Source organism: Streptomyces sp. BK022, from assembly GCF_004217355.1.
GTDB classification, from domain to species: domain Bacteria; phylum Actinomycetota; class Actinomycetes; order Streptomycetales; family Streptomycetaceae; genus Streptomyces; species Streptomyces griseoluteus.
On record NZ_SHKU01000001.1, the window covers coordinates 393,965 to 509,307 of the forward strand.

At 67.5% G+C, this 115,343-nt stretch carries 86 protein-coding genes and 6 pseudogenes (2 of these 92 running past the window's edge); 42 read left to right on the top strand and 50 right to left on the bottom strand.

The annotated features are described in order from the left end of the window. From EV284_RS01845 to EV284_RS01945, 21 genes and pseudogenes are all read left to right on the top strand, one after another. Positions 1-81, top strand: the final stretch of a protein-coding gene (locus tag EV284_RS01845) for an NAD-dependent epimerase/dehydratase family protein (RefSeq protein WP_242625505.1). The gene continues 900 nt to the left of window position 1, outside the view; only the last 81 of its 981 coding nucleotides appear in the window; the start codon falls outside the window, past its left edge; the stop codon is at positions 79-81. 73 nt (positions 82-154) lie between these two features. Then, positions 155-1,939: an ABC transporter ATP-binding protein gene (locus EV284_RS01850; protein ID WP_130329580.1), complete on the top strand. Its 1,785-nt coding sequence runs from the start codon at positions 155-157 to the stop codon at positions 1,937-1,939. Between the two features lie 80 nt (positions 1,940-2,019). Then, positions 2,020-3,762 carry an ABC transporter ATP-binding protein gene (locus EV284_RS01855; RefSeq protein ID WP_130329582.1) on the top strand — a complete coding sequence of 581 codons (1,743 nt, stop codon included), beginning with the start codon at positions 2,020-2,022 and terminating at the stop codon, positions 3,760-3,762. Positions 3,763-4,156: 394 nt separating this feature from the next. Next, positions 4,157-4,675 (top strand): phosphopantetheine-binding protein, encoded by a 519-nt coding sequence (locus EV284_RS01860; RefSeq protein ID WP_165425436.1) that lies wholly within the window; start codon positions 4,157-4,159, stop codon positions 4,673-4,675. Between the two features lie 4 nt (positions 4,676-4,679). Continuing rightward, the gene (locus EV284_RS01865) at positions 4,680-5,552 is read left to right on the top strand and encodes a tyrosine-protein phosphatase (RefSeq protein WP_165425437.1); all 873 of its coding nucleotides are present in this window, start codon (positions 4,680-4,682) and stop codon (positions 5,550-5,552) included. 41 nt (positions 5,553-5,593) lie between these two features. Further along, positions 5,594-6,028, top strand: coding sequence for a hypothetical protein (locus EV284_RS01870; RefSeq protein WP_130329588.1), 435 nt, complete (start codon positions 5,594-5,596; stop codon positions 6,026-6,028). Then, the gene (galE, locus tag EV284_RS01875) at positions 6,028-7,008 is read left to right on the top strand and encodes a UDP-glucose 4-epimerase GalE (protein WP_130329590.1); all 981 of its coding nucleotides are present in this window, start codon (positions 6,028-6,030) and stop codon (positions 7,006-7,008) included. Before EV284_RS01870 ends, galE begins: the two co-directional genes overlap by 1 nt. Continuing rightward, a complete protein-coding gene (locus EV284_RS01880; RefSeq protein ID WP_165425438.1) occupies positions 7,008-7,613 on the top strand; it encodes a histidine phosphatase family protein in 606 nt (201 codons plus the stop codon). The genes galE and EV284_RS01880 overlap by 1 nt, the downstream gene beginning before the upstream one ends. Then, entirely contained in the window at positions 7,613-9,169 is a 1,557-nt protein-coding gene (locus tag EV284_RS01885) for an alkaline phosphatase family protein (protein ID WP_130329594.1), read from the top strand. Before EV284_RS01880 ends, EV284_RS01885 begins: the two co-directional genes overlap by 1 nt. Positions 9,170-9,233: 64 nt before the next feature. Beyond that, complete coding sequence (locus EV284_RS01890; protein WP_165425439.1) at positions 9,234-11,351, top strand: S9 family peptidase; 2,118 nt, start codon at positions 9,234-9,236, stop codon at positions 11,349-11,351. Then, a complete protein-coding gene (locus EV284_RS01895) occupies positions 11,348-12,970 on the top strand; it encodes an AMP-binding protein (protein ID WP_130329598.1) in 1,623 nt (540 codons plus the stop codon). The genes EV284_RS01890 and EV284_RS01895 overlap by 4 nt, the downstream gene beginning before the upstream one ends. Positions 12,971-13,106: 136 nt before the next feature. Then, entirely contained in the window at positions 13,107-14,105 is a 999-nt protein-coding gene (locus EV284_RS01900) for a radical SAM protein (RefSeq protein ID WP_130329600.1), read from the top strand. A 59-nt stretch (positions 14,106-14,164) separates the two neighbouring features. After that, entirely contained in the window at positions 14,165-14,692 is a 528-nt protein-coding gene (locus tag EV284_RS01905) for an NUDIX domain-containing protein (RefSeq protein WP_242625506.1), read from the top strand. Then, complete coding sequence (locus EV284_RS01910; protein ID WP_278045801.1) at positions 14,689-16,374, top strand: AMP-binding protein; 1,686 nt, start codon at positions 14,689-14,691, stop codon at positions 16,372-16,374. The genes EV284_RS01905 and EV284_RS01910 overlap by 4 nt, the downstream gene beginning before the upstream one ends. Before the next feature lie 113 nt (positions 16,375-16,487). Then, positions 16,488-17,036: a cysteine peptidase family C39 domain-containing protein gene (locus EV284_RS01915; RefSeq protein WP_130329606.1), complete on the top strand. Its 549-nt coding sequence runs from the start codon at positions 16,488-16,490 to the stop codon at positions 17,034-17,036. A gap of 873 nt (positions 17,037-17,909) precedes the next feature. Then, positions 17,910-18,818, top strand: a complete 909-nt coding sequence (locus tag EV284_RS01920; RefSeq protein WP_130329608.1) for a hypothetical protein — start codon at positions 17,910-17,912, stop codon at positions 18,816-18,818. A 13-nt stretch (positions 18,819-18,831) separates the two neighbouring features. After that, entirely contained in the window at positions 18,832-20,412 is a 1,581-nt protein-coding gene (locus tag EV284_RS01925) for a class I adenylate-forming enzyme family protein (RefSeq protein ID WP_165425441.1), read from the top strand. A gap of 276 nt (positions 20,413-20,688) precedes the next feature. Beyond that, positions 20,689-21,018, top strand: a pseudogene (locus tag EV284_RS01930) (transposase); the annotation flags it as partial. 207 nt (positions 21,019-21,225) lie between these two features. Further along, positions 21,226-22,563: an IS21 family transposase gene (locus EV284_RS01935; protein WP_242625507.1), complete on the top strand. Its 1,338-nt coding sequence runs from the start codon at positions 21,226-21,228 to the stop codon at positions 22,561-22,563. Beyond that, positions 22,560-23,369, top strand: coding sequence for an IS21-like element helper ATPase IstB (gene istB, locus EV284_RS01940; RefSeq protein ID WP_242625508.1), 810 nt, complete (start codon positions 22,560-22,562; stop codon positions 23,367-23,369). Before EV284_RS01935 ends, istB begins: the two co-directional genes overlap by 4 nt. Further along, positions 23,359-24,009 carry a hypothetical protein gene (locus EV284_RS01945; protein WP_130329614.1) on the top strand — a complete coding sequence of 217 codons (651 nt, stop codon included), beginning with the start codon at positions 23,359-23,361 and terminating at the stop codon, positions 24,007-24,009. The genes istB and EV284_RS01945 overlap by 11 nt, the downstream gene beginning before the upstream one ends. Before the next feature lie 65 nt (positions 24,010-24,074). On the opposite strand, the gene EV284_RS01950 is transcribed toward EV284_RS01945, so the two are convergent. Then, on the bottom strand, positions 24,075-24,554 hold the full coding sequence (locus EV284_RS01950; RefSeq protein WP_130329616.1) for a diadenosine tetraphosphate hydrolase: 480 nt from the start codon (positions 24,552-24,554) through the stop codon (positions 24,075-24,077). Between the two features lie 19 nt (positions 24,555-24,573). Here EV284_RS01950 and EV284_RS33040 point away from each other — a divergent pair, with 19 nt between their 5' ends. The 6 genes and pseudogenes from EV284_RS33040 to EV284_RS01965 all read left to right on the top strand — a co-directional run. Next, positions 24,574-25,134 (top strand): transposase, encoded by a 561-nt coding sequence (locus EV284_RS33040; protein WP_242625509.1) that lies wholly within the window; start codon positions 24,574-24,576, stop codon positions 25,132-25,134. Further along, the gene (locus EV284_RS33045) at positions 25,131-25,544 is read left to right on the top strand and encodes a hypothetical protein (protein WP_242625510.1); all 414 of its coding nucleotides are present in this window, start codon (positions 25,131-25,133) and stop codon (positions 25,542-25,544) included. Before EV284_RS33040 ends, EV284_RS33045 begins: the two co-directional genes overlap by 4 nt. Positions 25,545-25,849: 305 nt before the next feature. Further along, the gene (locus EV284_RS01960; RefSeq protein WP_130329617.1) at positions 25,850-26,506 is read left to right on the top strand and encodes a class I SAM-dependent methyltransferase; all 657 of its coding nucleotides are present in this window, start codon (positions 25,850-25,852) and stop codon (positions 26,504-26,506) included. Positions 26,507-26,550: 44 nt separating this feature from the next. Continuing rightward, a pseudogene (locus EV284_RS33050) lies at positions 26,551-26,918 on the top strand (ISAs1 family transposase); the annotation flags it as partial. A gap of 54 nt (positions 26,919-26,972) precedes the next feature. Continuing rightward, a pseudogene (locus EV284_RS33055) lies at positions 26,973-27,056 on the top strand (DUF6243 family protein); the annotation flags it as partial. Next, positions 27,056-27,565 (top strand): annotated as a pseudogene (locus EV284_RS01965) (IS5 family transposase); the annotation flags it as partial. The pseudogenes EV284_RS33055 and EV284_RS01965, both read left to right, overlap by 1 nt. On the opposite strand, the gene EV284_RS01970 reads toward EV284_RS01965, so the two are convergent. After that, positions 27,545-28,066, bottom strand: coding sequence for a hypothetical protein (locus EV284_RS01970; RefSeq protein ID WP_130329619.1), 522 nt, complete (start codon positions 28,064-28,066; stop codon positions 27,545-27,547). The pseudogene EV284_RS01965 and the gene EV284_RS01970 overlap by 21 nt on opposite strands. Before the next feature lie 150 nt (positions 28,067-28,216). Between EV284_RS01970 and EV284_RS01975 the strand changes: the two genes are divergently transcribed. The 4 genes from EV284_RS01975 to EV284_RS01990 all read left to right on the top strand — a co-directional run bounded on the left by EV284_RS01975 (position 28,217) and on the right by EV284_RS01990 (position 34,327). After that, entirely contained in the window at positions 28,217-28,900 is a 684-nt protein-coding gene (locus tag EV284_RS01975; RefSeq protein ID WP_242625511.1) for a DUF6308 family protein, read from the top strand. Between the two features lie 463 nt (positions 28,901-29,363). Then, positions 29,364-31,406, top strand: coding sequence for an ATP-binding protein (locus EV284_RS01980; protein ID WP_130329623.1), 2,043 nt, complete (start codon positions 29,364-29,366; stop codon positions 31,404-31,406). A 371-nt stretch (positions 31,407-31,777) separates the two neighbouring features. Continuing rightward, positions 31,778-32,755 (top strand): hypothetical protein, encoded by a 978-nt coding sequence (locus EV284_RS01985; protein ID WP_130329625.1) that lies wholly within the window; start codon positions 31,778-31,780, stop codon positions 32,753-32,755. A 681-nt stretch (positions 32,756-33,436) separates the two neighbouring features. Next, positions 33,437-34,327 carry a DUF5655 domain-containing protein gene (locus tag EV284_RS01990; RefSeq protein ID WP_130329627.1) on the top strand — a complete coding sequence of 297 codons (891 nt, stop codon included), beginning with the start codon at positions 33,437-33,439 and terminating at the stop codon, positions 34,325-34,327. Between the two features lie 614 nt (positions 34,328-34,941). Here the strand turns inward: EV284_RS01990 and EV284_RS01995 are convergent. Next, a complete protein-coding gene (locus EV284_RS01995; RefSeq protein ID WP_130329629.1) occupies positions 34,942-38,229 on the bottom strand; it encodes a class I SAM-dependent DNA methyltransferase in 3,288 nt (1,095 codons plus the stop codon). A gap of 230 nt (positions 38,230-38,459) precedes the next feature. On the opposite strand from EV284_RS01995, the gene EV284_RS02000 reads away from it, so the two are divergent. Continuing rightward, entirely contained in the window at positions 38,460-38,876 is a 417-nt protein-coding gene (locus tag EV284_RS02000) for a peptide deformylase (protein WP_242625513.1), read from the top strand. A gap of 268 nt (positions 38,877-39,144) precedes the next feature. Here the strand turns inward: EV284_RS02000 and EV284_RS02005 are convergent, their stop codons facing one another. The 13 genes and pseudogenes from EV284_RS02005 to EV284_RS02065 form a co-directional block, all read right to left on the bottom strand. Beyond that, a complete protein-coding gene (locus EV284_RS02005) occupies positions 39,145-41,787 on the bottom strand; it encodes a DUF3962 domain-containing protein (protein ID WP_130329631.1) in 2,643 nt (880 codons plus the stop codon). Further along, positions 41,787-45,095, bottom strand: coding sequence for a hypothetical protein (locus tag EV284_RS02010; RefSeq protein WP_130329633.1), 3,309 nt, complete (start codon positions 45,093-45,095; stop codon positions 41,787-41,789). Before EV284_RS02010 ends, EV284_RS02005 begins: the two co-directional genes overlap by 1 nt. Further along, positions 45,092-46,390 carry a hypothetical protein gene (locus EV284_RS02015; protein ID WP_278045802.1) on the bottom strand — a complete coding sequence of 433 codons (1,299 nt, stop codon included), beginning with the start codon at positions 46,388-46,390 and terminating at the stop codon, positions 45,092-45,094. The genes EV284_RS02010 and EV284_RS02015 overlap by 4 nt, the downstream gene beginning before the upstream one ends. A gap of 285 nt (positions 46,391-46,675) precedes the next feature. Beyond that, a complete protein-coding gene (locus EV284_RS02020; protein ID WP_242625514.1) occupies positions 46,676-48,169 on the bottom strand; it encodes a DUF317 domain-containing protein in 1,494 nt (497 codons plus the stop codon). 63 nt (positions 48,170-48,232) lie between these two features. Continuing rightward, positions 48,233-49,351 carry a DnaB-like helicase N-terminal domain-containing protein gene (locus EV284_RS02025; RefSeq protein ID WP_130329637.1) on the bottom strand — a complete coding sequence of 373 codons (1,119 nt, stop codon included), beginning with the start codon at positions 49,349-49,351 and terminating at the stop codon, positions 48,233-48,235. Further along, the gene (locus tag EV284_RS02030) at positions 49,351-50,622 is read right to left on the bottom strand and encodes a DNA cytosine methyltransferase (RefSeq protein WP_130330973.1); all 1,272 of its coding nucleotides are present in this window, start codon (positions 50,620-50,622) and stop codon (positions 49,351-49,353) included. The genes EV284_RS02025 and EV284_RS02030 overlap by 1 nt, the downstream gene beginning before the upstream one ends. A 5-nt stretch (positions 50,623-50,627) precedes the next feature. Continuing rightward, positions 50,628-51,500, bottom strand: a pseudogene (locus EV284_RS02035) (hypothetical protein). A gap of 117 nt (positions 51,501-51,617) precedes the next feature. Then, positions 51,618-52,475, bottom strand: coding sequence for a hypothetical protein (locus EV284_RS02040; RefSeq protein ID WP_130329639.1), 858 nt, complete (start codon positions 52,473-52,475; stop codon positions 51,618-51,620). 220 nt (positions 52,476-52,695) lie between these two features. Next, positions 52,696-53,295 carry a hypothetical protein gene (locus tag EV284_RS02045; RefSeq protein WP_130329641.1) on the bottom strand — a complete coding sequence of 200 codons (600 nt, stop codon included), beginning with the start codon at positions 53,293-53,295 and terminating at the stop codon, positions 52,696-52,698. Between the two features lie 53 nt (positions 53,296-53,348). Then, the gene (locus tag EV284_RS02050; protein ID WP_130329643.1) at positions 53,349-55,142 is read right to left on the bottom strand and encodes a type IV secretory system conjugative DNA transfer family protein; all 1,794 of its coding nucleotides are present in this window, start codon (positions 55,140-55,142) and stop codon (positions 53,349-53,351) included. A gap of 32 nt (positions 55,143-55,174) precedes the next feature. Beyond that, on the bottom strand, positions 55,175-55,504 hold the full coding sequence (locus tag EV284_RS33640) for a DUF317 domain-containing protein (RefSeq protein ID WP_347402167.1): 330 nt from the start codon (positions 55,502-55,504) through the stop codon (positions 55,175-55,177). A 448-nt stretch (positions 55,505-55,952) separates the two neighbouring features. Continuing rightward, positions 55,953-56,369, bottom strand: a complete 417-nt coding sequence (locus EV284_RS02060) for a hypothetical protein (RefSeq protein WP_242625515.1) — start codon at positions 56,367-56,369, stop codon at positions 55,953-55,955. Positions 56,370-56,538: 169 nt separating this feature from the next. Continuing rightward, positions 56,539-56,901 (bottom strand): DUF317 domain-containing protein, encoded by a 363-nt coding sequence (locus EV284_RS02065; RefSeq protein ID WP_242625516.1) that lies wholly within the window; start codon positions 56,899-56,901, stop codon positions 56,539-56,541. Positions 56,902-57,026: 125 nt separating this feature from the next. On the opposite strand from EV284_RS02065, the gene EV284_RS02070 reads away from it, so the two are divergent. Genes EV284_RS02070 through EV284_RS02080 form a run of 3 tightly spaced genes read left to right on the top strand, consistent with a single transcriptional unit; the run spans position 57,027 to position 59,961 of the window. Further along, entirely contained in the window at positions 57,027-57,353 is a 327-nt protein-coding gene (locus tag EV284_RS02070; RefSeq protein WP_130329649.1) for a secondary metabolite protein, read from the top strand. Beyond that, positions 57,350-58,558, top strand: a complete 1,209-nt coding sequence (locus tag EV284_RS02075; protein ID WP_130329651.1) for an MAB_1171c family putative transporter — start codon at positions 57,350-57,352, stop codon at positions 58,556-58,558. The genes EV284_RS02070 and EV284_RS02075 overlap by 4 nt, the downstream gene beginning before the upstream one ends. Then, positions 58,555-59,961, top strand: coding sequence for an amidase family protein (locus EV284_RS02080; RefSeq protein WP_130329653.1), 1,407 nt, complete (start codon positions 58,555-58,557; stop codon positions 59,959-59,961). Before EV284_RS02075 ends, EV284_RS02080 begins: the two co-directional genes overlap by 4 nt. On the opposite strand, the gene EV284_RS02085 is transcribed toward EV284_RS02080, so the two are convergent. The 25 genes and pseudogenes from EV284_RS02085 to EV284_RS02215 all read right to left on the bottom strand — a co-directional run bounded on the left by EV284_RS02085 (position 59,958) and on the right by EV284_RS02215 (position 87,381). Beyond that, on the bottom strand, positions 59,958-61,535 hold the full coding sequence (locus EV284_RS02085) for a hypothetical protein (protein WP_130329655.1): 1,578 nt from the start codon (positions 61,533-61,535) through the stop codon (positions 59,958-59,960). The two genes, EV284_RS02080 and EV284_RS02085, sit on opposite strands and share 4 nt — an antisense overlap. Positions 61,536-61,980: 445 nt before the next feature. After that, the gene (locus EV284_RS33060; RefSeq protein WP_242625517.1) at positions 61,981-62,376 is read right to left on the bottom strand and encodes a methyltransferase domain-containing protein; all 396 of its coding nucleotides are present in this window, start codon (positions 62,374-62,376) and stop codon (positions 61,981-61,983) included. Between the two features lie 92 nt (positions 62,377-62,468). Then, positions 62,469-63,362, bottom strand: coding sequence for an NUDIX domain-containing protein (locus EV284_RS02100; protein ID WP_242625518.1), 894 nt, complete (start codon positions 63,360-63,362; stop codon positions 62,469-62,471). Between the two features lie 129 nt (positions 63,363-63,491). After that, positions 63,492-64,760 (bottom strand): M15 family metallopeptidase, encoded by a 1,269-nt coding sequence (locus tag EV284_RS32915; RefSeq protein ID WP_242625519.1) that lies wholly within the window; start codon positions 64,758-64,760, stop codon positions 63,492-63,494. Further along, on the bottom strand, positions 64,757-66,244 hold the full coding sequence (locus EV284_RS02115) for an NUDIX domain-containing protein (protein ID WP_130329657.1): 1,488 nt from the start codon (positions 66,242-66,244) through the stop codon (positions 64,757-64,759). Before EV284_RS02115 ends, EV284_RS32915 begins: the two co-directional genes overlap by 4 nt. A 58-nt stretch (positions 66,245-66,302) precedes the next feature. Next, a complete protein-coding gene (locus EV284_RS02120; RefSeq protein ID WP_242625520.1) occupies positions 66,303-66,779 on the bottom strand; it encodes an NUDIX hydrolase in 477 nt (158 codons plus the stop codon). Between the two features lie 147 nt (positions 66,780-66,926). After that, positions 66,927-68,222, bottom strand: a complete 1,296-nt coding sequence (gene fxlM / locus EV284_RS02125; protein WP_165425442.1) for a methyltransferase, FxLD system — start codon at positions 68,220-68,222, stop codon at positions 66,927-66,929. Positions 68,223-68,334: 112 nt separating this feature from the next. Further along, the gene (locus EV284_RS02130) at positions 68,335-70,275 is read right to left on the bottom strand and encodes an ABC transporter ATP-binding protein (protein ID WP_130329661.1); all 1,941 of its coding nucleotides are present in this window, start codon (positions 70,273-70,275) and stop codon (positions 68,335-68,337) included. 235 nt (positions 70,276-70,510) lie between these two features. Next, positions 70,511-71,611: a hypothetical protein gene (locus tag EV284_RS02135; RefSeq protein ID WP_242625521.1), complete on the bottom strand. Its 1,101-nt coding sequence runs from the start codon at positions 71,609-71,611 to the stop codon at positions 70,511-70,513. A 16-nt stretch (positions 71,612-71,627) separates the two neighbouring features. Continuing rightward, the gene (gene fxlM, locus EV284_RS02140) at positions 71,628-73,673 is read right to left on the bottom strand and encodes a methyltransferase, FxLD system (RefSeq protein ID WP_130329665.1); all 2,046 of its coding nucleotides are present in this window, start codon (positions 73,671-73,673) and stop codon (positions 71,628-71,630) included. Between the two features lie 34 nt (positions 73,674-73,707). After that, positions 73,708-74,778, bottom strand: a complete 1,071-nt coding sequence (locus tag EV284_RS02145) for a lanthionine synthetase C family protein (protein ID WP_130329667.1) — start codon at positions 74,776-74,778, stop codon at positions 73,708-73,710. Next, positions 74,775-76,814, bottom strand: coding sequence for a lantibiotic dehydratase family protein (locus EV284_RS02150; protein ID WP_242625522.1), 2,040 nt, complete (start codon positions 76,812-76,814; stop codon positions 74,775-74,777). The genes EV284_RS02145 and EV284_RS02150 overlap by 4 nt, the downstream gene beginning before the upstream one ends. A gap of 87 nt (positions 76,815-76,901) precedes the next feature. Further along, on the bottom strand, positions 76,902-77,090 hold the full coding sequence (locus EV284_RS02155) for an FxLD family lanthipeptide (RefSeq protein WP_057608338.1): 189 nt from the start codon (positions 77,088-77,090) through the stop codon (positions 76,902-76,904). 132 nt (positions 77,091-77,222) lie between these two features. Continuing rightward, on the bottom strand, positions 77,223-77,690 hold the full coding sequence (locus tag EV284_RS02160; RefSeq protein WP_130329669.1) for a DUF6082 family protein: 468 nt from the start codon (positions 77,688-77,690) through the stop codon (positions 77,223-77,225). 74 nt (positions 77,691-77,764) lie between these two features. Further along, positions 77,765-78,338, bottom strand: a pseudogene (locus EV284_RS02165) (DUF6624 domain-containing protein). After that, positions 78,335-78,985 (bottom strand): hypothetical protein, encoded by a 651-nt coding sequence (locus tag EV284_RS02170; protein WP_242625523.1) that lies wholly within the window; start codon positions 78,983-78,985, stop codon positions 78,335-78,337. Before EV284_RS02170 ends, EV284_RS02165 begins: the two are co-directional and overlap by 4 nt. Then, on the bottom strand, positions 78,982-79,464 hold the full coding sequence (locus EV284_RS02175) for a LuxR C-terminal-related transcriptional regulator (RefSeq protein ID WP_234386688.1): 483 nt from the start codon (positions 79,462-79,464) through the stop codon (positions 78,982-78,984). Before EV284_RS02175 ends, EV284_RS02170 begins: the two co-directional genes overlap by 4 nt. A gap of 140 nt (positions 79,465-79,604) precedes the next feature. Then, positions 79,605-80,858, bottom strand: coding sequence for an acyl-CoA dehydrogenase (locus tag EV284_RS02180; protein ID WP_130329671.1), 1,254 nt, complete (start codon positions 80,856-80,858; stop codon positions 79,605-79,607). An 83-nt stretch (positions 80,859-80,941) separates the two neighbouring features. Then, complete coding sequence (locus EV284_RS02185) at positions 80,942-81,580, bottom strand: GAF domain-containing protein (RefSeq protein WP_130329673.1); 639 nt, start codon at positions 81,578-81,580, stop codon at positions 80,942-80,944. Continuing rightward, entirely contained in the window at positions 81,580-82,167 is a 588-nt protein-coding gene (locus EV284_RS02190; protein WP_165425464.1) for an ATP/GTP-binding protein, read from the bottom strand. Before EV284_RS02190 ends, EV284_RS02185 begins: the two co-directional genes overlap by 1 nt. Positions 82,168-82,222: 55 nt before the next feature. Then, the gene (locus EV284_RS02195; RefSeq protein ID WP_057608332.1) at positions 82,223-82,630 is read right to left on the bottom strand and encodes a DUF742 domain-containing protein; all 408 of its coding nucleotides are present in this window, start codon (positions 82,628-82,630) and stop codon (positions 82,223-82,225) included. Further along, entirely contained in the window at positions 82,627-83,142 is a 516-nt protein-coding gene (locus EV284_RS02200) for a roadblock/LC7 domain-containing protein (RefSeq protein ID WP_130329675.1), read from the bottom strand. The genes EV284_RS02195 and EV284_RS02200 overlap by 4 nt, the downstream gene beginning before the upstream one ends. Positions 83,143-83,212: 70 nt before the next feature. Further along, positions 83,213-84,727: an ATP-binding protein gene (locus EV284_RS02205; protein WP_130329677.1), complete on the bottom strand. Its 1,515-nt coding sequence runs from the start codon at positions 84,725-84,727 to the stop codon at positions 83,213-83,215. Between the two features lie 25 nt (positions 84,728-84,752). Continuing rightward, positions 84,753-86,654: a glycoside hydrolase family 15 protein gene (locus EV284_RS02210; RefSeq protein WP_130329679.1), complete on the bottom strand. Its 1,902-nt coding sequence runs from the start codon at positions 86,652-86,654 to the stop codon at positions 84,753-84,755. Positions 86,655-86,883: 229 nt separating this feature from the next. Then, the gene (locus tag EV284_RS02215; RefSeq protein ID WP_242625524.1) at positions 86,884-87,381 is read right to left on the bottom strand and encodes a DUF6415 family natural product biosynthesis protein; all 498 of its coding nucleotides are present in this window, start codon (positions 87,379-87,381) and stop codon (positions 86,884-86,886) included. A gap of 189 nt (positions 87,382-87,570) precedes the next feature. Here EV284_RS02215 and EV284_RS02220 point away from each other — a divergent pair, with 189 nt between their 5' ends. Both EV284_RS02220 and EV284_RS02225 read left to right on the top strand, forming a co-directional pair. Continuing rightward, positions 87,571-88,959 carry a Tat pathway signal protein gene (locus tag EV284_RS02220; RefSeq protein ID WP_207228888.1) on the top strand — a complete coding sequence of 463 codons (1,389 nt, stop codon included), beginning with the start codon at positions 87,571-87,573 and terminating at the stop codon, positions 88,957-88,959. A 72-nt stretch (positions 88,960-89,031) separates the two neighbouring features. Then, positions 89,032-89,532, top strand: coding sequence for an SAM-dependent methyltransferase (locus EV284_RS02225; RefSeq protein ID WP_130329681.1), 501 nt, complete (start codon positions 89,032-89,034; stop codon positions 89,530-89,532). Positions 89,533-89,594: 62 nt separating this feature from the next. Here EV284_RS02225 and EV284_RS02230 read toward each other — a convergent pair whose 3' ends face one another. Beyond that, complete coding sequence (locus tag EV284_RS02230) at positions 89,595-90,104, bottom strand: ATP-binding protein (protein WP_130329684.1); 510 nt, start codon at positions 90,102-90,104, stop codon at positions 89,595-89,597. Positions 90,105-90,234: 130 nt separating this feature from the next. Here EV284_RS02230 and EV284_RS02235 point away from each other — a divergent pair, with 130 nt between their 5' ends. Further along, positions 90,235-91,611 (top strand): helix-turn-helix transcriptional regulator, encoded by a 1,377-nt coding sequence (locus EV284_RS02235; RefSeq protein ID WP_242625525.1) that lies wholly within the window; start codon positions 90,235-90,237, stop codon positions 91,609-91,611. Here the strand turns inward: EV284_RS02235 and cutA are convergent. Then, the gene (gene cutA, locus EV284_RS02240; RefSeq protein ID WP_130329686.1) at positions 91,547-91,867 is read right to left on the bottom strand and encodes a divalent-cation tolerance protein CutA; all 321 of its coding nucleotides are present in this window, start codon (positions 91,865-91,867) and stop codon (positions 91,547-91,549) included. The genes EV284_RS02235 and cutA overlap by 65 nt on opposite strands. A gap of 88 nt (positions 91,868-91,955) precedes the next feature. Then, positions 91,956-92,627 (bottom strand): amino acid transporter, encoded by a 672-nt coding sequence (locus EV284_RS02245; protein WP_242625526.1) that lies wholly within the window; start codon positions 92,625-92,627, stop codon positions 91,956-91,958. 398 nt (positions 92,628-93,025) lie between these two features. Between EV284_RS02245 and EV284_RS02250 the strand changes: the two genes are divergently transcribed. Next, positions 93,026-94,084 (top strand): restriction endonuclease, encoded by a 1,059-nt coding sequence (locus EV284_RS02250; RefSeq protein ID WP_130329688.1) that lies wholly within the window; start codon positions 93,026-93,028, stop codon positions 94,082-94,084. Between the two features lie 57 nt (positions 94,085-94,141). Here the strand turns inward: EV284_RS02250 and EV284_RS02255 are convergent, their stop codons facing one another. From EV284_RS02255 to EV284_RS02280, 6 genes are all read right to left on the bottom strand, one after another. Further along, the gene (locus EV284_RS02255; protein ID WP_130329690.1) at positions 94,142-96,472 is read right to left on the bottom strand and encodes a UvrD-helicase domain-containing protein; all 2,331 of its coding nucleotides are present in this window, start codon (positions 96,470-96,472) and stop codon (positions 94,142-94,144) included. Beyond that, positions 96,469-103,206 carry a DEAD/DEAH box helicase gene (locus EV284_RS02260; protein ID WP_130329692.1) on the bottom strand — a complete coding sequence of 2,246 codons (6,738 nt, stop codon included), beginning with the start codon at positions 103,204-103,206 and terminating at the stop codon, positions 96,469-96,471. Before EV284_RS02260 ends, EV284_RS02255 begins: the two co-directional genes overlap by 4 nt. After that, positions 103,203-108,506, bottom strand: coding sequence for a hypothetical protein (locus EV284_RS02265; protein WP_130329694.1), 5,304 nt, complete (start codon positions 108,504-108,506; stop codon positions 103,203-103,205). Before EV284_RS02265 ends, EV284_RS02260 begins: the two co-directional genes overlap by 4 nt. Continuing rightward, positions 108,503-111,562 (bottom strand): SNF2-related protein, encoded by a 3,060-nt coding sequence (locus EV284_RS02270; protein ID WP_242625527.1) that lies wholly within the window; start codon positions 111,560-111,562, stop codon positions 108,503-108,505. Before EV284_RS02270 ends, EV284_RS02265 begins: the two co-directional genes overlap by 4 nt. Positions 111,563-111,692: 130 nt before the next feature. Next, complete coding sequence (locus EV284_RS02275) at positions 111,693-112,868, bottom strand: serine/threonine-protein kinase (protein WP_130329696.1); 1,176 nt, start codon at positions 112,866-112,868, stop codon at positions 111,693-111,695. A 232-nt stretch (positions 112,869-113,100) separates the two neighbouring features. Next, positions 113,101-113,352: a helix-turn-helix domain-containing protein gene (locus EV284_RS02280; RefSeq protein WP_130329698.1), complete on the bottom strand. Its 252-nt coding sequence runs from the start codon at positions 113,350-113,352 to the stop codon at positions 113,101-113,103. Between the two features lie 586 nt (positions 113,353-113,938). Between EV284_RS02280 and panD the strand changes: the two genes are divergently transcribed. The 3 genes from panD to EV284_RS02295 form a co-directional block, all read left to right on the top strand. Beyond that, positions 113,939-114,358, top strand: coding sequence for an aspartate 1-decarboxylase (gene panD / locus EV284_RS02285; RefSeq protein WP_130329700.1), 420 nt, complete (start codon positions 113,939-113,941; stop codon positions 114,356-114,358). Positions 114,359-114,389: 31 nt separating this feature from the next. Next, entirely contained in the window at positions 114,390-114,719 is a 330-nt protein-coding gene (locus EV284_RS02290) for a GNAT family N-acetyltransferase (protein WP_130329701.1), read from the top strand. A 469-nt stretch (positions 114,720-115,188) separates the two neighbouring features. After that, positions 115,189-115,343, top strand: the 5' portion of a protein-coding gene (locus EV284_RS02295; protein WP_130329703.1) for an SDR family NAD(P)-dependent oxidoreductase. 760 nt of this gene lie beyond the right edge of the window; the window shows 155 of its 915 coding nt (coding positions 1-155); it begins with the start codon at positions 115,189-115,191; the stop codon falls past the right edge of the window.

Below are 115,343 nucleotides of genomic sequence, written 5' to 3' on the forward strand. Positions count from 1 at the left end.
GACTGGTGGGCATCGACGAGTCTCGTGCAGAATACGGTGGCAGGTGGCTGGGATGGCGAGGATCAGCCTCTACTGATTTGACGGGTGCCACCCTTGCGGCGGATCGGAAGTAATTTTCGTGTCATTACTGAGAAATAGCTACGATATAATTTCTGTGCTGCGGAATGCGAGCAGATGGAGCATTGCGGGTATTCTTGCTTCTTTTTTCCTGCTCGCCGTGCTGCCACCCGTCTCAGCTTTGATCACGGGCGGCCTGGTGCAGTCTGTGATCGAGGCAGAGAGCGGTGGTTCTCATGGCGAGGTCTGGGTCATGCTCTCCGCATTCGCCGTCGTCACGGTGGCTGGGTGGTGTATCAGCACGCTTATTTCTCCTCTGACGTCCTTGGCGACCCGTCAGGCCGAGGGCTTCGTGCACGACAGACTCTTTGCCCTGGGGGAGCAGTCGCGCCTGTTCCCGCACCTGGAGACGTCGGCCTTCGCCGACGACGTTTCCCGGGTGGTGGACAGTACCGACGGTCCCAACCGCTGCCTCGGACTCGGCGCGGTGACACAGATTGAGAACCTATCCAAACTGCTCGGCGCGATCTGCCTCGGCCTGGTCATTGCACGCGTCTCGGTGCTCCTCGCGCTCTTGTTGATCGTTACGGTCTTCGCCATCAGGCACAGTCTGGTCAAGGGCCTGAGCATCGGCCTGACCCGGATGGACGAGCAGGTCAGGGCCCGACGTCGTGGTCAGTACCTTTACGACCTGGTGAGCACGGCCGCATCGGGGAAGGAGGTTCGCACCTTCGGCCTGGGCACCTGGCTGGTGGACCGCTTCCGCAAGGAGATGCACGATTATCACCAGTCGATCTTCTTGCTGCGGCGGGGTCTGGCGCGCCGTGAGGGCCGTCTCCTCCCGGTTCTCATGGTGGTGTCCGGAGCAGCCTTCCTCTGGCCGGCCGTGGCCGCACTGCACGGCCGGGTGAGCGTCAACGTGATGACCTCGGTCGTCATGGCGTGCCTCTCCCTCTTCACCACGCTCCAGGCGGGTCAGGAACAGATGTACATCACCCCCGCGCGACTGGCCCTGCGCGCTCTCGGACGCATCGAAGCGGTAGCGGACGAGGTCCGGCGATCGATGTCTGAGACGGTCCCTGCCCCGTCGGACGGCGCTCCGCTGATCCGTTTCTCCGGAGTCCGCTTCGGTTACAACAGGAGGGTCCCCGTCCTCAACGGGCTCGACCTGGAGGTCAAGCCGGGCGAGGTGCTGGCCATCGTCGGTGTGAACGGCGTCGGCAAGACGACTCTCACGAAGCTTCTGGCCGGGCTCTACCAACCCGAAGAGGGCCGGATCACGGCTGACGGGATCGAGGTCGGATTGATCGACTCCGAGCAGTGGCACGCCCATCTGGCTGTGGTCTTCCAGGACTTCGTCAAGTACCCGCTCTCCGCGCGCGAGAATATCGTGCTTGCCGCGCCTGCTCTTGCCGGGGATGAAGAACTGATCCGTCGGGTGGTCGAGGAAGCGGGCGTCTCCGCACTGCTCGCCGCTCTGCCTAATGGCCTGGACACGCCTTTGTCCTCGGAACGCACCGGAGGGGTCGATCTGTCCGGTGGTCAGTGGCAGAAAATCGCCATTGCCCGGGCGCTGTTCGCCGTCCGTGCAGGTGCCCGTGTGCTGATCCTCGACGAACCCACGGCGCATCTGGACATCCGCGCGGAGGCCGCCTTCTTCTCCGAGGTCGTTGGTCGTATCAGCGGCGTTTCCACGATCTTGATCAGCCATCGTCTGTCCACGGTGCGTCAGGCGGATCGCATCGTTCTGCTCGACCAGGGACGCGTCGCCGAGTCGGGCACCCACGACCAACTGCTGGCCCTGAACGGCCAGTACAGCGAGATGTTCCATTTGCAGGCTGCTCGCTTCAAGGAAATGAACACCGCGGACGGTGCAGCGTGATCAGAACAAGGGGCAGAGACGCAGAGTCCGGCGGCCTGAAGCAGTCGTTGTCGCGATCTCTTGAGGTGTTCGGAAGTTCGTTGAGGCTCGCTTTCCGGGCGAACCGGAAGGCCGCTGTCGCCCTGTTGATCATCATGGCGGTCAACGCGGTGGGCACATCGGCGATCGGTCTTGCCCTCGAACGCCTGGTCAACAGCGTCACCAAAGGGACCCTGTCCGGTGTGATCCTCGCGGCGGCCCTCGGCGCGCTGTGCCTGGCGCTGCTGGAGGTCGGCTTCCGGGTGCAGTTCAGCCTCAGGCTGGAGGTCTCGGCTCGGGTCAACGTTCTGGTGCAGGAAGAGATCGCCACTGCAGCGGCCACGCTCACTACACTCGAACACCTGGAGGACCCGGCCTACTTGGACCGGATCACCGTCCTCAGGCAGGACTCGGAGTGGCTGGCAGACTTCTGTTGGACGCTCTTGGAGACCGTTGCCATCATCGTCCAGATCTCGGTCGCGGTGGCATTGCTGGCGCTTGTCTCCCCACCGCTCACCGCACTGCTCGTCCTGGCCTTCCCACCGGTTCTGCTCACGCGCCGTGCTCAGCGGATTGCGCAGCGGGCGGCGGAGGACGCGGCGGAGGACGCGCGGCTCTCCGCGCGCCTGCTCACCATGAGCACGCGTTCTGACTCGCTCAAGGAGATCTGCGTCAACAACGCGGCGCCGGCTCTGCGCGCCAAGGCCGCCCAGGCGTGGGGTTCATCGACCCGCACCCGTGCACGTGGCGAATTCCGGTCCGCGGCGCTGAACCTGTGCGGATTCCTCATCTTCACCGTGGGCTTTCTCGGCGCGCTGGCCTATGCCGTCGCAGAAGCACTGTCGGGGCACGGCACGGCCGGCGGAGTCATCCTCGTGATCACCCTGGCAGGGCGTCTGCAAGCGCAGGTCGGGCACGGCGTCTGGCTGATCGGCCGGCTGACGAAATCCATGCTTGTCGCCGATCGTTACGTATGGCTCCGGCAGCGGCTGGCCGCGGACACCCGCGCCGGCCTCCCGGCACCAAGGAAGATCGAGCGCGGTGTCGTACTGGACGGTGTGAGTTTCCGTTACACCGGCGGCACCGAGGACGTACTACGCGATGTGAACCTAGAGATCCCCGCCGGCTCCGTCGTCGCTGTCGTCGGCGAGAACGGCGCTGGCAAGACGACGCTCGTCAAGCTGCTGAGTAAGTTCTACTCGCCAACCGCCGGATCCATACGCTTCGACGACGTGGACCTGACCGACATCGACACGGTCGACTGGCGCCGGAGTATGAGCGCGGCCTACCAGGATTACGCTCGGCTGGAGTTTCTCATACGGGAGAGCGTCGGACTGGGCGAAATCGGCAGCATCAACGACGACGGGGCGATCCACCGGGCGTTGCGCAAGGCCGATTCCGACGAGTGGGTCTCCGAACTGGAGCACGGTCTCAACACCCGTCTCGGAACGACCTTCGATGGGGTTGATCTGTCCCTCGGGCAATGGCAGCGATTGGCGTTGGCCCGCTCTTCCATGCGTTCTGGCCCGTTGCTCCTCGTCCTGGACGAGCCGACCGCCTCACTGGACGCGAGGACCGAACACGACCAGTACGAGAGGTTCGCGGCCCTGGCGAAGGAGGTGGGGCAGGCGACCGGCGCTGTGACTCTGCTGGTGTCCCACCGGTTCTCCACTGTCCAGACGGCGGACCTGATCGCGGTGGTCAAGGGCGGTGAGATTGCCGAGTTCGGCAGCCACCACGAGTTGATGGAAGCGAACGGGTTCTACAGCGAGATGTACCGCGTACAGGCGCAGGCCTATTCGTGACGGCTTGGCAGGGACACGGAAGCGCGTACGGGGGCGGGATGGACTTCTTTGATCTGCATCACTCGGACGACGTGGCGTTGGTGAACGGTGACGGTCCGCATCGCACGTGCCGTGAGCCGATCCGTATGTCCGATCGGGCCGGTCGGATGGTTCGGTTCCGTTGCTGACCCGGACGAGCACGCTGATCTGGGGTGGCGATTCCGTCCAGGCGCTATCGTCGCGCCGCCGGCACAGTTGCGGGACCTGGGATGTGATGACTCCTACCGCGAGGTCGGACCGGCCTTACCTGGAATTGAACGGGAAAATCAATTACCGCACTGCTTGCTGAGGCGGTGGCGGTGCGGGATGCCAAGAAGGCGGATATTAGATGGAACTGTGGTGTCAGCCACCGGAGATGGACGATCTCCTGCGGGCCGTTGGGGATCATGCGGAGATCACTGGATTCCGTGCGATGTCCGGCGCCTCAGGCTCGCGCCCGCTCATCGTCATGACCACCACCGGGTTTCTCGGAGGCCCGGAACTGCGGCGTCACTGCCATGAGCAAGGAACAGTGGCGGATTTCGACACCCTCACCGTTGACGACGTCGTGCTGGACCTGCTGTCCCCGGACGAACTGAGCAAGTTGGTCACGAACTCCTCGGAAGGCGCGTTCTCCAGGTTCGTCACACCTGAGGGCGACTTGGAGACCCAGTTGGTCACCATGTGGGAATCTCTCCTGGACTTCACCCCGATTGGTGTCCTGGACGACTTCGTCGAACTCGGGGGTGAATCGATGTCCGCGCTGGAGATCGTCGTCCAGGTGTCCCAGAGGTGGGGCCGGGACCTGAACCTCGTCGACGTGGTCGACGCTGCTTGTATTCGCAATCTGGCGCGTCTCATCACCGCGTCGCCCGCCAACGCCGATGAGACCTGACTCAATGTCAGGCGACACGGCCCCCAGCGACCGGATTCCGGCTGTGGATATGCCTCCCGGCCGCTCGGACCTTGCTCCGGAGCTGCGGGGGATGTGCAATTTCCGCGACTTGGGCGGTCTTCGCCGGACCGATGGGACCAGACTGCCCTCCGGTTGGCTCTTCCGCTCGGACGCGCCGACCGCGGACTCGGCCGCCGACCTCGACCGGATACGGGCTCTCGGAATCCGCACGATCGTCGACCTGAGGTCTGCAGAGGAGCAGCCGTCGTGCCCGCCGGCCCTCAGATCAACCTGCGCCTATGTGTCTATGCCGATCGACAGGGTCGAATGGGCGGACTCCGCCCTGGCATCCGAGGATATGGCTGACTTCCTCGCAGGACGATATCTGCGTCTCGCTGCACAGTGTCTGACGGACGACGATCGGCATCTGGGTAGCGCGCTGAACGTCCTTGGGCTTCCCTGTGACCAGCCGCGGATTGTCTGGTGCGCTGGGGGAAAGGACCGCACGGGCCTTGTCACGGCGATCCTTCTGCGTCTGCTCGGCGTTACCGACGACGACATTCGCGCGGACTACGCGCGCAGTTCCTTTGCTGCGGCCGAACTTCGCCGACGCGCAAGGGTTGAGACTCCCGCGAAGGCCGGCCGAGCCGTTTCGCCTGAGGAGCGGCGCGCCGCCCTGCGCGGGCGACTCGCCTCGTTCTCCGAAGGAATCGGCCGCCTGTCGAACCCGGCGCCCCCCGAAGCGATAGGGCTGTTCCTGGCGAGTCTGTCCGCACGTCGTGGCGGAGTGGAGTCCTACGCGGCCTCCGTGGGCGCCGACATGGAGACAATCGCTATGACACGACGATGGTTGTCAGCTCTCGCTGTGGCCCCCTGACGCCGTCTACCCGACCTTGCTTCGAGAGGGAATACGACCAGATGAAGATCCTCATCTCGGTGTCTGACCAGGTGTGGGGTCGCAAAGACCAGTACGTGATCGACGCCATCATCGGGTTGCTGGCCTACGGACACGCGGTCTGCCCGGCTGTCGAGGAAGGAGGCACGATGGCAGCGGAACTGACGCGGCGCGTCATATCGCAAATGAGGGTCTCCGCGTTCTGTGCCAATCCCCGTGAGGCGGCCGAGGCCGACGTGCGCTGGCGTGACGAAACCGGAAGCGGCTTTGTCTTCGTCCCGGTGAACTCCCCGAACACCGAACTCCCCGCGACTAACCACCTCCTGGTCAAGGCAGTCCTGACGGCACAACGTGCGGAAGATCCGCTCAAACTGTCGGCCGGGCGTGACCGGGATCTGGTCAACCTCTTCTACGCCGTGGGTGCTCTAGTTCCCAACCGCCCGAAGGCGATGTGCTGATGCGCGTCTTGGTGACAGGAGGGGCCGGATACGTCGGCTCGTTCGTGGTGCGGCACTTGCTGGAGCGCAACCATGACGTGCGGGTGCTGGACGACCTCAGCACAGGGCGGGCCGAGGCTGTGCCCGATATCGCTCCCGACATCGTGAACATCCGCCACGCTCAAGACGTCGCAGCCGTCGTCCGGTCCTTCGCACCCGAAGCCATCATCCACTTGGCCGGGCTGAAATCCTCCGCCGAATCGGTGCAGCGTCCCGATCTCTACTACGACGTAAACGTCACGGGTACGTCCGCTCTACTGCGAGCCGCCAAACGCCACGGGGTCGAGCGCTTCGTGTTCTCGTCGTCCTGCGCGGTGTACGGTAGCCCGCAGGTCTGTCCGGTGGACGAGCACGCCCCCACCGAGCCGCAGAGCCCCTACGGTGAGACCAAGCTTGCCTGTGAGCGGATGCTGCAGTGGCATGCCAGGGTGACCGGCATGAGGTGGGCCGCGCTGAGGTACTTCAATGTGGCGGGGGCCGCAGCGGACGGCTCGCTGGGCGAGTTCACCGGGCCACATACCGTCCAACTCGTCCCCTTGGCCATCAAAGCGGCCAGAAGCGGTGTACCGCTCAAGATCTACGGTGGAGACTACCCGACCTTCGACGGTACGGCCGTCCGCGACTACCTGCATGTCGTTGATCTGGCCGAGGCACATGTGCGCCTGATCGAGGGCCTCGAGACACCTGAACTCAGCGGAGTCTACAACCTGGGTACCGGCCGGCCGGCGAGCGTCCTGGAGATCGTGAAGATGATCGAGCAGGTCTCCGGCTGCCCCGTGCCGTATCATTTGGCCCCGCGCCGCAACGGTGATCCGGCGTTCTCATGGGCGGATTCGGAACACGCCCGCCGGACCTTCGACTGGGTTCCACAGCGGAAGCTCGACGAGATCGTACGCTCCGCCTGGCTGTGGCACTCCTCCGGACGGTCGGGCGAGGCCTGATGGACCTCTTGCTGATCAGGCACGCTCACGACGACCGGGTCGGACCGCACGCTCGGCGGTTGTCGGCACTGGGCCGCGCACAGTGTGCCGCCCTGGCCAAAACGCTGATCGGATCACGCGTGGACGAGTTGTGGACCTCGCCCCGCTCCCGTGCGGTCGAGACCGCCCGCGAGATCTCCAGGACACTACGACTGCCGCTGCGGACAGACCCGCGCATCGAGGAGATAAGGACCGCGCGGCCAGAAGATCCGGACGTACTACCGCCGCGCGAACGCGTCGGCGTGACCCTCGCCGACGGGACGGAGGATTGGAACGCCTTCCTCGATCGCGTATCCGCGTTCGTGAGTGAACGGTGTCTCGGTTCGCATGATGACCGCACGGTCGCGGTGGTGACGCACAGTGGTGTCTTCGACGCGGTCCACGAAGTCCTCACCGGCAGTGGGCGACGTATCGAGCTGGAGATCGCGCACACCGGCTTCACCACGTGGCGTCACCGGCCCGGCTCGTCCGCGGGCACCTGGCTCCTGCGCCGCCACAACGACGTGGCCCACCTTGCCCGCGAGGGGCTTCTCACCGATGCCGACCAAGTCGAACGGAGACCGTGATGAGCCAGTACCGAGGGCCGCGACTGGTCGTGCTCTGCGTGGACGGGGGGTTGCCCAGTGTCGTGGGGACGTGGAACTTTTTCTCCCCGCACCGTCGTTTGCCGGACTCGCACGACAGCGGAGCCACGGCCCTGCGCTCGGTTTTCCCCTCCTCGACCGCGCCGGCCCACGCCTCGTTCCTGACCGGTGCGCACCCCACAGAGCACGGAGTGATCGGTAACCGGTACTGGACGGGTGAGCCGGTGGCGGAAATCTGCCGTCGCGCCGCCAACCCCTTGCTGACCCTGCACCCCTACGACGCTGCTTCCCTCACCGCCCCCTCCCTCGTGGAGTGGCTCGCGGACCAGGGGGCGAGGGTCGCGGCGGTGCACTTCCCGCAGACTTTCTCCCAGATTGCGCCCAGCCGCGCCGTCTCCAGTCTCTATTGCCTTTACGCACCGGCGAGGCGGGTCCTCGTGCCCCTGGCGGACGGCACGGACCGGGAGACCGTGCAGGCGGTCTACTTCGACGAGAGTCTCCCGCTCACCGCCCGCGTCCCGTCGGGCGGTGGGGCGCAGACCGTGATGTTCTCCATTGGGACCGCAGGACCCGAAACCGCCGTACCGGTCGCGGGCCGGACCGTCCAGGTCGACGCGAGGATCACGGAAGGGAACCTCTCTGTCCCGGTCAGATGCGAGAAGGTGGCACACGGAACGGCCGAGCTCGTGCTCGGGACGGCGGTTCTCACACTCTCCTTCGGTGCTGTCGCCGCTCGTGACTTGCGCTTCCCGGGCTGCGGAGGACCAAGCTCACTCGGAATCGAGTACACGGCCAACCCGGAACACGATTTCCACGAGTCGCCGAGCGCGCCGTGGATTCGCGATTCCGCGCTTGACATCGTGGCAAAGGACGAGCCGGACGTCCTGTTCCTGCGGTTCAACCAGGCCGACCATGCCCAGGAGTTCCTCTACTGGTACGCGGCGCGCTCCGGCGGTCGCGAGGCAGCCCTCGCCCGCGAACAGATCCTGAGCAGCTATCAGACCATCGACGCCTGCGTCGGCGACATCATGCGTGAAGTGGGCGACCAGGCCGACTACGTGCTGTTCTCCGACCACGGAATCGACTACGTCGAGACCCACCTCCAGCCCAACGTCGTGCTGCGCGAACTCGGCCTTGACACAGGGATGATCTTCCAGGGCGACAGCAACATCGCCTACCTCTACGCCGACCGACCCGTGTCCCAGACTGATCGCAGGCGTATCATCAACGCCTTGGCCGCAGTCGATACGACCGTGCGGCCCGCTGACGCCGTATCCCATGCCGTACGACTGCCGTCGGCTCCCGGCAGGACGGGAGAACTCCTCATCACCTGTGGTCCGCACAGGGAGTTCGACTACGGGTTCTCGGGGCCCGCCGGGGTAGCAGTTCGCTCCGCCTCACACGGCTATTTCCCCTCGTACCCGGCGATGAACGGCTTCTTCCGCATGTTTGGGCCCCGAACAGCGGGTCATGAAGCGCCGGGAGCAATTACCGACGTGGCCGATCTCGTCAAGAACCTCTGGTTGCGAGGCCAATAGGCCCTCACAGCCGGCCGAGCTGACACTACTCACGAATTCCTTACTGACACCACGGGACACTCACATGAGCTCACTTTCGACACCTCTTCTCTTCGCTGGGGGAGGAAGCAGGCCGCATGCACTTCCCGTTGGCCTGTCCGACCTGGGTGAGTTCAAGCTTCCCGAACAGGCGCTGCTCAGCCCGGACGGCGAGCTCGTTGCCGTCACCGTGCGGTGGGTGGACGAGGACCATGACCGGTGGACGACCCGTCTCGAAGTCGTCTCCAGCACGGGGCATGCCGGTGCCGGGGGTCCGCTGGCGGTTATCGAGGGAGCCGACGCGCCGTGCTGGTCGCCGGACGGCACCCGACTCGGCTACCTGGCCCGGAACGAAGGCTCAGACCGCTCGGGGCGGGCTATCCACGTCTGGCGGCGTGAAGACGGCACCAGCTTTCGGCTGACCGAAGGGATGACGGCGATTTCGCACCTGTCCTGGTCGCCGGATGGCGAGGAGTTGGCCTTCGTGGCAGCCCTTCCCGAAGAGGCCGCCCGGTCTCCCCGCGGAGGTGAGCGGCCATATCGACGGACCGATCCTGTCGTGGTCCGGGACTTCGGATACAAGATGGACGGCGTCGGCCTCGTCCCGGAGGTTCACCGCCACCTGGCCGTCGTGAGCGCGACCACAGGAACCGTGAGGAGGCTGACCTCCGGCGCATTCGACGTCCAGGCTCCCTCCTGGTCGCCAAGCGGCCGGACCCTGGTTCACGCCAGAATCCATCGGCACCGCCACGGGCCGACGGCGGTATGCGAGTTGGCCGAGGTTGACACGACCTCTCTGTCGAGCCGGAAGCTCGCCGACTGGAAGGGCACCATCGCCTGGACCGGCCACATACCCGGCGGCGACGTCATCTTCGCCGGGCAGACGGGCGTGGGTCCCTGTCGGCAGAGCAGCCTGTACACCCTGCGGCCGGGTGAGTCCGCCCCTCAGGACCTGCTGCCAGACTTCGACAGGCGTGTCATGGCCTCCGGCCGCGGTGTCACCCCGGCTGCAGTATTCGTCCCGGGCGGACGACTGCTCTTCTGCGCTCGCGAAAAGGGATGCACATGGGTGTATGCCCTGACGCTTGCCGACGGCAGTGTGACGCCCTGGGTGTCGGGCGAATCCACGGTCGTGCAGTGCATGGACCAGGCGAGTTCCTCGGGAAGGCTCGCCCTCGTCATCAGTAACGCCGGGTCGCCGGGCGAGGTCTACACGGCCGATGAGCGGGGAGACGACATCACACCCGTGACCGCGCTGAACCGGTGGCTCGAAAACCGGCACGTAACCGCGCCTGAGGATTTCTGGGTCGAGTCGCCCGCCCATGAACGCCTCCACGGCTATCTTCTCCGTGGTCGGCCCGCCGGAGTGCCGGGTCCCACTCTGGTGGATATCCACGGTGGCCCGGACAACGCTTGGCGCCCCGCTTTCTCCCCGTACTACCTCTACCGTCAGCTCCTGGTGGACCGCGGCTGGAACATCCTCATGCTCAACCCCCGCGGGAGCGACGGCTACGGAGACGAGTTCATGTCGAGTCCGCTCGGCCGGCTCGGGTGGAGTGAGGAGGAGGATTTCACTCTTGCTCTTGATGCCCTCGTCCGCGCGGGTTTGACGACCGAAGGCCGTATAGCGGTCATGGGGTCCAGCCACGGCGGGTTCATGACGAATTGGCTAATGGCGCGGACGGAAAGGTTCGCAGCGGGAATCAGCGTCGCCGGTGTGTGTGACTGGAAGAGCCTGCACGGTACTTCGTCGCTCGGCGACATCACTGTGCCCATTCTGCTGGGCGGAACGCCGGCCGAGGTACCCGAACGGTATGTGTCCAGTTCACCGTTGACCTATGCCATGGGTGTGACCGCTCCGACCCTCCTCCTGCACGGCGAGGAGGATCTGATGAACCCCATCGGACAGAGTGAGCAATGGTTCACCGCACTGCGCGGGGCGGAACGCGAGGTCGAATTCGTTCGGTATCCGCAGGCCGGCCATCTGTTTATGTACAACGGAACGATAAGCCAGCAGAAGGACTACGCCCAGCGGATCGTGCGATGGCTCTCCCGACACGTTGGTGAGCCCACCACCCCTGGCTACCGGAGCATCGGCGCGGAGGGCCGCTCCTCGGAGTCGGCCGCGATCTTCTCTTCGGAGCGGGAAGGAAGTCAAGGATGAACCCCGATACGGACTGCCGTTCGCTCGTGGACGTGGTCTGGGAGCGTGCCCGTCGTGATGCGGGAGGGCGGGCTGTCGTCGAGCTTGGCGACGATGTCGACGTCACGTTGACCTGGGCGGAGCTGGTGGACCGGGCCGACCGGGCCGCCGCGGTACTCCTCGAACTCGGAGTACGGCCGGGAGAGAACGTGGTGGTGCAACTGCCCAACTCCATCAACTTCGTCGTCATGGCCCTTGCGACCCTGCGGATAGGTGCCGTCTGCTGCCCGGTGCTCCCCGTCCTCGGTCAGCGTGAACTGGGCCATGCCCTGGCACGTTCCCGTGCCCGGGTGCTGGTGGTCGCCTCGATGTTCCGCGGACGTGACCAGGCGGCCGAAGCGATGGACATGGTCGACTCTGGCCTTGCCCCCCATCTGCGTCACCTCCTGGTCAGCTGTGATCCGGAACCCGCCCCCGCTCATGGAGGGACGCGGCCAGACGTGTCCGCCGTCACCCGGCGCAACCTGCAGACCGCGATGGAACACGCCCCCGTGGAGCTGTCGGCCGGCAGCGTCGCCACGAACGCGGCGGACGACATCGCGCATCTGATGTTCACCTCCGGCACCACGGAGGAGCCGAAGGGTGTACCTCATCGAATGGGGACATTGGACCGTGCGGTGGCCCTGATGAGCCGCCGCATAGGTCTCACGGAGAAAGACGTCGTGCACATCGCCTCCCCGATGGCCCACCACAGCGGATTCCTCTACGGGATGTGGCTGTCTCTATCGCTGGGATGCGTTCAGGTGATCCAGCCTGTCTGGAACGCTGACCGAGCACTACGGGCGTTCGCACTGTGGCAAGGGACTTTCATGCAGGGGACGGCGCCCTTTCTGGTCGACATGGTCGACGCGGTCGACCGCGGCGTTCCGGTGCCCCGATCGCTGCGCACCTTCGTCATCACGGGCTCGGCGGTTCCCAGAGCGCTGGCGACCCGAGCGCGTGAGCTCTTGGGAACGCACATCTGTGCAGCCTGGGGAAGCACCGAGACTTGTATGGCGACTCTTGCCGCCCCCGCGGACGACCCACAGACGGTCGAGGACGGCTATCCGCTTGACGGAGTGCGTATCAGGGTCGTTGACGAGAACGGCGACGACCTGGGCCGTGGACGGGAGGGACACCTGGAGGTCACGGGACCGTTCGTCTTCACGGGATATCTCGACCGGGACGATCTCAGCCGAGAGGCGTTTAGCGCGGACGGCTGGTACCGCTCCGGTGACCTGGCGGTCATCAAGCAGACAGGACACGTGCGAATCACCGGTCGGGCCAAGGACATTGTCAACCGGGGTGGTGAGAAGATTCCGGTCAACGACATCGAGCAGTTGATCCTTGCCCACCCTGCGGTAGCCGATGCCGCCATCGTGGCCATGCCGGATCCGCGACTCGGCGAACGTGCGTGCCTGTTCGCCGTGGTCGTCGAGGATGGGACTGTGGACCTGAAGGACATTCAGATCCACTTGGAGAAGAACCGGGTGACCAGAAATTTCTGGCCAGAACACATCGAGATCGTCGATGTGCTCCCGCGGAACCTCGCCGGCAAGGTACAGAAGTATCTTCTCCGAGAGATCGCGCAGAAGATCTGAGACAGATCCCGGGACGATCAGGCCCGGTGGTCAAAATCGTTCTGAGATGTCAATCGCAGGTGGGACCGTGGGGGAGACCCGGCGACATGGCGTTGCGGTCACCTCATGACTGTCCCGATCTACTAAGGGGAAAACGATGCTCGACGAGCACGAGATAATTGATATGTTGAAACTGAGGGGGAAAGATCAGGAGGAACTTTTCGCGAAGGCGCGGAAAGAGCGGCAGAGGGTATTCGAAAATCGTGTGGTGCTGCGCGGTGTCACGGAAATCGGGAACACTTGCCGGGTCAACTGTGAATTCTGTCCTATGCGGCGTGAAAACACGCGGGACAATGCAACCTTCCTTGCCGACGAAAAAACCCTGATCGAGTCGGCTGAAGATATCAAAGACAGCGGAATCAACGTCGTCTTCTTTCAGGCCGGCGAGATCCCGCAGACCACGCGTGTCGTGGGTTCGGCGCTGCCAACAATCACGAAGATGTTCGATGGTGACGTTGAGATCTTGCTGAATCTGGGGAATAAGAAGAGAAGTGAATATGAGTGGCTGCGGGAGCAGGGGGCCACCAGTTACATCATCAAGCATGAGACTAGTGACCCGGACCTCAACCTCCGCATGAGGCACGAGACTCTGGAGAGCCGCCTCAAGTGCATGTCGGACCTTCTGGAACTCGGATTCAAGGTAGGTTCCGGCGGGATCATCGGACTTCCCGGGCAAACTTTGGAGAGCATTGCGCGAGACATTATTCTCGCACGTGACATGGGAATCCATATGTGCAGTTTCTCGCCCTTCGTGCCTGCTCCTGAAACTCCTCTCGCGCATCTTGCCCCCGGCGACGTGGACACTACCCTCAACGCGCTCGCGGCCAGTCGGCTGGTGAGTCCTGATTGGCTCATCCCCTCGGTCAGCGCACTGGCTAAGAACAGAAAAGACGGACAGAAGAGCGGCTATCTGGCGGGGGCCAATGTTATGACCGTAAATTTCACGCCGAAGCGGGACAGTGAACGTTACCTGATCTATGGCAAGAATCGCTTCGTTGTCCGCCCGGGATACGGCTCAGGACTGTTGGCAGAGCTCGGACTCGTTCCGGGACGCTCCGTCTTCGCCGGCAAGGAAGCGCTGCCTGAATTCGCATGAAACTGAAGTGCCGTGATGGCAGGATTGGGTCGACGCGCAGTTGAAAGGATGTAATGAAAATGGCGAAGCCCGGCTCCTACGTACTCGGTGCTACCTGTGTTGCCTTCGAGGCGCGTGGCAGGGTTCTGCTGAACCTTCGGCGTTCACCGGAACGTTGGGAGTTGCCCGGCGGGCTTGTGGAGACGGGCGAAGCGATCCACGATGCGGCGGAGCGGGAGACGTTCGAGGAAACCGGTGTCGTCGTCAGGGTCCGGGGCCTGATCGGTATGTACCAGCATCCGAGCCGGGGAATCTTGGCAGGTCTCTTCGTCGCTGACCACGTCACCGGAGAGCCTGGGCCGAGCGACGAGTCGATCTCTGCCGAGTGGGTGGAGGTCGAGACCGCGCTGGACAGGCTCCATCCGCTGTACAAGCCTCGGTTGCAGGACGTCCTGGCCGCCCAACGAACCGCCACGCTTCGAATTCACGAAGGGCAGAGACAATTGGCTCAGTTGCTTCCCTGCGACAACCCGGCAGCGCGGCGCGGGGGTCGGACCTCGGGCCCCCGCTGCGAGCTTCGGGCGACGATGCCGGGGGAACGGTCGTGAACGGCGCGTCCGCATCCCCCCGTCGCGCACTGGCGGCAGAGCGGGCGGGGCAGAGTAGCTTGCCGTCGACCCCGGCCCGGCTGGAAGACGGATTCTTCGCCTCGGCGGCCCGGGTCCCAAACCTGCCGGCGGTGACCACCGCCACTGCCACCTGGAGTTACCGGGAGCTGAGTGAGATGTCCGCTTCCTGGGCGACCGCACTTCACGAGGCTGTAGGAGGCCGTCCGCAGCGTGTCGGCATTTTCGCGAACAAGGAACTGGCCGCCTACGCGGGTATCCTCGCCGGGCTTAGGGCCGGCGCGACCGTCGTGCCTCTCAACCCGGAGCATCCCGACGCTCGGTTGCGGAAGGTGATCCGCTCCACGCGACTCGATGCGGTCCTCGCGGCAGGCACCTCGCCGGAACGCATCAGGGAACTCGTCTCCGCCGTCGACGATCCGCCCCGTCTTGTGCTGCCGTTCGTCCCCCGTTCAGCGGCCCGGTTCTCAGGAATGCTGAATGCCGTCGACATCGAACGGTGCGCTGCGACGGATTTCCCACGGCAGGCCGACGACGGCCGCCCAGCCTACCTGCTTTTTACTTCCGGGACAACCGGTGAACCCAAAGGTATCCCGATCTACCACAGGAACGTAACGCACTTTCTCCGCACGGCGGCCGAACGGTACGCCTTCACCGAACTCGACCGCTTCAGCCAGACGTTCAACCAGACGTTCGACCTCTCATTCTTCGACATGTTCATGGCGTGGGGGTGCGGAGCTGGCATCTTTACCATGGGTCCCCGCGACATTCTGGAACCGGCAAGGTTCATCACGCGTCAGAGCCTTACTGTGTGGTTCTCCGTCCCTTCGCTGATCGCGCTCATGCGGCAACGGCGCGCACTTGTGCCCGGGAGGTTTGACACTCTCCGCTGGAGCCTTTTCTGCGGCGAGGCTCTCCCGGAGCGGTTCGCCCAGGCCTGGCACGAGGCCGCACCCGGCTCGGTCATCGAGAACCTGTATGGCCCCACGGAGGCCACCCTCGCCTGCATGTCCCACCGCTGGGTACCCGGCGCGTCAGGTCGGCTCGCGGTGAACGGCAACGTTCCGATCGGCGTGGCGAACCCGGGGCTCGACCTGAGGCTCGTCGATGACGATCTGCGGACGGTGCCCGCAGGCAGTGAGGGCGAGTTGTGCGTCGCCGGACCCCAGGTATTCTCGGGTTACTGGAGTGGTCCGGGTGAGGGTGGTACAGCACTGTGCCGGCTTCCCGATGACTCGGATGGTCGGGATCGGTGGTACCGGACCGGGGACGTGGTCCGGGAGATCGAAGGGTCCCAGTACGCCTTCGTCAGAAGGCTTGACACTCAGGTGAAAGTCCGGGGGCACCGGGTCGAGATTGCCGAGATCGAGGCGGTACTCAACGGACTGGACGACGTAATCCACAGCGCAGTCGTACTCGCTCACCCCGATAAGATCGAGTCAGCCGAGCTGGTCGCTTACGTCGTTCCCCGGTCCGGCACCACTCCTGTCGCGAGCCGAATGATCGCCCGTATGCGTGTAGACCTTCCCGCCTATATGGTCCCAACACGCTGGTCCTTTGTTGAATCCTTGCCCCTCAATGGCAATGGAAAAATTGATCGGAAGCGACTGACCGGAGACGCCCGAGAATCTCTGATTGCCGTATCCGCTGAGAAGCGTAGTTGAAGTGGGTGGGGGCTTGTTGAACGCGAAGATCCAATATGGATTCCAGCTAGAGATCGATCTCCCCTGTCTCCTCGACGTCAAGAATGATCGGCATTATACGGAGCTGATCACTGATGAGGTATGAAAAGGCTGACGTAGGAACGGTCGGTGTGCTGGCACGCTGGAATACCTTGATCGGTCGCCTGGTCGAGGAGATCAAGGTTCGTGTCGTCCTGCAGGAGAGAACGAACGACTGCGGGCCAGCCTGTGGAGTAATGGTCCTGGCCCGTCATGGCAGGCGCGTCAGCCTGGAATCTGTCCGGCAGCGGGCTGATCTGCGGCCTGACGGCCTTTCTGCGCGGGAAATTCTTAATCTGCTCGAATCGTACGGCCTGGCCGGGCGGGCGGTGAGGGTCGCGGTCAGCAACCTTCACCGGTTGCCCCCCGCCTGCATTCTGTTCTGGAAGCAGAGCCATTTCGTTGTCCTCGTCGCGGCGAATAAACGTCGCGCTACGATCATAGATCCCGCTATAGGCCGTGTTCGTCTCTCAATCGCTGAGGCAGAACGCCATTACGGTGGGGTCGCTATCCTCTTCCAGGAGAAAAAAGCTCCGTCAAGCGATGCAGAGGAAGGCGATGCTGAAGGAGAAATTTCAGCAAGCACGAATCTCTCAGGGCTGTGATCTCCTCAAGACTGCTCGATAACGGCTCTCCCTTTCTTCACCTGTGGGGCTTTGTTTCGAGTGAATAGATCGCGTGGTTTTGGACCCGCGCGGCGATTCATCGTTTAACTTCACGTTTCCATAAAGCGTCCAGACCTTGGACTGCGTGAAAAGCGGCCGGGACAGCGGATGGCGCGTGGAGGCAGCGACTGCATCGACGTCGGGGCGCCGCGTTTCCTTGAGCAGTCAAAAAGCTAGCGGACAGATGAGCGCCACGCACATGTCGATTGAGGTAGGAGATGCGAGCGTGAACGAGCCGCGAGATTCGTTGGTGGCTGCACAGGGGAAGACCTGCCGCGCACCGTGGACATTCTCATCGTGGGGAGCGGCATGGTCGGATCGACGTTCGCCCCGGATGGTCGCGAACTGGTTCCGCGGACACATGTTCTGATGGTGGAGGTGGGGCCGCGGCTCAGTAGACAGCCGGGCATGCATATCCACAACCTCGAGGGCGGACCGGCTGTGAACGCGAACGCGGACGGTACCGCTCGCAGGGGCCAATGGCAGTGGGCGGGCCAATGGCGGCAGCACAAGCCGTGCCGGCGCCGGGTTCGGTGCCGGCACGTGGGAGATTTTTCAGTAACCCGCACGCGGTTCGGGAAGGCTGGGCGGACACCCTGTCGGCGATGTCCATGTCCAGAAACGTAGGCGGGACTGGGCAGCCACTGGGGGACTCCCACGCCGTTCCCCCGAGGGCGCGAGCGGATCGGGCGCATTCCTGTTGAGGAGTGGGCAGATCGCCGAGATCAACCTGAAGTAACTCCAATCTGTAGCATCCAGGCATCCTGACGTGTGCTATTGATATATGTTTTGATCTGCTGCTAGGTTTCCCCTATGTCTGAATTGTTTAATCTGGAATCTGAGATCGTGGACAGGGTCCTGAAGATTCCGGATGCTTTCCGTGAGTTCAGCGTCCCGATTTCGGTAGCGAAGCGGATATTTGGCCTCGACGAAGCCCTCCGGTCCAGGTTGCTCGATCTCGGGCTACCTCATCGAGGGACAGCTCGCGATACGCACTTTGATCCATTGGACTTGGAAAACATTGGTACCTTCTTGCGACTGCCGGCTCTGCATTGGAGCGCCATGCGGCTATGGTCCAGATCCTTGGCCAAGCCGCGATCTCGACAGCAGCATCCCACCTGTCAGGTAAAACTTCGCTGGAAATGTCCCGCTCCCGGGCATAGCGGTGAATGTCATTTCTCTATCTCGCCGGAATTCAAACGGGCCTTAGGAATAGTCAGTTTGGTCGGCAAAAAATCCATAACTTTGGACGCCGTCATCGAGAATCGGGCCCACGATTTCGGACTTGCGTTGGATCCTGTTATCCGTGAGGCGGGAACTCTAATTTATCACCGGCTGCCGCCCGAGCTCATCGACGACACCGGGTTCCTTCGTGAGCACCGTCTTGCAGACTGTCGTTCCGCTACCGGGCACCTGGTTCATATTGCCAACAGATCAGGACTCAATTCACGGCCAGCCTGGGGACTGTTCATGGCTGGCCCGTATCCCGTCATCCATGCCTGGCCGGAGATCGAGCAGGCTGGTGCTTGGGTTCCGGCAGACCCGTTCTTTTTGGCCACCCTTCAGCAATGGGACGTCCTCTCCGGAACTGATTGGCCCCTTTCTCGTGCTCCGCAAGGCGTCCTATGGAGACTTGGAGTGAAGGGTGGCTTAAATTTCCATATCGTGTACCACGGGCAAGGCGGCGCATCCATCAGTCTTATCGCACGTTGGCAGGAGTGAAAGGTTAATGACTATGTCTGAGGCTTACCGATCTCAATTCTCCTCCCGTACTCACAGCATTCCGGCGCATCCTAGTTCTCTTCTGGATGTGCTGCGCTTCCGAGCGCGTTTCGATGCCCACCACACTGCGATCCACGAGTCGAGTGGTGCGTCGATTACATACCAGGAATGGGATACCCGATCCCGTATCCTGCGGGACGGCCTGTACGAGCTGGGGGCAAGGCCTGGTGACCACGTGGGTCTGGTGTTTGACCGCCGCGACTGGATCGGCTTCGCTGTCACCTACCTGGGAGTGATGCGCCTCGGTGCCGTGCCTGTATCGATCGAGAACCACGACGAACGGATCGAAGCACGTATCCAGCACGCCCAGGTCTCCATCTGCGTGGTGGGCAACCACGTTCACCGCGAGGGCAAGGATTGGTACCTGGTAGACGAGGTGGCGGACCGTGCCCGTGAGCCTCAGGACGATGCCGATCTAGGATCCGGCAGCGTGCTCGATATCGTCTACACGTCGGGGACGGTGAGCGGTGGCTACAAGGCCGTGCGTTGCCGTCATTCCGACTGGGTCAGCGTTGCTCGCCTGATGCCGATTCGCCGTCAGCGAGTCTGCGTACATTCTCTTTACCAACCCCATAGTTCTGCCGGAGTCCACAGTGTCCTGATCAACCACCTGGAACGCGGTGTGCTGAGTGTGGTGGCCACCCCGCCGACGCGCTACGACGATGCGGCGGACGCGCAGTACACCGCCGATGCGGTATCGATCCACCGTCCGCACGAGCTCATGCTGACACCTTCACTGGCTGGCACCTTGGTCGGTCTGAACCTGATTGACCCAGCCACATTCGCCAGCGTCCGCTATCTAAAGTTCGGAGGCTCCCCTCTGCCTCTGGACATCGGTGACGCTGTGCAGAAGCTGCTTCCCAAGGCGCGGATCATGTCGATGTACGGCACGACGGAGGGGGGGAAGGCCGTACTCATGAGCGTGTGGGACCGAGAGAACTTCGACGTTCTCGGGCCGATGAGCTCTGCTACCTCGGTCCGGGTCATCGACGCCGACGGCAAGGAGGTGGAGGCCGGCCGGACAGGCGAGATCTCGATCAAGGCCGCCAACTCCTCGGGAAAAATCGAGTACTTCGGTGACATTGCGGAGACGAAAGCAGTCTTCGAATCGGGCTGGGTCCGTACGGGTGATCTCGGGTATATCGATCACCGGGGAATGGTGCACCTGGTAGGACGCAACAAGGAGATGCTCATTCTCCCCAGCGGTTTGAAAGTGAATTCTTTCAGGGTCGAGCGGTTGCTACGCGAATCCCCACTTATCAAGGAAGCGAGTGTGGTGGGCCTGGAGCAAAATGATCAGCCTTACGACGTGATTGCTGCCGCGATCGTTCCTTCTGATACATCGACGCCCTGCGAACAGCTCGTCGGTGAATACAGGCGGCTCACCTCTGAGCTGATACCAGAGCGGACAGTTGTCATCCAGAAATTGCCGAGGAATGCCATGGGCAAGGTAGTCCGAGCGGAAGTGAAGTCTCTCTTCTCCAACCACAAAGAGGGCATCGTCGATTTGCGTGGCGCGTCAAACCCCGCGTAGTGCTCGTAACACGATCTTGGTGGTGTCGTCGAGGCATGGTGTTGGCTGGATCCATGCTGACCCGTTCCGGCAAGCAGCCCAAGCTTAGTACTCCAGCCGGACTTCTGTATCTCTGCTGGTCAACGGCTTGGCGGTGGGGAGTGTAGCGGGGCTCGGCAACCGTGGGGCGGTCTTGAGCAGGCCGTCCCACCAACGGGTGCCCCATGCCGCATGTAATGACTGGGCCACGAGCAGTCCGTTGTTGTGATCCACGATGTATCGACGAACGCCTGGAATTTGGAACTCGAAGAACTCTTCCTACTGACCGGAGCCCGCTTTTTCCGCGTGGAGGCCCGGCGGCGGATGCGGGACTACATCCGTGGACTGCTCGGCCCGGTAGGCCGCAAGAACAGCTGGCAGCTTGCCGAGTACGCCGGTCACGCCACCCCGCACGGCCTGCAGCACCTGCTCTCCCACAGCCGATGGGACTCCGACGGCTTGCGCGACGACCTGCAAGCTTACGTAGCCGAACACCTCGGCATGCCAAATGGTGTGTTGATTGTCGACGACACCGGTTTCATCAAGAAGGGCACCACCTCAGCCGGATTGCAGCGCCAATACTCCGGCATGATGGCGATATTTGGATTTCCCCACCCCGCGCTCAGGGCTGGGGCAAACCTGCTCTGTTGATCTCCCCATCTTTTGTGTGATCCCGTTGGGCGCTTTGTGTGATCTTGGTCGGCGTGTCGGGATGGGGGCGGTGCGTCCGGAAAGCCTGCGCGAGCTACGAGTTCGGCCTGTTCGGGGGCCTGGATGCTCAGCAGGGAGGAAGACGTGGATGCGCATGCGCTGCGTCGGCAGGGCTGGACGATCTCGGCCATCGCCCGGCACCTGGGCCGGGACCGCAAGACGATCCGTGCCTATCTGAACGGTGAGCGGGTCGCTGGTTGTCGGCGTCAGCCCGCGGACGCGTTCGTGCCGTTCCTGGACTACTGCCGTCAGCGGCTGGCGGACGACCCGCATCTGTGGGCGTCCACGCTCTTCGACGAGGTCACCGCGCTCGGTTATGCGGGTGCCTACTCCACCTTCACCCGCGCGCTTCGCCGATATCAGGTGCGTCCGCACTGCGAGCCGTGCAAGTCCTCGACCGGCCGGGACGTCGCGGTGATCGCCCATCCTCCGGGCGAGGAGATCCAGTTCGACTGGCTTGAGCTGCCCGACCCGCCGCAGGAGTGGGCGGTGGGCGGGCATGCGCACCTGCTGGTCGGCGCGCTGGCGCATTCGGGCCGGTGGCGGGCGGTGCTCGCGGAGTCGGAGGAGTTCCCGCACCTGGTCCATGCTCTGGACCAGGTGATGCGCAAGCTCGGCGGGACCGCCCGGCGCTGGCGCTTCGACCGGATGGCTACCGTCTGCTATCCCTCCAGCGGGCAGGTCACCGCCGCCTTCGCCGGGGTCGCGAAGTACTACGGGGCCGGCGTCGACATCTGCCCGCCACGGCGCGGGAACCGCAAAGGCGTGGTGGAGAAGGCCAACCACTCGGCGGCACAACGCTGGTGGCGGACCGTCCCGGACCATCTGACGGTTGAGCAGGCCCAGTCCGGCATCGACAAACTCTCGCTCCGCATGGACGAGCGCCGCCGCAAGGTCGACGGGATGACCCTCACTGTCGCCGAACTGGCCGCCGGTGAGCCGTTGTTGGACCTGCCGGTCCGGCCGTTCCCGGCCGAGATCGAAGTGGAGCGGACGGTCACCGCGCAGAGTCTGGTGTCCTTCCGCGGCAACTTCTATTCGGTGCCGCCCGGCATGCCGGGCGTCCGGGTGCGGCTGGTGCACCGGCTGGGTGAGGACTACCTCCACGTCGTCACGGCCGGCCGGGCGGTGATCGCCCGGCACAGGCGGGCCGTCGACGGCGCGGGCCAGACCGTCCGGGACGCCGGACACGTGATCGCGCTGGAACGGACGGTGCTGGCCGCCTTCACCGACCGGGCTCCGTGCAAGACCAAGGTCCGTCGCCCGCCCTCGGAGGCCGCGCTCGCGGAAGCCGAACGGCTCCGCGGCCGGGCCGCCGCCGGTGATCCGGCCGAACGGGTCGTGATCGACCTGTCCCACTATGCCGCCGTGGCCGACCGGCTGCGGACCGCCCCCAACTCCGAGGAGGAGAACGCGGATTGAGTACGTCACCGATGCAGGTGAGCGAAGCACGCCGCTTCCAGCAGCTGCGGGGCCATCTGTCCTATCTCAAGCTCAACGATGCCGCCGAGGCCCTGAACCGGGTGCTGGACCAGGCCCGCACCGAGCGGATGTCGCTGACCGCCGCGCTGGAGCGGTTGCTGGAGATCGAGGTCGAGGCCACCGAGGCCCGCCGGCTCGCGGCCCGGGAGCGCTTCGCCTGCCTGCCCGAGCCGTGGACCCTGTCCGATTTCGACTTCGCCGCCCAGCCCGGCGTCGACGAGAAGCTCATCCGCGACCTGGCCACCCTCCGCTTCCTCGACGACGCCTCCAACGTCCTGTTCGTGGGGCCGCCCGGGGTCGGCAAGACCATGCTGTCCGTCGCACTCGGGCGGGCGGCGGTCGAGGCGGGCAACCGCGTCTACTTCACCACCGCGGCCGACCTGGCCGCCCGCTGTCACAAGGCCGCGCTGGAGGGCCGGTGGAAGACATGCATGAACTTCTTCGCCGGCCCGAAACTCCTGATCATCGATGAACTGGGCTACCTCCCGCTGCCCGAGGACGGCGCGTCCGCACTGTTCCAGGTGATCAACCAGCGGTATCTGAAATCAAGCACCATCCTGACGACCAACGTCGGCATCGCCGACTGGGCCACCGCGTTCGGCGATGCCACGGTCGCCGCCGCGATGCTCGACCGGCTCCTGCACCGGGCCGCAGTCGCCGGCATCGATGGTCCCTCCTACCGGCTCCGCGGCCACCAGAACCAGGCCGCAACCATCCGAGCCGGGGTGAACGCCCGTGTCTCCTGACACCCCCGACACCACCGAGGTCGAACCCGAGATGGCACGTCGCTGCCCGGTCTGCGAGACCGTCTTCACCGTCGCCTACCCCTTCAGCCGACAGGTCTTCTGCTCACCCACCTGCAAAGCGGCCAACCGCAACAGCAAACCGGCCCGGCAGACTTGTCCGGTCTGCGAGAACGAGTTCACCACCACGGTCGCCCGCCGACGGACCTACTGCTCGGAAGAGTGCCGCGTCGCTGCCCGCACCAGCGAGGACATCCGGGACCGGCGCGTCTGCCTCGTCTGCAACGGCCCGTTCGAGGCCCTGAAAAGCACCCGCCAGATCTACTGTTCCCCGGCCTGCCGCAAAGACGCCGAGCGCCGCCGCGACCAGGCAAGAGACGAAGACCGCGCGCGTCGTCTCGGTGAGCCCGCTTCTCTGCCGTCGTGGCCCGAGCTGCCTCCACCGTCCAAGACTCTGAGCCGGCCCCTTTCGCGTCAGCAAGTGGCCGCGGAACGTGACCCATTGGAACCGACCGCGACCCGCAACTGTCCCCACTGCCAGCAGCCGGTCACCATCGTCGCGCTTCTCGCGACCCCCGAAGCCGCCCGTCCTTCCGTCCCCACCACCAGCCCCGACATCGTTCCGCTGCGAAGGACTCAGTGACCGTCGACCACTGACCGTCACTGATCACCGAGCCCGCCGACCTGACGGTCGGCGGGCTCAGGCCGTCAGCCCATCGAGCGCAACCGATCCAGTTCGCTCCCGATACCGTCCCGCAGCACGTCATGCTGCGGACCCAGCCTGAAGCCCTCGTCACTCCACCGGTCGCCCGGATACAGCCACACAGGCTTGCCCACCAGCTCGGCCGGCTCCCACTCGAACCGCGGCCAGACATGGGCATGCAAGAACGGGTCGGTGTTCCCCAGAATCTCCAGGTTGACCCGGCGGAAGTCGGGGTCCAGGCGTTGGCAGACGCGCTCAACGGCTTCTCCGAGCCGGTCCATGTCGGACAGGAACGACAGCCGCCTCGCCCTCGGCAGATCAGACAGCCGCTGAACACCTGGTTCGTCCACGAGGAGAACCGAGTAACCCGGCAAGAACTGAACGTCGCCGATCACCGCGAACCCCGACTCCAGCCGCCGCAGCACGGTCGGGTTTTCACCTCGCAGAGCAGCCCCGATCCGATCCATCCGCCAGTCACCAGTCATGGCCCCAACTTAGCCACCGGTGATCAAGGCCCGCTCTTCGCTCCCCAACCTCCCCACATACATCAAGAACGAACCAAGCGAGGCGAGGAGCGGCCCCGGCCGTTTTCACGAATCGCCATCAGGCACGGCTGGCCGCACCGAAAACTGCCAGGTCGGGGTGTTCGCCGCCTATGCCACCACCCGTGGCCACGCCCTGGTCGACCGTGAGCTCTACTTGCCCAAATCCTGGACGGAGGACCGAGAACGCTGTCGAGCAGCCCGCATCCCCGACGAGCGCACCTTCGCCACCAAGGGTGACCTCGCCCGCTACATGATCTCGCGCGCCCAGACCTCCCCACTTCCCATCGCCTGGGTCACCGCAGACTCCGCCTACGGACAGGACTCCCACTTCCGGCGCTTCCTCGAAGACGCCCGGCTCCCTTACATCGTCGCTGTCCCCAAATCGCAGCAGGTCCATGGTCGACGCATCGACCATCTCATCGTCCAGGCCCCTCCGGATGCCTGGCAGCGTCTGTCGGCAGGGCCGGGAGTAAGGGCGAACGGTTCTACGACTGGGCCGCCGCCCACCTGCCGGCCGTGATCGAGCCCGACGGTGCCGAGCCGACCCGGCAGCGGTGGACGCTGGCCCGTCGCAGCATCGGCAAGCCCGACGAGATCGCCTACTACCTCGCCTGCGCTCCGCTGACGGCCACCGTCGCCGACCTGGTCCGCGTCGCCGGGTGCCGTTGGAAGATCGGGGAAAGCTTCCAGAGCGCGAAGAACGAGTGCGGCCTGGACCAGTACGAGGTCCGTCGGTACGTGGGCTGGTACCGACACATTAACCTCGCCATTCTCGCCCACACCTTCCTTGCGGTTATGGCTGTGCAGGAGCGTGAAAAAGGGGTGACCGGGCCGACACACCCGACCTCGTCGACCTCACCCCAGCCAAAATCCGTCGTCTGCTGGCAGCTGAACCCCGCCGCCATTCTGCCCGCCGCGACCACGCGATGAACTGGTCCCGATGGCGGCGTCGGCACCAGGCACGAGCCCGACGCTGCCACTACATACCGGCGTGGGCACCCGTTGGTGGGACGGCCGGCTCAAGACCGCCCCACGGTTGCCGAGCCCCCGCTGCACTCCCAACCGCCAAGCCGTTGACCAGTAGAGATACAGAAGTCCGGCTGGAGTACTAGACGCCGCTCGGCCGAGTATCCCGGCCGAGCGGCTGACGGTCGATCCAGGCCGGGCGCCGCGCCAGCTCATAATTGTCTCGGCTGTGGTTTCGCAGGCGACCGACGGGCTGATGGACTCACGCCATGACCACATTGTTGCCCCGCATCATGCGAGCACTTGAGCAGTTCCATGCCACCCATCCCTGGGACCACAACGCTCACTATCACCAGTGGATCCTGCGCCAGCTCCCCGGACGTTTCAACAGGGCTCTGGACGTCGGATCAGGAAGCGGTGACCTCGTCAGACTCCTGGCCTCACGGGCCGGAGCAGTGCACGGTATCGACATCGATCCCTCGATCGTCGATCGCGCGCGGGAGCTTACAGACCCCGCCGCCCCGGTGACCTTCACTGTCGGAGACGCACTGAATGAGATGCCGCCTGGCCCCTACGACGTCATCACATGTGTCGCCACCATCCACCACATGCCGTTCAGCGAGGCCCTCACCTGCTTGCGTCCGCACCTGGCGCCTGGCGGAACCCTGGTCGTCGTCGGCGTTTATCGCCCGCAGTCTCTGAGCGATTACCTGATCGACGCCGTGGCCATCCCGGCGAACGTCGCCATGGCCTGGATCAAAAACAAGGGCCGCAAGGCGCCACTACCAGCCTCAATGACCGCTCCGACCCGACCGGCGACTATGACCTTTGCAGACATCGTTCGCGACGCCCACCAGGCGCTACCCGGTGCACGGCTGCATCGACGACTGTTTTGGCGCTACGCGCTGGTCTGGCACCGGCACTAGGTGTGCTGTCCCGGGACGTTGGTGACACGCGTGCTGGTGCCCTGATGGTCTGCGTGAGGACGCCCGCGTGACACGATTCGATCACCGCGGCGGCGTAGTGGTGCCGGCGGGCGGCCCCCGAGGAACTGGCCGCCTTCGGCCTGCCCGACCACCCGCTCCTGGGCCGCTACCGGGCGCCGAGTGAGAAGCCCCTGCGCAGCGTGCTGTCACGCCTCGATCCCGCCGAGCTCGGCGCGGCCGGATTCGCCTGCCTGACATCCCTGTTTCCCGACGAGCGCGCGACTCCCGCGCCGCTGATGCCCGACGGCGGCCCCGAGCGCGAATAGCGCCGGGCCTACCAGGCTGCGCACAGGCCGATCTGGTGCGCCGCAGGCGCCGGGCGATCGCGGTGGACGGCAAGTGCCTCGCCGCCGGTCCCCCCTCCGATGCATCCGTAGATCACTTCAAATCATTGCCGGGAGAACTCGTGACCGTGAGCAAGAACATTAACAACCCCGTGGGCATGGGCGGCGGCCAGCGCGAGAAGCTGTCCCGGGCCGAACGGCAGAACGCTCGGCGGCGCGGCAGGCTCTCGGCCGATCCCGGGGAGGGCTGACCACCAAGGTCCACCTGGCCGTCGACGGACGAGGCCTGCCGCTGTCCATCGTCCTGACACCGGGCAACGTCAACGACTCCACGATGTTCGACGCAGTCCTGGACGCCATTTACGTTCCCCGGTCCGGGATGGGCAGGCCCCGACGCCGACCTGACCGGGTGCTGGCCGACAAGGCGTACTCCTCCCGGGCTATCCGGGCCGCGCTCAGGCATCGTGGCATCAAGGCCACTATCCCCGAACGCTCCGACCAGGTCGGCAACCGGCGTCGAAAGGGCAGAGCCGGCGGCCGCCGCCCCGCCTTCGACCAGGAGGCATACAAGCACCGAAATGTCGTGGAACGCTGCTTCAACCGGCTCAAACAGTTCCGGGCCGTCGCCACACGGTTCGACAAGCTCGCCACCCGCTACCAGGCGGGACTGCAGCTGGGTTCGCTCGTCTTGTGGCTACGCGATCTGGTGCCGTGACCACCGGGCGAACAGACTTCGCCGCCTGCGAGGTTGAGTCGTGAACGCCGTTTGCGGGACACCCAGCGCATCGAGCCGTGACATGAGCCGAATCTCTTGCTCTGATGTGACAGCGATCCACAGGGCTGTGCCCGTGTCGCTGGCGCTGAAGATCCCTCGACCGTGTCGCCACGCCTCGGCATGAATCGTGTAGGGAGCCAAGGCCAGAAGCACGTCGAACTGTGTGTCGTCGCGGACATCGACGTCAATCCCCATGCCAGGATCACCTTTCGCAGACCGGACGCCCTCGGCCACCTCGTTGGCGGCCATCGACAACACCTGCTCGTACGCGGGCGTCACTTCCCGTGGCCATGCGATATCGCTGTAGGCATCGACGTGAGCCGTCTCGATGCTGTCTCGCAGGACACGAAGCGCCTCACGGTGAACACGTACCACGTCTGCTGCCGCCAGGCCGTCTCGGAGGAACAGGTCTCGACGTGGTCCATCGGCTTCACTGGTCATGCGGCTCAGCCTTTCACGCGCCGATGTCGTCCGTTTGAAGGGCCTGACCTTTCGCGGCTGCGGCTGCCGTTGTGGCCACGCAGCTGACGACTTCGCTCGCCCACAGCTTGATCATTTATCAGACAGGGCCTAGGGGAGTTGGGGCGCTCGGTGATCGCACTGAAGATCCCGGAGATCTACTGGGACGACGAGAAGGCTGTGCGCCTGTTGGTCGAGTACTTCACCCGGCGACGCTCAAGCGGTGACCTGTTCTATTCCGGTGCGCACTTCGAGCGCCTGGGCGGGGGCGGGGATGCCGAGCACGTCGCGGACTTCTTCGAGAGCAACGACCTGGTGGCCATCACCACGCTCAGTGTCTCCCTCAAGCCGCACGGGGCGACGAACCTGCTGACCGACCCCGACGGGCACTGGGCGCGCCTACTGTCGCTCATCCCTCGTGACGCGCGCTTGGAGAATCCTGGAAGCGATGCGCTCGTGGAGGAGGGCGGACCTGCATGGGAGTTGTGGGAACGCCTGGCCGGCAGCAAGCAGTACCCCAGCAAGCCCGACGGTAGTGGCCCCGTTGTCGCAGGCAAATTGCTGGCCCGCAAGCGTCCGCACCTCATCCCCATCTACGACATCCGCATCAAGCAGCTGTTCGAGCGACCGAAGGCGGACCACTCTTTCTGGGCCACGCTGGCTGCGGCCCTGCGAGCGGACAACGGCGCCTTCCGCGATCAGTTGGTCTGTCTCCGCGACAAGGCGGGTATCGGTGAGGACATCGGCGTCCTGCGTGTGTTCGACGTCATCGCCTGGATGCATCAAGGCCGACAAGGTCAGGTCGCGACGAGCTGAGCTGTGAGGTGGATCGTGGAGGGGAGCGCATGGGAGGTCGCCGAGGCCGACAGTCCGAACCGCTGTCCTCGAATTTGAGGTGTTTCCGATGACGCATCACGTGGAGTGCGTTGCCATCCTTGAACCGGCCGCAAATGGCTCCTGACCTGCGGTTTTGCCCGTTCGTATTATGTGCGGTGTGGGCGTTGCGGGCGATATCTTGACGCTGAAATGACGCTCGTTACGCTCATTTGACGCTCGTTCTGATGGTGTGTCAGGCGGATCGCCGGGCAGGTTAGGTTCTGCGAGCTGGCGGGACATCAAGCCAGGCACTTGGCAGCTTCAGTCGGAGCCGTGGGCGGCAGACTGCAGGTTCAGCGGCGGGCCGTGGCGAGCAGGTCACTTCGCCGGTACTTCGGCCGCCCAGCACGCTTTGCTCCAGCCCGGCCGATAGGGTGGGCGGCCTGGAGCGAGGAGGAAGACGATGGCGCTGACCACGTCGCTGGCCGGCCGGGTCCGGAATACGAGCCTGCCCAAAAGCCATGCCCTTCTGCCGCTCCTAGAGGCCGTGGTCAACGGCATTCAGGCGATCGACGCCCGGTTCGGCGACGACATGGAGCCCGGTCGTCTGAGCATCAGGATCCGGCGCAGCCAGCAGGAAGCACTCGACTTCAGCCATGTCGGCCCAGGACGCGCGGCGTTGAAGCCCATAGTCGGCTTCAGCGTCGAGGACAACGGAGTGGGCTTCACTCCGGAGAACATGACATCGTTCGAGACGCTGGACAGCGACCACAAGGCCGACATGGGCTGCCGCGGTGTGGGGCGCCTGCTCTGGCTCAAGGCGTTCGACAGGGTCACGGTCCGCAGCGCCTACGAGGACGAAGCCGGATGCCTCAAGGGGCGGCAGTTCCGCTTCTCCGTCCAGGGAGAGGTTGAGCCGGACGGGGAAGCGGACACTCCAGCCGAGGTCGGCACGACCGTGAGCCTCGACGGGTTCAAAAGGCCCTTTCAGCAGAGCGCGCTGAAGACCGTCGAGGCCATTGCCCGTGAGGTATTCGAGCACTGCATCTGGTACTTCCTGCGTCCCGGCGGCGCGCCCGACATCACGGTGGCAGACGATGACGGGGCGGTCTCGCTCAATAGCCTCATGCACGACTTCGTGTACTCCGACATGCAAAGGACATCGATCGAGGTCAAGGGGGAGAGGTTTGAGATGGTGAGCCTCCGCCTGAAGTCCTCGCCGAGGAATCTCGCGCCACGGCTGTACTGGTGTGCTGCGAACCGTGTGGTGGTGGAGGAAAACCTCACCAGCAGGGTGCCAGGGCTCTACGGAAGGCTCAAAGACGCGGAGTCCTCCCCGTTTACGTACGTCTGCTACCTGTCCTCCGACTTCCTGGACAGCCACGTCCGCGCCGACCGTACGGCCTTCGACATCAGCGAACGTGTGCCGGGCACCCCACTGATCGAAGATGTGTCGATGGACGACATCCGGGAGAGCGTGCTCAAGGAGGTCGAAAGCATCCTCGCCGGGCCGCTCAGCGCAGCACGCGAGGAGGGCAAGGTCCGGGTCCACGAGTTCGTCAGCAACCGTGCTCCGAGATACCGGCCCGTCCTGTCGCGACTCGAGCAGCTCGGCGTATCCGTGGATCCGTCCATGAAGGACCAAGACCTCGAACTACTGCTGCACAGCAACCTCCAGAAGCTCGAAGCGTTCGCGCTGGCCGAGGGCCACGCCGTCCTGGGCGAAGCAGGCTCCGCCCAACCGGAGGGCTACGACGAACGGCTCGCCCGGTACTTGAACACAGTGACCGACATCAACCAGTCGGACCTGGCCGCCTACGTCTCGCGCCGACGAACGATCCTCGACGTACTCGCAAGGCAGATCAGGTCCGACGACCAGGGTAGGTATAGCAAGGAGGACGCGATCCACTCCCTGCTCATGCCGATGCGGACCGACTCGAACGAGATCGGCACCGATGCCTCCAACCTCTGGATCATCGACGAAAGGCTCGCGTTCCACGACTACCTCGCCTCTGACAAGACGCTCAAGAGCATGCCGATCACGGGTTCCAATTCGACGAGGGAGCCCGACCTGCTCGCGACTCGGCTCGTCGGCTCGCCGGTGCTGGCCGCGGAAGGGGGAACGCTCCCGCTGCCGTCCATCGTCGTGATCGAGGTCAAACGGCCGATGCGCAATGACGCCTCGGAAGACAAGGACCCGATCCAGCAGTGCCTGGAGTACGTGAAGCGTGTGCGCGCCGGCGGAGTGAAGACCGCGCTGGGGCGGCCGATCCCCCCGACGCGTGAGGCACCTGCCTTCTGCTATGTCCTCGCGGACCTCACGAAGACGATGGTGGACAGATGCGAATACGCGGGCCTGCGGCCCACCCATGACGGCATGGGTTATTTCGGTTTCAATGAGCCGTGCAAGGCATACATCGAAGTAGTGAGCTTCGACCGTCTCGTCAACGCCGCCACCGAACGCAACCGGGCGTTCTTCGACAAACTCGGTCTCCCCTCCAGCTGACTAATGAGTGGAGCTATTCCATCCGACCCCCGGAGGATCAGTAGGCGTCGATGCTCCGGCTGGCCTCAGAGAGCTCGGAAGGGGCCGCTCGTGCAGAGTCGCCCCGTGCCCATCCGTCGGCACAGGACTACTGTGCTGCCCCGCGCAGATGTCTGGCCAGCGTGGTCACCGCGATCAGGGGAGGCGTGGTGGACAGGATGCAGGTGGACAGGTGACACATGAGGGGCTTGCAGGGTCCCTCACTCATTCTAGACGTCTGCTGTCCCGGAGGTGGGGCAGCCCTTCGCCGGTACTCTTCCCGGAGAATCCGGCACCTGACGTAGGGGGAGGGCGATGAGGGTGAAAGACGACAAGGCGTACGGGGTTCGCTGGTGACCGGTACCGGGCAGCAACCGGCAGACCTCCACTTCCCCGCTCTGGTCAACGGCCTCGACTTCCTGGTGAGTGCCGTCGGCTCACTGTCCGGTGACGACGGGCAGCCGGGACCGCGCGATATGAAGTACGCGGTCCTGCACCTCCAGGCTGCGGCTGAGACGCTGCTGAAGGCCCGGCTGGAGATGCACGATCCGGCGCTGGTGTGGACAAAGGTGGAGCTGTTCGACCAGCGCAAGCACGAGGCCGGTGACTTCAAAAGCTGCGGCGTCAAAACAGCGATCGAACGTCTGCGTGACACTGTGCGGATCGAGAGCACGATCGATCCGGAGGACGCTGGCCTCAGGGCCCTGGGCAGCCTCCGCAACCGGATCATGCACTTCGGGTTGAAGGACACGGTCCTCGCCGTACAGGCGCGCACCGTTCCCGTACTCGATTTGCTGGTCGGCTTCATCAACACCGACATCCTGCCCCAGGTCCACGAGACCGATGAGGCATGGTCGGTTGAGCAGCACATGGAGCAGGTACGCGACGGTTTCAAGCACCTCACGGACTTCCTCGCCCTGCGCATGGAGACCCTGCGCAGTCGGTTGGACGGCTATGAGAGCTCGACGGCCTCGTGCCGCTCCTGCGGTCAGTTCACCGTCGTACTCGACGCAGGAGCCCAGGATCTCGCCTGCCTCCTGTGCGCGAGGCAGTACGGCACCGGCGAGTATGCCGCGTGGGAGTTCATCGGCTCCAGCAAGCACGTCAGCATCACCGACGGAGGCGGCGACCTCAACGGCTGTAGCAGCTGCGGCGCCTACTCCGTGATCAGCACTCCGTTGGCCAGCTCGCCCGGAGAGGATTCCTGGATTTGCTTCGACTGTGGGTCCACATACGAAGGCGTCTGCACCTTCTGTGACCAGGCCGCCGAACTCGTCCCCGACATGGACATGTGTGGCGACTGCTACGAGATCCGCCTGGCCAACTTCTGACGGTGTAGTCGGAGGTCAGGGTACGGCGATCCGATTGACCCGATCCGGGAATCGGCCAGGGGTGCGTCTTACACCACCGGTGCTCGCGACCAAGGACCTAGTGATGACCCACGACCGGATCCGGGCTGGGCACACCCTCCTCCTTCATGCGCACTCTATGTGCTTAGTTCAACTACAGCCCGTACCTGTAAGGTTGAGATTCAGGCGCCCTGCCGACCGCCTCGCCCCATGGGGGAGCGGCGGCCGTCTTCGTGCTGTTCGCCGTCCTGGTTCACCTGCTGACCTGCGCCCACGGCCATCTTCCGGCCGGCAGGCAACACCGACAGCATCGCATTGGCTGCCGGCCCTTCGTGTGCTCAGCCGCCGGCGCGGCCCCGGAGGCATGCCGCAGGCCGGCGGGGAAGAGGTGCGGGATGCCTTGTGTAGCAGGTGCTTAGAAGGCGCCTGGCGCATCTCGTCGGCAGGTGCTTTGACCTGCCACGTTCTTCCTTGCTGACACGCTGTCAGGGGTTTTGTGGGACGTATGTGGGACGAGGGCCCCTCTGGGACGGATGGGATGCAGGGGTACCCGACTGTGCCAGGTGGTCACCGTCTCACATCTCCTCACCTGTTCGGTGCGCCCACGCGGAAATAGATCTACGCCTCTCCTGCGTTCTCGATCTTCGAGCCGAGGAGGGGAAGGTGCCGGGCCTGAAGCTGTTTCACACGACGAATGGCGGCGTGACGGAGGTCATGCCGCGTCTTGCCGAGGTCGAGGCGGATGTGCAGGGCCTCGTCGAGGCGCACATGGAGACGATGCTGGGGGTGCGGTTCCTGGCGAGCGAGTACGTCATCGACTGCGCTGACGGTGGCCGGATCGATTCGCTGGGGCTCGATGAGAACGGGGCGCCGGTGGTCGTGGAGTTCAAGCGCGGCACCGCAGCCGGCGTGATCAATCAGGGCTTGTATTACATGGCGTGGCTGATGGCGCACAAGGACGCCTTCCGGTACCTGGTACGCGACCGACTCGGGGTATCGGCCGCGTCCCAGGTGCTGTGGAGCGCACCTCGGCTGATCTGTGTCGCCGGCGATTTCACACGCTACGACGGGCACGCCGTACGCGAGCACAGGCGCAGCATCGACCTGGTCCGCTACCGGTTCTTCGGCAAGGACCTGATTGGACTTGAGACCGTGGCTTCCGTCACCGGGCGGACGCCGGCCGCGCGGCGGGCTCGCCGCAGCGCGGCCGGGCTGCCGCCCGCTCGAGAGCAGGACGGTTCGCTGGCGGAGCTGGCGGAGGCGGTTGATGAGGTGCTGCTCGGCCTCGGGGACGGCGTCAGCCGGGTGCAGCGGAAGCAGTACCGGGCGTATCAGCGCCTGCGGAACTTCGCCTGCGTTTGCCCGCCGCAGAAGACCAAGCTCCTCGTCTATCTGAAGGCCGACCCGAAGGAGGTCGACCTCATACCTGGCTTCACTCGGGATGTGACGGGGCTGGGCCACCACGGCACGGGCGACCTGGAGGTGCAGTTGCGCTCCGAGCGGGACATGGAGCGGGCCGTGGACCTCTTCCGCGCCAGTTACGCGGCGGCGTAGCCGTCCGGTGTGTTTGTGACGTGAAGGCGTACGGGGTTGGGCTCCTTTGGATGTCGTGGTGGTCGTGCCTTCCGACGTACGGGCAGGTAATGGCGGTGGACCATCAATGATGGGCGGGATCGCCGGTTTGACCAACCGGCGATCCCGCGCTATGTTGCCCCGCTTTGAATCAGGCTGCGTTCACATGCCCGAGCCGTCATCAGCTCGCCGTAATCGTTAGCGGTGCTTCGGGTGCCGGGCGGCCTGCGATGCTAGCCCGCATCCTCCCTGAGCCATCGGGGGGGGAAGGGAGGAGACCGAAGCCGTCACTGACCCCGCCGACTGATGCGAGTCAGTCGACGGTGCGCCGGCTAGGTCGTACTCGTCGTGCGGGCCCCAGCCGATGTGTCGGGGCAGGGCCAAGCGCCCGGAGGCAGGTCCCGGCCGAACTCGTCGAGTGACGCCGGGACGGAGTGCTCATCGTGCGCGCCTACTCGTGGATGCCCGGCTCTCGCACTGACATCGGTCCGGTTCGAAGGCAAGTCCGGGCGCGACCAGTTCGTCGGCCACCGCTTCAGCGGGGGTGCCCGACGCGCGAACCCGTTGGAGTCCAGGGCCGCGGGCGTGGCACGACTTCAGGTGTCGTCCCGAGGGAACTTGTGATCCCTGCCGCAGCGCATTGTGATGTACCCGCTCGTCTTGTCGAACTTGTGGAACAGGAACAGCTCCCGTGCGTCGCAGTCCTCGCAGACCTCGGCCCGTGCCACGGGCCACAACGGCAACGGTCGCGGGGATGAGGGGCCCTCCACGTAGATGCGGTCTGGGTCGAGGGTGTCGGGGAACGAGCGCTCGAAAGGCTCCCAGTCAGGATGGCTTCCTTGGAGACGTCGCCCGATCAGGGTGAATCCGCCGTTCCCGGCGTACGCACAGGTGTCGACCAGTTCCCAGCGGAGGGCGGACAGCCAGCCCACCGATTCCAGGGCCGCCACGACCAGCGGCTGAAGCGTCTCGACCTCCCGCTCCAGCTTGTGTTCCGGCTGCACCCTGCTCGCGTGGCTGGAGTCGTTCCGCATCCCGCGCAGTTCGCGCAGCGTTCCGAGCACCCCACCAGGGTCCAGGGAGCCCTCCAGCTCCGGAAGTTCGGGGATAGGCCCGGCCTTGACCAGGGCTTCGATCTGTTTCTCCCATGTCCCGAAGGTCGCACCGCCCTGCGAGAGGGATCTGTTTCTACGAAGGGTGTCAACGTAGCCCTGGTCACGGTGTATCTGGACCGCGACGGCAAGCACCCCGACACAGCGCGCCACGCCTTCCGCGAGTTTCAGGAGAGCATCCTTGCGATGGGCCGACGTCGTGGCGATGCGGTACTGCCGGGCCAGCGCCGCGACGTGGTACGGGTAGGTCCACTCGGCCCGTCGGACCGGGTCCCCGAGCGGTTGGACAAGTTCTTCGATGATGCGCGCCTCGTATGCGGATGCCTTGGCGACACGGCGCATCTCGTCGAGACCAGCCTGCATACCTTGGAACACGTTCGGCAGGATTCTTGAGGTCGTGACGGCGAGCGCCGCTCTGCCGTGGTCGAGGTCGTCCAGATGCGCGTTGAACTCAGGGTCCTTGATCAGCTCGACAGGCACGGGCGAGTTCATGGACACGCGCGAGTAAGGGCCGTCCTCTTCGCTCGCCCGAGTCCGCATCCACTCGCACAAGGCTCGGCCGTTGTTGCCGATAGGACGCAGCACGGTCAGACCGGTCACGGCGTCCCCGAACTCCGCAGGCAACACACGCCAGTTGCCCGCGAGTCCCACCACGTCACCGCCGGTACAGATGGCCACAGCCTGCCCTGGCCGGGCAGACTCCGAGAGTTCCGCCGCGGTCGCCACCGTCTGGAGGTCTCGGCCGCTCAGCAGAGGCAGGCCCGTGGGCCGCCTACCGGGTGAGCCGGTTCCCACGCGCCGTGCCACCGTGGACAGTGGACCGAAGCCCGTACCGGGCACGCCGAACAGGAAGGGGGCCTGGGGCAACGCGTAGCCGGTCTCGACGCCGATCTGATCGCGCAACAGGTTCGGGTACTCGGGCGCGATCTCCTGCTCGATGAACTCGTCCACATCCTGTCCCAGAGGCACCCGCACCTTGTGCCGCAGCTCGGGATCCGGTAGCGGACGCCCCCGCGTGTCCTTCTGGAGCTCCCCCTCCGGGGCCGATACGGCCACCGCCTGTCGTACCCGGCGCGACAATGAACGCGGGAGCTCCGCCGACAGACCTGCGTTCTTCAGGGCCATGGAGAAGGCGCCCTCGAACGCGTTCCAGGTGGGCCAGTTCTGCCCGTTCAACGCACGAAGTGCTCCCACCAGGGCATCCGTTCCGTCGAAGGATGCACGTGTCGGCCAGGATTCGGCATCGCTGACGGTGTCGTCGCTCACTGCGAAGTACTGCCGCAGCTGCTGCTCGACCGTGACCTCCTGATAGCCAAGGTCATCGACGTCGAGGAGCAACGCCCCGTCCTCACCATCGGCTTCTTGCCGCTCCCCCAAGTTGCCCCCGTATGCGGCCTCGTAGTGCTCGCCGAGGCGGGCGATGTGCTGGTCCGTCAGATAGTGCCGCTTACTCGCCAGCGTCCCGCGCAGGGTCGCGAAGTGGCCCCGGGCATCCAACGCGATGACTTTGCCCCGCAGCCCGGGCGGCTTGCGGTTGGACAGCAGCCACAGAGACGCGGAGAGACCGGTGTTGACGAACAGATGCGTGGGCAGGGCGACCACACCCTCCAACAGGTCGTTCTGCAAAAGCCACTGCCGGAGCTTCGCCTCGTCCGATCCGGTACCGCCCCGGTTCAGCGTCATGGCAGGGAGCAGGATGGCTGCCCGGCCGCCACCTTCGGCCGGAGGCCGCATACGGGCGACCATGTGCTGCACGAAGAGCCAGGAACCGTCACTGATACGCGGCAGCCCCGCCCCGAAGCGGCCGTCGTAGCCCAACTCCTCAGCTTCGCGCTTCACTTCGCTGTGTGTCCGTCGCCACTCCACCCCCCACGGAGGGTTCGACAGCAGATAGTCGAACGTCTCGCCTCGGTGCCTGTCGTCGCTGAGGACGTTCCCATAGCAGATGCCCGCCGCATCCGTGCCGCTCATGATGCGTTCGGAGCGGGCGATCGCATAACTCTCTGGGTTGATCTCCTGGCCGAAGACCCTCACCTCGGGGGGACTGTCCAGGCCGCGCAGGTAGTCCTCGACGGCGGTGAACATGCCCCCGGTGCCGCAGCACGGATCATGGACGGCGATGGGCCGGCCCGTCCGGTCAAGCGTCGCCGCGTCTGGGCCGAGCAGCAGTCTGGCGGCCAGCGTGGCCACGTCGCGGGGGCTCGCGTGCTCGCCCGATCGCTCCGGCGCCGCCTCGACGAGACGCCAGACCAGTTCTTCGTACGCCGACCCCATCTCCTGGTCGGAGACGGCATCAGGACTCAGATCGAGCTCTGCGAACCCGGACACAACGCCACGCAGCACACGCGCGCTCGCCAGCCTCTGTACCTCAGCGGCGAATTGAAACGCGTCCAGTACTTCCACGACCTCGGCGGAGAAAACTCGCGCAAAGCCCTCCAGTGCGTCGGCGAGCAGCTTCTCGGCATCCGGTGACGCCTCGGCAACCGCCGTGAGCAATCCGCCGAGGCTGTCCCGAGTGTCCGTAGCTCCGGCTGTCTCGTCCAGTCCGGCCTGCGCCGAGTCCGAGCTTGCGGCCGCGACGCCGCCTTCCCCCTCCGTGGCCGTCACCTTCAGCCCCAGGCCCACCTCATGCCGGCGCAGGCAGTCCATCCGGCGCAGAAAGGTGAATGGGAGTATCACGTTGCGGTACTGATGGGCCGGCATGCTGCTCCGCAGTAGATCCGCTACAGCCCAGCAGGCATCCACCAGCGCTCGGCCTTCGACCCCAGCCACTTACCCTCCCAGGCCCGGCGGCCACCCACCAGCCGGGCGCGGGTCATCATCTCACCCCGTGACAAACGTGATGATGATTGGTGCGCCAAGGGGCCCAGCGAGTAGACGCGCAACCTCGGGGTCGTCCAGGCGGGCGCCCCCATCCTCGGTGAGCTGGCACGTCCCTTCGACCTTCCCGCCGAGCGGGATGGAGCGGAACGTGTTGTGGACAAACTCTTCGCGTTCATAGAGTGCATCGCCCAGGTGCACACCTTCACCAAGGGCTGGGGATCGCCGCGCCTCAGATCGGCATTACCCGTGCTGCTGCTGTCGTTCAGCCTGCCGAGTTCGGCGCTGGCCCCATCGTCGTCCTCAACCCTCGTGTCACGGATGTGTCGGAGGAGAGCGATGAGCAGTACGAAGGGTACCTGTCCTTCTTCAACGTGCGAGGGAAGGTGTCTCGCCCTCTGAGAATGACCGTGGAGACCACATCCCTCAACGGTGCCACGGTAACCAACGTCTACCAGCGCGGCCTGGACCGCCTCGTCAAGCACGAGATTGACCACCTCGACGGCCTGCTGTACACGGATCGTATGCAGTCAGGGGTTCTGCCTATCCGCGTTGAGGAGTACCGGCAGACCGGCCGGGCATGGGCGTACGACTCCTGACCCGGAGCTCCCAGTGACGATGGAGGACGTGCGCGGGGAGGACCCTCAATGACGTGGGACGATCTGTGTGTCCGCTGTCCGCGACGTGGATGCATGGCCGCTGCGGTACGTACGGTGACGACAACGGCCCGCCGAAGAATCCGCCATTGCTACCTGGGCGGCTTTCGGCGGAATCTACCTGGGTGCGGTGACGCGTAGCCGGATGGCCTCATACCCATCCGGCTAGCGCGTGTGACCTGACCAGTCAGCAGCGGCATGGGCTGGCCGATCAGACGATGTATTCCTCCATCAGCTCGGCGAGGTGGACGATGGCGGGCCACGTGGTGGCGATGTCGGTGTGGGCGTGGAGGCGTCGTTGGGCCTGGACGTACATGGCCCAGTCGGCCGGGTTGTCGCCGTCTTGGAGGAAGGCGGGCACGATCTCCAGGGAGGTGGGGTTGGAGCAGGTCCAGGTCCGGTTGGCGGTCTGGGCCGGGTCGAACTTGGTGAGCGTGAGAGGGGTCTGGTTCTGATCGGGGCGCGGGTTGATGCCCCAGAAGGCGCGTTCCCCGACTTCGACCAGGCCGGAGAATCGTCCGTGACGCATGGCGGGGATCAGTTCGTCGGTGTCGTCGCCGGCGCTGACCATTTCCTGGGTGACACCGAAAGCCCTGGGCACCGCAGAGCGATCGCTGCGCTCGCGTAGCCGGATGATGCGCAGGCCAGGTTGGTCGCCGGGCTTACGGCGGTCTGGGTCCGCGTTGGGGGCCGTGAGGTCGATGCCCGGCAGCACGAGCTGGTCGAAGGTAATGCGGCTGTCCTGGAGCCAGGGCCAGATGTCCTTGTCGCTCGTCCGGGCGCGGCGTACGAGCAGCAGGCGATTGGCGGTGGAGTCGAGCGACAGGGCGTTGGTGAGGAATTCGGCGAGGGCCGCGCGTGCGGTACGGGGCACGCGTCCGCGGCCGGCCACGAGGGCTTCCGGTAGGGCGGTCAACGGCATGGGGCGCTCGGTGGGGCTGCCCGTCGTCGTCATGAGTTGTGCCGTGGGTTCCTCGTGGGTGTGCTGACGGATCAGCATGGGCACGAGCATCCGCTCGCCTGCGGGGGCGAGCCAGACGGTGATCAGCTCGAAGGGGCCTTCGATGCCGGGTGGGGCGGGGAGTTTGGGCAGGTGTCCGGCCTGGCGGAGGGCGTCCCGGAGGGCGGAAGTGGCGCGCTCGATGTCGGTGGTCGCGAAGTCGGTGCCGGGGAAACGCTTGGCGAGGGCTGCTTTGCTGGGATTGGGGTTGGCCGGCGGGATGGGGCGCAGGCCCTGGACGTTGCGGCGCAGGCTCGGGAGGACTTTCTTGAAGAGAGTTTTGGGGTCGCGCTGGTGTGTGCGGGAGAAGTAGGCCGCGCCTTCCATCTCCACGATGCAGGCGATGGGGTGGGCGAGGCGGGGGAATGCACGGGTGATTCGCGCCGTGCGTTCGACCTCACTGGCTTCGTAGGCGGCCCGCCGGGCTGCCGGGTCTGACTCGGTGGAGCGTGGCAGACCGGCGGTCAAGTCTTGCGGGTCGTGGCGGTGGAGGGTGAGGTTGATCGGTCCGGTGAAGCTGGCGCACGCCGCTGTTGAGGTGGCGGGAGTCAGGCCGAGTTTGTCGGCGGCGGCTGTCTGTAGACCTTGCCAGGTGCGGTCGGAAGAGGCCCAGACTTCGAGTTCGTACGTGGGGGAGTCGGGCAGATGCATCGGCAGGCGTGTCTTCGACCGGGTCCGTGCCTTGGGGCTGGGCGTCAGGGGGACCAGCCCCTTGTCCTCCAGTTGTCGGGCGACCTGAGTGAGGACCTCCATATGGTCGCGGGGCTGGTAGCCGTGGCCGACGGGGTGGTCGTGGGTGGCACGAGCCGGCGGGGCGCCGTCCTGGTTCGGATGGCGGTAGGTCATGCCGGTGCTGTGGACGATGTGCGCGGCGAAGGGCTGAGCCGCCGCGTTGCCCGGGGCGGCGCGCAGTTCGTCGAGGCTGGGCGGCTCGTGGTGGGTGAGGCGGGCGAGGATGCTGGCGACGCCCGGCTGCCAGGTCCATGAGCTGTCCTGTCCGCGTCGGCGGATGATGACGGAGCTCTGCAGGAGCATGGGACGTTCGCGGCGGTGGATGAATCCCTCTTTGGCGGAGAGCAGGACGCTGGCGGTGGGGTCGCCGTTTCCGCGGCGGGGGATGTAGTCGAGCGCGTTCGTCGCGAAGCGGGTCATGCCCAGGTCGAGGTGGAGGTGGACTTCAGGGACCCCCGGCACGGTTTCCAGGTGGAGGGTGAGGACGTCCACGCTGGCTCCGGCCGCGCCGTCGTCATCGATGAGGGGCTCCGGCTGGCCGAGATGCAGGGCGCGGCGGCCGTCGGCCTGGGTCGGGCCGAGCCGCAGGTCACGGCGGTGGCCCAGGAGCTGAAGATCGGTGGTGGTGAGATGTTCGGCGACGAGGCTGGGCAGGAGGTCGAAGACGTGCGCGGGAGGGTTGGCGGTGCCGTTGAGATGAAGGCCGTGCTGGGCGAGGTCGAGGTCTTCGGGGATCCATTCGAACTGTCCGGCGCCTTCGAGACGGCCGTACCAGTCGGTGTCCGGCACCTGGGGCGCCACATGAGCGGAGGCCCATGCCGACAGCGCGATCAGCAGCAGATCCGGGTCGATCTCGGTCCGCGCGCGCAGCCAGGCCGGATGGCGAGGGTCCCAGTGCACGGAGGTGATCTCCGGGTCGATGAGGGTGATCAAGTCCCTCAGCGACCTGGTGGGCAGGCTGTCGGGTCCGTTGCGCTTTCGACGGCCGGGGCGGGCTTCCCAGGCGTCCTGCAGAAGGCTGAGCATCCCCGGTGGGCAGGTCGCTCGGTAGCCGGTGACGGGCCAGCTGGCCCCGGTAGCGAAGGTGAGCACGGTGGCCTGGGTGGCGCGGTAGGCGGGCATCAGCGGTGACCCCAGTCGATGTTGTCGAGGAGATGGGAGGCCAGGCCCCAGCAGGCGTGGGCGAGTTCATGGTCGAGGCGCTGTGCCGCGGTGGCGGTCGGGCCTGGATCGGTGAGCCAACCGTGCAGGAGTTGCTGGGCGGCGACGATCACGCTCGTGCGGGGAGTGTCGGCCGCGGTTTCGTCGAGCGTGGCGGTGCGGGGCGCGAAGGCAGCGTCGCAGAGGTACACCAGAACCGGTTCGTTGCCACGGATGCCGCGGCCGATTGTCTGGTGGAGCGGGACGAGGAAGTTGCCGACGAACGCCGCGTGTTCGACCGGGTCGGTCAGGCGGGAGAACAGGACCGGCTCTCCGACCCGCTGCTGCCAGCGGCGGCGTTCGCCGTGGCGGAGTTTGCGTGCGAGGTCGACGGGATCGACCGAGGGGTCGGCCAGCTCGATCGGGTCGCGGAGGCGGCGCATCGCCTCGCGGCTGAGCAGGGACAGCGGGAAGGTGGCATCGTCGGCGGGTGGGTGGATGCGGGCCAGGTAGAACACCGCGCCGAGGGCTGCGACGCGGCGGGCGTTGAGGATGTTGTGGCCGCGTTGGACGGCGCCTTCGGCAGCAACCAGGATGTCGGCGTCGGACGCGGCAAAGGTGGGCAGGCGGCGCCTCGGGATGCTGTGCCGGGTGGGCGGGTCGTCGTCGCGAATGACGTGCAGGGCCGTGTACGGGGTCTTGTGGTTGATGTAGTCGGCGACTGTCTGGGCATCGCGGGTGCTCTGCACGGTGAACAGGACCTGCTGACGGTCGTCGGCCAGCCGCAGACGGGCCTGCTGGAGCAGGGACTCGCGCGCACCGGGGGCCGGGTTGCAGATCCAGTCGGCGGCCGTGCGCAGCGCGTGGGCATGGCGAATGGGGTCGCCGCCGGTGCCCGAAGTGAAGACGGGACGGCCGTCGGGGTAGCGCGGCGGGCGGAAGAACATCTTGCTCTCCTTCAGCGCCGCCCTGGCCTTGGCCGGCTCCCGGAGTACCAGGTTCGGGGCGACGTCCAGGTGGAAGCGGGGCGAGGCGGGCATCCAGCTGGTGGCGGAGGCCAGGACGACATGCGGTCCCTTGATGCCCTCGGCTGTCAGGAGATCATGGAGGTGGTAGAGCAACCAGCGGCCGACCCCGCGCAGCCACAGGATGCTGAATGACCCGCTGTCACCACCGGGGTTGGGCTGCCATTGAAGTGCCATCAGGTTCCCGGCAGCCTGTTCGGGCACGAACGGCATCAGGTCACGTGGCGGCTGCCGGCTCCAGAAGTCCTCTCCGTCGCCGATCGGGGAGGAGCTGATGGCGTGCAGCCGTTGGGCGACTTCGAAGAAGGAGGTCGTGATTCGCGCGGCCCACACCCCGGCCTGCAGCAGTTGTGCGTACTCCGCCAGCGTGCCTCGGACCTTCGCCTCGTCGATGGCGGGCTGGTGTGTCGTGATCCATGCCTCTGCGGCCTCCTGGGCCGAGACACGAGTGTCGTGGGCTGCCGTCATCGCCTCGATCAGCTCGGCCCAGTTCGCCGCAGGAGCCTGGAACGGGGCGGAGAGCAGCGAGGCGAAGTGCTCTTCGAAGTAGTAGTCGGCGGCTTCTTCCTGTTCCGCCTTGTCCGTGAAGTCAGTCCGTTCACCAAGGCCGTGAAGGCTGCGGGTCAAGCGCCGCATGAGGCTGTAGCCGGTGAACGGTCCCTCGGCGATGACGTCGCGCAGTGCGTCCGCACCAGAGGCGATGACCAGCCGGTACAGCTCGGTCAGTGCCTGATCGTGCCGACGGAAATGTTTGTCGCCAGCCGTCACCTCCGGGTTCAGCAGATCGAGGAACCAGGAGTGCTCCAGCCGCTGCCCGATGCGGTCGCCTACCCGGTGACTCCAGCCCCTGCCGGGCTGGGAAAGGATTTCGTGCAGCAGGAACCGGTCGTCGAATTGCTGCTGCACGGTGTCGGCTTCGTCGACGAGCAGGACGGACAGGTGGTGCTGTGCCGCTTCGGCGACGCGGACCTCGATATGGGACTGAGGCATCCTCGTCGAGGCCAGGCCCGCCGCGGTCGTCACCCACACCTGTGCTTCGGCAACCTTGCGTGCCGCGGTATGCGAAGGACACTGGGACAGAAGCGGGCAGTCTCGACGCCCGCTCTCGCCGACGACGGTGAGACGGCCTGTGCAGGGCCGCTCCTCGCGGGGCAGCGGGGCCCGGTCGGTCCTGCTGGTCAGCCGCAGCTCCTCCAGGTAGCACTGGTCGTCGGCGAACGCCGCGGCAGGGTCCAGCCCACTGGGGAATGTCGTCTCGCCGTCGTGGAGCAGGGAGCGCCAGAACCGGTCCTTGTGGACGCCTTCCCGGGTGCGTCCGAAGATGGGCACGGCATCGATGTCCAGGGCCTGCAGGAAGCTGACTTTGGCGAACACGTCGCTGCCGGAGGCGAGGACGAACCCGACCTTGCCGCCGCGGCGGGCGACGATGAAGGCGATCAGGTCCAGCAGGGTGGACTTGCCGCTGTTCATCAGGCCGACCACGTGCCAGAGACGGTCAATGGTCATCCGCCACTGCTGATCGAGGAGACGACCTTCGGCGTGGTCGGCCAGCAAAGCTTCCATCTGCTCGAACCGTTTGACGAAGTCCCGGTTTTCGATCTCCGGATAGGCTTCCAGGATCTTGTCGATCTGTGCGGCAGCCCACTGGAAGTCATCCCGCGTGAGCGGAATGGGCTCCTGCACTCGGGAGGCCGCTGCGTGAAGCACAGCGGGCGCCGGCGCCGGGATGAGAGTCTCGGGGACGCGGACCTGTTCCCGCCTGCCGTCGGCCCGCTCGAAGGAACACACCGAACCCGGCGGCGCCGGCCGGTATGAGGAGGCCGTCTGATAGGGGGCGATTTTCTGCAGCGTCTGACGGTAGAGGTCATGACGGGCCGCTGCGTACGGGGTGGACCGGCGGGTGAACACGGTCGACAACTCCGGCTTGTGGCCAAGCATGTCGCAGGGTTCGAAGCCTCGCACCTGTACCGGCAGCTTCACGTACTGATCGAGCTTCTCCCTCATGGTCCCGGTCTTGGCAAGCGGGCCCATCACCTCCCGCAGGGTCCGCAGCTGCGGGCCCAGGTCCCCTTCCAGGCGCATGTATCCAGACAGGACCGGCCACAGCGCGCCGACGCCCTGGCCGGGCAGATGGTCGTCCAGGAACGACAGGCCCATCTCCAGCGCGCAGATCTCCCACGGCCTGAGGGGGCCGAGCAGGGGGCGCACGCTGTCGTCCGCCAGTTCCTTGACCAGTGGCTTGCTCCAGGCGCGGGTGTCCCTCATCGCGTTCCTCCTGCCTGACGCGCACGGACGGTGGCCTGCCGCAGGAACGTCTTCTCGTCGAGGACTTCGACGCCGGAAACGCGGCCCTGCAGTTCGCGCTGAAGGTCCGTGCGGTAGCCGGGAGTTCTGAGGCGGTGCATGGGAATGACGATGATGCGTCGCCGCGCCGGCACGCGTGGATCGCAGCGAAAGCCTCGGGCGAGTAGGGCTGGGCTTGAGCAGTCCTTGGCGTCGACGGCCCAGCGCTCCGCCTCTGCACCCGGTTTCTGGGCCTTGAACGTCAACGCTATATCCCACGCGTCCAGGCACGGCCAGTCCTCGACGTGCAGTGTGCCGTCGGTGAGTTCGCCCAGGTGGTCCAGCAGCCGTCCCTCCAGCAGTCCCGGGTCGTGGAAGAACTGGCGGGTTGCCCGGTGCTGGGTCCAATACGCGCCCAGACACGCCACCTCGTACCCCTCTGGCACTCCTGCACAGCCGGGAGCCCCACAGCCAACGGCCCCGTCGTCAACCGGATTCCGGCAGTCTGCACAGCGCCGCAGGCGAACTTTCCCGGGCGCCTGAACCGGGTGGTGGACGTAGGCGGTGCGGACGAACTTCGCCAGGAACGAGTCATGGTCGGAGTCCGCTGCCGGGAGTTCCCGCGCCAGCGCCTGGACCTCGCGGTCGCTGAGCACCGGATGGTCGATCAGCAGGCGCCGCAGCCGACAGTAGACCCGCTGGACAGCGTCGTCGTCCTTACCGTTCATCCGGGCACACAGCATCAGGGCGGCAAAGACCTGATTCTGAACGAGTTCCGCCTCGACGTCAGCGTGCTGGATCAGGTCTGCCGCCTGCTCGGCGAACTCAGACAGGGCATCACCTTCCAGCAGCACCGCTTCGAGATCGCCTTCGGTGAGGGACAGCGGTACAGGCCACGATCCCAGCGGGTGACGGCACCAGTCGAACAGTTCCAGGTCGTTGCCGGGCCCATCCAAACCCAGTGACTGCGCCTTCCACCACAAGCGGCCCCGTGCGTCACGCCAGGCACGCGGCAATGGCCCCGACTCGTCCGTGCCGCGGGCTTGAACGCAGGCCCGCTGTCGTTCGAGGCGGATTTTCGCTAAGGCGGCACACAGAAGCTCCAACAGCAGGTAGTCGTCCTGAGCGGTCCGTGGGTCTCTTTCTCCGCCGAGGCCGGCGTCCCGCGATGCAGGGACCGCAGCAGCCGTGCGGTGGTCATCTGGGGAGTCGCTGTCAACCGATTGTGGCTGCGTACGGCCGGAGGAGGACGCAGCGGCTTCCTGAGCAAAACTCATAGCCGACCGGTATACCGGACCCCACTGACAACGCACTTCTTCATGCGAACTGACACTCGATTACTCGATCGCGCATTCGATTGCTGTGCAGTCTCGCGAACTGGTCGTCAGAACTCCTCTTATGAAGCGCCGTCAGCAACTCATGAGCTTTCCATGGAGTCAGGTCCCGCTCCAGGGCCGCACCCGCGGCACCGGCCACGGCCACCGCGAGATCCGGCGGATCAAGGTCTGCGCCGGGGAAGATCATGCGTCGGCGCACCAACCGCAAGACCAAACCGACCACCGTCAAGACCGTCTACGCGGTCGCCAGCCTGGCCGCCGGGCAGGCTGGCGACCGCGTAGCTCGCCGCCCTCGTCCGCGACCACTGGAGAATCGAAACCCTGCACCGCGTGCGCGACACCAACGTTCGCCGAGGACGCCTGGCAGCTGTGGACCCCGGTCGCCGACCGGATAGCCGGTGGCGTGGTGCCGAGTCGCGCGCGGCGCTCGCGCGGTGCGGCGTTGGTCTGGCGGGTGCCGGTTCCGTGGGCGAGGCTCTCGGCGAGGTCGGCCAGCAGCGAGCTGGGGGCGTAGGGGGATGCCGTGACGGTCCAGGTGGGGTGGTCGATGCTGGGGCCGGCCCAGATGGTCCAGGTGACGAGCGGGCTGTGCGGTCTCTGGGCGGCGACGGCGTCGAACTGGATGCCAACGTCTCCGGGCAGGTTCGTCCAGCGGATCCAGCGTCCGTCGACGTTGTGCTTCCATCCGGCGTCGGTGAGGGGCTTCGTGGCGGCGGTGACGGTCTTCTCGTCGACGGGGCTACCGATAGCGGTGTCCAAACCGTCGCCTTCAGCGAGGTGGTGCAGCATGGCCTGGAGCACGGGCGCGGGGGTGGTGCCGGTCGCGGTGAGGTGCCACATCCGGTCGGAGACGGGCGTCTCGTACGCGGCCACGGTCCAGGCGGTCTCGCGGGGGAGGGCTTCGTGGACGCGCTCGATGCGCAGGGTCTGGGATTCGTGGATGGCGTGGGTGGTGTCGTCGGTCCAGGTGCGCCACTTCTCCCACTCGCCGTGCGCGGCGAGGAATGCGTCGAGAAGGGCATCGTGGTCGCCGGCATCTGCCAGGTAGACCGGAACGGTCTCCGGCTCCGGGCGGGCCGGTTCAGGCTTGGCCGCGATGAGGACGAGCGGGGTGCGGGCTTCGGCGGCGGCGCGTTCGGTGTCGGTCAGAGGCGCTGGGCCGGGGCGCATATCTGCAGCGTGAACCTTCTCGAAGGCGAGCAGGGCTTGGGCGGGTGAGTCGAAGGTGTCGGCTACCTGGCGCAGGTGGTCCTCGCCGTGGAGGTAGACGGACTTGCCGTTGCGGCCGAGGTAGGTGCCGACCGCGACGGTGGTGTGGCCGTCGTGGGCGTGGGCGTGGATGAGGAGATGGCCGTGGCGGATGTCGTCGTGGAGCTTCTGCGCCTGATTGGAGACCTCGCGGATTTCGCTGCGGGTGCACCACGGCATCGGATAGTTCGCCCAGGTCCATTCCTCGGCCATGGCCTCCTGGAGCCGAGGGGTGATCTCGACGTTGATGCCTTCGGCGGCCAGGTGCTGGGCTGCTTCCTGCGCCCAGTAGGGCTCCTCGTGGTCGATGCGGACCAGGACCAGGGTGTTGTCGGCGACGACGGTCCAGTCGGCTGCTTCCAGACCCAAGTGGGCAACGTGGGTCTGGCTGCCCGTAAGGACGGCGATCACGGCGCTGGTATGGCTGGGGTGGGTGTCGAGGTGGACATGGGCGTCGATGGGGGGAGTCACGTGGGTGTCGTCGATTCTGCCGGTGCCGGGCCTTCGGGTCCGGCCACCGGCGTGTGCCGGGCGCTAGCGGGTTGCTCGCGCCGCGCGGGCGGTGTGCGGGGCTGTGGTGGTCGGCGGGCCGGCGCGGGTGGCGGGCGCGGGTCGCGGTCGTGGCGTCGGGACCATTCCGGTGGCGTGCTGCCAGCGGGTGCGGACGGCGCCGATGTCGGCGAGGGAGCGGCGGGCACCGACGACGAGCTGAAACGGGGTGTTCGCCGGGTCGCTGGCGTACGCCTCGATGCGCCAGCCGGTGTAATCGGCGGTGGCCAGGAGGGAACGCTGCAGGGCGCGTTCGCCCCAGTGCTCCACGGAACCGGCCGGTTCGGCCAGCAGGCGGAGTACCTCGCGCGGATCGCTTCCGTGGTCGAGTAGGCCGCGCTGTTGGGCCTCCCACAGGACGGTGACGGGGTCGACGGGCTCGCGGCGCCGGGCCAGGGCGGTCAGGCACTGCCACAGGCCGGCGTGCAGGGGCAGGGTGAAGTCGTCGGGGAGCAGCCACTGGACGGACTCGATGTCGGAGGGGTAGGCGGTGGCGGTAGCCAGCAGCAGCTGTTCTTCCTCGACCGCCTCCGTGCGGTCGGGCGCGATGGCTGGTGGCGGTGCCGGGGAGCGGGGCAGCACGTTTGAGCGCGGTGGGAATCGGGCTGCGATGTCGTCCACGACCGTGGTGAGCGCGTCGGCTTGGGCGAGCACCGTCTGGATGGGGTGTGGGAGGGAGGCGTCGTGGACGGTCTGGACGAGGCGTTCTGCGGCTGTCTGCAGACGGCGGCGGGCGTGTTCGGCCTCGACCATCCGCGCATAGGCCGCTGCGTGGCGGGGCCAGGGGCAGACCTGGATGAAGGCGTGCAGGTCGGAGGCGGTCAACCCGCGCACCCGTTCGCGGCCTGTGGCGAGCACCTGGTTAAGCCATGTGGTGTTCTTCGCGTGCTCGGAGGGCTCGGGCGGAGGCAGGGTGCTGATCGCAGCGAAGACTGCGGCATGGGTGGCGGTGGAGAACGAGTCGGCTGCAATCCCGGTCACGTCGCCGAGACGGTGCGGATCGAGAAGGAGTGCGCCGAGGAGGGCCTGCTCGACGTGGAAGACAGGCTGCGGCCGTGCAATGGCGTCGAAGTCGTCTTCATCGGGTTCGGGGGCGTGGGGCATCAGGCAGCGAGAGTGAAGTCGTCGGGATCGAGGGCGACGCCGAGGTGCGGGGCAAGGAGATGGCCAGCGAGCAACGGCGGTACTGCGTTGCCGATCTGCGAGAACTGCTGACCCTTATTGCCGGCCCAGGGATAGTCGGCGGGGAAGGTCTGCAAGAGGCCGGCCTCGCGCGCTGTGATGCGGATCGGCTCCGGCACCGCTGGCGCGTCCATGTCCCCGGCCAGAGCCGAGGCGGGTTCGGCGACCCAGGTGCACTCGTTCGCGCGGTGTCCGAAGAACAGCGTGCCTGCCGGCTCGGACAGCGGACGGACGGTGGCGTTGGCCTGGTTGTTGCTGCGCAGGGACCAGGACCAGCGGTGGGCCTCGGTGGTGAACGTCGGCGCCGGAGCGTCAGCGGCCCGGTTCTCGCGTGTGCCGTGCCGGGCCCTCCAGCTGGCGCCTTCGCGGCGGGACTGCAGGACCACTCCATCCGGCCTGGGCAACCAGGTGCCGCGTTCGCGGGCGTCGGAGAGTGTCTTGCGGGAGCCCGACGGGAACGGTTCGGGTCCGCCGCCAGGTCCGCCGCCGGCGCAGACGGTGGGAACGGGCCGGTCGGTCGCACCCCATCCCAGGGCCTCGGCCATGCTCACCCAACGGGCGCGGCCCGGCCCGAACAGTGAATCTGGCTCGGCGACTTGGGAGTGCGTGGGTGCGGGAGGCTGTGCCGTACGGACCCGGGAGGCGAGGAGGATGGCCCGCCTCCTGGTCTGTGGAACGCCGAAGTCGGCGGCGTTGAGGATCCCGTACCAGACGGAGAAACCCCACCCGCGCAGGACGGCTGCGTACTGCTTCCACAGGGGCAGGACGTCCGGTACCTCCTCCATGGCGACCCAGTCGGGCTCGCCGACCGTGTTGAGGGCGTTTAGGTAGCGCATGGGTTCGGCTGCGAGCAGGGAGCGCTCGTCGCGGCACGCGGCGAGGAGGCGTTCGCGGGTGTCACGTCCGGCGGCCAGGTCCTCGACCGCCGCGTGTACCAGCGGCTGGTCCAACAGGCCGAGGCGTTTGCCGGCCATGCTCCATGCCTGGCACGGAGGGGAGGCGATCAGCCCGCGCGTGCGGCCGATGAAGGGCCACGTCGGATACCTCGCCACATCGGTCCGGACCGTCAACTGCCCGGCAGCGGAACGGGTTTTGCAGGCCCACTCATCCCATTCCAGACCGACGTCGCGCACGCCGAGGACGCCCAGTGCTCTGCTCCAGCCGCCCGGGCCGGCGAACAGGTCGAGGATGATCCGTCTCAAGAAGCCAGCCCGAAGTCGCCCTGTACCGGCTCCGCTTCACCCCGGCAGACCCAGGGAGAGCAGCCGTCGGCCACACCGTTCTCCAGCTCGTGGACCACGGCTGCTTGGTCGTCGAGTTCCTGCTGACGCGCTGCCCACTCTGCGGCGGTGACGTGATCGATGGGGGCCTGATCGAGCGGCACGCGGGAGCGGTGCAGGAACGCCTGGCCGAGCAGCGGGTTCCCGGCGGCGTTCGCGCGGGCGTTGCCCTGGCGGATAGCCGCGTCGAAGGCGACGACGTCCGCCCATTCTTCAGGGCTCGTATCCCGGATATTTCTCCATTGCTGATTTCCGTGAAATGGGCAACCCAAACAACTCGATTTTGGCGTATTTTCCAGCCCTATGGAGGTCAGGTAGCGGATGCAGTCCGCGCGGGACCAATTGAGATCGATGAGCGGGTGCCGGTTGCGCATGTATTTGACGTCGGCATCCTTGGCGCGGTGGAATTCGTCGGTGGAGATGCCGACCCACTGCTCGACGAAAACGCCCTTCGGGATGCGCAGCGGGTATGGGTATCCGAGGATCTCCCGGACTTTCGTCTTGATTGGCTTGATTTTTTATTCCCCGGTGCATTGCCGCCTGATCATGCCCTGCTTGCCGTCCTGGTTGAGGATGTACAGGGGCATGGAGGCGAAGCGGTGCGCGGGGTCGAGGGCATCCTTGCGGATGTTCCCGGTCGAGACTCGAAGGATGGGTATTCCGGCTGGTTCGGCTATTTCGCGTTCGAGCCGGTCGAGATGCCGGTAGACGGCGCGGGGTTCCCAGCCGGTGTCGGCGAAGATGGCGTAATCGGCCCTGGGTAGTACGCCGTTGGCGGACAGGGCGAGCATGACGCTGGACTGAATACCGGCACCCAGCGAAATGCATATGTGAGTGGGAGAGGAGTGAATCGGATGTCCTTGCGTGAACGAGGAGACGGCAGGCGGTGAGGGGCGCGGGCGGTGCTGTCAGCGGCGGGTGCGGGCGGTGGCGGGCGCACCGGGGGCGGGCGCGGGCATGGGGGCGGTGCTGCCGGCCGGCCGACTGAGGTAGTGGGGGAAGACGATGACCGTGCTGAGGGCGCGGGTTCCCAGGGCGGTCAGGCGGGCGCGGTCGCGCGGCGGCCCGCCGTGAAAGAGCGGGGGTGCGGAGGCGGGCTCGCAGGTAAGAAGGCCATCGGCTTCCAGGTGGCGCAGCATCTCGGCGTCCACCGCCGTGTTGTGGGGGTAGACGCGCTGGTGGCCGTCGTGGCCGGTGACGGCGATGTGGCCGCGGGCGACGTCTAGCAGAGCACCGCGACGTTCCGCGTCCATGCCGGGGACGGTGGTGGTACTGCGGGCCCTGGTCGGCAGCCTGGCGGCGATGTGCACGGCGGAGTCGGTGATGGTGAGGGGCGCAAGCGCGGTGAGTTCGCGGGCCAGCCGTACGTGGCGGGCGAACCCGCTCCGGGGGTCCAAGCGGGTGTGCTCCGCGTCCCGCGGGGGCTGTACCTGCTGCGCGGCGGTGAGGTAGCGGGTGGCGCCGGCGGTCAGGTGGGCGAGTTGCTTCAGCCGTACGACGGCGTCCGTGACCGGTTCTATGGCTGGCAGGGATTGTTGGCGGATCGCCGTGATGGCTGCGAAGGTCTCGCGGTCCAGACGGTGAGCGGATGCCGCGCAGGCATCCGGGTCGGGGTGCGGGGGACGGCCGAAGAGGAGGAGGTCGAGCCGGTCGTTGTGCCGGGTGTAGAGGCCGGCGAGCGCCAGCAGCAGCTCCACGGGCGTCGGCGGGGCGAGCACGTCCACGTCGAACAGGGGCGCGTCGTCGGGGGCGGACGGTGTCGTCATCAGAGGGGAAGGTCAGCGAGGAGCGAAGGGGCTGCGCTTCAGCGCCGGCGCGCGGGCCGCGGGGCGGAAGACGGCGGCATCGGCACGGTGGGGCCGTCGGCGGGACGCGGCGGGGCCAGGCAGCGGTGCTCGAAGTCGCTGCCGAGTTGCCGCAGGCGGGAGATCTCGAACGGAAGGTCGATCTGGCGGATGGTGCTGCTTCGGGTGAGAGGGATGGTGGTCAGCGGCTGCGCCGCTTGACCGGTGTGCTGGACGGCGGAGAGGGGGCGGCACCAGGGCATGACGGTGCTGGCGGGATGTCCTGCAGGGTGGCGAAGCCGAGGTCGATGCGCACGCCGATGCCGTCGGCGTGGAGGTGGGCCTCGGTCTGCACCACGGCGCTGACGACGGCCCGTTCACTGAGGTCGGCCGGAAGCACGTACAACGAGCCGCCTGCTGAGGGTGTGAAGCGGTGCCGGGCCAGGACGGCGCGGGCTCCGTTTGTGGCCGCGGTCGCAGTGACGGTGCCGTCGATGAAGGAGATGGTCACGTCGGGCTGGGCAGCTGGGCTTGCGCCGTGCAGGCGCGTGGTCCAGGCGAGGTCGACGAAGTCCATGGTGTGGGCAAGGAGCCCGTAGGCCGCGATGCCGGCGCGCTCGTGCGCGTCTTCGGCGCTCTCGGGCGGCAGGAGGTAGAGGGTGCGGCCCTGGTGCTCGCGGGCGGTGAATCCCGCCCCGGTCAGGATGCGGGCGGCATTGCGGATAGGGCGGTTGAGGACGACGAAGGTCCATCCGTCGCCGGTCGAGCCGATGAAGACAACGGAATGGTCGATGAGAGACATGGTGCTCCGGAGGGCAGGGGGCGGTGGGCGTGATCGAGGGGTCCGCGGCAGCCCTAGGAGGCGGTGTCGTAATCGCTCTGCTGGGGTGCGTGCTTGGCGATGACGCGAGCGGTGATGGCCTTCGAGGCACGGGCGGAGGCGGCGGACAGCGCGTCGGCGCCGGGTTCCAGGTACCAGGGACGCAGGTCGAGCATGGCGGCCCGCATGCCGGTGGCGAAGCACAGGGCGGTGCCCTTGGGCAGGGCGCGGATCGCGTCGGGGGGCAGGATCCGCTCCTGCCGCATTGACACCGAGGTCGACTTGCCGGACTCCGAGTGCGAGGTCGAAGTGGTCTCCACGTCGTGGTCGCCGATCAAGCGGCTGAGCTTGTCCGCGAAATCTGGATCATCGATCCCGGAGCCGATCACCTTCACGGTGGAGGCGCTCCACATGGCGTCCATGCCGGCGTCTCCCCAGACCTTCTGGCCCTGGCGGTAGGACTGCAGGATCGTGATCGGGATGATCCCGCGCGAGCCCAGGTGCGAATACAGATCCGGCAAGTCGCTGATCTTGCACACGTTGGCGGCCTCGTCGAGGACCGCCAGCATGGGCGGGTCGAGGCGTCCGCCGGCGCGCTCGGCCTGGGCGGTCGCGGCTCGCATCACCGAGTCCGCGCACGCCGCGATCAGCGCGGAGGCGCCGCCGCCTCCGTCTTTGCTGAGCAGGAAGAGCGTGTCGGTGGAGGTGACGAACTGCGCCGGCTGGAATTCGGGGACGTCCTTCTGCGGCGTCACCCAGGCCGCTATCTCGGAGTTGAGCAGCGCGGCGGCGTACTGGCGGGCCGTCTCGTAGATGCCGTCGCGGGTCTCGGGCGGGCCCTCGACGGTGCCCTTGAGCTGGGCGGCGACCGCGGCGAAACCGTGATCACGGAGGATGTCGAGCGGGGTCCGGTCGGCGGGGAAGGCGAGCCACTGCATGATGTCGGTGATCGGCCGCTCGTCGAGAGCCGCGGCCAGCAGCAACTGGGACAGGATGTTGCTGCCGGCCTTGGACCAGAAGTCGCCCTGCTGGGAGGCATCGACGCTCGCCGCGAGGAAATGGCCGGCCAACCGGTTCGCCCCGTCCAGGGTGGTCGCACTGGCCAGGGGGTTCCACCACATCTCGCGGACAGCGTGGGCGATCTGCTGCGGGTCCATGGTCCACACCCGTCCCGCCGTCGCCCGCGCTTCGTAGGCCGTGGTGAAGGCATCGCCGGCGGCCTTATTGCTGGTGAGCAGCACCGGTCCGGGGGCGTGCAGGATGGAGGGAATGGCGAGCGAGGTCGTCTTGCCGGACCGGGGCGCCATGATCGCGACGGCGACGTCCTCGAACCCCATGCGCACCTCGTGCTTGGTGCCCTGCAAGTTGCCCAGGAGGATGCCAGTGTCCTTCGCGTCGATGCTCTTGGCGTCCTTCAGGCTCGGACGCAGGGAGCGAGCCTTGTCGGTGATCGCCCTGGCCATCAGCGGCTCGATGTCCCGGGCCTTGGCCATGTCGGTGATCTTCCTTTTCCGGCCGCCGCTGCGGCTCTTGTGCCGGGCCCATACGACGCCGACCGCAGCCCCGAGGCCCAGGAGCAGAAGGACGGGCACGATGCGGACGCCGATCAGCAGGGACGTTTCTCCCATGCCGGGCCAGACCTGCATGGGGTGGAGCAGGGCGGCCGTCGGCTGGTACGGCGCCCAGTCGGCGCCGGTGAGGTAGGCGGTGATGTTGCCCGACAGCCAGGCGAAGTGGGCGAGGGGGACGACGATCGCGAGTACACCGAGGAGGAGGCGCAGAACGACGTCGTACCCGTCGGTGTTGCTGTTGGAGGAGGAAGGGGGCAAGGGCTACGTGCTTCCGGGTGGGGACGGAGGGATCAGCGGCTGCGGCCGTTCTTGACCGGCAAAGGCGCCGAGGGCATCTGGCTGGCCGGTGGGACGGTGCCCCGGGCAGCGAGGGTGTGGACGCGTTCTTCCAGCGCCCCTGCGACAAGAACGGCGAGCACGTCCGCGGGCCGGCGGGTGACGACGTTCGGGTCGTGGGTCGGCAAACTGTGCACGCTGTCGCTGCGCGCTACGGGGGTCGGATCGGCGAGTGCAGCGGTGAAGGCGGTGACCAGGCGCGCGGGAGTGAGCCCGCCGAAGCGGGCCTGCCACGCACTGATGCAGGCCGAGCGTGACGGTGACGAACCAGGCTCCCGGATCATCCGGTGTTCCCAGGCGCTCGATGTGCGCCGCCTTGTCGGACGATACGAGGCCGTCGTCGCCGTAGGGTGACCAACCGATCTGCCGGAGCGGTTCGTACGGGTCGAACGGTGTGCTCGCTGTCGAGGCGGGGTCGGTGAGGGTGTCGGTGACGGCGGCGATGAGTTCGACCGGGGCATGGGCGCCGCAGCTGGCGTATCAGGGGGGCCAGATCGGGCTCCGGTGCGTGGTGCAGGGTCCACCACTGGCCGTCGGGGTCGGGCTCCAGGCGCAGGAGGGACTTCTGATCGGGGCTGGAGAGCAGGACGTGCGGCATCAGGGGGTCGTTGCCGTGGCTCCAGCCGCAGGCGCGGTGGAGGGGGACGGTGATCCACGCGGGGTCACCGCCGCCGCCGAGGTGGCGCAGGGTGATGAAGTCGACCGCGACGGTCTCGGGAGTTGGGGGCGTGCTCACTGCCGTGCCGCAATCCGCCCGACGCGTGCGGGGACAGATATGGGAGCCAGAGGTGAACGGGCTATGAGAGCGGCGGAGTTGATCTCCCGGAGTGCCTTGCCGTGAGTGGCCCAGTCATCGAGGTAGCTCCACGATTCGGCGTGATGCTCGGCGAGGGCGTCGTCGAAGTCGGCGGTGCCGGGCTTGGCGGTGGCGGGGAGGGCGTCTCGAGTCTCCAGCCACTGCCCGTGCAGCTCGTCGAGCCGGCCGAGGGAGTCGCGCAGGACGCCCAACTGGTAGACCCAGCGGCTCTGCACCGTGTTCTCCGGCAGATGGACCAGCTGCGTCTCTGCCGTGGCCAGCAAGTGACGGGCGCCGTAGCGGAGCGGCTCGAACGCCATGAGGGTGTCGGCGTCGCGCTGGCTCGCGCGCATGCCGTAGGCGTGGTCGTCGTAAGGCCAGCCGTCGAGGTCGGTGTGCTCGTCGGAGTAGGCGTCCCAGGCGTCGAGGATCTTCTTGCTGTCGCTCAGATAGTCGTCGAGGTGACGGAGGAAGTCGCGGTGTGCGTGGTGGTCGGTGGAGATGAGGTGGAGTCCTGTCGGTTCAGCGGCGAGCGGCTGGCCGGGCCAGGCCGACGTTCGCCGGGGTCGTCGCGGGTTTCGTCTGCTGCTGGCGGGCGGAGCGTGCCTGCGCGCGGAGGGACTTCAGGCGCGTGGCGTGGGCGTCGGCCACTTGCTGTGGGCGCAGTGGGCTGGGCTCCTGCACGGCGCTGTAGTGGCCGGTGCGGTCGTACATGCCGCGCTGGAGGGGGCTGCGGTCGGCCAGTGCGGTGAGGAACGATCCGACCAGGTGGGTGGGGGTGTGCTCGTCGAGGTAGGCGTGCCAGATGCGCGGGCCGGAAAACTTTCCGTGGCCGGGCTCGCGGGTCTCGACGTGCCAGGACGGCCGGTCGTGGAATTCGCTCAACGAGCGCAGTTCGCGACCTCAGCGACGAGGTCTCTCGCCGCACGGGACGGCCGGTGGTCCTGGAGCCCCGGGAGCAGGCGCCCTCGGTGTGCGGGGCATGTGCCGTCACGGAGAGTGCCGTCCACGTGTTCTACGACCCACGGACCACCTCCCTGCATCAAGACCACATCATCGCCCACGAGTTCAGCCACCTCCTGCTTGGCCACCACGAAAACCGGCCGGTGTCCGCGCTGGCTCCGGCCTTCATCACCAGCGTGGACCCGGCCACCGTGCAGATGATGCTGGGGCGCACCAAGTACGACGAGGACGAGGAGCGGGACACTGAACTCCTTGCTTCGCTGCTCCAGCACCGCATCATCGACCGGTGGCTGCGAAGCGATGAGTCCTCCGGGGACGAAGTTCAGGACCGAGTCACGCGCACGCTTCTGCGTCGACGGGAGGCTCGGTCTTGAAGGACCTGCTCCATCCGATCAGCCTCGTCGTCGCCGCGCTCGGCTTCCTCTGCCTCCTGCGGGACGTGCTGACCCGCCGCCGAGACCCCGCCTCCACCGCGCTGGCCGCCGTCTTCCTACTGTCAGGACTGTCGTTCCTGTTCTCCATCACGCCGATGTGGAACTATCTCGACCGCGTGCTCGGCACCGTCAACGTCTCCGTGCCTCTCGCACAAGGCTGCGTTGTCGCGCTGCTGGCCTGCCAACAGGTGGTCCTCACCTACTGGGGATCCCCACCTGAGGCCGCCCGCCAGCAAAGTCGCCGGTGGCTCGGGGCTGGCCTCGCGGTTATCGCAGGGCTGCTGGTGCTGTTCGCCCTGCTGACGCCCAGCGCGCCGCATCCGATCAACTTCACGCTGTACTACGCGCACGACGACTGGTACGCCGCGTACCTCACCCTGTACGTCACGGCCTACACCGTGGGGGAGCTGTTCCTCGCCCGCGCCTGCTGGGGCCTGGCCCGCCGCAGCACCCGTGGATCCGTGCGCTTGGGCCTGCGCATCGTCGCCCTCGGGGCCACCGTCACCCTCGGATACAGCGCCGTCCGCATCGGCGACGTGATCGCCGGCGCCTTCGACACCTCTCTCGCTGAGTGGGAGGGCTTCGCCTGGACCTGTGGCGATGTCGGCGCCATGCTCACGCTCATCGGCTGGCTCGTGCCCACTATCAGCGACCAAGCCCAGAGCGTCCAGTACCGGATCAAGCAGTGCCGCAGTTACTACGGCCTGCGTCCCCTGTGGCTGGTGTTCTACAGCGAAGCGCCCGAGATCGAGCTGCCGATCGACCGAGTCGACCCGGCCCAGAGACGCCGCTTCCGCCGTATCTCGATCCGGCTCTACCGCCGAGCAGTCGAAATCCGGGACGGCCGGTTCGTGATCCGCCAGTACCTCGATGCCGCAGTACGGGAGGCCAGCGAAGCCCACCACCGGGCCCGAGGGCTTCACGGCCAGGAGCTGTCGGCCGCCGTCACAGCCGACCAGATCCTCGCCGGAATCGCCGCAAGGGCCGAAGGCGCCCGGCCGGCGCCCGACAAGCTCACCGAATTCGCCGACTCCGAACGGCAGACCAGCCGGCCCATGGACGACATCGACGCTCTCCTCGATGTCGCTCGCCACTTGCCCCGCCAGCCCGCCCGAGCCCCCCACCTTGAGCGAGTCTCCGGATGACGACCGATCTCACCCACCAACCGGCCCACATCCAACTCCAAGCCCTGGACCGTCGCGAGATCTCCAGCCGAGAGCTGCTCGACCTCCACCTCGAACGGATCGACGCCAGCCACGTCAACGCCGTCATCACCCGCGACGACGAGGCGGCCCGGGCCGCCGCACAAGCGGCGGATGAACGCCGCGCTCGCAACGAGAAGTGGGGAACCATTGACGGCCTTCCCCTCACGATCAAGGACAGCTTCGAGACGGCCGGCCTGCGCACCACCAGCGGCGCCGAGGACCTGGCGGATCACGTTCCCGCACGTGACGCTGACGCGGTCGCCAGGCTTCGCTATCAAGGCGCCGTGATCATGGGCAAGACCAACACTCCGGCGTACTGTCAGGACCTGCACACGGACAACAGCCTGTTCGGGCCCACCCTCAACCCGCACGACCCCAAGCGCACCGTCGGCGGTTCCTCCGGCGGCCCCGCCGCCGCAGTCGCCGCCCACCTGACCCCCGCCGACCTCGGCAGCGACCTCGCCGGCTCACTTCGGCTTCCGGCTCACTATTGCGGCGTTTACGGCCTGCGTCCCACGCTCGGACTCATCCCGGCTCGCGGCCACATCCCTCGCCCGCCGGGATGGATCACCAGCAGTGACATGGTCACCCCCGGCCCCCTGGCACGCCACCCCCGCGACCTCGACCTGCTCCTCGACGCGCTGACGACGCCATCACCCGCAGAGAACAGCCCCTGGCGCGTCAACCTGCCCACCGCGCGTCGTGCAGTCGGCCAGCTCCGCGTGGCGGTGTGGGCCCAGGATGCACGCTGCCCCGTCGACCGCGAAACGGCCGATGCCCTCGCCTCTGTTGAACAGGCACTGGCCTCCGTCAAAGCGGACGTCCGCCGCACAGTGGGGCCGGTCGGCTTCGCCGACTCCCTCCGCCTCTTCGAGCAGCTCCTCCATGCCACCGCGACGGCCGCCACCGACGACGCAGCGGGCGCGGCCGAACTCGCAGCAGCGAGTGACCTGTACGAAGACGACGTGAGCCCACGCGCCACCTTCCTCCGCCACCGAACCCAGACACACCGCGCATGGCTCCGCGCCAACGAGGAGCGCGTCCGGCTCCAGCAGACGTGGCACCGGTTCTTCGCCGACGGTCAGTACGACGTCCTCATTACGGCCGCCGCTCCCACCGCGGCGATCCCGGCCGGGAGCCGTTCTCTCAGGGTCGACGGCGTCGAACGGAGCTTCTTCGACCAAACCGGCTGGGCCAACCTCACCAGCCATGTCGGTCTGCCCAGCCTGGTCATGCCTCTTGCGCGCAGCGCCGACGGCCTGCCGATCGGTGTGCAGCTCGTAGGGCCGGCCTATTCGGACCGGATCTTGCTCGCGATGGCCGAGCACCTGCCCTGGCTCTAGTCCGGCTGGAAACGAAGGTGAACGTCGTCCGCCCATTGCCCTGTCTCGGCGTCGCCCTCCTCCCACCGTCCTGCGTCATAGATCAGCGTCCGCGGCCCGAGCAGGACTCGTGGGAACAGGGACCGGCTCGGCACCCGGGGAAGCACCTCGATGGTGTCCACACGGAAGGCGGGCACCTTGAATCCGCACAGATCACCATCATGGAACAGCACGGATCCGTGGCCGGAGAACCAGGCGACGAGGCTGGAGTGGGCCAGGTTGCAGACAACGGGGACGCTAATGGTCCCGGACGCGGTGTCGCAGTCCTCCTCCTCCACCTCCGGCGCCGCCAGGAGGAGTCCCCGGGGGATCGGCTGGGTCTGCGGGTCGGCTGCCGAGCCCAGGATCATCAGGGAGTACTGGGATTCTAGGCTGGCCATGTCTTTGACCATGACAGGCACGGCGTCCCAGCCGGCCAGGCTTTGGGCATCGCGGTAGGCCGCCGCGCACTGGGCCAGATCGCCCAAGCTCTTGAAGTACGTCACATCGAGAGGCGGTCCGTCGCGGTCGTCGAAAGAGAAGACCGACTCGGGGTGGCAAGTGGTGAGGAAGTCAAGCAGGTCCGGATGGTCGCCCAGGAGAGCGTCGCTGTCCGGGTCGGCGAGCGCCCGCATCAGGTGCACGTACTGACCGTCCTTCTCGACCCGGGCGGAAACGGTCAGGGCGAAGCCCGCAGGGTAGACGTAACCGAAGTGGTGCTCGTTGGCGGTACGCAGCACCGGCAGTTCGGCGGACACGGAAGTGGTTTGGACCCGCACCCTGGTGGGATGGTCCATGACGAAACCGGCCAGCAGATACGGCTGGGGCAGGTGCGCCAGGCCCCCCATGACCTTGCCGCTCAGCGCGAGTTTGCGCATCCTCTGGTCACGTCGTACCGGTTCACCAAAGGTGGCCAGGTAGAGCGCCTCCTGCTCGGCGGGAGTTCCTTGCTCGAACCACGCGTACAGGTCCAGGGATGTGATGAGGGTTGCCTGGCTGTCGGCATCGCGGTGGATCTGGATCTGGACTGGTCCGGTGATCGGTTCAGCAATCTTCCGGGCAGCGTCGGCCCGCACCTGCTCAAGGTAGCCGGGGGCGCCTACCTCCCTGATCGCTTCCCGGATCTCCGCCACGGGCCGCATGTCCTTGGGGGTGAAGTGCGTGGACTTCTTGGCGGACGCCAGGAATTGGGACAGCACCACGATGAAGGCGGCGTCCATCATCCGGAAATAGACGGCCGCGGACTTCGGCCCGTTCAGCTTCACCAGGGCGAGACCGGTCGGGAACTGTGCTGCCAGCAGGCACTCGGCATCCGCCCGGTTCAGCCGGATCCGCCCGTCGTCCCGATCCGTCGCGCGGACGCTGAAGCCGACGAAAACTCCGGATACCGGTCCGGTCCCGCCGAAGTCTGCGGCCAGGTCCGGCTGGCACAGGAAGTCGAACCCGAAGTCGTGTTCGACTTTGTTGGGGATGATGAAGTTCTCCTGGCAGGAGAGCCGGAACCGGTCCTCTCCGATCGCCCCGATGCGCTGGGCGGCGTTGCGTTTTTTCGGCACGGTCCCCCGGATCGCATGTTTGTCTCAGGCGGGCCGGGTGCGCCTGCTGCTCCCACGGCCGCATCTGCCGCTCGTTCCTCATTATCGCAGCCGCACGGGTCGCCCGCACAGGTATCGGGTCACCGCTGAGTGGCAGTCGCGGGAATCTCCATCCAGGCCAGCGGCAGGCTCGTTCTGGTCAGGGCGCTGTTTGACTGGTGGGGCGAGAGTGCCGGGGGGCCGGCTGCCGGAGCACGTCCAGGTCCGCGACGACGCGGTCGGCGTTGTGGAGTGGAACACGCGGGCCGGACCCCCACCACGAGCGCATAGGGGCGGCTCCGCTGCCCTTAGCGAGGGATCCGTCCGGGTGGCGGACGGGCAGGCCCAAGAGCTGCTGTTCTATGGAGGTCAGAGCGGGGTCCGCTCGAACGGCGGCCACGGGAGTGAGGAGTAGCGCTGAGATTGATCATGGCCGGGAGCTGCTTCGATTGGGTCCGCAGCAGCCGATGGCATGATCCGATTCCTTCGGGGCAGGCGAGGGGGTGCCGTCTGTTCGCCCCCAACTCGTTGGACGAGTTCGCCATGCCCTGAAGCTGGCGGGCTTCCATATCGTCGATGAGGCGGACGACGCCGCGCCGGGGCTGAGAGTGGGCGAGGCGTCCGCGGTCTGGGTCGGGGACAGCTCGATGCCGGTGACGCGCGCCCCGTGCGCCTGAGCGAGATGGACGGCGTGGTGGCCGGCTCCGGAGCCGATGTCCAGGACGCGGCGGCCGGTGACGTCGCCGAGGACTTCTGCTCCCGGTCCGATCCCTTCCCAGGGCGTCCAGCCGAGCCGTTCGGGGACGCGTGGGGTGTAAGGCACGGGTCAGTTGGCGCCGGCCGTAGATCTGCCAGGCCCGGGTGTTGGTGTCCTCGGCGGGCACAGTTGCCTCCTGGTGGGCGGGTGTTCAGGGGTCAGGTGTGCGTGATCAGGTAGGCGGGGCCCTCGCCGCGCCGGGCTCGTTCGATGGCGTCGAGGCGGGCGAAGGCGCGCGGCGCCATCAGCTCCTGCCAGGTCGCGAGGTCGTGGACGGCCCACATGTCGTGTTCCGCGGGATCGAGGCGGATCCGACCGAGCTGCTCGGCGGTCAGCCGCCCTCCGTCGAAGATGAGCCCCATCTTGTTCAGCGGCAGCCGGGGCCCGGCGTGCAGGAAGTGCGTCAGGAGCAGGATCGGTGCATTGAGGGCGAGTTCGAGTCCGGTCTCCTCGACCGCCTCCCGCCGGGCGGTCTGCAGCGGGTCCTCGCCTAGCGCGTCCAGGTTGCCACCCGGGAACTGCCAGAGTCTCGAGCCGTAGACCGAGCGGAGCTGGACCGGCCGGTCATGCTCGTCGCGGATGTACAGGCAGCCGTACACCGTGTGGTGGGGGACGGTCTGCGCGTACTCCTCGGCCGTCATCGGCATGGGGCGGCCGGGCCGGGCAGGGCGGTGGCCGAAAGCGAGGGCGAGAACGCCGAGGGCTTCCTTGGCCGACGGGTAGATGCCGCGGAGGTTGGCGAGCAGCTCGCCGGGCGGCCCGTCCGGGTCGATGCGCGCGGCGTCCTCCGAGTGGAGCAGATCCTCGAAGGAGGGGTACGGGGTGATCCGCTGCACGAGGACGTCGAGTTCCCGCCCGGTATCCCGGTCGTGGAAGACGACCGTGTCGCCGACGATGATGTCGCGCTTGTGCGGGGTGGCCACCCTTACTTCGATCGTCTTGCGCCCTGCTTCCACTTGGCGGTAGTACCGCCCGAGCAGGTGCATGTGGTGCTCGTGTGGTTCGTCTCCAGCCGACGGGTTCGGGACGGCTGGGAGCGCCTGCTCAGGCATACATGCCTCCGTTCGATGTTTTCCGACCGTCGCGGTCGTGGGAGCGCGACCGGCCATGGAGCGGTGGCCGCGCTCCTGTGTCTCCGGATCGGAGTGGGTGGCGAGGAAGTGGACGAGTCCGCCGGCGCGCTAAGGCAGCTCGATCGGTCCGTAGCGCGCGTGCGGCTCCTGCCGCATCAGCGCGTCGTACCGGTCCGCTACCGAGAAGTGCCAGAACTCGGTCCCATAGTTCGTAAAACCCGCGCCCTCCATGGCGTTGAGCAGCAGCGTGCGATGGCGGCGCGCGTGATCGCTGAGGTCCGGAGCGTGCGTGAAGCAGGCGCCGCCGCTCTCCTCCGGGGAGGCATTGACACGGGTGCCGAGATCGAGTTCGTGGCCGTCCTGGTCGACGAGGGTCACGTCCACGGCCGCGCCCGCGGAGTGAGGCGCGATCTCCGGCGGCGACACGTACCGGCTGGCGGCCTGATGCAGCTGCTCAGCTGTCCAGCCGGGCTGAGCAGCGGCCAGCTGGTTCCGGTACTCGGTGAAGTAGAGCTGCTGGAGGGAAAGCGGCCGGTAGCCCTCGATGAACAGCAGGTCGGTGCCGGCGGGCAGGAGCGAGCGGGCGTGCTGCAGCCGGGCCAGGACGCCCTCGCGGACGTGGGCGAACGCGCCCAGCGGATCCTGCTTGCGGGGATCGACACGGAAGTCGTGGTCACGGAGGTCGACGAGCGGCTCCCCGCTCTCGCGCACCGGGACCGCGGCGACCCGCGGATCGGACATCAACACCAGAGGGTTCATCGAGTCTCCCTGTGACAGCTTGCACTGCGGTGGTGGGACGGGGGAGGCAGAAGCCAGATCGGTTTCGCGCACCATTCGCGCGACGGTGTCCTGCAGCGTGCTGTCGGCCGGGATCACGGTCTCCAGACCGCCGGGCAGGAGATCCATCTCGCGGTACCAGGAGGTGAGGTGGCTGTCGGTGACCTGCGCCAGGTACGCGGCGTCCGCCTTCGACGCGTGCCGGACGAACGTCGCCTCCAGCGGCACGTCCAGGTAGTAGCAGCGGGAGACGCCGCGGTGGTCACGGACCAGAGACGTGATCATGTGGCTGTAGCGGTCGGCGTACAGGATCCCTTCGAGCACCACGTGAAAGCCGGCGTTCAGTGCGTCGCGTGCGATCCTGCTCAGCAGGGCGATGTTGGCGCCGCGCGCGGTGTCGTGTTCCCTGAGCACGTTCCGGCGGATTAGGTACTGGCCCACGATCGCGACACCGCGGCCGTGGTGATCTCGCAGCCCCTGGGCCACACTCGACTTGCCTGACGCCGAGTTGCCGCGGATCACCACGAGGCGGGTGTCCTCACGTCCGGCCGCGGTCGCAGTCGACACGCGACGGTGTGCGCGGTTCGTTGTGCCGGTCATGCGGGCCAACCCGTCTCGCTGTACAGCTCCCCGTTCTGGATCTTTCTGATGGCCACCCGGGTGTAGGAGACGAGGTCGTCGGGGAGCGCGGCAGGGTCCCAGAATTTCCACTCGGTGCACTTGTCCGGCTCGCGCAGCTCCGGCTCGCCGCTCCAGGCGCGGGCGCGGAAGAACAGGCCCATGCGGGGCCGGTCTCCGGCCTTGTCGATGTGGTGGACGACGTGGACGAGTTCGACGTCCTGGCGCTGGATGCGTAGGCCGGCTTCCTCCCGTGCCTCCCGGATCAGGCAGGCGATGGCGTTCTCCTGCTCGCAATGGCCAGCTAGGGCGTGCCAGGTGGACGGCGCGAACTTGGAGTTGGGGTGGCGCAGCCCGAGCAGCACCGTCCCGTCGGGGCGCTCCAGGTAGAGGTGGACGCCGATGACGTTAAGGACCGTGCCGTTCGGCGAAGCCGGGCGACGCTCCTCGGGCGAGGGGAGCCCGCTCTGCGAAGTGGTGCTGGCTGGGCGGCCGGCGGCATGGCGCCGTACGAGGTCGCTCGTGGTGTCGGCGATACGGAGGCGGTGGAGGTCGTCCGGGGCGAACCAGGCCAGCATCACCCCTTCCGTCAGGCGGAGTTTGCGGGGATCGCCGTTCCAGCGGCCCGCGTAGATGGCGATGGGCACGACCGCGCCGGCCTCGTCGGAGGCGTACTCGGTGCCGAACGGGGTCAGATCGGCGATATCGAGGCCGGCTTCCTCGGCCAGTTCGCGCCGCACCGTGTGTTCCAGGGTGGCGTCCTGGGACTCTCGGCCGCCGCCCAGCAGGGACCACATGCCCGGCTCCCAGATCTCGCCGGGAAAGTAGTCGCGCAGGTGGAGCAGGTACTCGCCGCGGTCGTTGTAGATCAGGGCGGAGGCGTTGGCCGTCTCCGGTTCGACCTGGAGCGGGAGCTTGAGGAGCTTCTCGCGCAGGGAAGGGGAGGCCGCCCTGTCCACGGGCCGCCACTCGATGCCGCCGACCTCCTCTTCCTGCAGCATCACCTCCACCTCGTTCGCGGTGTGCAGGCGGAAGAGGAACCGGAGTTCGAAGTGCTGGTGGCCGGGTTCGTCTTTGCCCGGGTTGGCGTCGATGTGGTGGATGTCGATGTCGAACGGCACCGTCTCATAGCCGGGCCACGGCGTGACTGCCTGGGGCGGGATCCCGGTCTCCTCGTGCAGCTCCCGCAGCGCCGCTGCTGCCAGGGACTGGTCGGTGGGCTCGGTGTGTCCGCCAGGGGCGAGGACCTTCCCGCTCGCCAGGTGCAGCCCGTGCAGGACGCGGCCGAGTGGGTCGATGACGATTGCGCCGCAGGTGACGTGTCCGGTGAACGTGGAGCGGCTTGCGATCTCGTCGCCGGTCCGGTTGAGGGCATCCAGTAGTCCGCCGAGCTGCTCGCGCTCGTGAGGGTGGCGAGCGAGGTAAGCATCGACAGTGGTGCGGATGTGGTCGTGCGACAACGGCATGGGGCTACCTCAGAGGGCGTGGAGCGGGAGGAGTCGAGGTGGGGGTGGGCGGGTCGGGTCAGCTCAGCCGCATCCCCTCCGACGGGATCTCCTCGACGGCGGCGGTGCGAGCGATGGGCAGCCCCCACCACTTGCGTGCCGTCTCCGCCGCGAGCTGGGCTTGCCGCGCTCCCGGCGGGCCCCATCCCAGCAGCGCGGCTGCCTGGGCGGGCGTGACGAGCAGGCGGGCGAAGGGGTGGCCGGTGGCGCGGTCGACGGCCGCCGGGCCGACGGCGGTGACCCGGGCGGCTAGGCGGACCCTCGCGTTGGGCCCCACGCCGCCGTAGACCTCGCCCGTCTCGTCCAGCACCCAGCCCAGTCGTACCGGATCGGCCAGGGTGAGCTGAGCCTCCTCGGCAGCTTCGCGGTACAGGGTGTCCTCGGGAGTCGCGTCGGTCGTCTCCACGGTGCCGCCGGGCAGCATCACCAGCAGGACCCGTCCGACCTCGTCGGTGATGATCGCGGCGGCGCCAATCCACGCCGCATGCCGGGACACGGCGTACTGCGCCGCCGGCGCAGCGGCACGCGGTGTGACGTGATCCGAAGGGGAGACGGGAGAGGGCACGTATCTCTGCCTTTCGCGACGGTGGACGGGCGAGCGCGCAGCAAGGAGGAGCAAGCGGTGGCCAGGAGGCACCGCCGTTCATCCGGCGTCGCAGCTCCCAGGGCTGGTGGGGCCGGCAGCGCTGCCGGGCACGATCGGCCAGTCCACGGTGATGCGGGTGTGCTTCTTGGCGAACACGTGCGGTTCGTGGTCCGTGCCTGCCGGGGCGGGGTCAGCTGCAGGGCGGGCGGTGATGAGGGGGCAGCGGGCGCCACGGTGGTTGAGCTGCCAGTGCTGGACCTGCTCGGCCATCTCCTGCGCGGAACCGTGTCCTTGGTCGCCGTAGCCGTGGACGACGAATTCGTACCGGCCCTTGCCGTCGTCCCCCTCGCCGATGCGCTCGGTGGCCAGCCGGGCGAGGGAGCCCCCGCGCACGATCGCGGCGGCGGGCCAGTGCCTCAGCGGCGGGTTGAGGACCTTGTTGTCGCCCTCGGAGTCGGCCTCCAGGCGGCAGAAGCCAGGCAGGGCACCGGCGAGGTAGAGGGTGAGGGCGTCGAAGGGTTCCTGTCCGCCGACAGTGACGTTGGTGCGGGTGACGGTCGGCTCGCGGGTGAGGGCGGAGGCGAGTTGGTCGACGGGCAGCGGGGTGCCGTCTTCCCAAGACAGGTGGACGCCGGTGCCGGGGACGGTGCGGCGGTTCGTGTTCCAGGCGCCGTCGCCCTGCATGGCGACAAAGCCGCAGATGATGAGCGGCTCGTCGCTGTGCAGGGCCCCCTCCTTCCTGGTGAATCCGATGGCCCAGTGGTAGCCGTGCAGACGCAGCGGTGCGACGAGACGGCCTCCCTCGGCCAGGGCGTCGATCCAGGGCAGGTCCCAGGTGTCGACGGTGACCAGAATGGCGTCGAAGCCGCCGTCCGGAACCACACCGGCGGGCAGGTGCTCGGCGTCCGCGGTGACCACGCTCACGTGGTCGTATCCGGCCTGGGGCAGGAAGCGAAGGGCCCTGTCAGTGACGGCGGGGTCGATGTCGAGGGTGGTGATGTGACCGGTCGGACCGACGAGTTGGGCGAGTAGGGCGGCGTTGCAGCCACCGGAGCCGATCTCCAGAACGCGGTGGCCGGCCTGGATGCGGGCGGCTTCGAGCATCTCGGCCTGCAACCAGGGCGCGGAAATGGAGCTGGTGACCCGGCCGTCGTCGCTGTGTCGAGTCGGGACGATGTCGTTGGCGTACGCAGCGGGGAGGGGGATCTCGGGGGCAAAGGCGTGCCTGGGCACGGTGCGGAAGGCGCGCTCGACTGCGGCGGAGCGGATATGGCTGCCGGCGCGGAGCTGCTCAACGAGCTGGTGGCGAAGCTCGCTCGCGTCGCTGACTTCAGTAGCTGGCGAAGTCGTCACGGCATTCCTTCCCGGGTTGATCGGGCGGTTGGAACGTGGTGCGAAGGGAGCATCAGGAGCGGGCCGGTATCTCTGCTCCGGCAGACCGGTGGTTCTGGCGCGGGCCCGGTGATCACGGGGTGTCCCCGCTCATCCGGCGCTGCAGCTCCCACAGGGTCCGGAACAGCCCTGGCTGCTGGGTGAGCTGGGCGTAGGTGCCCTCCTGGACGATCCGCCCTTCGTTCAACACCACGATCCGGTCGGCGACGGCGACGTTGGTGAGGCGGTGCGTGATCAGCAGGACGGCGCGGTCCTTGGCCAGTTCGCGCAGACCGGCGAAGATCCGGTGCTCGGCCCGGGCGTCGAGGGCGGCCGTGGGCTCGTCCATCACCAGTAGCGCCGCCTGCCGGTGGAACGCGCGGGTGAGGACCAGACGCTGCCACTGCCCGCCCGAGAGCTGCTGCCCGCCGAACCACTCGCTGGTCAGGAGGGTGTTCAGGCCGGAGCGGAGGACCGGCAGCATCTCCGCGGCGCCGGACGCCTCGCAGGCGGCTAGCAGGGCCGCGTCGCTGGTGTCGCCCTGGCCGAAGGTGATGTTGTCGCGCATCGTCAGCGGCAGGTAGGTGAATTTCTGCGGGACCAGCGCGACGTGCTTCCACGACCCCCACGGGTCCAGGTCCGCGGTGGATGCGTGGTCCCAGGCCACGTCGCCTTCGGTGGGCAGCAGCAGCCCGCACAGCAGGCGGGAGAGGGTCGTCTTGCCGGAGCCGTTCTCCCCGACCAACGCCACGATCTCGCCGCGTCGCACGTGGAGGGAGACGCAGCTCAGGCTGTCCTTCGGGGCGCCGTCGTAGCGGTAGGTGACGTCGCGGACCTCGAAGCGCTCCGGGGCCGCGGGTACGGGAGCGGTGCCGCGGGAGTCGGTCATGGCCTGGCCGTGGGCGTTGTCGAGGAAGTTCTGCCAGTCCTGCACGTACCAGCCGGTGCGCACCAGGCGGGCCCCGCCGTTGATGATGCCGCGCACCGAGCCGGTGGCGGTCTGGAGAGCGAAGACGGCTCCGCCGCCAGCCGCCAGGCTCATGCGCCCGGAGGCCAGGAGCCACAGCAGCGCCGCCCACACCGCGGTCGAGGCGATTCCGCCAGCCACGGCTCCGGCCAGTCCCATCCAGGCACCGGTGTTTGCGGCCTTGCGTTCGGCCGCGTTGACCGAGGCGGCCAGCTTCCGATAGCGGCCGATCAGGAAGGGACCGGCCAGGCAGGCGCGCATCTCCTCGCTGGATTCCATGTAGGCCATGTGCCAGCGCAGTTTGCCCAGCATCCGGCGCCGCCCGGAGGTCTCCAGAGCGGCGAGGTAGAGCACGCGTGCGGAGCGGATGTAGGCGGCGGCTTGCGGCAGGCACGCGAGGAAGAGAAGGGGAAGGAGCAGCGGGTGTAGGACGGTCAGGACGGTGGCGCCGGCCGTGAGCGTGGCGGTCGCCGCGAGGACGTCCTGCGCTTCTTCGACGAGGTCGGGGGTGACCTGGGCGCCGCGGTCGGCGATGTCGTAGGCGTCGTTGTAGCCAGGCTTGTTGTTGGCGGCCAATTCCGCGCCCAGCGCGGCCTCAATCATCGTCAGCTCCGCGGCCCGGCCGAGCACCGGGCGTAGACGGCCGGTCAGCCAGACGACGGCGATGCCCAACAGTGCGCGCAGACCGGTGGCGGCGGCGATCACAGCCAGCTGCGGGGCGGCGTCCCACAGCCGCTCGGTGATGTCGCCCGAGGAGATCAGCGCGGTGATCGTGCCCGTGACGGCCAGGAGGCCCAGGGCCGCGAGGACGCCGGTCCCGATCTGGCACACCAGCAGGCCGATGGTCGCGCCGCGGTCTACGCGCCAGGCCATCTGCACCGAGCGCCGCACGAGGGAGGGAAGGCGCCGCGCCATGGTGCGGGAAGTCAGCAGAGAGCCAGCCTGGAGCCGTGACTCGTCGCGGTAGAGGTACTCCTCCTCTCGAACACTGGCCTCCTGCGCTTCTTGGTCCGGCGCGGTCCCCTTGGGCGGTTGCGGCGGCTGGTCCCGCGTAATGGCCGAGGTCATCGTTCCCCCTAGGACGGTCGCTGCGGCAGAGTCGTGAGGTCTAACGACGCGGCTGCGATATCGAACACACGTCATTCGGTCGTGCTCAGGAGCCCGCAATTTCCTGCGTCAGCGGACCCCGCGGGCGCGGGATCCCTGCTCTGGCCTGGAACGGCTGTGGGCAGGTAATGGCCGAAACGCCGACACCGCCAAACAGCGTGGGCAGTACGGCGGGGCGTCCCAGGGCGTCCCGCTTCTAGCGGGGATCTGGTTCGGCCTGCAGCAGCCTTTCCAGCTCTGTCTCGGCGCGGCCGACCGCGCTCGCCAAAGCCTCATGGTGTTGGGCGGACAGGAAGCCGGATCCCAGTCCGGCCGCGACGATCACCGCGTGGAGCGCGTCTGTCGCCCCGCCGTCCAAGGCGGACGCGGCGACGGGGTGGCGCAGTGCGTCTCGTGCGGCGTAGGCGTCGAGTCGGGCGACGCTGACGAGGGAGTCGAGTACGCGGTCGGAATGGCGTCCCGTGCCGTCCAGCTCCAGGGCTGACAGGCCCGTCCGGGTCTGGAAGGCGGCGGTCGGCGGATCGGGGTGGGCAAGGAGCTGGACGGCTTCATCCATGGTGCGGTCGAGGTCGGGTTCGGGGACGGGGGCGTGTGCGGGCTGGCAGTGGGCGTGCAGGAGGAGGGCGATGGCTCTCTCCCAAGGCTCTGCGGGCTGGGTGGTGTCGATCAGGTCGCGGGCTTGCTGGTCCAGGCCCTGCTCCATCAGCGCCATGATCTTGATCTGGCGGCCGTCGAGGAGCCGGTTGCCGATGCCGCGGTGCTGGGCCATGGCGTCGGCGGCCTCGCTCCACCGCCCGATGCGGGCGAGTGCGCGGGCGCCGTCGACGAGCAGCGTGACGTACAGCTCCTGGCACACCGTGCGGTGGTCCTCGTCCGTGCCGGTCAGAGCAGAGAGGTCGACGGTGCGGCCGTCGATGTCGGTCTTGTTCCGATGTCGGGCAGCGTCGTTGAGGCAGTACAACAAGCCGTAAGCGAGTTCGCCGTGGCCGGCGCGAGTCTGCAGGCGGGAGAGGTTGACGAGCGGCATCAGCGACATGACGGCGACCCGTCCGCTGAGGCGTCCGGCGTTGGCGAAGACCTGGTGCTGGCGCCAGCACAGATCCTCGGCTAGATCGGGCAGGCCGACGTCGGAGGCGATGAGCGCGGCGTAGTTGAGGACCCCGCAGGCGCGGGCCACCAGGTCGTGGTGGCTCGCACCTGCGGGCGCGACGGTCAGCCCGGTGAGGTGGTTGATGCGCTCCTCCAACGGGAGCGCGGGCGCCTTGGTGCGGGGGACCAGGGGAATGCGGCTGGCCATCGCGGGGATCATCGGCTCAGCCCTTGCGCGCCCAGTCGACGACCAGTCGGCTGTAGGGCTTGTCGACGACGAAGCGCGGGTCGTCCGCCGTCAGCCGGGTACGCGAGTCGGCGACGGCCATCCGGAAGCCCGGTTCGGGGGCGTTGTTGCCGCCGGTCGCGTCCCAGGCGCGGATCTCGCTCACGACACGCTCGGCGATGTCGGCGCGACCCTCGCCGTGGCCGATCACACCGACCTCCCAGTACCGGCCCTGCTTGTCCTCGCCCTCCCGGATGGTCAGGTACGCCAGCGACCCGCCGTCGAGGGCGGCCATGGAACCCCACCCGAAGTGTGGGGTGAACCCGGGGCGCTGCCCCGGCAGCCGGGACAGGCCGTTGGGCAGCACGCAGGCCAGGTACAGGTACAGCCACTCCCACGCCGAGCCCTGCCGGAACTTCACTCCGGTGTAGATCTTGGTCTGCTGCTCGTCGAGGACGGAGCGCAGGGCCTCGCGGTCGACGTCCTGCTCGCTGAACGTCTCCAGGCGCACGTTGCCCTCCCCGGCCATCGGCACGAGGGTGTACACGTCGTCGCAGACGCCCTTGCGGAGCGGGATGAAGGTGGCCATCTCGCAGGAGACGGTCTTCCACGTGTCGCCGTCGCGTTCGAAGGCGAAGGAGCGGGAGATGCTGCCGCGGATGCGCATCGGCAGGACCAGGCGCCCGCCGGGGGCGAGCTGGTCAAGGATCTTCACGGGGACGTCGCCGGCGCCGACGGTGAAGATGATCCGGTCGTAGGGGGCGTGCTCGGGCAGCCCGGCCGCGCCGTCAGCCATCACCGCGGTGGCGTTGTCGACACCGGCTTTGGCGAGGTGCTTGCTCGCGCCGGCGACGAGGTCCTGGTCGACGTCGAGGGTCCACACCTGCCCGCCGGGCGAGACGATCTTGCCGAGGAGGGCGGCGTTGTAGCCGGTGGCGGCTCCGGCTTCCAGGACCTTGTGACCGGGCTGGGCGCCGAGCTGTTCGAGCTGGGTGGCGACGATGGACGGCGCGGAGATGCAGGAGATCATCTCCCCGTGTTCGTCGTGCTTGATCGGGACCGCGTCCTCCTTGTACGCGCTCTCCAGGTCGACGCCGGGCAGGAAGGCGTGCCGGTCGGTGCTGCGGAAGGCGTCGATGGCCGCCTGGCTGCTCAGGTGGCCGCTGTCGACGAGCCGCTGGGCGAGGGCTTCGCGCAGCTGCTTGGGGTCGGTTACGGGTGTCACGGTGGTCTCCATCCGAGGGAGGCTAGGGTCCGCGGAGGCGGACTTGCGGGTAGACACGTCAGCTCCTTCTCCGGTGGAAAAGGCGACGTGACGGCCGAGCCACGCGGTGGCGGCCTGCACGTCGGCAGGCACGCCCGCACGGTTGAACGCGAAGATCGCGTGATGGGCGATGACAGCCCGGATTCCGCGTATCAGTCGGCCGTCTGCGGCGAGTCGGCGCAGGCGGCGGCCGGCGTCCTCGAACTCGGCGACGCGCTCGACCCAGCCCGCTTCCGCGTCTGGGCGCAGGGCCGCGTCCGCGTTCATCAGCCGCCGCATCGCGGAGACGGCTTGGTCCAGTGCGGGCCCCTGAGGCGGGGTGACGGGGGGCCGCAGGGCGGCCCACCGGCCCCATACGTCTCCGGCTTCGAAGGGGTCCAGTCCCGCCGCGCGGATCATGGCGGACAGCAGCATCACGCTGCGCTCGCGGGCGCCGGGGGTGCCAGTCTCGGCGAGCGCGGCCGGGCTGTCGGCGCAGAACACGTCGTGCGCGACCTCCATGCCCTCGGGGCCGCCGAAGGCGTGCGTCTCCGGCTCGTAGATCCCGCCCACCCAGCCGGTGATCACGCGGTCGGCGACGAGCTGGTCCAGCAAGTCGGCGACGGGCTGTTCGGTACGCAGGCGCACGCCGGCGTCCTTGCGCAGGAAGTGGAAGCGGCGTTCGCCCAGCGCGGTCGCCAGGGCCGGGGCGGCGTCCGCGTGCGGGTCGGGAAAGGCCACGGAGGCGTGCCACCAGGACGTGTCCGGGGGGACGGGCAGGTTCTCTTCGTCGAGGGTCATGAGGAGGGAACTCCTTGCGAGACGGCGGGGTGGGTCAGGTGAGCAGCAGGACGCGGGTCCAACCGGTGGCGTCGGTGGCCTTCAGGGCAAGTTGGGCCCCGGCGCGGCCTTCCATGAATCCGGGTTTGGGCAGGTGCTCCCAGTCGGCGGCCAGCCGTCGGTGCAGGTCCTGGATGATCGGGGTGAAGCGTTCGGGGCTGGTGCTGTCGGCGGCGACCGCGCGGGTGAGAGTCAGCAGCCCGGCCCAGCCGTGGCAGAGCGTCGAGTCGGTGATCCGGGCGAGCCGCAGCGGGTCGGTCAGGATCGCCTCGACGGTGTCCTCGGCCGCTTGGCGCCGTACAGGGTCGCCGAGGGCAAGCGCGGCGAGCTGCTGGGCGCGGGCGATGCCGGGCTGGCCGTAGCACCAGGACTGGCGGGCCGGCTCAGCTGGGGGCGGCTGGTCGGCGTCCAGGTGGGCTGTGGTGGACCAGTAGTGGTCGCCGTGCCGGTCGAGCCAGGTCGCGAACGTGTCGACGGCCTCCTCCTGGCCGGGGACGCTGACTCCGGCGCGCAGTGCGAGGGAGAGCACGGCCAGGGGCCCCGCGATGCCGTGGGCCATGCCGTTGTTGCCGTGCCCGCCTGCCATGTCCTTCCCGTCGGGGCCGACCGGCGACCACCACCCGGGCAGGATTCTGCCGTCACTGCGGGCGGGGTGTGCGAGCGCGACGAGGCAAGCGAGCACGTCGGGCAGCCGGGGCGCGATCGGGCGGCGGGACAGCAGCAGTGCGGCGAGCCCGGTCATGCCGCGGATGAGGTCCCATTCGGCGAGGTGGGGCAGCGCGCCGGCCTCCTGCCGGCGGTGGGCGGCGGCGAGCCGGGCGTCCACGACGCGGTCGACGGCCGCGCGGACGTCGTTTGCGGCCCCGTGGGCGCGGTCCAGGACGAACTCCAGGGCGGGTGCGCCGTGGAAGAGGCTGGCGTTGCTGCCGGTGCTGACGCCCCGGACGGTGGCCTGGGCGAGGTGGCGGCGGGCGGTGGACAGGTCACGGCGCTCGATGTCGAGCAGGGCCATCCCCAGGGCGCCCTCGGACAGGTCCTGCGTACGGGGCACGGTCGTCGTGGTCATGAGCGCCTGGCCAGGGGGACGACGATGCTGTGGGCCCGGCCGCCGATCCACCCGTCGGCGTCCGGCGGGGGCGCGTCGTGCAGGGTGGCGATGCCGAGGGGGCTGGCGTCCAGGTGCGCGCGCAGGAGGTCCAGGTCGACGTCGCGGGTGAGGTCGAGGGGCAGCTGCTGGTCGTCCTCGGCGAGCAGGACCCGATCCGGCACGCGGAACCGGGCACGCCAGGCATGGAGTTGGTCCGCCCACTGCTGGAATCGGGCGGTGCGGGCAGGCAGCGTACGGCTGCGGATCTTCCACCGGGTGGTGGTGAGGATGGTGCGACGGTAGGTGAGTGCCGGGGTGAAGGGCAGGGTCCAGGCGGCGCCCCAGTCGAACCAGGTCACCTGTGGGGACGCGGCCCGGCTGATCTCGCCGAGGAAGCGGGCCATCGGCGGGGTGTAGTTGTTCCACAGGAAGTTGATGGCGGTGGGGGCCAGCAGCTCCAGCGGCTTGCCCGTCGCGGACTCCACCAGCTGGGGGCGGCCGTCCGCGACGGTGACCGCCAGGTCGCGTGGGAAGAGCACGTGCGGTTCGGGACGGCGGAATTCGCCGACGCTGACGATCCGGGGCAGGGCCTGTGGTGCGCGGGTGAGCAGGTCGGCCGGCACCCGCCCGGCGTGGAAGGAGAGCTGCGCGAGTTCCGCCTCCGGATCGACGGTGGGCAGCTTCGCGTACGCCGTCTCGGTGCCGGGCAGGAGGTGCCAGAACCGACCGGTCATCGATCCGGCTGAGCGGGAGACGGTCAGAACGTGCAGCCGGAAGTCGCCTCGGTCCAGGGCCGGAAGAGAGGAGGCGTGGACCTGCGCGGCCAGTTCGAGGTGGGGTGCCAGGGCCTGGGGCTTGTCGCCGGCCGCTGCTTCCAGTTCCTCGATCATCGCCCCGGTCAGCGCGACGGTGCGGCTGCCTTCGGCGGCTGCGGTACCAGCCAGCTCCAGCAGCAGGCGGTCGCGTCGGGACATCGGCCGGGGCGGTTCGCTCGCCGTGACGAACCCTGCCGGGAAGCCCACGCCCCGGTCGGGGTCAGTCACCGCTTCCACTGGCACTGCGGTGTTCTCGCCGTAGCGCTCGGAGAACTGCTCGATCCACCGGCGCCAGGTCGGTGTCCCGTTCGGATGGGTAACCAGGCGGGCCAGGATGGTGGCCGCGGTCTCCGATTCGGTCAGCACCTGCTTGGGCAGCCGCACGTCGGCGTCCAGCCGCAGGTCGCATGCTGTCCGCAGGCCGGCTGCCTGGGTGTGCGTTGCAGGCGGTAAGACGTCGGTGGGGTCGGCGATGGTGGCGGGGGCGCGCAGGGAGGAGCGCAGCAGCCGCACCCGCAGCAGTTCACCCAGCAGCCGGTCGCGCGCCGTGTCGCTCACGGCGGGGAACTCCGCGGCCAGTTTGTCGGACAACTGGCGGTACGTGATCGGTGATCGCGCGAGGTCGAGTACGAGACGCAGCGCGGGGCTGAGGGCCAGGCGGAACTCGGCATCGCCCTCGGACGGTACGTGGATGTGCTGGTCGCGCTGTCGGATCAGGGTGTTGACGCAGACCTCGGCGTCGGCCATGCGCGCAGCGTCGCTCTCCCAGGCACTGAGTATCTCTTCGAGCCCCACCGGGTCGGGGCGGGTGACCGCCTGGTGCTTCTCACCGAAGCGCACGGACGTGGCCTGGGCGAAGCCGAGCGGGGCGACGCCGGCGAACAGGCCGTAGGGGGTGGAGCGGCGGGCGTAGCGGATCGCGTAGCGGGCGGTGGCCAGCGCCGCCCGGCGCATCCGGCGCACCTTCGGTGTGCGGCCGTCGATGACGGCCTGGACTTGGTCCGCCAGGTGAGGGCTCGCCTGCGACACGGCCCGGCGGAAGTCGGTGTCGGACCACACCGTGCTCAGCCACGCGCGCCACTCGTCCACGGGCGCTTTGGCCACCGGCCAGGGCGGCATGGCGGGCTCGGTCGTGTGCACCGCGGCGCGCAGCATGGCCTGCCCCGCGGCCTCATACAGGCTGGGCCGGTGCCGTGTCATCAGGGCTCTCCTCATCTTCTGCGTGGTGGGCGGGGTGGGCCGGACGGGGAGAGCCCCGTCCGGCCCGCGTTGCCGGGGTGTCCCGACTTACGAGGTGGTGCAGGCGCTGGGGCAGGAGCTGCCGCAGGTGTCGCCCGTGCTGCACATCAGGACCGTCTCGGTCGCCGGCGTGCCCTCGATGAAGGTGATGTCGAGTCCGAACGGGTCGGTCTCGTCGGTGGTTGCCAGGTCCGACTGCACGGGGGCGGTCGGCCTCTCCGTCTGCACGGCGGTCATGCTTGCCTCCTAGGGGCGATGGGTGGTGCGGGATCCCGGGACCCGGTCGGGGCCCGGAGCTTGGTGCCAGACGGTGGCAGGCGAAGGCGTCGCCTGGTCCAGGACGTCTGGGAGTCGACGGGACCCGTGCCGTCAGGCTGCTACGGGCTGCGCTTCCTGGTGGGCCTTCGCGGCCTGGTTCAGGACCTTGGTGAAGTGCTCGGCGCGTTCGTCGCCCTCGGCCTCCTGGGCGCGGAGGTCTCCGAAACGGGCCCAGTAGCGCCGGCAGACGTCGCTGTTCATGAGCATCGAGGCGTAGAAGGGCAGTTGTCCGTCGCGGACGAAGCCCAGGCGGTCGCGCAGGCTGAGGGTGCAGATCTGCTGGTTGGCATGGAGCAGCTGCATGTACTCCTCGACGTCCATGTCCTCGGGCGCCCAGAGTTTGGCGAGGTCGGCGTTGGTGGACATCTGCGCCAGCCAGTCGAGCTGGTTGCGGGCGACGACCGCCTCGTTGCGCTCGGCCTGGTGCCGCGCGACCTCCCTGAGCCGGACGGCTCCGACCACGGCCGTGGTGAGGGAGACGGCAGCACCGGCAGCGAGGACGGCTGTGGTGAGCTTCATCTGTCAACGATCCTTTCGCAGAGCGGAGTTGCGGCCGGGAGGCCGGCTGGTGGAGAAGCTGGGGTCCCCCTGCTTCACGCGGCCCCCGCGAGGACGACGGTCGGGGCTTCATCGGCAGAGCCATGCGCGGTGTACCGGCGGCGCACCGCCTTCAGAGCGACAGCGATCGGCGGCAGACCCACGGTGGCCCTGCGTGCGTCGACTGACTCCGGCCCGCGCAGCGGGCACAACTCGATGCCGTCGGCGCACAGCAGGAGCTGGGTGCCGTACTCCTGGTCGCGCCCGCTGGTGATGAGGGCGCGCTCGTGCAGGTGTGCCCAGTGCTGGACCAGCGCGTCGCCGGCCTGGACCGCACGTCCCAGCAGGGTGGTGGCGGCGCGCCGGAAGTCGGGTTCGTCGTCGCTGTGCAGGGCGATGCTCCACGCGGCACGGGCCGCGTCGGGGCCGACGAGGCGGTGGCCGGGCCAGTCGTGGTCGGCCAGGATGCGGCGCAGCACCTTGGTGTTGACGTGGTCGGTGTGCCGGCCCTGTCCGAGTTGGACGGCGTCGAGCTGGTCGCGCACGCGCTTGGCCCGGTGCGTGGCCGATTCCGTGGCGCGGGCGATGCTCGCGGGCGAGGTCGGGCCGCTGCGGTTCGTCAGTTGTCACGCGTTGCTCCGATCATCCGGAGCCGGCTGAGGCGCGTGGACCTGGCAGCTGATCAGCGCGCGGAGCCCGGCGCGGTGCTCGACGGGGAGTTCGAGGCGGGCGACTCGATCGCCGTCGCGTCCGGGGCCGGATCCGCACACGTCCCAGCCGTTGTCGGTGAGCCGACGCAGGAGGGCAGCGAGGGGTTCGGCTTCGAGAGTGTGGCGGGCCAGCGTCTCGGCCCGTACGACTTGGAGGTCGAGTCGGGCGGCGAAGTCGGACGCCCACAGGGTGATCAGGCGGGTGATGTCATCGGACTGGCCGGGCAGGGTGTGGACGCTTTGGAGGAAGAGGCACGGACCCTGGCCCCATCCGAGGTCGGGGTCACGCTCGGGGATCATGCAGGCCAGCAGCTTTCCGTCCTCGTACAGTCCGGCGGACATGGTCTGCGCCTCGCTGAAGAGTGCCGGGATGTCGGCGCGGGCGGGTACGGGCAGGCCGTGCATTGTGAGCCAGCGCTGGCGGTCCTGGACGAGGGCCGCAGCTTCCTCGCGCTCGGCCGCCGTGCGCAGCATGCGCATCTCGTAGATGGCGGTCGGCGGCGTCTGCGTGAAGGGGACGGAGGCGGAGCGGTACTCGCTGGCCGCTGAGGTCGTAGGCCGGGTCACTGGCTTGCCCCGTTTCGCGTCGCGTGGGCTGCTTGCTCGGCCGGCAGCAGCTGCCAGCCGTGCGCCAGGACCACCAGTTCGGTGGTGTCCTGTGCGCCCGTGTCGGCGAGGAGCTGGTCGAGCGCGGCGCGCTGGTCGGCCGGGGCGAGCTTGGCGGCGACGGCGATGTCGCGCGTATCGCTGTGCTCAGCGACGGCTCGCAACAGCAGCAGCTGCTCGGGGCTGAGCTTCGGAGCTGGCCTGTCCGCCGTGGGAGAGGCCACCTGCTGGGTGGTGAACAGGCGGTGCACGATGACGGGGGGCTTGCAGCGGGGCGGGCAGTGGAGGCTCGCGCGGATGTCGCGGATGTACTGGCGGACGGTGACCGCGGAGAGCCCTGTCTTCGCGGCGATCTCTTGGGATGCACAGCCGTTCGCGAGGTGTTGGGCGACGCGCTGCAGCGTCGGCGTCAGAGGGGTGATCGGTGCGCTGGTCGTCACGGGCGGGGTCACGGTGTCTCTTTCTCGGCTGGAACGGACGGTCACCGGGGTGGGTGCCGCCGGTCCCCGCGGGGGACGGGGACCGGCGGCACCGGCCCGTGCGCGGTGGTCGGGACTCACGGGGTGCCGCGTACGGGGGCTCATGCGGCGGTCGGGTCGGGGCGTGCCCAGGCGGCTTCGGCGGCGAGGCGTTCGGACCACTGGATGTGGTTCTCGTCGAAGGCGGCGTCGGCCAGGTGTAAGCGCTGGACCTCGCCGGTTCCGGCGGGCGGGTAGGTGTGCTGGATGTCGCGCCACAAGCGCTGGAGGACGTAGTCGCGGTCGAAGGCGTGGGCGCCGTGCAGTTCCATGGCGTCCTGGGCCGACTGCGCGGCCCACTGGTGGCCGAGGTACTTGGCGTTGATCAGGTCGGCGTCGCAGGGCAGGCCCTGGTCGAGAAGGTGCACGGACTGGTAGGCGAGTATCCGGCCGGCGCGCAGACGGGCCTCCATGCCACCGATGCGGTCCCGCAGTACGGGCAGGTCGGACAGGCTGCCCCGATAGCGAGGACGGGTCTTGAGACGAGCAGTGGTGGCGGCCACGACCGCTTCGTGAATGCCGAGGCTCACGGCGGCCAGGTTGGGACGGCCGTACAGAATGCTGCTGCTCTGGGCCACGCTCAGCCCTCGACCGATCTCTCCGACCACGTTGTCCTCGGGAACACGGACGTGATCGAGGTCGAGTCGGCCGGCGGAGAAGCCGTGCAGACCGAGGCCGGGGCGGTGCTCGGGGACCGAGAGCCCGCGGCGGCTTGATTCGACCATGAACGCGGTCAGCGCCTGGGATGTGCTCACGCCCGCTTCGGCGGTGCGGGCGACGACGAGGTGGGCACCGGCGAGGTGACTATTGCCGATATGGACCTTGCTGCCGGTGATCACCCACTCGCTGCCGGCGCGTTCGGCTGTGGTTTCGATGCCACCGATGTGTCCACCGGCCTGTGGTTCGGTCACGGCGATCGATAGCAGCAGGGAACCGTCCGCGACACGGGGCAGCCAGCGGCCCTTCTGCTCGTAGGTGGCGAAGTGCAGCAGGGCGCCGACGGGGATCAGGGTGGCCTGCAGGATGGCTGCGGCAGCCGCCGAGATCCGCGCGATGCGGTGGACCAGGATGGTCTTGGCCACATGTCCGGCACCCAGCCCGCCGAAGGCGGCCGGGATGGTGACGGCGAACCAGCCCCGTGCGGCCATCAGGTCGGCGACCTTGCGCTCCACCCTGCCCGGAGCGGCCTCCATACGCGCGGCGCGCGGCGCGATGTGCTCGGCCGCGAAGGCGTCCGCCTCGTCCCACAGCACTTCGTGGCGGGCGGTGAGGTAGGGGCGCAGCGCCGGTGGCGGTGTAGTGGGTGTGGCGGACATGGTCTCCCTCTCCCTGGGCGAAGGTCGCAACGTGGAGCGGCCGGGGATCGCCTACGGCTCCCGGGTGGGGGTGGTGGAACGGCCTAGCGGACGGGGGCGCGGACCATGTGGTCCATCACCTGGGCACCGGCGTTGATGACGATGTCCCTGAGCCGTCGGGCCTCGCTCAGGGGGCGCTTCTCGGGGTCGATGACGCACACCGTGCCCAGCACGGTGCCGCTGTCATGGACGAGCGGGGCGCCGAAGTAGGAGCGGATCCCGACGGCGTCGACCACGTGGTTGCCGCTGAAGCGCGGACTGGCGTGCACGTCGTGCAGCGGGAGAGCCTTCTTGCGGGCCATGACCTCCGGGCACCAGCCGTGGTCGCGGCTCATGGTGCGGCCGACGATGAAGTACCCGCTGTCCGCCGGCGGCTGGTGCAGCCCGACGAAGGTCTGCTCCTCCAGGAAGAGATTGACGAACCCGTACAGGAACCCGGCCTTGGCGGCCATGTCGCGGGCCAGGTCGTCGAAGTCCTCGCTCGCCACGAGAGGCACGCCCAGGCGGTTGAGCAGCTCGTACCGCTGCGCCAGCTCCGGTGGCTGCTGGGTCTGCGGCCCGGTGACGGCGGTGGCGGGCGGGGTGATCGGCCCGCAGGCGGCGTCCCGCGTGCCGCGTCGCGGCAGGGACAGTGCGGGTGGGGCGGTCGGCGATGCGAGGTAGGGGTTGGGGTGATGTGACATCAGGCGTCCTGGAGGGTGGTAGTGGGCGTGTGGTGAACGCGGGTCACGGAGGCGTTCTTCACGGCGTGGCCGACGAGGGTCAGCAGGACGCCAGCGACGTGGTTCGGGTCGCGGGCGTCACAGGTGATCACCGGTACGGAGGCAGGGAGTTCGAGGGCAGTGCGGACCTGCTCGGGCTGGTAACGGTGCGCTCCGTCGAACTGGTTGATGGCGACGATGAAGGGCAGGCCGATGTCTTCGAAGAAGCTGATGGGGGTGAAGCTGCTCTCCAGACGGCGGGTGTCGACCATGACGACCGCCCCGACGGCGCCGCGGGAGAGGGCGTACCAGAGGTCGACGAACCGGTCCTGGCCGGGCGTGCCGAACAGGAACAGTTCCAGGGGTACGGGCGCGTCGGGCAGGCTGAGGCGGCCGAAGTCGAAGGCGACCGTGGTGGTCTGCTTCGCCTCGATGCCCGCCAGGCTGTCCACGTCTGCGCTCGCCTCGGTCAGGTACTCCTCCGTGCTCAGCGGCGCAATCTCGCTGACGGCGCCTACGGCGGTGGTCTTGCCCGCGCCGAAGCCCCCGGCGATCACGACCTTCAGCACGGTCGGCGCGGCGCCGACGCGCGGGTGCGGCGAAGTACGCAGCACCGCGCCCGGGTCATCCGGCCTGGGGGTAGGCGATGGCATCAGGCCACTTCCTCTTCAAGCCCGCTGAAAGGGCTGCCAGCAGTTGGGTAGACGGACCGGATTCCGCGCCCGTATCGGCATAGGGGTGGGTGAGGGGGACGACCAAGGCGTCGGCGTCCAGGAGGTCCGAGACGAGGATCTTGACGGCGGTGACGGGCCGGCCAAGTCGTCCCGCCAGTTCGACCACCGATCGTCGGCGCTCCCGGCACAGGGCGAGGATCTCCTCGCATTCCTCGGCCTGGGCCGGGCCGGGCCTTCCCCGTCCTGCTTCCAGCACGGTTTCCAGACCGAGCAGGTGCCGCGGCCTGGTCCGCCCGCGCGTCAGGGTGTAGGTCCGCACGAACATCGACTCCTCGGTCGCGCGGCCGTGTGTGCTCACCGGACCTCTCCGCCAGTGCCGACGCGGACCGGGATCAGCATGTAGGGGGCGAACTTCTGGACGAGGCGCCCCATCTCGAATCCGACGGTGCCCGCATCGGCGTCCGTGGTTGCGATGACGGCGAGGATCGTGTCCACCTCACCGCGTTCGTTGCCGGGGTGGTTGTCGAAGGCCGCGCTACGCCCGGCGCTTTGAACGAAGAAGAGGCAGTCGTCGCGCTCGATGATGACCTGCCGGGCCGGCCTCTTCTTGTGGCTGGGGCCGGTGATGTTCGCCGCGAGGGAGGCAACTCCGCTGAGGGCGGCCGACAGTTCGTCCGCCCAGTCCTTGTCGACGTCGCTGTCCAACAGCCGCAGTCCGTCGCGCGACAGCAGGACGGCGTGCGTGACGCCCGGGACGGCGGAGGCGAACTGACGCAGCAGCCAGGCCATGTTGTCCCGCTGTCCGCTTGCAGTTGTCCCGGTTACGGGCGCGTCGCCGGTCACGTTGTCCATCGCGGGGTGGGTGCTCATAGGGATCGCTCCAGAAGGGGGAAGGGCCCGTGGAGGTAACGGGCCACCGGGAACGTCGAGGGACGGGGGTTCAGGGCGCGGGCTGCTCTGCCGAAGCGGTGGAAGAACCGGCTCTCCCGCCGGCCTGAATGCCGTTTCGGAAGGCGGCTGCGAGCCCTGGCGTCGCCCCGGTCACGGGGGCTTGCTCCCGCTCGCGCGATGGACGGAACGAGCCGGCCTGACGTCTACGCGTGGGAAGAGCGGGCGCATCAGCAGAGTGACCCGCCTCTACGGCTCCTTGTGCCCCCACATTGCTGGGGTGGGTGACCTGGCCTGCCGTCGGGACGGCTGGAGCAGCGGCGACCTGCTGCGGCGGAGCGGAGGGGCGGGCTTCCTGGGGTCGCGCGGTCGCATCGTCGACAGAGGGAATCGCTACCAGGAGGCGTGTCGGGATGACGACGAGGGCGGTGGTCCCTCCTGTTACGTTCTCCTGCAGGAGAACGGACAGCCCGTGCGACTGGGCGATCTTCGCGGCGACCAGCAATCCGAGTTGGCCGGCCCGGACTTGGCCGCTGACGTCGACTTCGTCGGGGGCTTTGAGCAGGTGGTTCATCTGCGCCCGCGTCTGCGGATGCATGGGGATAGCCCGGTCCTCGACTTCGACCGCCAGCCCGTTCGCCACGCGCTGCGCACGCACCATCACCTTCGTCGCGGGATCGGAGCACTCGCAGGCGTTCTCGATCAGCTCGGCCAGCAGGTGCGTCAGGTCCGGGCCCACATGGCCGGGAAGACCTAGCTCGGCGCCCACGGACCCGGCGGCGACGGACACACGTGGATACTGCACGACCTCGGAGACGGCGCCGCGCAGTGCCGTCGCGACGGGAATGGGCCGGCGCACGCTGCGCAGGGACTGGCCGCCCAGCACCGCAGTGCTCTCGACCTGGCGACGCATCCGCGTCACGAGGTGGTCGATCTCGAAGATCTTGGCCAGTAGCTCCGGGTCGTCGGTCAGCATCTCCAGCTCGCTCAGTGCCTGGAGCGCCTTGCCGACCAGGGCGTGCTCGCGCATGGCCAGACGGCGCAGCACTTCCAGGAGGACGACGGACTGGGACTCGTCGTGCACCCGTATCAGCGACGCGATGGCCTGCACCTGGAGGGCACTCAACGCCGTGTTGATCTCGGCGTTCGGACCGGCCGACGTTGGCGCCTGCAGGTCCGGCAGCGGCGGGCGTCCCCCGCGGCACAGCTCATCCGCCGACCACTGCACCGACTTCTCGACAGCCGCCGCTGCCCCCGCAACCGCTGCCAGTGCCGCTGCCCAGTCCTCCTCCGCGGTCGCCTGCACGGCCCCTGCCGCCGTACGCGCTCCGCGAGCCGCCGCCGTGGCGACTCCGGCCAGTCCGCAGACCAGGCAGGCCAGGAGCCACCCGGGGCCTACGGCGGACACCGACCAGAGGGGGAAGGCGGCACCCAGCAGCGCGGCTAGCAGCACCAGGGGCAATGCCACGGCGCGGCGGACACGGTGCAGCGTGAACGCGTCGATCGGAGGTCGCCGTCTGCGGTGGCCGGTAGCGGCCGGCCGTGCCGGGAAGGCGCTGTCAGGCATGGGAATCCTCGTCAGGTGGGGGTGGCTAAGCGTGTTGCGGCGTCAGGTCTGCGCAGGTCTGGCGAGTGCTGCGTGGAGCCGAGCGGGGCGTCGGAACCGCGACCGCGCTGCGGTGGTGGGAGGAATGCGTCGACAGGAGCTGAAGGAGCCGGGCGCTCTGGATCAGGCCCATGTGGCTGAATGCCTGCGGGAAGTTGCCGAGCTGGCGCTGTTGGACGGGGTCGTACTCCTCGGCAAGGAGCCCGAGGTCGTTGCGCAGCGCGAGGAGGCGTTCGAACAGGGCGTGGGCCTCGTCGAGGCGGCCGATCAGGGCCAGGGCATCGACGAGCCAGAAGGAGCAGAGGACGAAGGTGCCCTCATCGCCCTTCAGGCCGTCCACCCCGGTACGGTCACCGATGGTCGGGTAACGGCGCACGAGCCCGTCCGGCGAGGAGAGTTCACGACGCACTGCGTCCACGGTGCCGATGACGCGGGGGTCGTCGGGCGGCAGGAAGCCGACGCGGGGGATCAGCAGCGTGGCGGCGTCCAGCTCTCGGGAACCGTAGGACTGGGTGAAGGTGTTGCGCACCGGATCGAAGCCCTTGGTGCAGACCTCGTGGTGGATGGTTGCCCGCAGCTCGATCAGCGGGGCTACGTCGATGTGGAGGGCACCGGCCTCGGTCAGGCGGATGGTGCGGTCGACCGCCACCCAGGCCATCACCTTGGAGTGGACGAAGTGCCGGCGTGCTCCGCGGATCTCCCAGATGCCCTCGTCGGGCTCCTGCCAGCGCTGTGCCAGGTTCTCGATGAGTCGCTGGTGCAGCACGGCGGTGGCGGCGCAGTGGGCGACACCGCTCTCGTGCGCGAGGTACAGAGTCTCGATGACCTCGCCATACACGTCGAGCTGCAGTTGGTCCGCCGCCCCATTGCCGACCCGTACCGGGGTCGAGCCCTCGTAGCCGGGCAGCCAGGACAGCTCCCGTTCCCGCAGGTCACGCTCTCCGGTGATCCCGTACATGATCTGCAGGTTTTCCGGATCACCGGCCACGGCGCGCAAGAGCCATCGCCGCCATGCCTGCGCCTCCTGCCGGTACCCGGTCCCCAGGAGCGCGGCCAGCGTCGTGGAGGCGTCCCGCAACCAAGTGAAGCGATAGTCCCAGTTGCGGTTTCCGCCGATCTCCTCTGGCAGCGACGTGGTCGGCGCCGCGACGATTCCACCGCTCGGCTCGTACGTCATCGCCTTCAGCGCGATCAAGGATCGAACCACGGCCCCGCGATATGGCCCCTCGTAGGTGCAGTCCCGTGTCCAGTCCTGCCAGAACGTGAGCGTCTCGGTCAGCGCGGCCTCGGGGTCGGGAACGTCGGGCGCCGCTGCGTGGGACGGGCACCAGCTGAGGACGAACGCCACGCTCTGCCCCGCGGCGACGGAGAAGACACTGACCATGACGCCGTCCTTCTCCACCTGCGGGACGCAGGTGTCGAGCCACAGAGCGTCCGCGCCAGCCTCCGCGATCATGCGCCCACCGACTTCGTGAATCCACGGGCTGACGCTGCCGTACCCCGGCCGTGGACGCATGGCCGAGATCATGGAGACCTCACCGGTCAGGCCCTCGACGATCCGGATCACCTGCGGTGCCCCGTCGCGCGGTGGCATGAAGTCCAGGACATGGACCGAACCGGCCTCGGTGCGCCATACCGATTCGAGGACGAGCGAGTCACCGCGGTACCGGCGCTCGGCGACTGCTTCGGAGCTGGAACGGTCGGCAGGAGCGGCCGGAGCGATCCGCCAGGTGCCGTGTTTCTGCGTGCCGAGCAAGCCGGTGAAGACGGCCGGCGAGTCGAACCGGGGCAGGCACAGCCAGTCGATCGAACCGTCATCGCAGACGTGGGCACTGGTCTGCATGTCGCCGATCAATCCGTACTGCTCGATGCGCGGAAGCCGTTTCATCGTGTGGATCTCCGTGAGCCCCGCAGGTCCGGGGCGGTATCGGGGCCGCCGCAGCGGCCGGGAACGGTGGGACGAGCAGAGGCCGGTGGTTACCGGAGCGAGGAAGGGGCGTTCCGGGGCGGCGGCAAGTCCTCGTCGGCCCCTGCAGGGCCGGCCGCGCGCTCGCCGCGAAGAACCAGCCAGGCCATCGGCCCGAGGACCAGCCCGATGACGACGGCCCCGGTCACCGTCATGTCCGCGGTACCGAAGCGGCGAAGACCAGACAGGCCAGGGCGACGGCGAAGACCGCCCCGCGCAGCGCGTTGATCTGCGGCTTCCGCCAACGCCGCCCGCGCTTCGATCGGATCGGCCCGGGACCGCCCCGTTCCACGTGTGCCATCAGCTCCTGGGTGGCTTCGGCGAGCTTGACCAGGTACACCCGGCTCGGCATGTAGCCCTCGGGAATGCTTTCGGAGCAGAGCCCTTGCGCTCGCACCAGGACGGGGCTGCCCACAGCGGTTCGTGCTCCCAACTGGGCGACATGACCGCGCAGAAGCCGAACGAGGTCCTCCACATCGGCAGCGTTCTCGGGCAGCGGTGAATCCTCGCCCAGCACGAGCGTTACCGTCTCCGACGCGGCAACCACGTGATCGCGCTCTGGCGCCAGCACCACGGTGGCGGACTCTCGCCGCCCGCGCCCGCCTCCGAGCTGGCTGTCGTCTCGGCGAGGGTCCAGCGAAAGGCGCATGACACAACTCCTGTTCGGATCAAGCCAAAGTGAGCCCAAGTCACCAAGTGGCACCGACGACTGACGTGCGAAGTGAGTGATCTGGTCGCTACGTTGAGCGAACCGTGAATCACGGCCGAGCGGTATGCCCACACCGCCCGCAGGGCCGTCAAAGGCGTCAAAGATCATTTCGGAACCGAGGGGCAGTACATGGCCCGTGAACGCAACGTCGCCCTCGCCGCACTTCTGCGCGAAGCAGGCTGGTCCCAGCCACAAGCAGCCGCCGCGGTAGCCCGCGTGGCCGCGGAGAGCGGAGTGCACGAACTCGACGCGATCTCCCGCTCGCACATCGCCATGTGGGTCCAAGGCACAAAGCCCAGTGGCAGAGCGCCGCATATCCTGCGCGAGACGCTGTCCCGCAGACTCGGCCGCCGCCTCTCCCTGGCCGATCTCGGGCTGGAAGAAGCGCCGACAGGCACGACCGACAGCGGTTCCGACTGGAGCGTCGACCCTCTGACCGCACTGGCCGAGCTGGGAAGCGACGATCTCGATATGCACCGACGCAAGCTGCTGGCCACCGCCGCCTACTCCGCGGCCGGCCTTGCCCTGCCCACTACCTCGTGGTGGGCAGCCGCCCCCGCTGCAGCGGCGAACCGCCGACCGGCCTCCTCGCGCTCGGTGATCCAGGCGGACATCGACGACGTCCGCGATCTCACGGTCTACTACTCCGCGCGCGACCAGCAGCGAGGTGGCGCATCCGGCCGCAAGGCCCTCGCCAGCCACCTGCTCGACGGTGCGGTACCGCTGCTCGGCGGCCGATTCCGTACAGATCAGCTCCGCCGCGACGCGTACTCCGCCGTGGCGGAGATGACTTACCTCGCCGGTTGGATGGCCTTCGACGCCAGTGAACACCGCACTGCCCAGCGCTACCTCACCATTGCCGCCCGCATCGCGGCGGAAGCTGGAGACGGGCCGCTCGGTGGTCACGTCCTGCGCGCCCTCGCCCACCAGGCCGTGGACCTCGGGCACCCACGCCGGGCGCTGGCCCTGGCCGACGCCTCGATGTCCCGAGACCGCTACGGCCAGGCCAGCCATCGTGAAAAGGCGCTGCTGGCGATCGTCCATGCACGCGCTCTCGCGTCCGACGGCGACCGGGCCGGCACCCTCGCGGCCATTAGCCGCGCGGAGCGGGACCTCGCCCGCGCCGACGCCACCGAGGCACCGGCCCGCGTCAGCTTCTTCCAGGAAGCCTCCCTCGCCCACGAGACGGCCTGCGCTCTGCGCGACATGGGCCAGCCTCGGGACGCGGAGATCCACTTCAAGCGCAGCGTGGCCACGCGCCGACGCCAGCAGTTCGCCCGTACCCACAGCGTGACGCTCGGCTACCTCGGCGCCGTCCAAGTCCAGCAGGGACGCCTCGACGAGGCATGCGCAACCTGGAACGAAGCACTCGACGCCATGGCCGGTATCCAGTCCGGGCGAGCCCGCGACGTCATTGTCCGCATGCAGAGCGACATCTCGCCCGTCCGGCAGCGCGGTGGTCGCCACGTCGCCGAACTTGACCGTCGAGCGCGAGTCATGTTGCGCGCCATAGGCTGACCACAGAACGGTTTCGCGGCGCTGACCGGAGGCCGCCGCGCACGATACGCCCAGGGAGAGGAACGAGCGCTGATGCCGACCTACGAGGTCAAGTCGATCGCAACGGTCGTCGGCGGCCACACCCGCGTACAGGACGACTACCAAGGCGGGGTCGAATCGATCATCCGGCTCGACGACGCGTATCCCCTCGAAACGCTGCAAGGAATCGAGGAGTTCTCCCACCTGACCGTGACCTGGCGCTTCCATCTGGCCCGACCCGAAGACGTCCAGCTCCACGCACGCAGTCCAAGGGGAAACCAGAACTGGCCGGCGACCGGCACGTTCGTCCACCGCAACCACCGGCGCCCCAACCAACTTGCGGTCAGTTACCCGCGGTTGCTCAAGGCCGAAGGCAGGGACCTCCTGGTCACTGATCTCGACGCCGTCGACGGGACGCCCGTGATCGACCTGGCACCATACTTCGAACAGATGGGGCCTCAGGGCCCGATCCGTCAGCCCGCATGGCCTGGCGAGATGCTTGAACCGAATTACTGGGCGAAGGCAAGCGAACGGCCCTCGGAGCGTCCCCTGTAGGGGAAGTGACTGAGCTGCCCGAATCGTCAACCGCATGGCCGGGAACCTGCTGGAAGTCTGGCTCAACCCGCAGCCCTCGCGTACCGGAACTCACACCACGTCTCCTTGCCGCTGCTCTCCCACGCGTCTGAGATCGCATCGACAAGCCGGATCCCGCGACCGGATTCACCGTCGGGTCCGGCTTCCTTGCGTACAGCTGGGGCCGGATTGTGATCGGTGACCGAGACGCGCACCACGTCGACGGCCACCGTGATCCGGAGCACGACTTCTCCCTCACCGTGAACGACAGCGTTGGTGACCAGCTCCGAGACGGCCAGTACGACGACCCCCGCCACCGGCTCCGAAACACGGCACTGCCGCAGGAACGCCCCCGCTGTCCGCCGCATCTCCCCAACTTTCCCGAGATCAGGGAGAAAGGCCGCCTGACAGCCATGGGATGCCGCCGGTATGCCTGCCCTCGCCGATGTGCTGTGCCGGTCTTCGTGAACCGACCTCGCGCATGACACGCCTGCTGTGGCGGCAAAGCTACGGATGCCCCCGTCGGGCGGGGTCTCCTCTTGGAGCCTGGTCATGGGGGCTATCGCACCGCGTGGCGACACCGTCGACCAGGGGAATCCAGAGGGGGAAAATCTGTCAAGGGGGAAAGCTGGAGGGGGAATTAAGGCCATGATTGGATTCCGCCCACCAACAGAGGTCACACTCATGCCAGATCCGTTCGCCGACCTGCTCCTGCGGCTTCGGCAGGATGCGGGCCGGACGCAGGAGGAGCAGGCAGAGGCGATCAACGCCGTCTCCGGCCGGGACACCATGACCCGCCGAGAGATCAGCCGCTATGAGAACTTCGAGAACATCCCTACCAATCACACAATCGCCCACATCGCGGCGGCCTGCGGTGTCCCCTTCGAGGAACTACAGCGGGAGGCCAAGGCTGCCCGCGCTCGGAAGAGAAAGGGGCATGCCAATGCAGGGGAGGACCAGGACGCCGTGAAGCGTCGCACGCTGCTGGGTGGCGCCGCTGCCGGCGTGAGCGCGGCTGTCGAGCCCTGGGGGCGCCTCGCCATCGCCCTCAGCAAGGGGTCCAAGATCGATTCGCCCTCCGCCGGCGCGCTCATCGACCGGGCTGCTGAACTGCACGTCCAGGAACTCAACCTCAGTGCCCGGCGGCTACAAAGCACCGTCGAGTCGCATCTTGACGCGATCACCGCGGCTCTGCCCCGTGCCGGCAACCATGAGCGGGCTCTCACTATCGCCGCCGGAGAAACCGCCGCCCTGGCCGGTTGGGTGGCCTGGGACCTGGGTGAGCACGACAAAGCCGACGCCTACTACAAGGTCACGTCGCAGTGCGCGACGACCGTCGGGCACCCTCCGCTCCGAGCCCTGGCCCTGACCTACAGCAGCTACGGCGCCTCGACGCCGACAGCGAAGTTGGAGTTGCTTTCCCAAGCGGCCAGCGATGTGCGAGGCCACGGCAACGCTACTGCTGCCGCCTGGGTCCTCGGCAGGCACGCCGAGGAGGCTGCGGCGGCCGGCGACGAGATGGGGGCGCTCCGGGCGTTGGAGCGAGCGCGCTTCGCCTACGACTTCGCGGATCACAGCAACGAGCAGGCGTGGGTCCGGTTCGTGACCCCGTACCGCATGGACTCGCTGGCCCTCTCTGTATACGGGCAGTTGGGGCGTCCCGAACTCACCGCTACAGCAGACGCCGCAGTCGACCGCCTCGGAGACGAACTCCGGACGGAGGCGTTGTGGTTCTCGGTGATCTCGCTTCGGCCCTGCTGCGTGGAGGTGACGTCGACCAAGGGGTCTACGTTTCACGCCAGTTCGCCGCAGCAGCACTGGCCAAGCCCAACACGATGGGCAAGGATCGCGCATCGACAATCGCAGCGTCGCTCCCCGACTGCGAGCAGGAACTCAGCCGCCATCTGCGGCAGTTCGCATCCTGAGTCCCCGCGCGGCACGCGGACAACCCCAGGACGCGAACGCAGTCGAACGGCCGGTCCGTCGCTCCGCAGACCTATGCCGTCTCCTCGACAACCCAGGACAGGTACGCTTCCGACCCGCCACTCACGGGCAGCGTGATCCACTGGGGGACGTCGTACGGGTGTTTCTCGTGCAGCCACGCCTCCAGTGCCGGGAGACGGTCCGTCGTAGTCATGTACGAGATCCGCCACTCCTGCGCCGTCTCAATCTTCCCCTTCCACCAGTAGAAGGCTGTGATCGGCGCATCGATGTGAACGCCCGCTGCCAGCTTGCTCTCGACCGCGCCACGGGCCAGCGCCTTCGCCTGATCCTCGTTGTCGCTGGTCGTCTGCGCGATCACAATTTCGTTGGCCATGCAATTACCTCTCCAGTTCGGGTGCCGCGACCCTATCTAGCCGGTGGGGGCCGACCCCAAGGCCATCCGGGAGGCAGTCCGGACGTTGTCAGCGCTGCTCCCAGTCATAGGGCAGGTCGTCTAGAAGGTCCGCCTGGGGTGGTCGGCGGTGCCGGGCCGGCACTTCGAGGCGGTGGACCCACGGGTGATCCCCGTACGTTGCGAGGATGGCTTCGGCGAGCCAGATCCTCTGTGCCGGCCCGAGCGTCGGAAGTACTGCGGTGAGGTCTGTCTCATCCTTGGGCCGGGGGCTCTTGGCTTTGTAGTAGAGCTGGACTTCAGGGCGCAGGTAGGGGATGCCGGCCGTGCTGATCGCGCCCAGCTCCGCGACGGGGCGGTGCACGGCGGTGTCGCGGCGGGACACCCACAAGCCGTCTTGCCCTTCGTCCAGCATGACTTGGAGGCGCCACGGCTTGCCGGGCTCAGGGCGGCACCAGATGTCGTGGACGCCCATGGGCAGGTACTCGTCGGGGAGCCAGGGACGAAGCTTGCCGGGCGGATCAGCCGCCCACCACTCCCATCCGGCGAGCACGTGCTGGGCGGCGTGCTGGTCTTCGCGCAACAGCAGGACATCGATGTCGCCGTGCTCGCGGATCGCGTGTCCAACGGCGAGTTCGATGGCGTGGCCGCCCGCGATCCACCAGGTGCAGCCCGCTCGTGAGAAGAGGTCAGCGACTTCAGCTAGCGGGGCAGGCTCCCACGCGGACGGGTCGGTCGTCATCTTCGGAGCGTAGCCGCTCAGCGGCAGGTCAGGTTCTCGTTGGACAGGAGCCCCTTGCCGCCACCGCTGCGGTGCACTCGCGCGATGCGCGCGTCGCCGACAAGAGGAACGTTGGTCCGGCGGGTGGGCCAGAGCCAGTGAGACGGATCAGACCGTCGGCCGCCTGTTGGAGGGGGAGAGCGCCATACAGGGATCCCGAGACCGGGGAGGTAGCGGGGCGCGACCCGGGCCGGCTCAGCGTGGGCCTTTGCGGTCATCGCCTCATTTCCTACGAGTCAGGCACGCGGCACGAGCATGATGGTGTGGGGAGAGACGGCCACGGTCAAGGTCCTCCGGTTGACCAAGTGAGCCAGTGAGATGATCAAGCGGGAGATTGCTCGGTGAGTAGGGGGTTGACCATGATCAAGGGCGCCGCGCTGCGAGGGTATTTATTGGAAGAGGCGCTTGCCTGGCTCTTGCGCTCCTCTGGCTACCGCCTGCTGGTGCATGAGAGTCAGGACCCCGAGGAGCTGGCCACCGACGGGAACACGCTTCGGGTGCGGGGCCGGGGAGCACTGCATCAGGTCGACGCACTGGGGGAGTTCGCGTTCACGCCGGCGTTCTCGATGCCGGTGCGGCTGTTCCTGGAGGCGAAGTTCTACCAGGAGCGCTGCGGACTTGAGATCGTGCGAAACGCCCACGGCGTGCTGCACGACGTGAACGAGAACTTCGTGATGCACGCCGGTAGAAGGCCGCGGCAGCGGTACCAGTACGCGTACGCCCTGTTCTCGACGAGCGGGTTCACGCCGGACGCCCAGAAGTACGCCTTGGCCCACCAGATCTCGCTGGTGGATCTGTCGGGCGCCTCGTTCGCATGGCTGCTTGGGACGATCGGTACCACTGCGTGGACGCTGGAGCAGGCACAGTTCCACCTCGGGGCGTCCGGGACATTCCCGGTGACGTGGATGCGTACGGAGCTGCGCAAGGAGCTGGGGACCTGGACCGCGTCTGCTGGGCTGCTGCCGACGTCGGCGCCGGCGGATGGCAGATTCCGGGAGGAGGCTCAGGCGGCGATCGCCGGCTTCGCAGCCGCGCTTCACCAGAACAGCGGTGCCGAGTTGCTGCTGGGCTTCCCGTCGGCACCATTCATCCTGCCGCTGGCTGTCAGCGATCACCTGGCGTTCACCACGTACGCGGATGCCCAGCCGGACCATGCAGTGCGCATTCGGCGACGCGGCAATGGCGGTTCGGCGGAGTGGACGCTGTCGCCGCTGGGTGAGGAAGGTGCGTACGAGCTTGCCTTCAAGCTGCCGAAGCAGGTGGAGGACTGGATCAGTGACGTCGAGGGGAAGGAGCGGCGGCGCACCCTAGAGGTTAAGGAGCAGTTCCTTTCTGCAATCACGATCTACCGGATGAACGGCGGTGGCGTGCGGGCGTATCAGCTGCGCTACGAGGCGAGTTCTCTCTCGCACTTCTGATGCCCAGCGAGGAGAGGAATGTCGGCCTCCCCGAGGGCGGGGAGGCCGAGGTCCGTGTCAGACCGGCAGGTAGGGGCTGGGCTTGCCGTGCCAGCTGATGTTCAGCGCGTCTCGGGCCCGCGTCGTCGCCACGAAGAGCAGGGAACGGGCCTTGCGCTGCTCGCGCTCGTAGCGGGGCGGGTCCTCGGTGCGGTAGCGGTCGATGATGTGTGTGCGGGGGAGGATGCCGTCACTGGCGCCCACGATGGCGAGGCGCTGGTACTCGAGGCCCTTGAAGCGATGCATCGTGCCGACGTGGACCTCGCCGTCACCCTTGGGACCGTCCTTGGTGAGTTCGGCACAGGTGATGCCGGCCTTGGTGACCAGGTAGTACATGGTCTGGCTGACCATGTCGCGGTCGGCCACGCATACGGCGATATGGCCGCTCGGGTCTATGGGTGAGCCGTTCTCGTCCCTGGAAAGCTCCTCGCGCCACGTGGCCAGGGTGGTGGCAAGGCCGGCGAGCTCGTCCTCCCAAGTGTCGTACGGCGTGAAGGCCGGGGCGGGGCCGTGGAGGACGGAACGGTATCCGGCGAGGTTGTCGGTGCCGTCGTCCAGGTCGTCGTAGTTCACCTGCTGCCCGGGCTTCACAGGGTCGACCACGCGGAGGGCCTCGGTGAGGATCTCCTTGGTGGTGCGGTAGCTGAGGGTGAGGCGAGAAGAACGGCCGCGGATGTTGATGCCGAGGCTGCCGAGGGCTACCTGGTGGTCGTAGATGCGCTGGTGGGTGTCGCCGGCGATGAACATGTCGTTGGGCAGGTCCGGGTCGGCCATGGCCCGGAGCATCTTCCAGTGCGCGGGGCTGAGGTCCTGGGCCTCGTCGACGACGATGTGCCGGTAGCGGTAGTTCAGGTAGCGCATGCCGGAGCTGTTGTCGCGGTGGATGAGGTCCTTGCCGCCGACCTCCTCTTTGTACTCGCGCCGGGCCCTGATCTTCGCGGCGCGCTCGATCTCGAAGCGGGCAGCGCGCTCGGACGCCTGGCCCCAGGTCTCCACGCCGAGCTTGTCCAGGCGGGCGGTGAACTGCTCGACGAGCTTCCAGATGTGGTTGCGCTCGGGCCGGGTCAGGGAACGGCCCCGTCCTGCACGGCGGGCCTGGAAGTAGGCGGAGCGGGTGGCGACGGACTGGCCGAGAATGACCTGTTCCCACTCTTCCAGGAGAAACTCGGCCTCCCAGCGGCGGTCGTCGAGTTCGGCGAGGAGTTGGCGCATCTCATTCAGCGCCACGTGGTCGTAGACACGCTGCCGGCCCCGGCCAGGTGCGGTGTTCTCACCCAGGACGCGGGCGGCGAGCTGGTCGATGTGAGCGATCTCGACACGATCCAGGAGTTCGGGCTCGACGAGGGATGCCAGACGCAGGCGGAGGTCCGTGGTGAGGTTCTTGGTGAACGTGGTCAGCAGGATCGCCCTGTTGCTGCCGGGGGGCAGTTGCTCGGCCAGGTGCTTGACCCGGTGCAGGGCGACGATGGTCTTTCCGGTGCCGGGGCCGCCGGAGACGCGGGCAGGTCCGTTGTAGTGGCGGTGGACGATGCGTTCCTGCGTGGGGTGAAGAAAGACCTTCCAGGCTCGGAAGTCCCCTTCGTCGATGGCCGCCTGAACGGCATCGTCGACGGCGGTGACCTTGGTACGGCTCAGGGCCGCGGCGAAGTCACCGAGATCGGGCTCCTGGCCGAGCTCGACGGGCTGGGTGATCTCTTTGCGGACCTCGTCGATAGGCATACCGGCGGCGAGACCGTAGAGGACGTCCTTGGACAGCAGTGGGGCGCCCTCGACGAGCTGGTCCAGCTCGGCGCTGTCGGTGACGGCGAGGGCCAGCTCGATCAACTGGTCGGCGACGCCCAGCTCACGCAGCTGGTCGGCGCTGTACGCGGCGACCAGGGGAGGGGTTTCCACTGTCGGCTGCGGCTGCGGCTGCGGCTGCGGCTGTGGTTCGGGCTCGGCCGACGGCGCGGTCCGGTCAGGTTCGGCCGGGGTCAGGGTGATCCCGGCGCGGCGCAGTGCGCTGTCGCCGACGACCGAGAGGTCGACGAACTCAATCTCGCCGGTGACACGGTTGACCGCGACCTGGAGCTCTTCGTAGACGTCCTTGCGGTGGCGGACGGCGATGACCAGCCAGCTCTGGGTGCCGTCCGCGTCTACTCCGGTCGGGGTCAGCAGCGCGCGGTAGGAGTCGTTGACCCGCGCGGACCAGATGCGCGAGTCGCCCTTGAGCTTCTTCAGCTTCAGGCCCGGCTGGTTGGGGTTGTTCCGGAAGACGTGGCAGAAATCGTAGAACTGGGCCTTGACCGAGCGGTCGAGCTTGTACAGCTCCTGTTCGGCCTTGCGGTACAGGCTGAGCCGGGCGGTCATCGGGTGGTGCCTTCCGTATTGGGGAGCTGTACGAGCAGGGTGTCGAGATGGTCGAGCCATGCGGCGGCGGTCCGGACCGTCCAGCCCTCCTCGGCGTAGGCGGCGTCTCGTCGCTGGGCCTCGATGTCCTCGTCGCCCTGGTGGGCGGTCACAACGGCGATCTTGAGGTCGGGAGTCTGCCAGGCGAAGTCCGCCTGCCAGCGGCTGCTTCCGAGTTCGAACCCGAAGACGGGGGCCTGCTTTCCGTGCTCGGCGAGCGTCTCGGCGAGGCGGAGAAGGGCAGGTGCCTCGTCGGGGTCCTCGCGCAGGATCTCCAGGATGTCGTCGTCCCAGACGGCGTCCCGGATGATCTTCCGGAGGGCGGCTTCCGCCGGCGAGTCCGCGCTCGGCTCCGAGGCGGCGGGCCGGACTGCGGGCTCGGGCACGACGGTGGGCGCGGGGGCGAGTGCTGCGGCGAGCGAGTCGAGTTCACCCAGGCCACCGCACACGGCGAGAACCTCTACCTCGAAGTCCGCAGCGGTGCTGACGGCGAGCTGGACACCGTCCCCACCCACGAGTGACAGGAACTGGGTGATGTTGGTCCAGTACAGCCAGGACCGCCACCGCAGCTTGTGCTCGTCGGTGTCGAGGACAGCGTCGCTGTCGTCGAGGACCGTCAGGGCGGTCCACCGCAAGTTGTCAGGGTCGGCCGCGTCCAGTGCGAACACGATCGGCAGACCGTGCTCGTCCTGGGTCCGGAACACATGAACGGGACCGAGGCTGCCGGCGTCGGGTGCCACCGGCTTGCCGTGCCGTCGGCCGGCTCCGAAGGAGGCGAGCTGTTCGCGCAGTGCGGCGACGAGCTCGCTGCGCTTGCCGGTCGCGGCGACGGCGGTCGTGGCGGAAACAGCAGTGAGGCCAGTGACCAGGGCGCGGGCCCGGCGGGCCCAACGGGTGGCATCAGGGTCCCGCAGATAGGCGATGAGCGTGTCGATCGGGTTGGCGAAGACAGCTTCGCCGAAGTGGGCACGGTTGCCGCCGTACTGCTCGTAGGCGGCCTTGGCCTGCTCCTGGGCGGTTCCCCGATACGGCGGCCAGACCGGTGCGGTGCGCCCCGGACGCCGTTCGAACAGGTCGATGTCGGCCCAGGTGATCTGGAAGACGATCTTTCCGTCGGCACGGAGCCGGGTGCGCTGGGCCGCGTTCTTGGCGATGAGGTTGTGCTCGCGGCTGGCGTGGAACCGGAAGCCTTCCAGATAGACGTGCACGCTCTGCACCGGACCACCAACGCGTGCAAAGGTGAAGTCCGTTCGGGTGCCTTCGAGCTGCCGCTGGGCCGTCAGCCTCCAGTGCATCACGTCCGAGCCGTCGGTAAATCGCAGATGCCCGCTGGCGTGGCCCTCCTCATCCAAGGCCGCGTCGTCGGTGACCTTCACCCAGTCCCGCAGCGCGGTCAGGAAGCGGGCCTCCAGGTCGGATTCGACCTGAGCGTCCAGCCCGACCAGCCCGGTGTGCTCCACATCGCTGATGTCCCAGCCGTCCTCGCCGTCCCCCTTGAACAGCAGCGACTCCAGCATGCTGAGCGCCGCCTGGCGCGAGACGACGTCCTGGAACTGCTCGGGGGTGTAGCGGTGCAGACAGCGGTGGCAGGCGCGCCGCTGCTCCTCGGCGCACGGACATGCCTTGAGCTGTTCGTACGCACGAGCGAGGGTGTCCCGGAAGGCACGGCGGTCGGTAAGCCGGTCAAGGTAGCCGGTGCCGCCCGGGAGAGAGTCGAAGAGCACCAGGAACCAGCGGCGCTCGCCGCTGTCCATGTCCGGCATGGAGGCCACCGTGGTGTCCAGGTGCTGCGGGTCGCCGCCGAAGTGCAGGTCGACACCGAGTCGCAGGGCGGCCCGGAAGGAGTGCACCCGTGCGTCGACGTCGGCTGTCGCGGCCGGGATGAGGATCCGTAGGGCTTCGGTCTGCAGCTGGTGGGCCAGCAGCACCTGCTCCTGCGTGACGCCGTCCTTCTTGCCGCGGCGCAGCGGGCACCACGGGCGGTGGTGCTTGAGCTGCGGGGCGCGGGCTGCTGCCGATTCCAGGGCGTCGGTGTCGTGGTCGAAGACCGGACGGCCGTCCGCGCTCGCGGCCCCGCAGGCGGTGCACACGTGGAAGGGGTTCAGTCGGACCAGATGGCCGGCGAAGTCATCTCGGGCGGGAGCGTCGTAGCGGACCGGGCCTACGTTGATCCGTCGGATCATCGCCGTGCGGCAGAAGTCCACGCCGAACGTCTCGCGGTCGTGCCGCCAGGACTTCCCCCGCTCGATCTTCTCGACGGGGATGTCCACGGCGTCCACGACGGTGTAAGAGCGGCGATCACGGTCGTCCTTGTCGTCCCGGATCCGTGCGTCCTCACGCTTGTCCCGCGACGTCACGGTGGCCGGCTCTACGACCTGGAACAAGCAGGAGCCATCGTCGGCGATCTGGCTCGTCCTGCACCGGGGGCACGGAGAGCGATCGTCGGTGGCGCCCTCTGTGCGTACGTACCCACACCCTGGGCACACCCTCCAGGTCCGCCACTCTTGGCGCCCACCCGTCGACAGCTCCAAGCCGGTGATCTCGTGCCGGTAGCCGTTGACGTAGAAGGTGTTGCCCGGCGCCAGCTCCTGGATCGCGAAGCGGCGGGGCCGCTCGTAGGAGACGGTCTCGGACGTGTACACCACCTTGCCCGTCTTCGGGTCGATGCCGTCCTCCCCGTACAGGGTCGCCGACAGCGTCGTGGACGAGTCGATGAGGGCGTAGTTCGGCAGCAAACCCAGGTCACACAGCGCGGTCTGTGCCGTGGTGTCGCCCAGGTGGAGCAGTTGCCTGCCCACCCCGCGCCGTTCGGCGTCCAGTTCGGCCTTCTGACGGGCCTGGTCGGGGTCGCTGTCGTGCAGCTCGCCGTGGGCCTCGTCGATCTCCCGCAGCCGCGCCCGCAGCGCGTCCTCGGCGCGCCGCCACTCGCCTTCCGCCCTCTCTACGGCGCTGCGCAGACCGTGCGTCGCATACACCTCCAGGTCGGCCCCGGCCTGCTCGCTGACGCCGACCGGGAACAGCCGCAGGAACCCCTTGACCAGCTCCTCGCCCTGGTCGAGTGCCAGCTCCACCAGATCGGTCAGATAGCCGGACGGGCCGAACAGGCGCGGCGCTTTGTGCGGCAGCGCGCGCAGCACGATGCCGTCCGCCCGGACGAGACGGCCGGCCGCGGCGAGGTCCAGCAGATGCGCCAGGTACTGACGACGAAGGATCTCGACGGCTGACAGGTAGGAGCCGGGCGGCACGATCGTGCCGGCGATCAGGTCCTTCGGGCGCTCAAGGAAGTACAGGTCACGGCGCCGCCGGTCGGGGATGGTCAGCAGGAAGGCATTGCCGGTGCGGCGACCGGCCCGGCCGACCTGCTGAGCGTAGGAGGCCGGGCGGCGCGGCAGCGCGGCCAGCACGACGGCGGACAGGTCGCCGATGTCGATGCCCATCTCCAGCGTCGGCGTGCAGGAGAGCACATTGGGGTCCTTGAACCCGCCGCCGCGCTTGAACGCCTCTTCGACCTTCTCGCGCTGGTGCCGCGTCAGCATGCCGGTGTGCTCGGCGGTGACCACCTGATAGGTGCCCGCGCCGAGGTAGAGCCGCCGGTAGTAGTCGTCCCTGTAGTCGCGGTCGCGGTGGTGTACCCCTAGCCCCTCGGGCCGGTCGCCGGCCACAAGGCGGCCCCGTCGGCACCGGTAGGAGGGACAGGGCTGGTCGTGCCACTGGTCCAGCAGCGACGGGTGGACCGTCTGCTCCCAGAAGCACACCGGGCACCGCACGTACGAGACCCGCACCTGCTCGTCGTCCAGCAGCTGGGCCTCGATGTTGCCGGGCTTGAGCCCGTACACCCGCACCGAGGTGTCGTTCGGGGTACGCACCGACAGCAGCCCCATCGAGGCGAGTTCGGGCAGCAGCCGGCTCCACAGCTCGGGTGCCAGCTCACGCGGCAGCTCCAGGCACCGCCCGGCCCACCGCTCGTACCAGGAGAGCCGTCCGGTCGCGAAGTCGAACTCGCTGCCGTTCTTGGGCTGCCCGAGCAGGAACACGGGGGCGGCGATCCCCTTCGGGAAGGCCCGCATGCCCGGAGCCCGCTTGCCCCAGATGTAGTACCGGCTGGTGCCCGCCTCGTCGATATACTTGTTCAGCCACTGATGGGCGACCGCACCCCGGGTACGGAGCCGCTCCAGGAAAATGCGTACGAATGCCAGATAGCGGGCGTCGTCCTGCGCCACCAGCGGCAGGCCGTCCCGCACGCACTCCTCGTGCAGCCACTTGACCAGCGCGATCACTGCCGCCGGGTCATCGATGCGGACCTGCGCGGCGGCGGTGCGGGTCAGCTCCAACGTACGGCCGTTCCGGGACCGGAAACCGAACTCCATCAGCGCCTCGAATGCCAGCCGCTGACCGATCAGCCGCCACGTCTTCAGGTCCCCACCGCGACCCTGGCCGGACAGCAACCGGTTCACGCCCTTGAAGCCGTGCAGGTCCGGCGGCACCACCGCCGAGAGGGTGTCCTTGTCCGTCGTGGCGTCGACGACGTTCGCGATCAGATCATTCAGCGCGGTCGGCTCGTCGTGCCGCAGGTGGTCGGCGAGGAGAGCACGGAGCGAGAAGGTGTACGAGCGGTTGGCGACGAACCCGGCCCGGTGCGCGGCATCCTGCACCGAGTCGTTGAACATCAGCGTCTTTTTCTCGTGGAGCTTCTTGTCGAGCTCCCCACCGGTGAAAAGCTGGGTGATGGACGCGGCCGCCATCGCGGCGGCACCCGTACCGAGGTAGCGGATCGCGTTGCGCTCACCGCACGCCGGACACCAGTCCTCCTTGGCTGCGGTGTTCGCCGTCTCCCCGAAGTTCACGAGCACGAACGCCGAGTCGCGGGCCGTCAGCCGGGGCTCCTTGGTCTCCCGGTCGTAGTCGTTCAGCGGATCAGGCAAGCGCAGCCGCTTACGGGTGCCGTCCAGCACCATCAGCGCCCCGCCGGCACCCTGCGACGCAGCCGAGCCCCCCTTGCCGCTGGTCGCCGTGAGCAGCGCGGCCCCGGAACCCTCCCGGGCCTCCCGGTCCGTCGCGGCGATCAGGTTCCGCACCCGGGCCTTGTCCTGGCCCAGCGACGCCCGTCGGATCTTGTATGTGTCGAACTGGACGTCGTGGTCATCGCTCTCCGGCGAGAACACCGCCCACCCCGACCGCCCGCAGTCACGGCAGTAGATCGCCGGTAGGAACAGGTTCGCGCTCTGCCCCGACGTCGCCGTCGTCACCGGCGCCATACGGCCGCTGTCGGCCGCGCCGGCATCGGCCGTGCCGGCCACATCCCAGCGGAACTCCGCCTTCGGCCACGGCAGCACCCCGCGCAGCAGCCGCGACACCGAACGCGCCCACTGATGCACCTCGACGTGCACGAAGGGCCGGGGCTCGGCGGGCGAGGACTCCGGATCGCGGGCGTACGACAGCAGCGCGACGAACCGCGCCAGCGCCTCGGCCGCCTTCTCCGGCTGTCGCGCCACCGCCTCGGACCAGCCGGCGGCGCCCGCACGCCACATCACATCCAGCACTTCGGCACTGGTTTTCACCCCGCCGCCGAGCGCCTGCATCACCGCGCGAGTGAATAGATGCCGCTTGAGGTTCCTGCCGAGGAGGAATGGATCAAGGTCACGGACGTCCGTCACCTTCTCGATCAGATCCAGCAACGCCTCATCGCCGGTCGCCGGATCGGGCAGCGCCAGCAACTCGTCGGGTGTCGGCATCGGCTGCATGGTCACGTCGCCGAGCGGGATGAACTCCTCGACCGTGAGCCGGTTTTCCCCGACGATGGAGTCTGCCGTGAACTCCGTACCGAAGACGTGGGTGGCCACCTCCAACAGCTGCGCCGTGCCGTCCTCGTCCGTGCCGGAAGCAAGCGTCGCCGATGTCGTGACCGGACAGATCTTCCCCAGCGGACGGCCTTCCTCGGCTGCCCCAACGGAGGCAGCGAGTCGACGCAGCAGCATCCCGACGTCCGTGCCCTGCGCGCCGTCGTACGTGTGGAACTCGTCCACGACGACGTACCGGATGTCCGACTCCCGCCACAGGGGAGCGTCGTCCGCACGCTGCAGGAGGAGGTCCAGCATCTTGTAGTTCGTTATGAGGATGTCGGGCGGGGACAGTTGCATGTCCGAGCGCCGCGTCCGCACCTTCTCGTACTGCGTCGCCGCGCGCTCTCCGATGTAGAGGCCGGCCGACAGCTTCCCCAGCTCGGCGTTCTCCGTGAGTAGATCGTTGATGCGCTGCGCCTGGTCGGTGGCCAGGGCGTTCATGGGGTAAAGGAAGACCGCCTTCACCCCGGTCTTGCCGACGGCCCGCTCCCGACGGCAGTGGTCCAGCACGGGGTAGAGGAACGACTCCGTCTTACCGGACCCGGTACCGGTGGTGACCAGCGTCGGTTGCGGGGTGTGGCCGTCCGCTGAGGTTAGCCGCGCGAATGCGACCGCCTGATGCGCGTACGGGTTGAAGCCCACCCGCTGCCACTCCAGATGCTTGCGCCACTCCTCGCCGGCCACGGTGAAGGGCGTCCGGATTCGTAGATACGGGCCACGGAACATCCCCGATGTCTCGTCCCCTAGGAACCGGTGTAGCGCCTCACGCGCACCCTCGTCGGTGAGCGCGTACGTCGTCGACAGATACTGCAGCAGGCTCTCCTTGAGCCCCCGCGCCTGAAGCGTCGGCCTCACGGTTTCGGCACCTCCTGCTTCACCGGATCCCACTCGCCACGGGCTACGGCCTCGTCGAGCCGCTTCTGGAAGTAAGCGTGCGCCGCCCGCATCTCCGCCTCGCGGTCAGCCTTGTAGAACGGCGCAATGTATCCCTCCGGCACGGGGACGGCTGCCGGATCAGAAAGATGGGACTGCAGCTGTTCGTAGTTTTCTTTAACCTGTCCATGACCGTAGGCGTACGGATCACGTGAAATTCGTCTGCCGGCATGGTCAAACCACATCTCGTCCTCACGATCAGCGAGAATCGAGTAGCGTGAACGATAGATAGCGACCAGCTGATCAGCACTAATGCCAAGCCAAACTGAGACGAGTGCATCCAGCTCAACCAGGGCTGCACGTCGTTCATATTCGGTACGCAACGGCGTGGCTTCTTCCCAGGTGCTGCACAGGCTTGAGGCAAGTGGGCGAATCGGACCTGACCAAGAAGCCGCCCACCTTTCACTTGCGGACCACTCTTCGTGAAAAACCTCCCGCCAGAGTGGGCTGTAATCGTTGGTGAGGCAATTCAAGCGCAGCGTTCGCAGAGCAAGAGGTGTCGCAAGAGGGTGTGCAGCGCGTGGAGCGGGCATTTTGTGAACTTCGGATGCGCGGAGATGAGAGCGCCCTGTGATTCGAAGAAGATAGTCTAGCGGCAGAGACGCCCAAAAGCCCGCATTCAAGGTGGTTGTGAGATCCTCCGTCATGGCCATGGAGTTCACGGCATCTACATGTGTTGGACCTGGAGGAATCAAAGCGGAGAAGAGACTTCGCTCTGTGTTCTTGGAGTCGATCATGACCCGCCATGCAAGCCTAAAGCGTTCGGTGTATGAGCGACCCTGCCACTGATCTTGCTCCTCTCGGTACCTGTCCACACTGCAGACCCGAACATATGTGGTGCGCGGTACCGCCCCCACTGGAAGGAATGTCAGCGACCACGGAACCCAGTCCTTTACGTTGCGCATTGGCAGGTTTGGCTGTTTCGCAAAGGCGGAACTGATGCCAATGTGTGATCCTTGGAGAATCACCTCAGTCCAATTATCGGGTGCGCCGACTTCGTGGCGAATCAGCCCGTCTTCCTTGCTGGTTGCTTCGTGGTAGCCCGAGCTGATTAGTGGCTTCTCATGGCTGACCTTATATTCATGATCGGCGAGAGCGATGATAGCTTCTTGCTCAGCCGTGGTGACCGGGTAGAGGAGTTGGGTCTCGTCTGGCGGTGTTTCAGTGTTGCCACCCAGTCGCTGCCATTCAGACAAGAGTGCATCAGTAACGTGAATTACGCGCGCGCGGTGTGGCCGTAGGTCCCAGGATCCTGCATATTTCTGGGCTGGAAGTTCTCCTGATCCATCGTGCGTAAGCGACTCTGGGAGGATGCGGGCGGCGCGTAGCTGGCTGAGGTTTAGAAAGTCAATATCCCGTAGGCTCTCCCCGTAAATGTGCATACCGAAAGAGACCGTCCGGTCGACTTCATCGAAGGCCCAGTTCGCAGAGTTGACAAAACTTGCATGTAGTCGCAGATGCCGATAAGCGGCTGCTCGAAGCTTGCCCTCCTTTACACCCTCGAGGTGCGTGTCTGGGTGGAGGAGGCCGGCTGTTCCATTGCCGCCAAGATGGTCCCATACTCGACACATGAATGCGCGGTATAGGTTCGGCTGAGTCCCTGACAAAAGAGGGTAAGTGGTTTCGGAGCTCAACGCTTCGACTATGCCGAAATTCGAGGCTAGTTCGCGAAGAACGTAATTTGTGTTGTCCGTACTGGCTGTTAGAAGGGAATTCTTTCGCTGCCGCCATTCCGACACGCTGGGATTCTTGGCCAGTGCGAACCAGGGATCACGTTCGCCGAGGATCAGATGCTCCTGCCAACGCGGCCGTACCCACGGGGGGTTGCCCACCTGAAGGTCGAACCCGCCGTTTTGGGCGAAGGTGAGTGCGAATTCCAGCTCCCAGTGGAGGAAGCCCTGGTCCTCCGTGAGGTCGCGCACCTCCCGGAGCCATGGAAAGCGGTCCTCGGGGTTGCCAGCATCCATCCCCATGAAGCCGGGTAGCGTCTCCTCGAAGCTCTTGAGTGCGTCGAGGTCGTTGAAGCTGTCGATTAGGGTGCCCTCGGGCACGTCGGCAGTGCCGAGCATGGCCTCCAAGAACTCTAGCCAGTCATTGAGGTCCTTGAGCGGGACGACCGGTCGACGATCTGGGGCTTTCGACTTCGGTGCTGTTGCCTGGGCCCTGCCTCGCGGTGTCACCTGCTTGAACTCTACGATCGCATCGTCCGCGCTCAGCTCGAGGTCCTCGAAGCTGGTCTGCTCCGGGCCGAGTGCGAACAGGGCCGTTGCCTCGACGAACCGCGGCCTGGGCATGCTCCTAGGAGAGGCCGGCGGTTCCGATTCGGTCGGGGCAGTGGGTGACCCCGTCGCCAGCGGCGCGCCTTCGAGAAGGCGGCTGAGGCCGTCGGCCCCCGTTACCTGGGGCGCCGCCGTGTACTCCCTGGCGGTGCCGTCGAGCAGTCCGGCCTTATCGACGGGCCAGAACCACAGGGCACACCAGGCGTCCATGATCTTCTTGAGGCGCCAGTATGGAGTGTCAGCGGCGTTGAAGAGGTCTTCGAGGACCTGTTCCTTGACAACGACCTGGTCAGGACGCCGCAGGAAGGCGTACTCCGGGTCGGTGGGGTCAGCGCCCCAAACGTCGATCCGGCGGGCAACTGCCTGCTCAGAAAGCTCCATGCGCTTGACGACAAGCGACCAAAGGAATTCGACGCGGCGGGCGGCGTCCCGGAGGCGGGTGAACTGAGACACCGGCTCCTTCCCTGACCTCCCAGCCTTGCTCCGCTTGGGGCGCTGGAGGATGCCTTTTTTCCAGGTGGCGAGCTGCTCGACGCCTTCCTTCGCCAGTTCCTTGGCTTCCTTCGAGCCCGCGACCGCAGCCCACCCGGGGCTCGGCAGGAGGAACTGGTGTACCGCGTCCTGGGGGAGGGGCTGGGGCTCGCCGTCCTTGAGGAAGGGGAGTGTGGCCGGGGCCAGGGCGCCCTTGGCCTTGAGCCGGTCCTTGCTGGTGACGTCGTCGGCCGCATAGACAGCGCGGCGGGCGCCGATGAGGCTGTTGCCTCGGCGCAGGTGAAGGCCAAACCATGGGGCACGCATTCCGGGGTGCATGGTGTTAAGCCATAGTGACACCTCGGCGAGCTCGACGCCGGTGGCGTTGAGGTCGACTCCGTACGCGTTGTGCAGAGCAATGTACGCCTTGACCTTCTGCTTCTCGGTGAGGGCGTCCGCGGTCGGGATGGTGACGCCTAGCTCATTCTGCCGGCGGCGCAGGTATTCCTCGGCGACCTGGTTGATCGCTTCGTTGAGGAAGGCGCCAGAGCCGAGGGCGGGCTCGCAGATCTTGTACGTGAGCAGTTCGGACGCGCGGGTCTTGAGGACTTTGCCGTCGGAGTCGCGCTCTTGGTCGAGCCGGTGCTTAAGCGTGAGCTCGACGGTGACCTGCGTCAGCGACTCTGGCGTGTAGTACGAGGCAGATGTCTCGCGGTCGCGGCCGGCGAGGCGGTAGACGAAGGAGCCCTTCTCATACTTCTTGACGCCGCGCAGGCCCTTGCGGGCATCGTCCTCGTCGTAGTGGACGATGGCCTCGTCGGGGTACTGGTCCTGCTTCTTCGAGGGGATGAGCCAGGAGCCCTTCTCCGGGTCGCCGCCCTTGGCGACCTCGCACAGCTCCTCCTCAGCGATGATGCCGGTGTACGACATCAGGCCCTCGTAGACGGCGCCGAGCTGGTTGATGCCGAGGTTGCGGTAGGAGATGAAACCGCCCCGCTCGCCGCGCTTGCCCTTCTTCATGGTGAGCAGGCGCAGTACTTCGTGCAGGGCGGCGTTGCGCAGGCGCAGGTCGAGCCAGCGCGGGTCGCTGTCCTCGTCGCTGCGAGGGTCGAGGACGCCCCTGCCGATGAGGCGTACCGAACTGGGCTCGAAGAGCTCGCTTCGCAGGGGTTCGAAGCGTAGGCCACGGTCCTCGCTGCGGCGGGCGGCCTTGGCCTTACGGGTCTCCTCGTCGTCGCCGGGCTGGTCGTCGTCGGCCTCGGTGCCGTATGGGCGGTGGCCGAAGTTGACCTTATTGAAGAGGACGTCCAGGGATTCATGCAGGTGGAAGCCGTTGCGGGCCTCCTCCTCGACGAGTTCCTCGTCGCGTTCGACGAGCTCGCGCAGGCGGGCCATCGAGTAGCCGGCCTCGTAGCTGCCGTCGTCGGCGGGGAGGATGCCGAGTTCGGGGCGGGCCTCGGCGTAGAGGAGGAACAGGATGCGGTAGAGGTAGCGGAGAGATTCGCGGGTGAGTTCCCGGGCGAAGGGGATCTTGGGGCTCTCGATATCGGCTGGGGTGACGTTGTTGTCCGGCGCAGCCATCCGCGCGAGGACCTCGTTGGCGATGATCTCTACCGAGCGCTGGAGCCCGTGGCGCAGTTCGCCGGAGACGCCTGCGGCGTTGGCGCTGGAGGACTTCAGCAGAGCATCGATGGCCCGGCTCTGGTCGTTCTCGCCGGACCGGAGCATGTCCAGGCTGAACAGCGCGGCGATGGTGGCGAGTTCGCCCTGCTGGCTGCGGTCGTTGCGTTCAAGGGCCGCGTCGAGGTTGACGGCGACGTAGCGGCCCTCGTTCCAGGACTGGCGATCTGCGAGGACGAGCACGCCTCCGCACAACAGCAGGACGAAGCGCGGGCGAGGCCCGCCAGCCTCGCCGAGCTCGCTCTGGAACAGCCAGGACGCCAGGGCCGGCCCCGTCTCGTACGTCTCGCTTGCACTGACACGCAGCGGGTTCAGCAGTCGGCCGGGGCCTGTCGTGTTCAGGGCGGCGTCGTTGTCGGCGGCCCAGCCGCAGTCCAGGGCGATGATCCCGTGGCCGTGGTAGGCCACGGTCAGGGAGTGGTCGCGTCCGGCGCGGTGGACGGTGACCTCGGTGGGAGTGGCCTCGAAGCCGAGGGCTTGCAGGACCGTGTGGTGCCACTCGGCCAGACGCTTGCGCCACTCGGGGTTGTTGTGGGTGTTCGGTCGGACCTCATCTCCTGCGTCGCGCTCGGCGGCCTCGGCGAAGTAGCCGCGTACGTCTTCGGAGAGGTAGGCGCCGCGTAGCGAGCGGAGGAGCTCCCGAGGAGTCTTCCGCGGGTCGTGCTCATCACCTTCGCGCAGGGCCCAGGTGGCGAACAGGCCCTTCTTCAGGTCGGATCCGAGCTGTTCGGCGAAGTAGTGCGCAGCGAAGTATTCGCCGCGGTTGCTGAAGGAGTCGAAGTCGGTGCTCATCGGTCGGTGCCTCCCTCAGCGGCGTTGAGCGGTTCCAGGACGGCGAGCAGGCGCAGCATCGGCTCGCCCGTGGTCTGCAGGGAGTTGAGAAGGCTCAGCCGCCTGCTGGCGCTGAGGTTCACTCCGCGCTTTCCCGTCCCATCAGAAGAGAACATGGCTTCCTGTTGCCAGTGCACGACGCGCTTGCGAGACGGGGCCAGGATCGCCTCGATCTCCTCGCCGTACGCCTCTTTCAGGTCCCGGAGGTGCTGTTCGGCCCTGTCGATGGCTGCGGGCACGAGTTCCGTCAGGCCGCTGAGGTCGCGCGGTGCGGCGCGGCCAGGCATCGTCGGACCCACGCCGTAGTCCTCCAGCACCTCCGGGGTCAGAGGCGTCACCTGAAGGTCGTGCGGTTCGCCGTGGACGGCCATCCACTCGACGATGGTGGGCCGCCCCAGTGCGTTGGAGCAGATGCCCTGCACCAGGAACGTCGGTGAGTCCACGGAGGCGGCGAGCACGGGGGCCTGGTGGCGGCCGACCTCGACGAGCACCTTGTCGGTCAACCAGTCCAGGACCGGGTGGACGTCGGTGACGTAGGAGACGTTCGGCCACTGTGACTTCGACGACTCCCGGGCCGCCTTCAGACGCCGGTCCGCGAGGTCCTTGGAGAAGGTGATGCGCATCCGTCCAGGCTCAGCGTTCCGGGGCATGATCCGCTGCTCTTCGAGGTACGACTTCGGCAGTGCCTTCAGCCTGTACAGCAGGTCACGCGGAGGTTCGAAGGCGATCGTGCCGTCGTCGTCGCGGCGCATCGAGAGCTGGTCCTCAGGGTTCGGACGGCAGATCTGACGCAACGCCTCGTCGAAGTAGTCTGCGGTGGAGGAGAACAGACGTGGCACGTACGCCCGCCGCACCTCGGGATGCTCCGGGACGGCGCCCACCTGGCCGAGCAGTCCGGAAAGGAACGCCGCACCCCCTTGCTGGGACTGCTTGATTGACTCCTCGACAGTCCGGCCGGCGATCAGGTCCTGAGTGAGGCGGTTCTCCTCCTCCTTGGCCCGATACAGGCCGGTGACCGCCTCGACCGAGCCCTCGATCTTGTGCGCTTCCTCCTCGCGTTTCAGCAGCTTCTCGCCCACAAGGCGGTCGTCCAGCGTACGGGGCTCCCCGGTCGTCTCGGCCGTCCGCCAGGGGATGTCGCTGGTGAGGATCAGAGCGCGGAACTCAGGCCGGTGCTGCTGGCCGTAGCGGTCGATACGGCCGTTTCGCTGCTCGATACGGATCAGGGACCACGGCAGGTCGAAGTGGATCAGCCGGTGGCACTGCTGGTGGAGGTTGACGCCTTCAGAGGCGACGTCGCCGGTGAACAGGATGCGTACGGGGTCGTCGCGCAGCCCGAACTTCTCGACGATGGCCTGCTGCTCCTCGTCGCTGGTGGCATCGCCGTGCATGACCTGGACCGCGCCGCCGAAGGCCAGCCAGGGCTTGTTCTCGTCGGGGTCGGCGCCGCGACGGAAACCGAGCGCGGCCGGGACAGCCTCCGCGAGCCATTTCAGTGTGGGGATGCGCTCGGAGAACACCACCACGCGGGTCTCCGAACCGGGGCCGACACCCATACTGCGCAGCTCGTCCAGGAGGGCCGAGAGTTTCGCCGAGTCATCGTCCTGGATCCGCTCGGCCACGTTCTGGAGGTCCAACAAGGCCGCGCGCTCCGCCTGCCTTGCCGCATCCCGGACCGCCGGGTCGACCGGGCGGGACGGCCTCTGCCCGCCTCGCGCCGAGTCGGCGGCCGGCTGCTTGTCCAGCGTCGTCAGTCGCGTCTTGACGGTCTCCAGCAGGGCCTTGTGTGAGGACAGGAAGGACTTCAGCAGCTGGTAGGGCACCAGCTGGTGTCGGCTGACCGACGGCTGGTCGGGATCACCCGGAATCCAGCGCGTGGCGAGCTCCTGGAAGACGGCGAGTTCCTTCTCACCGGCCGTTACGTGGATCGGCTGGGACGGTCCACGGTCCGCCCAGGCACCCTTCAACGAGTCGCGGACCTCCGCCGTCGTCTTTGTACGCCGGATGTAGAGGTGCTCAAGGTCCTTCACTTCGTACTTCGACGGGTTGGCGATGGCCGCCTCGTCCAGCATCTTGATCAACTCGGCGAACGACTCGGCACGACCGTTGTGGGGCGTGGCCGAGGCCAGCACCAGCGCGTCGGTCTTCCGAGCCAGCAGACGGGCGAGCTCGTTGTTCTTGGTGCCCCGGTTGACCAGATTGTGGGACTCGTCGATGACGACGGCGTCCCAGTTGGTGTGCTCAAGGTGGTGCGCGTAGACGTCGCTCTTGAGCGTGTCCACGGAGATGATCGCGCGCTTGAAGTACGCGAACGGATTCCGGCCGGCCGGGATGTCCTGCTGGATGCGCTGGATACCGGTGGAGTCCAGACGGACGAGCGGAATGGCGAAGCGGGTCCACAGCTCCCGCTGGAACTGCTCCAGTACATGTTGGGGGGTCACGACCAGGATGCGCTCGCCGCGCCCGCGCCGGATCAGCTCGGCCAGCAGTACCCCGATCTCCAGGGTCTTGCCCAGGCCCACCACGTCGGCGATCAGGATCCGCGGCTGCGGGTTCTTCTCCAAGGACAGCGCCAACTCGGCGGGCCGCAGCTGGTGCACCTGCTGGTCCATGAGGAACCCGTCGGCCAGAGCGAGCCCATGCTCGGTCTGCGGCAGGAACGTTTTGCGCATCACCGCTTCAAGGAACAGACGGCCCCGCCGGTGGTTGGGCGAGTCGTCCGGGACGAGCCGCGTCTCCCGCGGGTCCAGCACCTGGATCGCGTCGAGTCGGCTGTAGAAGACCGCGTCCGTGCCTCGCACGAAGGACGAGATGCCGGTGACCTCCACCATCCACCCGTCTTCGCCGACGTCCTTGGAGTTCCGGACGAGCCACAACTCGTCGCGGATCAATACCTGGGACCCCGGGGCATAGCCGGAGGACCCGCTGGTCCGCCGTGAGGCCGGAGCATCCTCCGGCGCCCAGGCGTCCCACACCTCATCGCCCTGGCCGCCCACGGCTTCCGCCTCGACGCTCAACGTCCACTCCGATCCATCACCAGCGGCCACCGACGGCCGCACACACCCCACACGCCTGCAAACGACGGACTACGCCGTCCCAGCGCGCCATTCCGACAAAGACTCTCACCCAGCACTGTCAACGCAGGAGTCACAGAACGGGATCGGCGGCATACAACGCGCGCAGCTCGTCCGCGATCCGCTTCGACGCCAAGGGGCGTCCTCGGGCCGCGCCGGCCTTCGGAGGGTCGCTCCGCCTTCCGGACCCCAAAGTCGGCTTGGGCAGGAGAACCTCAGGCTCTTCCGGCTCCCGCTCCGGTTCGTCGGCTTCGGCCTGTGAAGCCCGCGGCGGGTCGTCGAGCGGGCTCACCGGTTCACTGTTCTCGACAAGATCAGCCTGCTCGTGGATGAGCTTCTCGAACGGCACCATCGGCGGCTCACCAGGGGACGACGGAGCCTCGCCCCCCTTGGTGTGGGCGATCAGCGCGAGCCGGGCAGCCGCGGGTGTCACCCCGGAGTCGGAGAGGACCCTCGCGCACGCTTCGGAGACCGCTGGCAGAGCCGGCCGCTCCTCCGGCGTGTGGGCGAGCATCGACTCCAGCAGGGGCACCAGCGGCGCAGGCACACCAGAGAGATCGGGAGCGATCTCCGGATTGGTGACTTGTGCCGCGATTGCTTCCCAGCGCGATCCGTCGTACGGATAGTGGCGGGCCGCCGCGTAAAGCAGGACCGTGCCCAGCGCGTACACATCTGCCGCGGGTGACACCTGCGGATGGCCGCCGGCCTGCTCCGGAGGCATGCACCGGACGGTGCCGATGATCATGCCACTGTGTGACAGCGTCTCCTGAGAGGAGTCCATGAACGCGCCCAGACCGAAGTCGATGATCATCGGGCCGTCATCGCCCAGGATGACGTTCTGCGGCTTCAGATCTCGATGGAGCAACCCCGCGGCGTGGACCGCCGACAAGCCTTCGGCGAGCAACGCCCCGAGACTGGCCGCCAGCGGCAGCGTAAGTACACCGTCGCTGTCCACACAGGCCAGCAGCGTGCGACCGGCCACGTACTCCATGGCCAGCCACGGCCGGTCTGCGTAAGGATCCGCGTCCAGGAAGCGGGCCACCCGGTTCGTGCCGATCACCGTGCGGGCGATCAACGCCTCCTTCTCGAAGCGCGCACGCGTCAGGGGATCGAGCTTGTCGTTGCGAATCACCTTCACCGCGACCGGATCACCTGCGGGCGTGTAGGCGAGATAGACCTCACCCATCCCGCCCGAGCCGAGCTCCCGCGTCACCGTGTACCGGCCGATCCGCGTGGGCGCCCCGCTCATCCGCACCGACTCACCTTTCCACCGCGCCTCACCCGATCGGCGCTCTTGCCCGCCACACTCTAATCGGCCAAGAGGCCAGCCTGAGGTGCTTTCGTCCTGATCAGGACATCGAGCAGCGCGATGTAAGCCGAAACCGGCCGTGAGGAGTCGGGGCACCGGGATCTCCAGCAGCCGCTGTGTCGACGACTGCTGGGTGTCTGTGAGTCCGGGGCGGGCAAGAAACTGCCCGCTTCTAATGGATCTTCTGCTGCTCCAGCCACTTGAAGACCTCGGCCCTCTTGTACAGGACCTTGGCGTTCCTGCCTCGGCCGAGCTTGTAGCCCTTCAAGCCCAGTTTCGATGCCTCCCTATAGACCCAGCTCGTGGACATATTGAGCATCGCAGCGACCTCATAGGTGTCCATAAGGACGGGTTCGACGCTACGGCGCCTGCGCGACGAGTCGATATCGGTGCGGGTCTCGTCGGGGTGCGACTGCGGTCCCACGGGCAAGATGGCTCCTTGAGGCTGGCCTGAGCCTGATCGCGGCAGCGGTTCGCGCTCTGCTCTGGTCGAATTCCAAACGTCCTTGACGCCCGCCCTGTGCCACCGCCAAGAGTCACCGGACGAGCCACAGCCATGGTCGTGAGAATCGCCGGTTTGGCTAACCGGCGATCCGCCGCTATGTTGCCGCGCTGCTTCGGCCACTCAAATTCATGGAGCTGTGGGCGCCTCCTCCTTTGAGACGGGATACGAGGGACCTGTGCCAGCTGACCCATGGCGGCGCATGGTCCGACTTCCGGTCGAGCGCCTTCGCTCCTGACTGCCGTCCAGACCGTCTGCGTGACGGTGATCACGGGCGTCCTTCGGGGGGTGCTGCGTAGGCTTGGGCCGTCGCCACGGTGGTTCCGCGAGAGTGGGCGAAGCCCTCCTCTAGTCACCTGACGGGGCGTCAGAAAAGTCAGCAAGTGGTCAGCATGAGTCCTGAAAAACCTGGGGACAGCTGCCCGAACATGCGACTCGTTGTAGGGTGTCGAAACAGCCCTTGACCTGCAAAAACGCAGGCAGGGAGCCTACTTGTGGGAGTGCCCCGATGTTGCGTACAATGTTCAAGTCCAAGATCCACCGTGCCACCGTCACCCAGGCCGACCTGCACTACGTGGGATCGGTGACCATCGACGCCGAACTGCTGGAGGCGGCCGATCTGCTGCCCGGTGAGCTGGTGCACATCGTCGATGTGACCAACGGCGCCCGGCTGGAGACGTACGTCATCGAGGGTGAGCGCGGGTCCGGAGTGGTCGGGATCAACGGCGCCGCCGCACATCTGGTGCACCCCGGCGACCTGGTGATCATCATCAGTTACGCTCAGGTCTCCGATGCCGAGGCGCGCGAGCTGAAGCCCAGGGTCGTGCATGTGGACGCGGGGAACCGGATCGTGGCCCTCGGCGCCGACGCGTCCGAGCCGGTGCCCGGTTCGGACCAGCGGCGCAGCCCGCAGGCGGTGTCGGCCTGACCGTGGACGAGGACCAGGAGCGTGCGTGCCCATGAGTGGTGTCGAGATCCGTGACGACCGTGCGGCGGGCCGCCTGGAGGCCGTCGCCGATGGTGAAGTCGTCGGGCACATCGAGTACTTCGTGCTGGACTCGCCCGCGCGCGCCCTGGTTCCCGTGCACACGATCGTGGAGCCCGCCCACGAGGGCAAGGGCATCGCGGGGTCGCTCGCCCGGGAGCTGTACGCGCTCGCCGGGCGGGAGGGCGTGGCCGTCGTGCCGCTGTGTCCCTACGTCGCCGCCTGGGCCGAGCGGCATCCCGACGAGGCGCCCGCTGCCGGTCCCGCGCTCGTCGCCGCCGCGAAGGAGCGGGTGCGCCGCTGATCGCGGGGGAGTGGGGCGGAACCCGGCGGGTAGTCGGGAGGTGGTCACCACGAAGTCCGGCGACCGCACGGAGGCAGTCATGACCCAGCCGAACCCCGATCCAGTCCCCCCGGCACCCGGTCCCACCCCGCCGGACCCGTACCCCTCCCCGGTACCGCCCCCGGACCCGGCCCCCGAGCCGGCACCACCGGCACCGGGCCCCCCGCCTCCGGCCCCCGGACCGGTCCCGCCGGGCCCCTCCCCGTCGCCCATCCCACCGGGCCCGGAACCCGTACCGAGCCCGGAACCGGGACCCCCGCTGACCCGCTGAGGGACCCGAGCTCCCGGCAGACGTGCGTAGGCGCCTGAACGCGCGGCCGGTTCCGCTCTGTCGGACGGTTGTCGGTGCTCTGTCGGAGGCCAGTGGCAGCGTGAGCGCCGGGTTGCTCCGTCCGGGAGCCGCCGTCGCGTCCCACCGGGAGTTCCCGCCATGTCTCAGATCCCTTCCGCCGCCGACCGCGTGTATCTGGTCACCGGAGGCAACGCGGGTATCGGGTATTTCACCGCCGAGCAGCTGGCCGGTACCGGTGCCACGGTGGTGCTGGGCAGCCGGAGTACCGAGCGGGCCGGGGCCGCCATGGGCGC

Excerpts from the sequence above, each read along its gene's own strand:
- EV284_RS01860 (WP_165425436.1), top strand. The coding sequence starts at position 4,157 with ATGGACGATCTCCTGCGGGCCGTTGGGGATCATGCGGAGATCACTGGA.
- EV284_RS01865 (WP_165425437.1), top strand. The coding sequence starts at position 4,680 with ATGTCAGGCGACACGGCCCCCAGCGACCGGATTCCGGCTGTGGATATG.
- EV284_RS01870 (WP_130329588.1), top strand. The coding sequence starts at position 5,594 with ATGAAGATCCTCATCTCGGTGTCTGACCAGGTGTGGGGTCGCAAAGAC.
- galE (WP_130329590.1), top strand. The coding sequence starts at position 6,028 with ATGCGCGTCTTGGTGACAGGAGGGGCCGGATACGTCGGCTCGTTCGTG.
- EV284_RS01880 (WP_165425438.1), top strand. The coding sequence starts at position 7,008 with ATGGACCTCTTGCTGATCAGGCACGCTCACGACGACCGGGTCGGACCG.
- EV284_RS01885 (WP_130329594.1), top strand. The coding sequence starts at position 7,613 with ATGAGCCAGTACCGAGGGCCGCGACTGGTCGTGCTCTGCGTGGACGGG.
- EV284_RS01890 (WP_165425439.1), top strand. The coding sequence starts at position 9,234 with ATGAGCTCACTTTCGACACCTCTTCTCTTCGCTGGGGGAGGAAGCAGG.
- EV284_RS01895 (WP_130329598.1), top strand. The coding sequence starts at position 11,348 with ATGAACCCCGATACGGACTGCCGTTCGCTCGTGGACGTGGTCTGGGAG.
- EV284_RS01900 (WP_130329600.1), top strand. The coding sequence starts at position 13,107 with ATGCTCGACGAGCACGAGATAATTGATATGTTGAAACTGAGGGGGAAA.
- EV284_RS01905 (WP_242625506.1), top strand. The coding sequence starts at position 14,165 with ATGGCGAAGCCCGGCTCCTACGTACTCGGTGCTACCTGTGTTGCCTTC.
- EV284_RS01915 (WP_130329606.1), top strand. The coding sequence starts at position 16,488 with ATGAGGTATGAAAAGGCTGACGTAGGAACGGTCGGTGTGCTGGCACGC.
- EV284_RS01920 (WP_130329608.1), top strand. The coding sequence starts at position 17,910 with ATGTCTGAATTGTTTAATCTGGAATCTGAGATCGTGGACAGGGTCCTG.
- EV284_RS01925 (WP_165425441.1), top strand. The coding sequence starts at position 18,832 with ATGTCTGAGGCTTACCGATCTCAATTCTCCTCCCGTACTCACAGCATT.
- EV284_RS01950 (WP_130329616.1), bottom strand. The coding sequence starts at position 24,554 with ATGACTGGTGACTGGCGGATGGATCGGATCGGGGCTGCTCTGCGAGGT.
- EV284_RS01960 (WP_130329617.1), top strand. The coding sequence starts at position 25,850 with ATGACCACATTGTTGCCCCGCATCATGCGAGCACTTGAGCAGTTCCAT.
- EV284_RS01970 (WP_130329619.1), bottom strand. The coding sequence starts at position 28,066 with ATGACCAGTGAAGCCGATGGACCACGTCGAGACCTGTTCCTCCGAGAC.
- EV284_RS01980 (WP_130329623.1), top strand. The coding sequence starts at position 29,364 with ATGGCGCTGACCACGTCGCTGGCCGGCCGGGTCCGGAATACGAGCCTG.
- EV284_RS02005 (WP_130329631.1), bottom strand. The coding sequence starts at position 41,787 with ATGCCCGCCTACCGCGCCACCCAGGCCACCGTGCTCACCTTCGCTACC.
- EV284_RS02010 (WP_130329633.1), bottom strand. The coding sequence starts at position 45,095 with ATGAGGGACACCCGCGCCTGGAGCAAGCCACTGGTCAAGGAACTGGCG.
- EV284_RS02015 (WP_278045802.1), bottom strand. The coding sequence starts at position 46,390 with ATGAGTTTTGCTCAGGAAGCCGCTGCGTCCTCCTCCGGCCGTACGCAG.
- EV284_RS02025 (WP_130329637.1), bottom strand. The coding sequence starts at position 49,351 with ATGCCCCACGCCCCCGAACCCGATGAAGACGACTTCGACGCCATTGCA.
- EV284_RS02040 (WP_130329639.1), bottom strand. The coding sequence starts at position 52,475 with ATGACGACACCGTCCGCCCCCGACGACGCGCCCCTGTTCGACGTGGAC.
- EV284_RS02045 (WP_130329641.1), bottom strand. The coding sequence starts at position 53,295 with ATGTCTCTCATCGACCATTCCGTTGTCTTCATCGGCTCGACCGGCGAC.
- EV284_RS33640 (WP_347402167.1), bottom strand. The coding sequence starts at position 55,504 with ATGATCCGGGAGCCTGGTTCGTCACCGTCACGCTCGGCCTGCATCAGT.
- EV284_RS02060 (WP_242625515.1), bottom strand. The coding sequence starts at position 56,369 with ATGCGCGCGAGCCAGCGCGACGCCGACACCCTCATGGCGTTCGAGCCG.
- EV284_RS02080 (WP_130329653.1), top strand. The coding sequence starts at position 58,555 with ATGACGACCGATCTCACCCACCAACCGGCCCACATCCAACTCCAAGCC.
- EV284_RS02100 (WP_242625518.1), bottom strand. The coding sequence starts at position 63,362 with ATGCCTGAGCAGGCGCTCCCAGCCGTCCCGAACCCGTCGGCTGGAGAC.
- EV284_RS32915 (WP_242625519.1), bottom strand. The coding sequence starts at position 64,760 with ATGACCGGCACAACGAACCGCGCACACCGTCGCGTGTCGACTGCGACC.
- EV284_RS02115 (WP_130329657.1), bottom strand. The coding sequence starts at position 66,244 with ATGCCGTTGTCGCACGACCACATCCGCACCACTGTCGATGCTTACCTC.
- EV284_RS02130 (WP_130329661.1), bottom strand. The coding sequence starts at position 70,275 with ATGACCTCGGCCATTACGCGGGACCAGCCGCCGCAACCGCCCAAGGGG.
- EV284_RS02135 (WP_242625521.1), bottom strand. The coding sequence starts at position 71,611 with ATGGCCAGCCGCATTCCCCTGGTCCCCCGCACCAAGGCGCCCGCGCTC.
- fxlM (WP_130329665.1), bottom strand. The coding sequence starts at position 73,673 with ATGACCCTCGACGAAGAGAACCTGCCCGTCCCCCCGGACACGTCCTGG.
- EV284_RS02145 (WP_130329667.1), bottom strand. The coding sequence starts at position 74,778 with ATGACCACGACGACCGTGCCCCGTACGCAGGACCTGTCCGAGGGCGCC.
- EV284_RS02150 (WP_242625522.1), bottom strand. The coding sequence starts at position 76,814 with ATGACACGGCACCGGCCCAGCCTGTATGAGGCCGCGGGGCAGGCCATG.
- EV284_RS02155 (WP_057608338.1), bottom strand. The coding sequence starts at position 77,090 with ATGACCGCCGTGCAGACGGAGAGGCCGACCGCCCCCGTGCAGTCGGAC.
- EV284_RS02160 (WP_130329669.1), bottom strand. The coding sequence starts at position 77,690 with ATGAAGCTCACCACAGCCGTCCTCGCTGCCGGTGCTGCCGTCTCCCTC.
- EV284_RS02180 (WP_130329671.1), bottom strand. The coding sequence starts at position 80,858 with ATGTCCGCCACACCCACTACACCGCCACCGGCGCTGCGCCCCTACCTC.
- EV284_RS02185 (WP_130329673.1), bottom strand. The coding sequence starts at position 81,580 with ATGTCACATCACCCCAACCCCTACCTCGCATCGCCGACCGCCCCACCC.
- EV284_RS02200 (WP_130329675.1), bottom strand. The coding sequence starts at position 83,142 with ATGAGCACCCACCCCGCGATGGACAACGTGACCGGCGACGCGCCCGTA.
- EV284_RS02205 (WP_130329677.1), bottom strand. The coding sequence starts at position 84,727 with ATGCCTGACAGCGCCTTCCCGGCACGGCCGGCCGCTACCGGCCACCGC.
- EV284_RS02210 (WP_130329679.1), bottom strand. The coding sequence starts at position 86,654 with ATGAAACGGCTTCCGCGCATCGAGCAGTACGGATTGATCGGCGACATG.
- EV284_RS02215 (WP_242625524.1), bottom strand. The coding sequence starts at position 87,381 with ATGCGCCTTTCGCTGGACCCTCGCCGAGACGACAGCCAGCTCGGAGGC.
- EV284_RS02220 (WP_207228888.1), top strand. The coding sequence starts at position 87,571 with ATGGCCCGTGAACGCAACGTCGCCCTCGCCGCACTTCTGCGCGAAGCA.
- EV284_RS02225 (WP_130329681.1), top strand. The coding sequence starts at position 89,032 with ATGCCGACCTACGAGGTCAAGTCGATCGCAACGGTCGTCGGCGGCCAC.
- EV284_RS02230 (WP_130329684.1), bottom strand. The coding sequence starts at position 90,104 with ATGACCAGGCTCCAAGAGGAGACCCCGCCCGACGGGGGCATCCGTAGC.
- EV284_RS02235 (WP_242625525.1), top strand. The coding sequence starts at position 90,235 with ATGCCAGATCCGTTCGCCGACCTGCTCCTGCGGCTTCGGCAGGATGCG.
- cutA (WP_130329686.1), bottom strand. The coding sequence starts at position 91,867 with ATGGCCAACGAAATTGTGATCGCGCAGACGACCAGCGACAACGAGGAT.
- EV284_RS02245 (WP_242625526.1), bottom strand. The coding sequence starts at position 92,627 with ATGACGACCGACCCGTCCGCGTGGGAGCCTGCCCCGCTAGCTGAAGTC.
- EV284_RS02250 (WP_130329688.1), top strand. The coding sequence starts at position 93,026 with ATGATCAAGGGCGCCGCGCTGCGAGGGTATTTATTGGAAGAGGCGCTT.
- EV284_RS02255 (WP_130329690.1), bottom strand. The coding sequence starts at position 96,472 with ATGACCGCCCGGCTCAGCCTGTACCGCAAGGCCGAACAGGAGCTGTAC.
- EV284_RS02265 (WP_130329694.1), bottom strand. The coding sequence starts at position 108,506 with ATGAGCACCGACTTCGACTCCTTCAGCAACCGCGGCGAATACTTCGCT.
- EV284_RS02275 (WP_130329696.1), bottom strand. The coding sequence starts at position 112,868 with ATGAGCGGGGCGCCCACGCGGATCGGCCGGTACACGGTGACGCGGGAG.
- panD (WP_130329700.1), top strand. The coding sequence starts at position 113,939 with ATGTTGCGTACAATGTTCAAGTCCAAGATCCACCGTGCCACCGTCACC.
- EV284_RS02290 (WP_130329701.1), top strand. The coding sequence starts at position 114,390 with ATGAGTGGTGTCGAGATCCGTGACGACCGTGCGGCGGGCCGCCTGGAG.